Origin of the sequence: Enhydrobacter sp. (assembly GCF_030246845.1) — a bacterium.
Lineage (GTDB): Bacteria > Pseudomonadota > Alphaproteobacteria > Reyranellales > Reyranellaceae > Reyranella.
The window spans coordinates 1,728,857-1,839,589 of the sequence record NZ_CP126889.1; the positions used below are offsets into that span (position 1 = coordinate 1,728,857).

Consider the following 110,733-nt stretch of genomic DNA (forward strand, 5'->3'; position numbering starts at 1 on the left):
CACGCCGGTATAGGCGGCCGGCACGAGCCCGAACTCGAGCACCAGCCGGTCGTCGAGCGACGGGCTCAGAAGCTCGCGCAGGAGATGGACGGCGACGTTGAGGCCGATGATCCAGAGGATGGCAGGCGGCAGGTTGATCGCCCGCTCGTGCGCCCCCCGTTCCGGCCCGTGGCGTCTCATGTCGTCAAAAGGCATGAAGAGCTCCGTTGGCCGGAGAGCCTATCAGCTTTTCGGTCCGTCTTGTCCCATGGCACGCAGGCGAAGCCTGAGCGCGTTCAGCTTGATGAAACCTTCGGCGTCGCGCTGGTCGTACGCGCCCTGATCCTCCTCGAAGGTCACGTGCTTCATGGAGTAGAGCGACCTCGGCGACTTGCGGCCGACCACTGTGGCGTTGCCCTTGTAGAGCTTCAGCCGCACCGTGCCGGTCACGTTCTCCTGGCTCTTGTCGACCAGCGCCTGCAACATCTCGCGTTCGGGCGAGAACCAGAAGCCGTAGTAGACGAGCTCGGCATACTTCGGCATCAGCTCGTCCTTGAGATGCGCCGCCCCGCGGTCGAGCGTGATCGATTCGATGCCGCGGTGCGCTGCATGCAGGATCGTGCCGCCCGGCGTCTCGTAGATGCCGCGGCTCTTCATGCCGACGAAGCGGTTCTCCACGAGGTCGAGGCGGCCGATGCCGTTCGCCTTGCCGAGGTCATTCAGCTTCGCCAGCAGCGCGGCAGGCGACATCGCCTGGCCGTCGATGGCCACGGCATCGCCCCTCTCGAAATCGATCGTGATGTGGGTCGCCTTGTCGGGTGCCTGCTCCGGGGAAATGGTGCGCTGGTAGACCATCTCGTCGGCCTCCTGCCAGGGATCCTCCAGGATCTTGCCCTCGCTCGATGAATGCAGGAGGTTGGCGTCGACCGAGAACGGCGCCTCGCCGCGCTTGTCCTTGGCGATCGGGATCTGATGCTTCTCGGCGAATTCCAGAAGCTTGGTGCGCGAGGTGAGCTCCCATTCGCGCCACGGCGCGATTACCTTGATGTCGGGTTTCAACGCGTAATAGGAAAGCTCGAAGCGGACCTGGTCGTTGCCCTTGCCGGTGGCGCCGTGCGCCACGGCGTCGGCGCCGGTCTGGCGGGCAATCTCGATCTGGCGCTTGGCGATCAGCGGCCGGGCAATCGAGGTGCCGAGCAGGTAGTGGCCTTCATAGAGCGCATTGGCGCGGAACATCGGAAAGACGAAGTCGCGCACGAACTCCTCGCGCAGATCGTCGATGAAGATGTTCGCGGGCTTGATGCCCAGCATCTCCGCCTTCTTGCGCGCAGGCCCGAGCTCCTCGCCCTGCCCCAGATCGGCGGTGAACGTGACGACCTCGCAGCCATAGGCGGTCTGCAGCCACTTCAGGATCACGGAGGTATCGAGCCCGCCGGAATAGGCCAGCACGACCTTCTTGATGTCGCCCTTCTTGTAAGGGCCGGTATAAGTAATGCTCATGGCCTCGCCTCGCCGCCGCCGTATCCTTTGAAGGCGCGCGAATATAGCCGCCGACCTTGGTCCCGCAAGCCGCTATAATGGCGACAAGACCCTGAAAATGGCCTCTTCGCTCGATCGACTCTCCTATGCGGCCCGGCAGGCCGCCCGTGTCGCCTGGTACGCCGGCCACTATGCCGCGGGGCTCCGGCTCCTGAAGCCCATGCCCAAGCCGGATTTTGCCATCGGCCGCACGCCCAGCCGCGCGGAAATGACCGCCGACATGCGTGCCCTGTTCGAGCGCGAATGGCGGGACATCGAGGCCGGCCTGTTTCCCCAGCCGCGCGCACTCGCGCCCGATCCAGGGGAGCTGCTGCGCCGCAGCCTGCTCTACTTCCGCGACCTGCCGAAGGTCGATGCCCGCCGCCACGGCGAGCTCGACGATGAATTGCCGCTCGGCGAGCAAGGCGACGGCCTGCCCGGCTACTACCGGCAGAACTTTCATTTTCAAAGTGACGGCTGGCTGAGCGAGCAGTCCGCGGCGCTGTACGATACGCAGGTCGAGGTGCTGTTCACCGGCGCCGCCGATGTCATGCGTCGGCGCGCATTGAAGCCGATCGCCGACTGGATGGCCGGACGCAATCAGCGCGCGCTGTGCGGCCTCGATGTCGGCTGCGGCACCGGCCGGCTGCTGGCGTTCCTGCATGGCGCCTGGCCCGGCCTGCGGCTTGCCGGCCTCGACCTCAGCCCGCCCTATCTGGCCGAGGCCCGCCGCCTGATCGGCCGCACCGCGCGTGTGAAGCTGATGGAGGGCGCGGCCGAGCGGCTCCCGTTCGATGACGGCAGCCTCGATCTCGTCGTCTCGTCCTTCCTGCTGCACGAGCTGCCGCCCGATATTCGCGCGCGGGTTCTGTCGGAAATGGCGCGCGTGCTGAAGCCGGACGGTCTCGCGGTGATCGTCGATTCCATGCAGAAGGGCGATCATCCGGACTGGGACGGCCTGCTCGACCTCTTTCCGCACTATTTCCACGAGCCCTACTACGCCGACTATGTCGGCGGCAGCCTCGAGGCCTGGACCTCGACGGCAGGCTTCGTCACCATCGCCTCCGAGCGCGCCTTCCTGTCGAAGGTGATGGCGTTCGAGAAAGATCCCGCGCTGCGCTCGGGATGACACCATCTTTGGGATCAAGAATGCCGTGTCATCCCGAGCGCAGCGCGGGATCTTCCCCTTCCACGAATTTCGCTACAGCACCACCTTCTCCCGCCGGCTGCGGGCGCTCGTGCTCCTGAGCTGGCCGCAGGCCGCGAGGATGTCGCGGCCGCGCGGGGTGCGGACGGGGGCGCTGAGACCGCCGTCGTTCACGATCGCGGCGAAGCGGTGAATGCGATTGTTGGAGCTGCACTCATAGGGCGCGCCTGGCCAGGGGTTGAAGGGGATGAGGTTGACCTTGGCATGGATCGGCGCCAGGAGACGTACCAGCTCGCGCGCATCGGCGTCGCTGTCGTTGACGCCCCTGAGCATCGCGTACTCGAAAGTGATGCGACGGCTGTTCCTGGCGCCGGGATAGGCGGCGCAAGCGGCGAGCAGCTCGGCGATCGGCCACTTGCGATTGATCGGCACCAGCGTGTCGCGCACCTCGTCACTGACGGCATGCAGCGAGACGGCGAGATTGACGTCGAGCACCTCGCCCACCCTGGGGATCATCGGCACGACACCCGAGGTCGAGAGCGTGATGCGGCGGCGCGAGAGGGCGATGCCCTGCTCGTCCATGACGATCCTGAGCGCCGTCGCCACGTTGTCAAAATTGTAGAGCGGCTCGCCCATGCCCATCATGACGATGTTGGAGAGCATGCGCGTCGTCTCGATGGGCGTCGGCCATTCGCCGTAGCTGTCGCGCGCGACCATGAACTGGCCCACGATCTCGGAAGGCGTCAGGTTGCGCACCAGGGGCTGCGTGCCGGTATGGCAGAAACTGCAGGTGAGCGTGCAGCCGACCTGGCTCGAGACGCAGACCGAGCCGCGATCCTCCTCCGGAATGTTCACCGTCTCGGCCTCGTTGCCGTCGGCAAAGCGCAGCAGCCATTTGCGCGTGCCGTCGATCGAGCGCTGCTCGGCGACGATCCCGGGACGGGCGATCACGAACCGCTCGGCCAGCCGCTCCCGCGTCTTCTTGGCAATGTTGGTCATGTGCCCGAAGTCGGTGACGCCGTGCCAGTAGATCCATTGCCAGACCTGCCGGGCGCGGAACGGCTCGAGGCCGGCCTCGGCCAGCGTCGCCTTCAGCGCCTCGCGCGACAGCCCGACCAGATTCGGTCGAATGTCGTTGCGGCCGGTGAAGGGCTCGACAATTTGCAGCGGTTCGGTGGGCGGGAGGGCCATGGTCGGCGCTGAGATAGTGCATGAGACGCGAGCCCGCCACCCCTGGCGGCAGAGCTACTCGCCCTGTCGCGCCCGCAGCCGTGCCTTGCGCTTGTAGATCGGCTCGCCGAACATCGGGAGCGGCGCCGGCTCGGTCGGCGCCCCTTCGGCGACCGGCCTCGGGGCATGACGTCCGAGAGTCAGGAGCCGGTCGTACATGACGAGGGCGCCTGCGATGCCCAGGTTGACGGAGAAGCGGGTCGGGATCTTCACGATGTAGTCGCAGCAGGCTTGCACATCGGCCGACAGTCCCTCGCGTTCCGCGCCCAGAATATAGGCGGCCTGGCGCGGATGGCGAAAGCTCGGCAACTCGATGGCATCCTCGGCGAGCTCGACCCCGACCAGCCGGCACCCCAGCGGCAGCCGGAATGTGGCCAGGTCGGCGAAATGGTAGGTGGGCACCGAGCGGGGCGTGTCCGACGTATCGCTCAAGCCGCCCTCGCGCCGGTTGTACTGAGCCCGAACCGTGAACACGAAGGCGGCGCCGAAGGCATGGGCGGTGCGGAACAGGGTGCCCACATTCATCGCCTTGCTGACACCTTCGACACCGATACCGAAATAGCCTTTCATGGTCTCGAATTTTGTTGCAGAAATCGATGGGTGGGCGTGCGCCCACCCCAAGCATTTTCGGGGTAGCGCCGCGCCTACCGGGAAACAAGGCATAATGACCGTTCCTTCGCCGTTGGAAGACGTCCGCGCCCAGTACGAAGCGTTGCCTTATCCGGCCCGCGACCCGCGCGACGAGGCGGCCCGTCTGATCACCGGCTCGCCGAGCCACATCCTCGAGGTCAACCACTATCTCTTTGCCGGCCGGCTGAACTTCAACCGGCCCTTTCGCGCCCTCGTCGCCGGCGGCGGCACGGGCGATGCCTGCATCATGCTGGCGCAGCAGCTCGTCGATCGGCGCTGCCCGGGCGAGGTGGTCTATCTCGACCTGTCGACCGCCTCACGCGCCGTCTGTGAGGCCCGGGCGAAGGCGCGAGGGCTGCGCAATATCCAGTTCCTGACCGGCTCGCTGCTCGATCTGCCGACCATGCCGATCGGCTCTTTCGACTATATAGACTGCACCGGCGTGCTCCACCACCTGCCCGATCCGGCGGCCGGCATGCAGGCGCTGGCCAGCGTCCTGCAGCCGGAAGGCGGCGTGGGGATGATGGTGTACGGCCAGTATGGCCGCACCGGCGTCTATCCCATGCAGGAGATGCTGCGCACGCTCGCCCCGCCTTCGATGGCGATGGCCGACCGCATCGCCATGACCAAGCGGCTGATCCGCTTCCTGCCGACGACCAACCTCTTTCGCCGAAACCCGCATCTCAACGATCACGTGACAGGCGGGGACGCCGGCCTTTACGACCTGCTGCTGCACAGTTGCGATCGCGCCTACACCGTCCCTGAGATCGACAGGCTCGCCACCGACGCCGGGTTGCGGGTCGTCGCCTTCCTCGAGCCGGTGCGCTACGAGCCGGCGACTTACATGAGCGATCCGGTGATCGCCCGGCAGGCGAGCGCGCTGCCGCTGATGGAGCGCGCCGCGTTCGCCGAGCGGCTGGCGGGAAATCTCCGCACCCACATCTTCTATGCAACGCGTGCCGGCTACGACACGGTGGCGCGGCCCGAGGACACACAGGCGATCCCGGTGCTGCGCGAGATGGACCCGCACAAGCTGGCCGCCGGCCTGCAGCCGGGCACACCGCTGGTCGCCAATCTCGACGGCTTTCCCTGGCGCGCCCACCTGCCCCCGCTCGCCCCGCGCATCATCGCCGAAATCGACGGCCGGCGGTCGGTGGCCGAGATTTACACATCTCTCGGGGCACAGGGCAGCCTGCCGCAATGGGAGGAGTTCTACAGCCAGTTCGAGGATCTCTACGTCAAGCTGAACGGCGTGAATCACCTCTTGCTGCGTTTCAGATCCTGAGCCTGCGCTCCATCAGTCGCCGTTCCGGTTCGGTACGGGCGAGCGCCGTCGCCGTTTCGAAATGGTGGCGCGCTTCCTCACGGCGACCAAGCTCCGTGAGGAAGACGCCGCGCGCCGCCTCGCCGTAGGGATTGCCGTCGGTGACGGGAAGCGCCGCCAGCCCCGCGGCCGGTCCCTCGGCGCGGCCGACGGCCACGGCGCGCGCGAGAGCAACCACCGGTGACCCGTCGAGCTCACTCAACTCATCGTAAATCGCCGCGATGCGGCGCCAGTCGGTCGCGGCGGCGCTGGGCGCCGTCACGTGGATCGCCGCGATCTCGGCGCGCAGATGCCAGACCGTCAGCTCGTCGCCCCGCGCCGATCGCTCGAGATGGCCGAGGCCGAGCGCGATCAGACTCCGGTCCCACCGCTCACGCGGCTGGTCCTCCAGGAGCTGCGCCACGCCGTCCAGCCCGACACGCGTGGGCAGCCGCGCCGCCGTCAGCGCAAGCAGGGCCGCGAGCGCATCGCTCTCGGGGCTCGCCGTCGTCGGATGGCGGGCGAGCGCGCGCGCCAGTCGCACGGCCTCGACGCAGAACTCGGGCTGCACCAGTGCCTCGCCCGACGAGGCGGAGTAGCCCTCGTTGAACATGAGATAGAGCGCCGTGCGCACGGACTCGGCGCGGTCCGCGAGGTGATCAGGCGGCGGTGCCGCGATCGCGACATTCGACGCCTCGAGCTGGCGCCGGGCGCGCACGAGGCGCTGGGCGATCGCGCTCGGTTCGCTCAGGAGCCCATTCGCGATCTGCGCTACGGTGAGGCCGCAGACGGTCTTGAGCGCGAAGGTCACGCGCATCTCGGGCGACAGGGCCGGATGGCAGACCGCGAACAGGAGGGCGAGCTCGTCGTCGTTCAGCTCGCGGTCGAAGCGCCCTTGGCTCTCGACGCTCGGCGCGGCAAGAGGCAGCAGCTCGTCCGCCAGTACCGCCCCTCGCGCCTCGGCGCGCAGCAGGTCGAGCGCACGATTCTTCGCCACCACCGCCAGCCAGGCCTCGGGCCTGGCCGGCACCCCCTTGAACGGCCAGTTGGACAGCGCCTGCAGCAGCGCATGCTGGACGGCGTCTTCCGCGACGGCGATGCGGCCCGTCCCCAACCGTCGCGCCAGGGCAGCGACCAGCCGGCTCGCCGAGTCGCGGGCCAGCGAATCGACAAGCCGGTGAACTTCGATGCCCATGCACGCCTCAGCTCGCGGCAGCCGCCGCCTTGCGCACCGCCGCCATATCGTCGACCGGCCGGATCTCGATCCAGTTGGTCGGGGCGAGCGCGAGGTGCGGGCAGTCCTGCACGATTGCTTCGACTTCGGCGCCATCCCGCGCCTCGATGACGAAATAGCCGCCGATCACGTCCTTCGCCTCGGCATAGGGTCCGTCGCTCGCCACCGGCTTGCCGTCCTTGACCCGGATATGACGGACGCCGCCTGCCGCCAGCTTCTCGCCGCCGACCAGCCTGCCCTTCTGGCGCAACGCGTCGGACCAGGCCATGTACCGCTTGGTCATTTCCAGCATTTTCTCTCGCGGCAGGTCGATGTTGTAGTTGGGGACCATGTGCAACAGCAGCATATATTGTGGCATGTCGATCTCCTTCGGTTGACGACGGTCTCTCCCGTCACCTCATCGACGTCCGGCCCGGACCCGAATCGACATTTTTTTGTACTTTTCGGCGAGAGCCTATTGGTGTCATCCCGAGCGAGAGCGGGCAGAAAACACTACTACTTGCCCTTCAGCGCATCCGGGTTGATGACGTTGATCGGCTTGCCGTCGAGCCAAGCCTCGATGTCGGCGATCGTCCCGGCGTAGAAGTGGCGGTAGCTTTCCTCGACGACGTAGCCCAGGTGCGGCACCAGCGTGACATTGTCGAGCCTGGTCAGCGGATGGCCGGCCGGCAGCGGCTCCTTGTCGTACACATCGAGGCCGGCGTGGGCGATGGTGCCGGCCTTCAGCGCCGCGATCAGCGCCGCCTCGTCGACGATCGGCCCGCGCGAGGTGTTGATCAGCATCGCTGTCTTTTTCATCTTGGCGAGATCGGACGCCCCGATCAGCCCGCGGGTGCGGTCCGACAGCACCAGGTGGATGGTGACGAAGTCCGATGTCGCCAGCAGTTCGTCCTTGCTCACGAGCCTGGCCCCGCCCTGCCTCGCCTTCTCCTCCGTGAGGTTCTGGCTCCAGGCCACGACCTCCATGCCGAAGGCCCTGGCGTAACCCGCCACACGGCTGCCCAGCCGGCCGAGGCCGATCACGCCCAACCGCTTTCCCTCGAGCACCACCATGTTACGGATGCCGTCGTGCCAGCCGCCGGAACGCATCAGCCGCTCGGCGCGGGCGAGGTCACGCGCGCAGGACATCAGAAGCGCCCAGCAAAGCTCGGCCGTCGAGGCATTGGAGCCTCCGCCCGGCGTATTGGAGATCGGAATGCCGCGCTCGGCTGCCGCCTTGTCATCGAGGCTCGAGGCGCGCGCTCCCGTCAGCACCATGAACCTGAGGTTGGGCAGCTTCTCGATCAGCGCCCGCGGAAAGGCGGTGCGTTCGCGCAGCAACTGCAGGATATCGAAGGGCGCCAGCTTCTGCGCCGCATCGTCGATCGACCTGAACGGCTCGTTGAAGACGGTGATCTCGACGCCGCGCCGGCGCAGCCGGTCCCAATCTCCCAGTTTCAGCGCCACCTTCTGGTAGTCGTCGAGCAGGGCAAGCTTGATCGTTTGCGACATGGCATTTCCTGGGAGAGAATGGACGGAAGCCCCAACGGGCCGGATCGCACTATAGCCGCAGGAGGCGGCCGTGAGCATCACCGTCACGCCGACGCATCCCGACTTCGTCGCCGAGATTTCCGGCGTCGATCTCGCGCAACCGCTGCAACCAGCCGACCGCGACGGGATCGAGGAGGCCATCAACCGCTATGCTGTCGTGGTCTTCCGTGACCAGAAACTGAACGACGAACAGCAGATCGCCTTCGCCCGTCACTTCGGGCCGATCCATTCCTCGGCCCAGAGGGCGCGGCACAAGGGCATCAAGCATCGGCTGGCGTCGGCCGAGATCGCCGACATCTCGAACCTCGACGGCGACGGCAAGGTGATGGACCGCACTGCGCGACGCCGTCTCGACTGGCTGGCCAACCGGCTCTGGCATACCGACGCCTCGTTCCGGGCCGTGCCGGGGGCGCTGTCCCTGCTCTATGCGCACATCGTCCCCGACGAGGGCGGCGACACCGAGTTCGCCGACCTGCGCGCCGCGTACGATGCGTTGGGCGAGGCGAAGAAAAGGGAAATCGACGGGCTGGTCGCCGAGCATTCGATCTGGCACTCGCGCGCGCAACTCGACGTCACGCAGTACTCGCCCGAGGAGCTGGCGAGCCTGCCGCCGGTGCCGCAGCGCGTGGTGCGCATCCATCCCGGCTCGCACCGCAAGACGCTCTATCTGGCGAGCCATGCCTCGCACATCATCGGCATGCCGGTGCCGGACGGCCGTCTGTTGCTGCTCGACCTGGTCGAGCACGCGACGCAATCCCGGTTCGTGCACGTCCACCGCTGGCGTCAGGGCGACCTCGTCATCTGGGACAACCGCTGCACGATGCATCGCGCCCGCCCGTTCGACACAGCCAAGGTGCGCGACCTGCGCCGGGTCACCACGCGCGACGTCGCCTCGACTCTCGAGCAGGCGGCGTAACATCGGAAGCGAAAGATGTCGGATCCCCTTCAACCAGCCGATTTGTCCGTATCCGGCCCGATCGACTTCTATGTCGACGAGCTCGGCTCGATCGAAACGCCGACCGAGGCGATCGCCCTCTGCACGGTGCGCTATGCCGAGGCGGGTCCGCTGCTGCGACCATTGATCGAACGGGCGGCGGAGGGCGCGTTGGCGAGCGAGCGCGAGGCCCGGCAACTGGTTCGCGCGCTCTACATCGCCGGCGGTCGGCGCGATCCGCTGGTGTTCGAGCCGCTGTTGCGCCTGGTGCGTCGCCCCGAGGACGAGGTCGAGGAACTGCTGGGTGATGTCGTCACCGAGGCCCTGCCGCGCATCGTCGCGGGCGTCTTCGACGGCAATACCGGCGCTCTTTTCGAGGCCATCGCCGACCGGGAAGCCGGCGAGTACGTGCGCGACGCCCTCATGGGCGCCGCCGCTTTCCTGACCTTCGACAAGCGCATCGAGCTTCAGCAGATGGCCGGCTTCCTCGGGCGCTTCTGGACCGACCGTCTGGCGCTCGACGGCGATTTCGTCTGGTCGGGCTGGGTCGGCGCGATCGCGCTGCTGGGACTGCGTATCCTGGAGCCGGCCGTCATGGCCGCGTTCGATCAGGAGGTCATTCTCGAGGAGGTCTACGATCGCAAGAGCTTTGCCGACGATCTCGCCACGGCGGAGCGTGATCCGGGCGATGCGAGCCGCTTCAAGAAAATGTCGCTTGGCTACATCGACGATGTTCTTGCCGCCGCCGGAGACCTTTCTTTCGGAAGTGGCCAAGACCCGTTCAGCATCGACGACGATCCGCTCGACGACGAGTCCCTTCCGCTCGAGCGGACTCCGGCAGACTTCCTGCCGACCGACCAGGGACCCGCGATCAATCCCTGGCGCCATGTCGGGCGCAACGATCCGTGCCCGTGCGGCAGCGGCAAGAAGGCCAAGCGCTGCTGCCTCAAAGCTTAGCGATCATACGGCGATATTGTCGATCAGGCGTGTGCGGCCAATCCGTGCGGCGGCCGCCACGCGCGCGGGACCGCCGGCATGGTCCAGCGGTGCGAGACTTTCCGCGTCGACGACCGTGAGATACTCGACCTTGTCGAAGCCTGCTTCGACCAGGGCCCGTGAGGCCTGCGCCGCGGCCGGCGCACAGGCCGCCTTGCCATCGCGCACGGCATCGGCAACGACGTTCAATTGACGATAGAGCGCCAGCGCGGTCTTGCGCTCGGCCGGCGAAAGATAGCGGTTGCGCGACGACATCGCGAGACCGTCCGGCTCGCGGATCGTCGGCATGCCCACGATCTCGACCGGCATGTCGAGGTCGCGCGCCATGCGCTTCAGCACCTGGAGCTGCTGGTAATCCTTCTCGCCGAAATAGCCGCGGTCGGGCATCGCCATCATGAGGAGCTTGCAGACAACGGTCGCTACACCCTCGAAGTGCCCGGGCCGGAACGGGCCGCACAAATGGTCGGTCAGGCTCGCCACCGTCACTGTCGTGAGCTGCGGGCCGGGATACATCTCCTCGACGACGGGCGCGTAGGCGATCCGGCACCCCTCCGCCTCGAGCTTGGCGAAGTCGCCGGCCTCGTCGCGCGGATAGGCGCCGAAGTCCTCGTTGGGGCCGAACTGCATCGGATTGACGAAGATCGAGGCCACCGGCACGTCGCCGCGCTCGAGGGCGCCCCGTACGAGACTGAGATGCCCCTCGTGCAGGGCGCCCATGGTCGGAATCAGGCCGACCGTCCGGCCGACGGTACGGTGTTCGGCGACAGCGCGACGCAGATCGGCAACGCTGCGCACGACGGTAAGCGCTTTCATGCAATCCGCCTCGACGCGATTTCCTGTGCGATGGGAAGATTGGAGCGGGCGAAGGGATTCGAACCCTCGACCCCAACCTTGGCAAGGTTGTGCTCTACCCCTGAGCTACGCCCGCGCTCCGATACCGGCAGGGTGGGTGCCGGAAGGCGAGGGTGATAGGGGGTTTTGCTTTTTTTGGCAAGTCCGCCGAGCCTCACTCCCGGGCCAGCAGGCGATGCAGATACCGGCCGTATTCGCTCTGCTTGATGGGCTCGATCAGGCGCGCGAAGGCGCCGTCGTCGATGAAGCCCTTGCGCCAGGCGACCTCCTCGGGACAGCCGATCTGCAGACCCTGCCGCTCCTCGACCGTCTCGACGAACTGCGCGGCGCGCAACAGGCTCGTGGGCGTGCCGGTATCGAGCCAGGCATAGCCGCGGCCCAGCTTCTCGACGGTGAGCCGGCCTTCCTTCAGGTAGCGCGCATTGACATCGGTGATCTCGAGCTCGCCGCGCGCCGAGCGCGGCAGCGAGGCGGCGATGTCGCAGACATCGGCATCGTAGAAGTAAAGGCCGGTGACCGCCCAGTGGGAGCGTGGCGCCGCGGGCTTCTCGACGAGGGCGATCGCTCGGCCCGCGGCGTCGAATTCGACGACACCGTAGGCGGAGGGATCGCTCACCCAGTAGGCGTAGATCACCGCGCCGCTTCCCGTCGCGCCGCGCTCGGCCATCGCCGGCAGAGAGTCGCCGTAGAAGAGATTGTCGCCCAAGATCAGCCCGACCCGATCCTTGCCGATGAAGTCGCGGCCGACCAGGAAGACCTCGGCGATGCCGCCCGGATGCGGCTGCACGGCATAGTCGATGCGCAGGCCCCATTGGCTGCCGTCGCCGAACAGGCGGCGATAGGCCTCCTCGTCCTGCGGATTGACGACCAGCAGGATCTCGCGGCATCCCGCCAGCATCAACGTGGTGAGCGGATAGTAGACCATCGGCTTGTTGTAGACGGGAAGGAGCTGCTTGTTGGCGGCCCGCGTCATCGGGTAAAGCCGCGTGCCACTGCCGCCAGACAGAACGATGCCTTTCATGCCTTTATGTAGACCGTGCCGATGCTGAGCCCGCAACAACTATTCGCCCGTCTGGATGCGCTGGGGCTCGCCCATCGCTCGGTCGAGCACGCGCCCGTGTTCACGGTCGAGGAGGCGAGAGCCCATCGCGGCGAGCTGCCCGGCCATCACATCAAGAACCTCTTCCTGCGCAACAAGAAGGAGGAGATGTGGCTGGTGGTGGCGCTCGAGGATCGCGCCATCGACCTCAAGCGGCTGGGCGAGATGCTGGGCGCGGGCCGGCTCTCGTTCGGCAGCCCAGATCGGCTGCGCCGCACGCTGGGCGTCGAGCCGGGCTCGGTGACGCCCTTCGCCGTGATCAACGACGACGAGCATCGTGTGAAGCTCGTCCTCGACCGCGCCTTGGGCGAGGGCGGTCCGGTCAATGCCCATCCGCTCACCAACACCATGACCACGGCCATCACTTTCGCCGACCTCGCGCGCTTCTTCGAGGCCACCGGCCACAGCCCGCAATGGCTCGACTTTCCGCTCTGATCGATTTGTGGGACAGAAGTGGCGCTTCTGTTACATTGTAACAAATGCGTCCCGCCTTCCTCGCCCTCCTTTTCCTGTTCGCGGCCGGCCCTGCCTGGGCCGAGACACGGCTCAGGGCGGTGGCCACCTTCTCGATCCTCGCCGACTTCGTGGCCGAGGTCGGCGGCGACCGGGTCGAGGTGAGCAGCATCGTCAGACCGGATACGGACGTGCACACCTACCAGCCGCGGCCGCGCGACGCGCGGCTGCTGGCGGCGGCGCAGGTGCTGGTGAGCAACGGTCTGGGCTTCGAGGGCTGGCTCGATCGCCTGGCCGAAGCGGCCTCGTTCAAAGGTCGGCGCATCGTGGCGTCGGCGGGGGCGCCCACGGCGAAGGATCCACATTGCTGGCAGGATGTCTCCTGCGCCCGCCGTTACGTCGCCAACATCGCCGATGGCCTCGCCGCCGCCGATCCTGAAGACGCTGCGTACTATCGCGGCCGCGCCGCCGACTACGACAAGACACTCGCGCGACTCGATGCCTGGATCCGCGCCGAGATCGCGGACGTGCCGGCCGACCGGCGCAAGGCGATCACGGGCCACGACTCCTTCGAATACTTCGCCCGCGCCTACGGCGTTCGCTTCGCCGCGCCGCGCGGCTACAACAGCGCCAGCGAGCCCACGGCGCGCGACATGGCGGCGCTGATCCGCGAGGTGCGCGCCCAGAAGATCAAGGCGCTGTTCGTCGAGAATCTCACCAATCCTGCCCTGATCGACGAGATCGCCCGCGATGCCGGCGCCACCGTAGGGCCCCCTCTCTACAGCGATGCTCTTTCGAGGCCGGGCGGTCCTGCGGCCACCTACGAAGCGATGATGCGCTACAACGTGACGGCGCTGGTCGCGGGAATGAAGAAGAACTGAGTCCCGCGACCGCGCGCATCTTGCGCGCCCATGAGCGGGCTGGAAGCCCGCGGTCCGGAAGAATCAGACTGCCACGAACGGCAGGCCGGCCTTGCGCCGCGTCGCCTGCAGCGTGTTGTACATCAGGCAGGCGACGGTCATCGGGCCGACGCCGCCCGGAACGGGCGTGAGATGCGCCGCCACTGGCAGCGCCTCGGCGAAGACGACGTCGCCCACCAGCCTGGTCTTGCCCTCGGCCGTCGGGATGCGGTTGATGCCGACGTCGATCACCGCGGCGCCGGGCTTGATCCAGTCGCCGCGCACGAAGCCCGGCCTGCCGATCGCCACCACCAGGATATCGCCCAGCCGGCAGAGCGCCGGCAGGTCGCGCGTACGCGAATGGGCGATGCTCACAGTGCAATCGGCGCGCAGCAGCAGTTGCGCCACCGGCCGGCCGACGAGATTGGAGCGGCCCACGACGACGGCGTGGCGGCCGGCGAGCGATCCCAGCGCATCGGCCAGAAGCATCGAGCAGCCGAGCGGCGTGCAGGGCACCGGGAAGTCGAGCGGCGCGCCGGGCGCGATCGAGCCCAGCCGTCCGACATTGACCGGATGGAAGCCATCGACATCCTTGTCCGGATCGATGGCCAGCAGCACGCGCGGCGTATTGATCTGCTTGGGCAGCGGAAGCTGCACCAGGATACCGTTGACGGCCGGGTCGGCGTTGAGCTCGGCCACCAGCGTCAGCAGCTCCTGCTCGGTGGTCTCGGCCGGCAGGCGGTGATCGAAGCTCGCCATGCCGAGCTCGGCCGCCGACTTGCCCTTGCTGCGGACATAGACCTGGCTGGCCGGATCCGCCCCCACGAGAACAGTGGCGAGACCGGGCGTCAGTCCCGTCGCGGCCTTGAGCTCGGCGACGCCCTGGCCGACGCGCGCGCGCAGGCCGGCCGCGAACGCCTTGCCGTCGATCAGCTTTGCTTCAGCCATGTCGCCTCACCCATTCCCCGATCCGACCGGCGACCACAATCGGATCGCCAGCCACGCTCACGGTCTTGTCGCGCGCCGCCGCGCCCTTGACGACCGCGAAGGCGGACTTCGGCAGACGCCAACTTTCGGCCAGCAGCGCGATCACGGCGGCGTTCGCCCTGCCATCCTCCGGCGGCGCCGTCACCGTGGCCTTGAGCGCTGCACCGGAAATCTCGAGCATGGTCCGCCGCGCTCGTGGCTGGACGCGCAACGCCACCGTCACGCCCGATGGGCCGCGGCGCAGGAACGGCGGATCGCTCAGCGCACCAATGTGGGCCAGACGTATTCCCACAGCAGGCTGCGAATGAAGAACAGGCCGAGCAGCAGGATCACCGGCGAGATGTCGATGCCTCCGAGGTTGGGCAGCATGCGTCGGATCGGCCGCAGCACGGGTTCTGTGATGCGGTAGAGAAAGTCGACCACCCAGCGGATGAACTGGTTGCGCACGTTCACCACGCCAAACGCCACAAGCCAGCTCATGATCGCGCTCGCGATCACGATCCAGGTATAGATGTCGATGATTTTGTCGATCAGCAACGCCAGCGACAGCATCGGCTCCCCGCCTCCAACTCCCGGCACGGCGCCGGCCGCGCGCACCCTACTCGGCGACGATTGTCGATCACAAGCCTATTTCCCTCGGGATCCTAGGCTCGGGAAAGCGCCAGTTCGACGCTGCCCAACCGAATGGCGTGCACGGCCGTGATGTCGCGCGGCCCGTGCTCGGGGAGGAGCCGGGCGCCGTCGATGAACGTCCCGCCAGCGCTGCCGAGGTCGGCGAGGCCGAGCCGCGCGCCGGCCACCATCAGCCGGGCATGCGGTCGACCGAGCGACGGGTCGGGGACGGAGAGATCGGTCGGCTGCGTCGCCGGCGCGCCGGTCAGCATCCAGGTCGACGAGGAGGCATCGAAGGCGAGCGACACCGCCCTGCCGTCGGCGAGCTTGCCGGTGAGCGTCCAGCCTCGGGCGTCGGCCAGCGCCTTGGGCGGCGGCGGCAAAGCCGATGGCGCCGACGGTGCGGCCGGTGCGCCGGTCGTCGGTCCCGACCCGGCCGGCGTCGCCGTCGCCCGCGGCACGGTCGCCGCATCGCGCGGCCAGCGCATGAAGGCGAAGATCCAGAGCAGCACCAGCGGCACGATCGTGCCGACGGCTGTCAGGGTGAGAAGTATCGCTCCGAGACCCGTCCATCCCGGCAGACCCGCCTTCTCGACGATGCGCCAGGCCATCCAGGCCGCCAGCACGAACGCCACCAGGGCGAAGGCGCTGCTGAGGCCGGCAAGCCCCAGGAGGGCGGCAAGCTCGGTGCCCATGTCAGCCCGAGCCCCACCTCGCCTCGCCGTTCGGCCAGTCGCCGAAGGCCAGGATCGCCATGACGATGAACGAGCCGATCATCGGAATCAGGTGCAGGAGCGACCAGGCGCCCGCGAATCCGGCGCGCACGCAGATACGCCAGGTCGGGATGATCAGGAACAGGGCCATCAGCACGTGGCCGATCAACAGCATCAGCAGGACGACCGAGCTGATGCCCAGGAACCATGGGATTACATAGTGAAAGTAGTAGAAGATGTCAGGCAAGCGCCACGACCTCGATCTCGACCAGCACATCGCGCGGCAGACGCGCGACCTCGACGGTCGAGCGTGCCGGAGGATTGGGGCCAAAATATTCCGGCCGGCCGTAGACCTCGTTCATGGCGGCGAAGTCGTTCATGTTCTTGATGAAGACCGTGGTCTTGACGGCGCGGTCGAGGTCGCTGCCGGCGGCCTTGAGCACGGCGCGCAAATTCTCGAGCACGCGCTCGGTCTGCTCCGCGACGCCGCCCGGCACGATGTTGCCGGTCGCCGGATCGAGCGGGATCTGGCCTGCGCAATAGATCATGTCGCCGGCCACGATGGCCTGGGCGTAGGGGCCGAGCGCCTTGGGCGCCGCAGTGGTCTGGACCGGCTTCTTGTCGTTTGCCACAGATCGATACTCCAGTTGGACTCGCCGGAACGCTAGCATAGGGTCGTTTGCTTGACAGGTGGCCCGGCAGGCATTATCCGCGCGGTCTTCGGGAACGGGGGGCTGTAGCTCAGCTGGGAGAGCGCCTCGTTCGCAATGAGGAGGTCAGGGGTTCGATCCCCCTCAGCTCCACCAACCGCTTCCCGAGTCCGCTCCCTTCCGCAACGCAAAGGTCAACCCTGCCGTCGCGATGGCGAAGACAGCCGCGGCAGGGCACACTCGCCGGCGATGCGCCTCACCAAGCCTACCCCCGCGCAGCTCGGATTGACCGCCAAGGAAGGCCGGATCCTGCGGGCGCTCAGAACGCCGGCACACATCCAGAAATTCGTGATCGGGCTGCGGGCCAATTTCGAGCCGGGTGGCGACACACTGCGGTCGGTGCGCGGCGTGCTGCGGCATCGCGAGGCCCATTGCATCGAGGCGGCCTTCACCGCGGCCTGCGCCCTCTGGCTGCAGGGCGAGCCGCCGCTGGTCATGGACCTGACGGCCCAGGGCGATTCCGATCACGTCGTCGCCCTCTTCAAGCGCGATGGCTGCTGGGGCGCCATCTCCAAGAGCAACCACGTCTGGCTGCGCTGGCGCGACCCCGTCTATCGCAGCCTGCGCGAGCTCGCGATGTCCTATCTCCACGAATACACCAACGAGGCGCGCAAGACGCTGCGCACCTATTCGGTGGCGGTCGATCTGCGCCGCTTCGCGCCGGCCATGTGGGTGACCAACGAGGAGGATTGCTGGGAAGTCGGTGCGGCCGTGGACGATGTGCGGCACTATCGTCTGATCACGCGGGCGCAGGCGCGGCGTCTCGCGCCGCGCGACGCCATCGAGCTGCGCGCGGATGATCTCGTGCAGTACGAGAGCCGCGACCGCACGACCGCACGGAGGTATTGACCGGCATGGCCTGTCTCGTCCTTGCGCTTTTCCTCGCCCTGGTCGCCCTGGTCGCTCCGGTCGCCCATGCACAGATACCGCCGGAATGGCAGGCCGCTGCCCAGGTGGTGATCGGCAATTTCGAGCGCGGCATGCCGCAGGCGCAGAAGCCGTGGAGCGACGAGCTGCGAGAGGGATGGCGGCTCGCGCGCGCCTGGCGCCGGCACAACAACGGCAATGTCGAGATCATCCTTGCCGAATATCTCACCTTCACCCTGCTCTGCCGTGACGTCGGCTGCTCGGGCGACATTGTCGGCGGCAAGCCCTACACCGAGCTCGCCGGCGAGATGAAGGCGCTGCGCGCCCGGCAAGGCGATTCCTACGCGCTGGTGAAGGCTGTCCACGCCTGGCTCGCCGGTCTCGCCGACCCGACCGGCGCGGCGGCGAAGAACGCCGCGATGTGGAGCAAGGATCCCGACGCAGTGGCCGCCGATGTGGAGAAAGCCGACCTCTATGCGCTCTACTGGATCCTGGCGCGCGGGCGGCCGACATCCGCGGAGCAGGCGGCGACCTTCTCCCGCTTCGCGCTGCTCGTTCAGCAGAGGGGCCGGATCGGCGACCGGTGCCTCGACATCTCGCGCATCGCGACGGTCGTCGGCGCACCGCCCGAGATCGGAAGCTGCAAGTAGCTATTGCGTTGCCGTCGCCGAAACAAAGAACCCTCGCCGCGCTCGGGATGACACCGTCTTTGTTGATCCAAAGGACCGTGTCATCCCGAGCGTCAGCGAGGGATCCTTTTCTTTATGCGCCCATCACTCCGCGGCGATCGCCTCTTTGACGAACTTCTTGGCGTCGAAGTCCTCGGCGACCTTCATGTCGTTGCCGATCAGCTTGTCGACATCGATCTTGGCGTATTCCATCACGCCCATGTCGCCCAGCGCCTTCTGCACTTTCGGCCCGAACAGGCCGATCTCCTTGAGGATCGGCACGATGCGGGTGAACAGCCGCGAGCGGAACTGCTGCATCGCGCCCGACTCGTAGGCGTACTTCATCAGCTCGTCGACCGGCAGGCCGGAGCGCTGCCAGACCTCGGCCTGGTTGAAGCGATCGCGCATGAAGTAGAGCGCCTCGACGGTGAACTCCTCCCGCTCGGCCCGTTCGGCGTCGGAGAGATGCGGATAGTACTCGCGCAGCGCCATGCGGCCGAAGGTGACGTGGCGGGCCTCGTCCTGCATCACATAGGCGTTCACCGCGGCGGCGAGGTTGTTGCTGGCCTGGTCGCGGATGCGCTGGAAGGCGGCCAGCGCCAAGCCCTCGATCAGCACCTGCATGCCGAGATAGGTCATGTCCCAGCGCCGGTCTGTCAGCGTCTGCTCGAGCAGGTTCTTCAGCGAGTCGGTGATCGGGTAGGCCGACTTGAACTTCTCGTGGATCAGCCGCTTGTAGCTTTCGACATGGCGCGCCTCGTCCATGACCTGCGTGGCGGCATAGAACTTGGCATTGATGTCGGGCACCGTGTTCACGATCTTGGCGGTCGCGATCAGCGCCCCCTGCTCGCCATGCATGAACTGGCAGATCGTGTGGCACTGCAGGTTGAAGCGCAGCCAGTTGCGCTCCTTCTCGGTCATCTTCTCCCATATTGGGGAGCCGTAGATGGGGATGGATTCGTCGGCCAGGCCCATCGGGTTTTCCTCGAACAGCTCCTGGGACCAGTCGATGCGCTTGCTGGTGTCCCACTGCTGCTGCTTGCCCTTTTCGTAAAGGTTCAGCAGATCGGCCGAGCCGTCGTCATATTCCCAGTTGAAATGGATTTCGGTCGCACCGTCGAACTTCCAATCGGTAATCTCGACCGGGAGCTGATAAATCTTCTTGGTCGTCATAGGCCCTTGCCTCCTGAGCTTGAACCTTGTCCCATCCCACCGCCGGGCGTTCTAAAATGACGCTCTGTTCACTTTTCTTGGACGCTAGCACACTCCGTGTCGAGTGTCGCCAGGTAAAATCGCATCCTGACTGAGAGCAGTTTTATCAATGGCTTACCATCAATTGCGCATCGCCAAGATCGTCCAGGAGACTGCCGATGCGCGGTCGTTCGTCCTCGAAGTGCCGTCCGATCTGGCGGACAGGTTCAAGTACCGGGCCGGGCAGTTCCTGACCTTTCGCGTGCCGCACGACGAAGGCGCCTTCAATCGCTGCTATTCGCTGTCCAGCGCGCCCGAGACCGAGGGCCATCTCAAGGTCACCGTGAAACGCGTCGCCGGCGGCAAAGGCTCCAACTGGTTCAACGATGCGCTGCAGGAAGGCGGCACGCTCGAGGTCCTGCCGCCCGCGGGCCGTTTCGTGCTCGCCGACAGCGGCAAGCCGCTGCTGCTGTTCGGCGGCGGCAGCGGCATCACGCCCATGATGTCGCTGATCAAGAGCGCGTTGAAATCGGGCACGCGCCGCGTCCGCCTGTTCTACGCCAATCGCGACCGGCCTTCGATCATCTTCGCCGCCGAGCTGGTGGCGCTGCTGGGAGCCAACGCCGGGCGGCTGGAGGTCATCCACCACGTGGATGCCGAGCAAGGGCTCACCACAGCCGGGGAAATTGTCGATGCGCTCAAGGGTTTCGAGGACGCCGACGCCTATCTGTGCGGTCCCGGCCCGTTCATGACCCTGGTGGAGAGCACGCTGCTCGGTGCCGGCATGCCGCGCGAGCGCGTGCGCATCGAGCGGTTCGAGGCCTCGGGCAATGACGCGGTGCCGGTCGAGCCGCAGGAGGAAGGCGACGTGATCCCAAGCGAGATCACGCTCCATTTCGAGAACAAGGTCCACAAGATCCCCTACAAGAAGGGGCAGACCGTGCTCGAGGCCGCGCGCGCCGCCGGGCTCAATCCTCTTTCATCCTGCGAGGAGGGGTTCTGCGCCTCGTGCGCGGCCAAGCGCATCAAGGGCAAGATCGTGCTGGCGAAGAACGACATCTACACGGCCGACGATCTCGCCAACAACTGGATCCTCACCTGCCAGGCTCATTGCTTCGGGCAGGAGGTCGAGATCACCTACGACGTGGTGTGACACGGAGCCGGCGGCGTGGCGGTCCGCGTCCCAGGCCGTCCTGCTCGCCCTCGTTGCCGGCATCGCCGATACGCTCGTCGACTGGCTGGCGGGGAGCCAGGGAAAGCCCGTTCCGTCGCCGGTCCAGCGACCGTGGCTGCTGGCCTCGACCTGGATCGCCTATCTGGTCGGCGCGCTGGCGGGGGCATGGCTGGCGGCACTTCTGGTCTGGCCGCTCCTCGTGCCGGCAACCCTGATCGGGCTGCTGTTGCTCGTCCGGCCAAAGTGACGGACAATTTGTCCATGGCCTCGACCTTCCGGACTTATGCCGAGTTCTGGCCGTTCTATCTGCGCGAACATGCACGACCGGCAACACGTGCCGTCCACTATTTCGGCACGCTGGCGGCAATAGCGATCCTGGTGGCCGCCATCGCGACGAGACATTGGTGGTGGCTGATCGCCGTTCCCTTCTTCGGCTACGGTCCAGCCTGGGTCGGGCATTTCTTCATTGAGAAGAACAAGCCCGCGACCTTCCAGGCGCCGGTCTGGTCGCTCCTGAGCGACTTCAGGATGTGCGGTCTGTTCCTGACCGGCCGGCTCGGCCATGAATTGATGAAGCATCAAATTCGCCGTTGAACCCGCGGCGCCGACCGGGACAGCTCGCCAGGGGAGGCAGCCGGCTCGAACCGCCCCTTGCGTCGATGTGGGGCGGGGGCCACATTGCTGACCGAACACCAAAATACCGCTGCAAGCCGCAAGGAAACCCATGGAAACGATGCTGAAGGGCGCCGCGCCGCAGGCCGCCCCCGCCGATCTCGTCAAGGACAGCGATCAGACGAAGTTCGCCAAGGATGTGCTCGAAGCGTCCCGTACCGTGCCGGTGATTGTCGACTTCTGGGCGCCCTGGTGCGGTCCCTGCAAGCAGCTCCAGCCCACGATTGAAAAGGTGGTCAAGGAAGCCAAGGGCGCAGTGAAGCTGGTCAAGATAAACATCGACCAGAACCAGATGCTCGCCCAGCAGCTCCGTATCCAGTCGATCCCCGCGGTCTATGCCTTCTTCGCCGGCCGTCCTGTCGATGGCTTCATGGGCGCGGTGCCGGAAAGCCAGGTGAGGCAGTTCGTCGACCGGCTCGTCCAAGCGGCGGGCGGCGTGCCGGGCGAGGGCGGCGGCAACGAAATCGCCGAGCTGCTGGAGCATGCCAAGGCCGCGACGGCGCAGAGCGACTTCGAGCTCGCCGCGCGCATCTACAGCGAGGTGCTGGGCGTCGATCCGACCAATGTGGCGGCACTGGCCGGCATGGCGCGTTACCAGGTCCAGATCGGCGATCTCGAACAGGCCAAGGCGTTGCTGGAGCAAGTCCCCGCCAAGGACCGCGCCGGCGCGGAGGTTGCCGCCGTACAGGCGGCCATCGACCTCGCCGAGAAGGCGAAGGAAGCGGGCCCCATCGGCGACCTCAAGGCCAAAGCCTCGGCCGATCCGAAGGATTTCCAGGCCCGGCTCGATCTCGCCCTCGCCTATTGGGCCGGCGGACAGAAGCAGGAGGCAATCGACGAGCTGCTGGCGATGATCAAGCTCGACCGCAACTGGAACGAGGGCGCGGCGCGCCAGCAACTGCTGAAATTCTTCGAGGCCCTGGGCTTCACCGACCCGCTCGCGGTCGACGGCCGCAAGCGGCTGTCGTCGATCCTGTTCGCGTGAGCCGCGCGCGGCCGGTACCGGCATGACCGACCGCCCTTCCGACCGGATGCCGGGCCGCAGTCCGTTCGAGCCGAGCTTCGAGCAGCTTCCGGAGACGCTGCCCATCTTTCCGCTTTCGGGCGTCTTGCTGCTGCCCGGGGGCAAGCTGCCGCTCAACGTCTTCGAGCCGCGTTACCTGGCGATGGTCTTCGACTCTCTGGCCGGCCATCGCATGATCGGCATGGTCCAGCCCCTGCAGCCCGGCGGCTTCGCCGGCGACGGCCTGCCGACCGGCGACGGCAGCAGCCCCAAGGTCCATCGCGTCGGCTGCGCCGGACGCATCACGAGCTTCAGCGAGACCGAGGACGGCCGGCTTCTGCTGGCGCTGTCGGGTGTCTGCCGCTTCGAGATCGGCCGCGAGCTCGATCCTGCGCAGGGCGGCTACCGGCGCGTGTCTTCGCTGTTCGCACCCTACCGCGCCGACCTCGATCATGCCGACGAGCTCGTCAGTCTCGATCGCGAACGGCTGATGGCGGCGCTGGCCGCCTTCTTCCGCAATCGCAATCTCTCGACCGACTGGGATGCGGTGAAGCAGGCCGCCGACCGCAATCTGGTGACCTCGCTCTCGATGGTGCTGCCGTTCGGCCCTGTCGAGAAGCAGGCGCTTCTGGAGGCATCCGATACGACGGCGCGGGCCAAGCTTCTGGTCGCCTTCCTGGAGATGGGCGCCTTCGGCCAGCCCCCGGAAACCACGCCGCAGCGGGCCAACTGACGACGTGCTATAAACAGACACCATGACGGCTGAGAACCCGACCGGACCCCGCCGCAGCGGGGTCGACCCCAAGCTGCTGGAGATTCTGGTCTGCCCGGCGACGCAAGGCCCGCTGGAATACGACGCCGAGGCGGGCGAGCTGATCAGCCGCAAAGCAGGGCTTGCCTACCCGATCCGTGACGGGATTCCGATCATGCTGGTGAGCGAGGCGCGGCCTTTGAAGGATGGCGTATGAGCGTGACGGACCGCTTCCCGAAGTCGGCACCCGACGAAGGATCGTACGAGGCGAACACCACGCCTTGGCCCAACGAGCTGCGCGTCTTCAAGGCCGAGGGCAGAATCGAGGTCGATTTCTCCGACGGCAAGTCCTTTGTGCTGCCGGCCGAATACCTGCGGGTCGAGAGCCCGTCGGCCGAGGTGATGGGCCATGGCGGACCGGCCACCAAGAAGGTCGTGTCGGGCCGCCGGCACGTAAAGATCGTCACCGTCGAGCCTGTCGGCAACTATGCCATCCGCATCGTGTTCGACGACAAGCACGACACCGGCATCTATAGCTGGTCCTATCTGCACGAGCTTGGCGAGACCCAGACCGAGCGCTGGGCCGAATACCAGGCGGCGCTCCTCTACTACGGGCTGAGCCGGGATCCCTGAGCCCCCATGAAGGTCCTCATTGCGGGTGCCGGCATCGGAGGGCTGACAGCGGCGATGTGCCTGCATCGCGCCGGCTTCGATGTTCACGTGTTCGAGGCGGTGAGCGAGCTGAAGCCGCTCGGCGTCGGCATCAACATCCAGGCCGGCGCGGTGCGGATCCTGGCCGATCTCGGACTGGAACCGGCGCTGGCGGCATCCGGCATCGAGACCCGCGAGTTGCGCTACGCCAATCGTCACGGCCAGACGATCTGGGCCGATCCGCGCGGACGCCGTGCCGGCCTTCCGTGGCCGCAATTCTCGATCCATCGCGGCGAACTGCAGTTGATCCTGTTCGAGGCGGCCCGGAAGACGCTGGGGGACGACCGGATCCGGTTCGGCCGCCGCATCGGCGCCTTCGAGCAGAAGGACGACAAGGTCATCGCCCACTTCGTCGATCGCAACGGCAAGGCGGCCGAACGGACCGAGGGCGATATCCTGATCGGCGCCGACGGCATCCATTCGACCGTTCGCGCGCGCTTCTACCCCGACGAGGGACCGCCCAAGTGGCAGGGGATCCTGATGTGGCGCGGCGTCACCGTGGCCAAGCCCTTTCTCGGCGGCGCCACGATGGTCCAGGCGGGCCACCACACGCAGAAATTCGTCTGCTATCCGATCAGCCGCCGGCATGCCGAGCGCGGCGAATCGCTGATCAACTGGATCTGCGATCTGCATATGGGCGACAAGGCCCTGCTGCCGCGCGAGGACTGGAATCGGCCGGGTCGGCTCGAGGACTTCCTGCCGCGCTTCGAGGGCTGGAAGTTCGGCTGGCTCGACGTGCCGGCGGTCATCCGGGCCGCGCATGCGGTATACGAGTTCCCGATGGTCGATCGCGATCCGCTGCCGCGCTGGAGCCATGGCCGCGTGACGCTCCTCGGCGATGCGGCGCATCCGATGTATCCGATCGGCTCCAACGGCGCCTCGCAGGCGATCATCGACGGCGAGGCGATCGCGCAGGAGCTGGGCGTCGGCGACGATCCGGAGGAGGCGCTGAAGCGCTACGAGGCGCGCCGCCTGCCGCCGATGGCACGCATCGTCGAGAGCAACCGGCGCAAGGGCATCGACATCATGCTCGATATCGTCGAGCAGCGCGCCCCGCAGGGCTTCACCCGGCTGGAGACGGTGCTGCCGGCCGACGAGCTCGAGAAGATCGTCGCCGACTACAAGAAGCTCGCCGCCCAGGACCGCGAGACCCTGTTGAAGCTTGCGGCCGCGCGAGCTTAAGCGAAGCGACAAGAAACCGGCCCCTGTCCGGGACCAGCGTGGCAGCGGTTTGGACCGACCATCACATCGTCGGCCGCCACCGGAAGGAACGATGACAGCGAACGATGACGGTATTGTGGCAGTGATTCTCATCGGAGCGCGCCACTCCCACTGGAGCGGCGCGCTCCGATGAGCCTCGGCCGCTCCATCACGACCGTCGGCGGCTTCACGCTCTTGAGCCGGATCCTGGGCTTCGTTCGCGATATCGTGCTGTCGGCGGTCCTGGGATCGGGCCCCGTGGCCGATGCCTTCATCGTCGCTTTCAAGCTGCCCAATCTCTTCCGCCGCCTGTTTGCCGAAGGTGCCTTCTCGGCCGCCTTCGTCCCGCTCTTCGCGCGCGAACTGCAGGGCCACGGGCGCGACGCCGCGCTCGCCTTCGCCCGCCAGGCCCATGCCTGCCTGCTGCTGATCCTGATCCCGTTCGCGGCGCTCCTGGTTCTCGCCATGCCGGTTGTGATCTCGCTGCTCGCGCCGGGCCTGTCCGACGATCGCGCGACCTTCGATCTCGCCGTCCAGTTCAGCCGCATCACCTTCCCCTACCTGATCTTCATCTCGCTGGCCTCGCTTTATGGCGGCGTGCTGAACAGCATCGACCGCTTCGCCGAGGTCGCCGTGACACCGGTGCTGCTCAACATCGCCCTGATCGGCGCCGTCCTTGGCCTGACGCCGTTCCTGCCCAACAGCGGCTATGCCGCCTCGATCGGCGTCGCGCTCGCGGGCCTGCTGCAGTGGCTGTGGCTGCTGCTTTCCTGTCGCCGCGACGGCGTCGGCATGAAGCTCGTGCGACCGCGCTACACCGAGCGCGTCGCCCATCTGGTGAAGCTCGCGACTCCCGTGGCGATCGGTGGCGGCGCGCAACAGATCAGCGTCATGCTCGACGTGATCTGGGCTTCGCTGCTGCCGACAGGCTCGATCTCGGCGCTCTACTATGCCGACCGCATCGCCCAGCTCCCCCTCGGCGTGGTCGGCATCGCCATCGGCACCGCGCTGCTGCCGCTGCTCGCCCGACAACTGCGGGCCGGCCAGGCCGAGGCGGCCATGGCGAACCAGAACCGCGCCATCGAGTTCGGCCTGCTGTTCAGCCTGCCCTCGGCGCTGGCGCTCTGGCTGCTGGCCGAGCCGATGATCCGCGTCCTGTTCGAGCATGGCCGCTTCGGGCCAGCCGATACGATGCGCGCCTCCGGCGCGCTCGCCGCCTTCGCCCTCGGTCTGCCGCCGTTCGTGCTGGTGAAGGCGCTCACGCCCGGCTTCTTCGCGCGCGAGGATACGCGCACGCCGCTCCATATCGCGATCGCCTGCATCGTCGCCAACGTCGCCATGAATGCGGCCTTCATCTACGGCACGTCGCTTGCCCAGGTCGGCATCGCCCTCGCCTCGTCGCTCTCCGGCTGGCTCAATGCCGCCCTGCTGGCCGCCGTCCTGTTGCGCCGCCACCAGTGGGTGCCGGACAAGCGGCTGGTCTCGCGCTTCATCCGCGCCCTGATCGCCACCGCAGGCATGGGCGTGGTCCTTTGCGGCGTGCTGATCGCCCTGGAGCGACCGCTGTCGCACCCCGACCTCGAGGGCGTGGCTGCGCTCGTCGGCCTTTGCGTCGCCGGCGCGCTCGCCTACGCAGGCCTCGCCATCGCGCTCGGTGTGCTGAGGCTCGCCGACCTGCGTTTCCTGCGCCGCCCGCCGAGCGGCGCTACGCCGCCGCCAGCCGGCCCAGCCTGACGACGGTCACGCCGGGACGCAGCGGCCGATTGGACGATGGCATCACCAGCACGCAGTCGTCGTATGGCGTCGTGACGGGCTCGTCGTCGTCGTGGCCCAGAACCGTGCCGGCCTTGGCGATCACCTCCTGGCCCTTGAAAGGACGCACCGGCACGTAATTGCCGCGCTTGGTGGCAATGGCGTGCGTCACCTCGACGACACGCTGGCCAGGCGGCGAGGGCTGCTTCCAGCCGGCCGGCAGATCGCCGGCGTCCACCACGCCCGTCTCGGCGAGGAACCGCGCCGTCACGTCCTTGGCGACGACGACCGAAGAGGCGCGCCAGTGCTGGCCCGTCTCGATCAGCAGGGCGTTTCTGGGGCTCTTCGGATCGCCGAACGCGCCGTAGTCGCGCATGCGCATGCCGGCGGCATGACCGGCGTCACGAATGATGTCGACCGGGGCACCGATGCGCCGGGCGAGGGCCACGCCCTTGTCAAGCGGACCCGCCAGCATCAGCGGCACGCCGTTATCGTGCATGGAATGCAGGTCAAGCAGGAAATCGGCCCGCTCGACGAACGGCTTCACCACCTGCGCCCGCCTTGTCTCCACCGTGGTGGCTGGCTGGTCGAGCCGACCCCAGGTGCGGTTGAAGTCCTCGTCGATCATCCGCGACTTGAAGGGCGCGCGTGCATCGAAGCTGAGATAAGCTTCGATATTGTTGAAGGCGAAGATCAGCGTGCCCTTGCGCGGCCGCAGGCCGTTCCCGAGCAGGGCATCGACCACGACCGCACCCGACACCTCGTTGCCGTGCGTCAATGCCGCGACCATCACGGTCGGCCCCGGCTTGCCGCTCTCGAACACATGAACATAGGGAGCGGCACCCCTCTCCCACCGGCGCAGGTCGGGGAAAGCGAATTCGATGGGCGGGTTTTGCGACATGCCGTTACCAAGCACATGAAGGCCGCCCGGCGCAACCGTCGCAGCCCGGCCGCCTTGGCAGTGCGCCTCCGCCCTCGCCGGCACCATATTGGCAGCCATCGCTCTCCCCATGTCATCGATCCTGTGTCAGAATCGTCGCTACGATGACCGATCTAGCCGTCGTCGACTCCGTCGATATCCAGATCCTGGTCGACAACGTCACCGACTCGCTGTCGTCGGCGCCGGCTTTCGTCGAAAGCGAGTTTGCCGGCCTTGGCCGACGGCGCGGTGCCGCCTGGGTGCTCGGCGGGGCCTGCCTCTGCTGCGCCGCGCATGGCCTCTCCTGTCTTCTGACGGTGCGCAGCGGCGACGCGGCCCGTATGATCTTGTTCGATTCGGGCCCCGAGGACCGCACCTTCGAGCAGAACGTGTCGCGGCTCGGGGTCGACCTTGGCCCGGTCGAGGCCATGGTGCTGAGCCACGGCCACTGGGATCATGCCGGCGCCATGTTGCGCGCGCTGCAACTCGTGCGCGACCGCAACGGCGGACGCGACATCGCCTGTCATATGCATCCCGACATGTTCAGGAGCCGCGCCGCCAAGCTGACGGATGGCTCCTTCCGACCGATGGAAGATGTGCCGTCCATCGCTGCCCTCGAAGCGATGGGCGGCCATGTGGTCCTGTCCCGTGTGGCACAGACGATTGTCGGCGACACGGTGTTCGTGAGTGGCGAGATCCCGCGCGTCAGCGGCTTCGAGCCAGGTCTGCCCGGCCAGCACCGGCGCACCGAGGACGGCAAAGGGTGGGAGCCGGATGAACTCCTGCTGGACGAGCGTTTCGTCGCCGTGAATGTCCGCGGCAAGGGACTGGTCGTGCTCACCGCCTGCAGCCACGCCGGCGTGATCAATGTCCTGACGCACGCGCGGGCGAGCTTCCCCGGAGTGAACCTGCATGCCGTGCTGGGCGGCCTGCATTTGAGCGGCATCAACGAGCGCATCATTCCGCAAACGGTGAAGGCGCTCCGCGGTTTCGACCTCGACGTCATCGCGGCCGGCCACTGCACCGGCTGGCGCGCCATGACGGCTCTCTGCAACGAGTTCGGCGACGGCAAGCTCACACCGCTTGCAGTGGGCAAGACGCTGCGCTTCTGAACGCGGACACTCTGCCTCGATATCGTCCATTTGTTGGTGGCTGATTCGGGATGCGCTATTTCCTGGCAAGCTGGCTGGTTGGCCTGGCAGCGTTGGCGGTGGCCGGAGCGGTCCTGCTGTCGCCCCGCTCGCTCGCACATAGCCGCTCGCCGGCAGTGCCTACGCTCGACCACATCGTCGTCGCCATCCTGGAGAATCACAGCTTCCCGCAGATCATGGACGACGGGTCGGCGCCGTTCATCCGGGAGCTGGCCGGCCGCGGTGCCTTGTTCACCCGAAGCTTCGCCCTCCTGCATCCCAGTCAACCGAACTACTTCGCGCTGTTCAGCGGCTCGACCCACAATGTCAGCGACGACGGTGATCACACGCTGAACGGTCCAACCCTCGCCGATCTCCTGCGGCAGCGCGGCAAGGCCTTCATCGGCTACATCGAGGACGGATCGCCGCGAAAGCACAATCCATGGGAATCGTTCCCCGACGGTCGGTCGATGGAGCGCCGCCTGAGCGATTTCCCGGCCGATTTCGAGAGGCTGCCGGCGGTGAGCTTCGTCATTCCCAACCAGCAGCACGACATGCACGACGGCTCGGTCGAGCGGGGCGACCGGTGGCTGCGCGAGCACCTCGGTGCCTATGCCGACTGGTGCCGCGATCACAACAGCCTGCTGGTCGTGACGTTCGACGAAGACGACGACGGGGCCAGGAACCGGATTCCCACGATCTTCGTCGGCAGCGGCATCGTGCCCGGCCGCTACGACCGGCGGATCGACCACTACAGCGTGCTGCGAACGATCCTGGCGGTCTATGACCTGCCGCCGCTCGCCCAGACTGCCTTTGCCTCGCCGATCACCGACATCTGGCACCGGAAGTAGCGAGTTGGAGCGGCTGCCGCCTTGATTCCGGCGGCGAAGTGAGCGATACCCGCGCACCCTCGCCTTCCACCGGCGGGCGCGCGGAGGTCCACAGCCCGCGCTTCTCGAGACAGTGAGCGGAGTCCACATCCATGCCTGACGCCAATACCGCCGCGGCCGCGCCCAATCTGCATCTCGCGCCCTATCAGGCGCGAGGCCTCAAGGGCCGCATCCTCTCGGGCGTGCAACCCACCGGCAATCTCCATCTCGGCAACTATCTCGGCGCGATCCGCAACTTCGCACGCCTGCAGGGCGACTACGAGTGCCTCTACTGCGTGGTCGACATGCACGCCATCACGCTATGGCAGGATCCCAAGGAGCTCGCATCGCAGACACGCGAGATCGCCGCGGCCTTCCTCGCCGCCGGCGTCGACGGCGCCAGGAACGCGATCTTCAACCAGTCGGCCGTTCCCGAGCATGCGCAGCTCGCCTGGATCTTCAACTGCGTGGCGCGCGTGGGCTGGATGAACCGCATGACGCAGTTCAAGGAGAAGGCCGGCAAGGACCGCGAGAACGCCTCACTCGGTCTCTACGCCTATCCGGCGCTGATGGCGGCCGACATCCTGATCTACAAGGCCACGCACGTGCCGGTCGGCGAGGACCAGAAGCAGCATCTCGAGCTCACACGCGACATCGCCATCAAGTTCAACAACGACTATCACGCGCCGGGCTTCTTCCCGGTGACCGAGCCCCTGATCTTCGGCGCCGCGACGCGCGTCATGAGCCTGCGCGACGGTACCAAGAAGATGAGCAAGTCCGATCCGTCGGACTTCTCGCGCATCAATCTGACCGACGATGCCGACGCGATCGCCCAGAAGATCCGCCGCGCCAAGACCGATCCGCATCCCATGCCGGAGACGGCGGCGGACGCCGAGAAGCGCCCCGACGCCGACAACCTCCTCGGCATCTACGCGGCCCTCGCCGACCGCGCGAAGGACGAGGTGATCGGCGAGTTCGCGGGCAAGCAGTTCTCCGAATTCAAGGCGGCGCTCACCGAGCTCGCAGTCGCCAGGCTCGGCCCCGTCGGCGCGGAGATGCAGCGGCTGATGAAGGACCCGGGCCATGTCGATTCGGTGCTGCGGGCGGGCGTCGAAAAGGCCCGCGCCATCGCCGGCCCGATCCTGGCCGACGTATACAGGACGGTGGGTTTCCTGAAGCCTTAGGGCCGCTCCCGGCCTCAACCTTCCATCCGGGTCAGCGCCCATTTGACGGCGGCGCCTTCGGCCGGAACGTGGCCCACGAGGACGATCTGCTCGGTGCGGCGCTGGCGGCCCTCCTCGCCGAGATAGATGCTTTCGGCAAGGCCGATGCCGGCGCCCGAGGCGCGCAGGCGCCAGCCGCGGCCGCTTGGCAGCCGCATCAGCACCGCCTGACCGCTTTGCGCCAGCGTCGCCTTCACCGCCGGATGAAGGTGGAAGCGCACGATGAAACGCTTGTCGGGCATCGTCACCGGCCGGCCTTCGGGCCCGGTGAACATGTCCTCGCCGCGCAGGTCGCCTCCGTCCGGCGACAGCCACAGGCGACGGCGATGGATGATGCCGAACAGCGAGCGATAGCCGTCGTGGCACATGTCGAGCCATTGCGCGCCCTGGTCCTCGGCGCGATCGACCAGCACGTTGCCGGCGCGATATTCGAGCGCGCCATGATCGGTGATCTCGCTCGAGTTGGTGTCGTCGACCACGGCGGTCGAATGCGCGGCCGTGAAGCGCATGAAGTGGCGCCATTCGCGCGGCGCGCCGGGATAGACGCCACAATTCACGATCAGCCGCTCGTGGGCGGCGCTCATCTCGAACGAAAGCGTCCCGGCATGAGCCTCGCCGTCCATGCCGCGACCGGGCGGACTTCCGGCATCGGCGATCACCAGCGAGGTGCCCGCCGCCAGGCGCTGGAAGCCGCTCGCGAGCGCCATGGCCGGCGCGCTTTCACCCGAGCCCGAGCGCGCCAGCGCAAGGTCGATCAATGCCCGATCGCCTTCCCAGGTGCCGTTGAACAGGGCAAGTCCGCCGTCGCCGTGGCGGAAGAAGCGCAGCATGGGCGCCAGTCGCTCGATGGCGGCAGCGAGCTCGGCCGGCTCCTTGTGCTCGGCGGAAGCGAGCGCCGCCCGCACATCGAGCAGGTGACGCAGCACCGCGACCTGCAGATGAGGCGCGCGCTCGGCCACCACACCGTCGTGCAGCACATAGCGCTTCACGAAACGGCCGAGCCGCGATACCGCCTGCTCCAGGCTTTTCTCGTAGGCCGTGCCTTCGCGCAGGAAGGCAAGGTCGGCGAAAATCGTTGCCTTCAGCACTGCCACTGTCTCGTGGCCCGCAACATTGGTGCGTCCGATGCGCTTCAGGTGCGCCCGCTGGCGGGCCAGCGACTGGACGAAGCGGCCGGCGAAGCCGGGGTCGGCGGCGGTGGCGAGCCAATCGTAGTGGCGGATCCATTCGACGATGCGGTTCGCCAGGAGATCGCGCCGCCAGGTCGCGATCGACCAGCGACCTTCCCGTTCCATCCAGTCATCGACGAGGCGCACGGCAAGCGCGGCGCCGGCAGGATCGCCGCAATCGCGCAGGTCGCGCAGCCACGCAAAGCCGTTCAGAACCTGCCGCCACAGTTCGCTGGCCCCCGGCCGCTGCCAGGGTGGATCCTGATCGCTGGGCGCGATCGAGCCGGCCTCGCCGCACACGGCCAGCGATCCCGCCAGAAGGCGCTGGCCGGAAACCGCGTCGCCCGGCCACGAATCGGGGGCGACCGCGAAGAACGAGCCCGGCGCACGATGGCCCAGCGTCAGAATATGCAAGGGGGCTGCGACCAGGGTCTGGCCCCAGCGGGCGAGCTTGTCGGTAAGGCCAGGCGCCTGGGCGGCGGTGGAACGGACGGGGCGCGAGCCCGCCATCAAAGGCTCGCCGGGTCGGCGGGTGTCTGAGGCGACCAGTGTCATCGTCGTCGATCTTTTGGGCCCGGCGGATCCGCCGGGCGTTGAGGGGTTGAGTAGTCTAGCCGACCCGGACGGCCGTGGCGATGGGCTCGCCTGGCCTCAAATTGGTCCCGTGTCGTCTCCCGACAGTCCTTTTGCGGGACTTGAACAGGGTCCAGGGAACACCAGATTCATTCCAAGGAAGGCCAACGTGGCTTCCGGGCCGCTCGCTCTGCGGAGGAGGGTTTTAGAAATGAGTCGCGTCTCGATGTTCAATTCGCCCCTGCTGCTGGGCTTCGATCAGTTCGAACGGACGCTCGATCGACTGGCCAAGAGCGCGGAGGGCTATCCTCCCTACAATATCGAGAAGATCGGCGAGAATGGCCTTCGCATCACGCTCGCGGTGGCGGGCTTCGCCACCCGGGATCTTTCGATCGAGTTGGTCGAGAACCAGCTTACGGTGCGCGGCCGGCAGAGCGACGATTCGGATCGCGTCTTCCTTCACCGCGGCATCGCCGCGCGCCAGTTCCAGCGTGCCTTCATGCTGGCCGACGGCATCGAGGTGACCGGGGCGCGGCTGGACAACGGGCTTCTGGAAATCGACCTCGTGCGGCCGCTCGCCGAGCCGCGCGTCCGCACCATTCGCATCGACTCCGGCAAGGAGAGCTCCGCGAACCAGACCATCGACTTCACCACGCGCCGTGTGGGGCCGCGGTGAAGCCAAGGAGGTAACCATGGAAAACAACCAGACCAGCAAGCCCGGCGCCTTCACGCCCCTCGCCGACGACGCTTTCCTGAGCCTTGGTGCACAGCAGATCGCCTATATCAAGTCTGTGGACCTCCCGGACGGGGCGCATGCCGTGGCGATCTTTTCCGCCGACGGCAAGCCGATGGCGGCCGCGCCGTCGATCGAGGTCGCCGAAGCGCTTCTGCGTCAGCACGACCTCGAGCCGGCACTCGTGCACTGATCGCGCGCGCGAAGCGCGTCAGGCCGCGCTTTGTGTCTGGATTGCCTCGACAAGCATGGCGAAGAGCGCGTCGGCATTGTCGGTGGCACGTAGCTTCTCGACCAGGGCGCGATCGCGCAAAAGGCGCGATACGCGGGCGAGCGCCTTCAGATGGTCGGCGCCGGCGCCTTCCGGAGCCACCAGCAGGAAGACGACATCCACCGGGCGCTCGTCGATCGAGTCGAAATCGATCGGCTGGGCGAGGCGGGCGAAAACGCCGACGGGTACGGACAGCGCCGCCATCCGGCCGTGGGGGATGGCGATACCGCCGCCGATTCCTGTCGAGCCCAGCCGCTCGCGCTCGAGCAGGCGGTCGAACAGTCGGCGTTCGTCCAGCTTGTAGAGAGCAGCGGCCCGGCTCACCAGCTCCGCGAGCAGCGCCTTCTTGCCGGATGCCTTCACGCAAGCCAGGACAGCATCCGGGCCGGGCAGTAGATCGGCGATTTCCACAATCTCACCAAGAGGTTAGCGGCTCGGGCCCGGGGGTCTGCCCGGCGCGAAGTGCGCCCCTATAAGCACCTCTACCGGGCCGGTCAAGCCCGCGCACAAGGCCCTGCCGTCTCAGTCGGCAGGGCCTGTCGCGATCTCCCTGGCGCGCGCATCCGGTGTCGGGCTCGCCGACGACAGACGCCCGATCCCGAGTCGTCCGAGGCGCCGCCGCTCGGCGGACGAGGGGATGCGCATTGCGTCGCGATACTTGGCGACGGTACGGCGGGCGATCTCGACTCCCTCGCGCTTCAGCAGATCGACGATGCGGTCGTCGGAGAGGGGCTGCGTGGCGTTCTCGCCCTCCACCAGCCGGCGGATGCGCGAGCGCACCGCTTCGGACGAGACCATGACACCCGGCGCGTGCGCCGCCAGCGCGGAGGTGAAGAAGTACTTCAGCTCGAAGATGCCGCGCGGCGTGGCGATGTACTTGTTCGAGGTGACACGACTCACCGTGCTCTCGTGCAGCTCGGTGGCGACGGCGATGTCGCGCAGCACCAGCGGCCTGAGCGCGCTGACGCCGTGGCGGAAGAAGCCATCCTGCTGGCGCACGATCTCGCGCGCGACCTTGAGGATGGTCGTGGCGCGCTGCTCCAGGGTCTTCACCAGCCAGCTGGCGGACTGGAATCGTTCGGCGATGAAGTCGCGATCGGCCTTGCCGCGTGCGCCCTTCATCAGCGTCGCATGATACATGCGATCGACCAGCACTCTGGGCAGCGCCTCGGTGTTGAGCTCGATGTGCCAGCCTTCCTCGCCGGTCTCGGGATCCCGGGCCGGCACGAGAGAAAGATCCGGCATGACGGGCTGCATCGGCTCGAAGTCGAACGCGGCGCCAGGCCGCGGATCGAGCGCGCGTACCTCCGCCAGCATGTCGCGTAGATCCTCCTCGTCCACGCCGCAGCGTCGCCGGAGCTGACCGAATTCGCCGGCCGCCACCAGATCGAGATTGTCGAGGAAGGCCTGCATCGCCGGGTCGAGCCGATTGCGCTCGGCGAGCTGCGCCGCCAGACATTCGGCCAATGTCCGCGCGAACAGGCCGGCCGGCTCGATCTGGCGCAAGCGCGACCACACACGCTCCACGGTCCCGACGGCGACGTCGAGCGCCTGCGCCACCACCACGGCGTCGGCCTGGCAATACCCCGCCTCGTCGAGACTCTCGGCGAGCCTCAAGGCGACACGCCGTTCCCCGGCGTCGCGGAAGATCGGCTCGATCTGTCCGAGCACGTGCGTCGCCAGCGAACACGGCCGGCCGGCCACAAGCGCGAGGGCATCGGGGGCGTCGTCGCGCAGCGCGCCCCCGCCCGAGGCTCCGTCGCCGCCGCGATCGACGAACTCGCCTGCCCAGCGGTCGTCGGCCTCCGCGAGGGCCGGTGCCGCCGCCGCGAGCGTCTCGGCCGTATCGACCGGCGGGCCGGCGACACCAGCTTCCTTCTCGTCCGTCGGTCCGTCCTCGGGCGGCCCTTCCTGAAGCAACGGGTTCTTTTCGAGTTCCTGCTGGATGTAGGCGGCAAGCTCGAGATGCGAAAACTGCAGCAGCTTGATCGCCTGCTGGAGCTGCGGCGTCATTGCCAGGGTCTGGCGCGAGGCCAGGAGGAGACTTGGACCGATACGCATCTACCCTCGCCCGGGAAGGCCATGGCCTTCCCCTGGAGGGATCCTAGCAAGAAGCGTGCCAGCCTAGTGGGCGAAGATATCGAGGTCGGGCCAGCCGGCGAGATCCAGACGGGCCCGGGCCGGCAGGAACCGGAAGGCCGCATCGGCCAGCTCTGTCCGCCCTTCCCGCGCCAGCAGCGAGTCGAGCTTGGCCTTCAGCGCGTGCAGGTGCAGGACGTCGGAAGCGGCATAAGCGAGCTGCTCCTCGGTGAGCGTCTCGGCGCCCCAGTCGGAGGTCTGCTGCTGCTTGGAGAGATCGACGCCCAGCAGCTCCCGGCACAGATCCTTGAGGCCGAATTTGTCGGTGAAGGTGCGCGTGAGCTTGGCGGCGATCTTGGTGCAGTAGACCGGCTCGCAGCGCATGCCGAGCGCATGCTCGAGCACGGCGATGTCGAAGCGACCGAAGTGGAAAAGCTTCAGGATCGCCGGATCGGCCAGAAGGGCCGCAAGATTGGGAGCCTTGTAAGGGCCGCGCGACATCTGGACCAGATGGGCATTGCCGTCGCCGGCCGAGAGCTGCACGAGACACAGCCGGTCCCGATGCGGGTTGAGCCCCATCGTCTCGGTATCGACCGCCACCACCGGGCCGAGCTCGAGGTCGGCGGGAAGATCGCCGTGATAAAGCTTGATGGCCATTTATCGGATGCCTCGCGCTCGCATGGTGCCCAGGAGAAGACTCGAACTTCCACGCCTTTCGGCGCTAGTACCTGAAACTAGTGCGTCTACCAATTCCGCCACCTGGGCACGGCATGCAGGCGAGTGCGGGCCCGTGAGTTAGGGCCACCCATCGCCGATGTCAACCGGACGCCCCGCCGCCGTCCTCTTTGCGTGTCAGCGGCGTTCGGCTATAGGCAGCGGGCCATGAACATAGAGCAGGTCACGGTCTTCGGCGGCGGCTTCATCGGCCGCGCCATCGTGCAGGCGCTGGCGCGCCAGGGCCACCAGATTCGTGTCGCCGTGCGGCGCCCCGAGCTTGCCGAGCAGATCACCACGGCCGGCAGTGTCGGGCAGGTGATGCTGATGCGCGCCAATATCCGGATGCCGCGGTCGGTCGCCGCCGCCGTGGCCGGCAGCCAGGCGGTCGTCAATGCAACCGGCATCCCGTTCCAGCGCGGCCGTCAGCGTTACCAGGCGGTTCATGTCGAAGGGGCCGAAAACATCGCCTCGGCCTGCCAGGCGGCAGGGGTCGAGCGTCTGGTGCATGTGTCGGGCATCGGCGCGGAGCGCGACTCGAAGAATGCCTTCATCCGATCCAAAGGCCAGGGAGAGCAGGCCGTCATCGCTGCATTCGCGACCGCGACGTTCCTGCGGCCGAGCGTGGTCTTTGGTCCCGACGACCAGATCTTCAATCGCATGGCCGGTATTGCCGCCAGGGCGCCTTTCCTGCCGGTCATCGGCGACGGATCCGTGCGCGTCCAACCGGTCTTCGTCGGCGATGTCGGGGCCGCCGCCGCGGCCGTCCTGGCCAATCCCGAAACCGCGAAGAGCGTGTTCGAACTGGGCGGCCCGCGTGTCTACACCTACCGCGAGCTGGCGGAGCTGGTGCTGCGCACGATCGACCGCCGCCGCCCGATCATCGGCGTTCCGGTCGGCGTGATGAAGATCGCCGGCTTTTTCGCCCAGCAGATCGCCCTGCTCGGCCTCCGGCCGCCATTGACCGCCGACCAGGTCGAGCTGATGCGCCACGACAACCTGGTGCGACCCGGAGCGTTGACGCTCGGGACCTTGGGTATCCGTCCAACCGCCGCCGAAGCCATCCTGCCGACCTATCTCGACCGCTTCCGGATCGGCGGCCGCTACAACCAGCACGCCCCGGCCTGATCAAACAGATCGCTGTTTCCAGAGCCATTTGGCGCAAGCCCAATAAATAATACCATTCCGGTCCTAATATCGGTTTTTTGGATCGGAATGCAGCCTTGGGAAACTTCACTGTCAAAATAGTCATTCTAATTATGTCAATGTTATTGACTTTTTAGCTCTGAACATGTTGAATGCCGACATGGAGCGCATCTTTCGCTTGGATTGTGCGCTATCTGCGTAATTTTAATTCCAAACTCCGAGAGGCCGCATGGCCGAGAGGATGCTGAAGTTCGTCGGGACGCCGCAGGCCCTGCCCGAGAAGCGCCCGGCAGCCGAGCGGCGGCGCGACTTTCAGGAGATCTATGCGCGCTATGCCCGCGAGAAGGCGGCCGAGCAGGCGGCGCGCTGCTCGCAATGCGGCGTGCCCTTCTGCCAGGTCCATTGCCCCCTGCACAACAACATCCCCGACTGGCTGAAGCTCACCGCCGAAGGCCGCCTCGACGAGGCCTACGAGCTTTCGTCGGCGACCAACAACTTTCCGGAAATATGCGGGCGGATCTGCCCTCAGGACCGCCTGTGCGAAGGCAATTGCGTCATCGAGAAGGGCTTCGAATCGGTCACGATCGGCTCGGTCGAGAAGTTCATCACCGACACGGCCTGGGAAAACGGCTGGATCAAGCCGATCCGGCCGCGCCACGAGCGACCGCAGAGCGTGGGGATCGTCGGTGCGGGTCCGGCCGGTCTCGCCGCCGCCGAGCAATTGCGCCGCAAGGGTTATCAGGTCGCGATCTACGACCGTTACGACCGCGTCGGCGGCCTGCTGATCTACGGCATCCCCAACTTCAAGCTCGAGAAGGAAGTGGTTCAGCGGCGCGAGCAGCTGTTGCGCAGCTCCGATGTCCGGTTCCATCTCGACTGCGAGGTCGGTCGCGATGTCACCTTGGAGGAGCTGCGCCAACGCCATGATGCGGTGCTGTTGGCGACCGGCGTCTACAAGGCACGCGACATCCAGGCGCCGGGCGTGGGCCTGCCGGGCATCGTGGCCGCGCTCGACTATCTGACCGCCGCCAACCGCATCGGCCTCGGCGACACCGTCGCCGCCTTCGAGTCGGGCGTGCTCGATGCGCGCGGCAAGAACGTCGTGGTGCTGGGCGGCGGCGATACGGCGATGGACTGCGTGCGCACCGCCGTGCGCCAGGGCGCGCGCTCGGTGAAGTGCCTCTATCGCCGCGACCGCGCCAACATGCCGGGCTCGCAACGCGAGGTGAAGCACGCCGAGGAAGAAGGCGTCGAGTTCGTGTGGCTCACGGCGCCGCAGGCCTTCCTTGGCAGCGAGAGCGTGACGCATGTCCGCTCGGTTCGCATCCATCTCGGCATGCCGGACGCCTCGGGCCGCCGGACGCCGCAGGAAATCCCCAACAGCCACATGAATATCGAGGCCGACCTCGTGCTGAAGGCACTGGGCTTCGATCCGGAGGATCTGCCGGCGATGCTGCGCGCCTCCGATCTCGCCTTGACCGGCTGGCGCACACTCAAGATCGACTGGCGCAGCATGATGACCAGCCTCGACGGTGTGTTCGCCGCGGGCGACATCGTGCGCGGCGCCTCGCTCGTCGTCTGGGCGGTGCGCGACGGCCGCGACGTGGCCGAGCGCATCCATGGCTGGCTCTCGGCCGGGGCGACGGCACCGCTCGCCGTCGCCGCGGAGTAGCCCTATGCTGACGCTCTACGACTTCATGGGCTCGGGCAACGGCTACAAGGTCCGCCTGCTGCTGGCGCAGCTCGGTCTGCGCTACAAGCTTGTCGAGTGCGATATCCTGAAGGGTGAGACGCGGACGCCGGCGTTCCTGCAAAAGAACCCCAACGGCCGCATCCCGACCTTGCGGCTCGAGGACGGCAGCCATCTCGCCGAATCGGGCGCCATCCTGTGGTATCTCGCCGAGGGCACCGCCTTCGCGCCTGCGGATCGCAAGGCACGCGCCGAGACCCTGCAATGGATGTTCTTCGAGCAGTACAGCCACGAGCCCTACATCGCGGTCGTGCGCTACTGGCGCCACTTCCTCGACGAGCTGACGCCGCTGCAGGAGCTCGACCTGCCGGAACGTTGGCGCAAAGGCTACGACGCGCTCGAGGTGATGGAGCGGCACCTCGAGACGCAGCCGTTCTTCGTCGGCAAGCGCTATGGCCTCGCCGACATCGCGCTCTATGCCTACACGCATGTCGCGCACGAGGGTGAGTTCGACCTCGCGCGCTATCCCAGGATCAACGCCTGGCTCGCCCGCGTGGCCGAGCAGCCCGGCTACGTCACCATGGACCACAAGCCCGGCTGAAGGGGAGACGACCATGCCGATGATCAATGTGCAGATGTTCGAGGGGCGCACGATCGAGCAGCGCCGCAAGCTCGCCAGGGAGCTGACCGATGCCACCTGCCGCGCGCTCGGCTGCACGCCCGACGCGGTGCAGATCATCCTGACCGACATCAGGAAAGAGAACTGGGCCGAAGCCGGGAAGCTTTTCTCGGATTGAGATCAATTCACAGTGTCATCCCTCGCTGCGCTGGGGGTGACACCACCACTCTCGGGAACACGCCATGTCCGCACAGCCCTTCGATGCCCGGCAGTTCGTCCGCGACTACCAGGACGGCGTCGCGCGCCTGACCGAGGTCTATGGCTACAATCCCGCCGAGGAGAAGGATTCCTGCGGCGTCGGCCTCGTCGTGGCGCTGGACGGCAAACGCCGCCGCGACGTTGTCGTCGCCGGCATCGATGCGCTGAAGGCGGTGTGGCATCGCGGCGCGGTGGACGCCGACGGCAAGACCGGCGATGGCGCCGGCATCCACGTCGAAATCCCGCAAGACTTTTTTCGCGACTATGTCCGCGACGCCGGCGGCCACGAGCCTCAGGTCGGGCGCATCGCCGTCGGCACGGTATTTCTCCCGCGCACCGACCTCGGCGCCCAGGAGCGCTGTCGCACCATCGTCGAGACCGAGATCCTGCGCTTCGGCCATATGATCCTGGGCTGGCGCCAGGTGCCGGTCGATATCTCGGTGATCGGCGAGAAGGCGAACGAGACGCGGCCCGAGATCGAGCAGATCCTGATCGGCCGCGGCGATCCGAGGCTCGACAATCGCGAGTTCGAGAAGCAGCTTTACATCCTGCGCCGGCGCATGGAGAAGGCGGCGATCGCGGAGAACATCGCCGAATTCTACGTCTGCTCGCTGTCCTGTCGCTCGCTGATCTACAAGGGCATGTTCCTCGCCGAGCATCTGTCGCAGTTCTACCCCGACCTGCTCGACGAGCGCTTCGTGTCGCGCTTCGCCATCTTCCACCAGCGCTACTCGACCAACACCTTCCCGCAATGGAAGCTCGCCCAGCCGTTCCGCGTTCTGGCGCACAACGGCGAGATCAACACCGTGCTCGGCAACGTCAACTGGATGAAGAGCCACGAGGCGCGGCTAGCGCACGACGGCTTCGGCCGCTTCATCGAGGACCTGAAGCCCATCATCCAGCCCGGCGCATCCGACTCGGCCGCCCTCGACAATGTCTTCGAGCTGCTGGTGCGCGGCCATCGCAACCTGCCGATGGTGAAGTCGATGATGATCCCGGAGGCGCTGGGGTCGAATCCCAACGTCCCCGCCCATCACCGCGCGCTCTATCACTACGTCAATGGCGTCATGGAGCCCTGGGACGGGCCGGCCGCCATCGCCGCCGTCGCCGGCAAGTGGGCGCTGGTCGGGCTCGACCGCAACGGGCTCAGGCCCATGCGCTACGTGCTGACCTCGGACGAGCTGCTGATCGCGGGGTCCGAAGCCGGCATGGTGCCGCAGGACGAGGCCAGGATCGTCGAGAAGGGCCGGCTCGGGCCGGGCGAAATGCTCGCCGTCGATATGGACCAGCCCCAGCTCTACAAGGACCGCGCGCTGAAGGACATGCTGGCAGCGACCAACGACTACGCGAGCTGGGTCAGGCGGACCGTCGAGCTCGATTCGCTGATCAGGCAGGAGGCGCCGAACGAGCAGCGCTTCGGCGCCGAGGAGCTGCGCCGTCGCCAGTTCGCGGTCGGCTGGTCGATCGAGGATCTCGAGATGATCCTCCATCCCATGGTCGAGGACGGCAAGGAGCCGGTGGGCTCGATGGGCGACGATGCACCGATGGCGGTGCTCTCCGACACCTATCGCGGCATGCACCACTATTTCCGCCAGAACTTCAGCCAAGTGACCAATCCGCCGATCGACTCCCTGCGCGAGCGCCAGGTGATGACGATCCGCACGCGGCTCGGCAATCTCGGCAATATCCTCGACGAATCGCCCGAGCAGAGCGAGATGCTGTCGCTGCAGTCGCCGATCGTGCTCAACGCCGAGTTCGAGGCGATGCGCAAGTACATGGGCGACACCGCCGCGCGCATCGACTGCTCCTACGATCCCAAGGGCGGGCTCGATGCGATGCGCCAGGCCTTCGACCGCATCTGCAAGGAGGCCGAGGACGCCGTGCGCAGCGGCTGCCTGCACATCGTGCTGACCGACGCCAATGTCGGCCCCGATCGGGCGGCCCTGCCGATGATCCTGGCAGCGGGCTGCGTGCATTCCTACCTGGTCCGCCAGTCGCTGCGCACCTTCACGTCGCTCAACGTGCGCTCCGGCGAATGCCTGGACGTGCACTATGCCGCCGTCATCATCGGCGTCGGCGCCACGACGGTGAACCCCTATCTCGCCGAGGAGACCATCGCCGCCCGCCATGCACGCGGTCTGTTCGGCGAGCTGTCGCTCGGCCAGTGCCTCGCCAACTACAAGAAGGCGCTGGACGACGGATTGCTGAAGGTGATGTCCAAGATGGGCATCTCCGTGCTCTCGTCCTACCGCGGCGGCTGCAACTTCGAGGCCGTGGGTCTGTCCCGCTCGCTGGTGCAGGAGTTCTTCCCCGGCATGCCCTCGCGCATCTCCGGCATCGGGCTGCGCGGCGTCCAGGAAAAGATCTCGCAACAGCATGCGCGCGCCTTCGACGAGGAGGTGATCGCGCTGCCGATCGGCGGCTTCTACAAGTACCGCCGCGGCGGCGATCACCACAATTTCGAGGGCAACCTCATTCACATGCTGCAGGATGCGGTGACCACCGAGTCCTACGCCAAGTACCGCAAGTACAGCGCGGCGGTGCGCCGGCTGCCGCCGATCAACCTGCGCGACCTGCTGGATTTCAAGCCCGACCGCAAGCCGGTGCCGATCGACGAGGTCGAATCGATCACCGAGCTGCGCAAGCGGCTGGTGGCGCCGGGCATCTCGCTGGGCGCGCTGAGCCCGGAGGCCCACGAGACGCTCTCCATCGCCATGAACCGCATCGGCGCCAAGTCCGATTCGGGCGAGGGCGGCGAGGATCCGGCCCGCTACAAGCCGCGCGCCAACGGCGACAATGCCTCGTCGGCCATCAAGCAGGTCGCCTCGGGCCGGTTCGGCGTGACGGCGGAATATCTCAACAACTGCCGCGAGCTCGAGATCAAGATCGCGCAGGGCGCCAAGCCCGGCGAGGGCGGCCAGCTTCCCGGGATCAAGGTCAGCGAGATGATCGCGCGCCTGCGCCACTCGACGCCGGGCGTCAGCCTGATCAGCCCGCCACCGCACCACGACATCTACTCGATCGAGGATCTGGCGCAGCTCATCTACGACCTGAAGCAGATCAATCCCGAGGCGCGCGTGACGGTCAAGCTCGTGGCGCGTTCGGGCATCGGCACCGTCGCCGCCGGCGTCGCCAAGGCGAAGGCCGACGTGATCCTGGTCTCCGGTCACAGCGGCGGCACCGGCGCCTCGCCGCAGGCCAGCATCAAGTACGCGGGTATTCCCTGGGAGATGGGTCTTTCAGAGACCCATCAGGTGCTGACGCTCAACCGGCTGCGCGAGAAGGTGCTGCTGCGCACCGACGGCGGCATCAAGACCGGCCGCGACGTGGTGATCGCGGCCCTGCTCGGCGCCGAGGAATACGGCATCGGCACCGCCTCGCTGATCGCCATGGGCTGCATCATGGTGCGGCAGTGCCATTCCAACACCTGCCCGGTCGGCGTCTGCACCCAGGATCCCAGGCTGCGCGCCAAGTTCGAGGGCTCGCCGGAGAGGGTCGTCAACCTCTTCAGCTTCATCGCCGAGGAGGTGCGCGAGATCCTGGCCCAGCTCGGCTACCGGTCGCTGAGCGAGATCGTCGGCCGTTCCGACCTCCTGCGGCAGGTGAGCCGCGGCGCGCGCTATCTCGACGACCTCGACCTCAGCCCGCTGCTCACGCGCGCCGACGGCGGCCGCGGTGCGGTGCATTGCACGCTCGAGGGCCGCAACGAGGTGCCCGACACGCTCGATGCGCAGATGATCCGCGATGCCCGCCCGCTCTTCACGCATGGCGAGAAAATGCAGCTCCAGTACAGCGTCCGGAACACGCATCGCGCCGTGGGCACCCGGCTCGCCGCCATGATCACGCGCAAGTACGGCATGGCCGGCCTGCCGCCCGACACGGTGACCGTGCGGCTGCGCGGCACGGCCGGCCAGTCGCTCGGCGCTTTCGCCGTCCAGGGCATGAAGCTCGAAGTGTTCGGCGACGCCAACGACTATGTCGGCAAGGGCCTGAGCGGCGGCACGATCGTCGTCAAGCCCACCGTGTCCAGCCCGCTCGTGCCCGAGGCCAACGCCATCATCGGCAACACGGTGCTCTATGGCGCCACGGCGGGCAAGCTGTACGCTTCCGGCCGTGCCGGCGAGCGCTTCGCCGTACGCAATTCGGGCGCCGCCACCGTGGTCGAGGGCGTGGGCTCGAACGGCTGCGAGTACATGACCGGCGGCACCGCTGTCATTCTGGGCGCGGTCGGCGTCAACTTCGCCGCCGGCATGACGGGCGGCATGGCCTTCGTCTACGATCCCGAAGACGTGTTCACCCTCAAGGTCAATCCCGAGACGGTCGTGTGGCAGCGCATCGATCATCCGCACTGGGACGTGATGCTGAAGACGATGGTGAGCGAGCATGTCGCGGAGACCAAGTCACCCCTCGGCGCGCGACTGCTGAACGACTGGGACCGCGAGGTCGAGCACTTCTGGCAGATCGTGCCCAAGGAAATGCTCTCGCGCCTGCCCGTGCCTCTCACCGTCGCCAGCGAAAAGATCGCGTAGGAATTGCGGACGAAGTGTCGTCCATGAGCACCGCGCCGGTCACGCGCGCCGCGCCATCCGTGCCGCGCGCGGCACGGCTGCAGCTCGCGGCAACCATCGTCCTCTTTGGCCTCACCTGGCCGGTGATGAAGATCGGCCTGATGGCGCGTACGCCGATCTGGCTGGCGGCCGGCCGCGCCACGACGTCGGCGTTCACGGCCTTTCTGCTGCTGGCGCTGCTCGGCCGGCTGGACCGGCCGCCGCGGCAGGACTGGCCGATCATCCTGTCGGTGGGCACGCTGCAGCTCTCGAGCTTCTTCGCGCTTGCCAATCTCGGCGTGCAGAGCGTGCCGCCCGGCCGCTCGGGGGTGCTCGCCTACACCACCATGCTCTGGCTGGTCCCGCTCTCGCTGCTGGTCGGAGAGAAGGTCGGCTGGCGCGCGATCGCGGGTGTCGCGCTGGGGGTCGCCGGGATTGTCGTGCTGGGCGATCCCGGCCGCTTCGACTGGCACGACCGCGGCGTCGTGATGGGCCACGCCTACCTCCTGCTGGCGGGCTTCACCTGGGCGCTGGCGATCCTGCACACGCGGCGCCACCGCTGGCGCACGACGCCCCTCGACGCCCTGCCCTGGCAGATGAGCGTAGCGACCATGCTTCTGTGGCTGCTGGCGCTCGTCGTCGAGCCGGGCGGCTATTTCGACTTCGACAAATGGCAGCTCTGGGCCGCCCTGCTCTATATCGGCGCCTTCGCCGGTCCGACCGGAACATGGGCCGCCGTCTCCGTCAGCCGCGCGCTGCCGCCCGTCACGACCTCGCTCGGCATGCTGGGCGTGCCGCTGATCGGGATCATCTCCTCCGTGATCCTGGTCGGCGAGCCCGTGACGCTGCCGCTGATGCTGGGCACGAGCATGGTGATCGCGGGCATCGCCATTGTCATATTGGGCAAAGGCTAGCCGGGCTTTTCAAGATCGGCCTTACGGATCGCAAGTCGCGCCGTCACATTGACAGTGCGCGTTTGGGTCCCGCATATGCGGACCGAAGAGGCTTGGCACGGAACGAGGCGATGGCGAACAAGGTCTACAAGGATGCGAAGTCGGCGCTCGACGGGTTGCTGCGCGACGGGCTGATGCTGATGTGCGGCGGCTTCGGTCTGGTCGGCATCCCCGACAAGCTGATCCAGGCGGTGCGCGAGTCGGGCGCCAAGGGTCTCACCTGTGTCAGCAACAATGCCGGCATCGACGGCGCCGGCCTCGGGCTGCTGCTGGAGACCGGCCAGGTGAAGAAGATGATCTCGTCCTATGTCGGCGAGAACAAGACCTTCGCCAAGCTCTATCTCGAAGGCAAGCTCGAGCTCGAATTCAACCCGCAGGGAACCTTGGCCGAGCGCGTGCGTGCCGGCGGCGCCGGCATCCCGGCTTTCTACACCAGGACCGGCGTCGGAACGCTGGTGGCCGAGGGCAAGGAGACCAAGGTCTTCGACGGCGAGGAGTACGTGATGGAGCGCGGCCTCGTGGGCGACATCGCGCTGGTCAAGGCATGGAAGGGCGATACGGCGGGCAACCTCGTCTATCGCAAGGCCGCGCGGAACTTCAATCCGATGATGGCGACCGCCGCCAGGGTCTGCGTCGCCGAGGTCGAGGAGCTGGTGCCGGTGGGCGAGATCGATCCCGACCACGTGCATACCCCGGCCGTGTTCGTGCAGCGCATCTTCTGCGGCGCGCCGTACGAGAAGAAGATCGAACAGCGCACCGTTCGCAAAGCCTAGGAGGATCGAGATGTCTTGGACCCGCGATCAGATGGCAGCGCGCGCCGCCAAGGAGCTGAAGGACGGCTTCTACGTGAACCTCGGCATCGGCATTCCGACCCTGGTCTCGAACTACATTCCCGAGGGCGTCGATATCACGCTGCAGAGCGAGAACGGCATGCTGGGCGTCGGCCCCTTCCCGCTCGACAACGAGGTCGACCCCGAGATCGTCAATGCCGGCAAGCAGACCGTGACCGAGGTCAAGGGTACCGCTTACTTCAGCTCGGCCGACAGCTTCGCGATGATCCGCGGCGGCCATATCGACCTTTCCATCCTGGGTGCGATGGAGGTGGCCGAGAACGGCGACCTCGCCAACTGGATGATCCCCGGCAAGGTGGTGAAGGGCATGGGCGGCGCCATGGACCTCGTCGCCGGCGTCAAGCGCGTGATCGTCATCATGGAGCATGTCTCCAAGGACGGGCAGTCGAAGCTCCTGAAGGAATGCTCTTTGCCGCTCACCGGACGACGTGTGGTCGACATGGTGGTGACCGAGCTCGGCGTGTTCGGGATCGACAAGAAGGGCAGTGGCGGCGCGACGCTGCTCGAGCTCGCCGATGGCGTCACCGTCGACGAAGTCAAGGCCAAGACGAAGGCCAGGCTCGCAATCGCCACCGGCGTGAAGGCCGCTTAGAGCCGATATCTCGCAAGTGATGGCAGTGTCATCCTGAGGCCAAGCCGAAGGATCTTTCCGGGATGCTTGCCCCAAAGACCCCTCGCTCACGCTCGGGATGACACGGTTTCATGTCCGGAGCGCTACCACTTCGCCAGGAACTGGCGCAGCGGCTCGGCGCCGGGATTGGTGTAGCGCCGGTCGATGACGATCGATCGGCCGGTCGCGCCCGGTCCGTAGTAGAGGGCGTTCCAGTCGTCGTCGGCGTCGATATACGAGCCTTCCAGCGAAGCGCCGGCGAACAGGCCGGCGGAATTGGAGTAGGCCACGATGTCGGCGCCCGTCGCGGCGGTGGTCGCTCCCTCGATGCCGGCGCCGACCGCCACCATCGTCACACCGGCCTGCGCCCCGAACTTGAACTTCTTGTCGAGGATGGCGTTCAGGCCCTTCTCGGTCAGGATGATGAAGACGATCTCCGAGACCTTGCCGCCGATCTGCAGCCCGATGCTGCCCGAGCCCATGTTGTAGAAGGCGGGATAGGACCAGTCGTTCGGCTTGCTGCGCGCCAGCAGCACACCGCGACCGCCGGCCGCGCCCAGGATGAAGCCGCCCTGCACCAGCTCGGGGATGATCAGCGCGCCCTTGGCATTGCCCATGTTCCTGAGCGCATCGGGAAAATCCTTGCCGCTCAGGACCTTTTGCGCCGCACGCAGGCATTGGTCGACAAGCGACTGGCGCTTGGCATCGGCCCGGGCGGCTGTGGCGAACAGGACGGGACCGGCGAAGGTGGCCGCGGTCCCCGCCAGGACGGATCGGCGATCGAGCTTCATCTTCTGCTCCTTGGTTGGTGGCCGACGCCGGGGAAGCGCCTGGGCGGCCACGAAACGAATCATAGCACGGTTCGGGGCGGAATTGCGGCCCTCAGCCGCGCGGCGCCGGGCGATCCTTGAGCGTCAGCGGCAGGCCCGCCGTCATCAGGATCACGCGGTCGGCGCGCTCGGCCATCCGCATGTTGAGCCGTCCCTGGGCATCGCGGAAGGCGCGGCCGAGCGGCGTCTCGGGCACGATGCCGAGCCCCACCTCGTTGCTCACGAAGACGACCGGCGGCGCAAGCCCGTCGAGGCTGTGGACGAGTTGGTCGACAACATGGTCGAGATCGCCGCCGGCCTGCATGAGGTTCGAGAGCCAGAGGGTGAGGCAATCGACCAGCATCGGCTCGCCCCGTGCCGCCGATCCCTGGATCGCCTCGTCGAGCTTCAGGGGTTCCTCGACCGTGGTCCATGTCCCGCCGCGACGGGCGCGGTGCGCCATGATGCGGGTCGCCATTTCCATGTCGCCGGCCTGCGCCGTCGCGATATAGACCGCGGGTCGCGGGGGGGCGCCGGACAGGGTGCCGGCCGCCAGCTTCTCGGCGTGGGTGCTCTTGCCCGAGCGCGCCCCTCCCAGCACGAGGGTGACCGGCGGCAACGATAGCGACGGCGCGTGCTCCATCAGGCGGGCTTGCCGCTCACCAGCCAGCACGCGCCGGCCAGCCGCACGCCCTCCGCCGTCGCGTGTGGCCGCAGCGCCTCGGCGATGGCCTGCTTGGCCCGCTCGACCTGCACCGGCTCGGCTTGGGCGAACAGTCGCGACATCGGACCGAACCTGCTGATGCTGTCGAGCACCTCGGGAATGTCCCGCCCCTGCGGCAGCAGGCGGTCGAGCCGGCCGAAGGAGAGCTCGGCGAAGCCTGCCGCCCGGAGAATGCGTTCGACGCGCGCCCGGTCGCCGAAGGCGAAGGGACCCGGATCCTCCGGCCCCGGCCGCTGGATGGGCGGCAGATGCGGTGCAGCGGCCTGCATCAGCGTGCCGACCCAGGGATTCTCCTGGAGCGGGCGCCAGCACAGGAATACCAGCCGGCCGGCAGGCTTGAGCGCGCGATGGAGATTGCGAAAGGCCTCCACCGGATCGGCGAAGAACATCACCCCGAAGCGCGAGAAGACGAGATCGAAAGCGCCGGTGTCGAAGGCATGGCTGGCGGCATCGCCGACCTCGAACGTCGCGTTGGCGACATTGCGCGCGCGCGCTGCCGAGACGAGGACTTCGGAGATATCGACCCCCAATACATGACCCGTTCGACCGACCGCCTGCGCCAGCATGGCGGTTGTCTCGCCCGTGCCGCAGCCGACATCGAGAACCTTCTCGCCCGGCTTGGCGGCGGCCGCCGCGAGCACGGCGGCGCTGAAACCGGCGATGCTGTGCTGGATGCGATCGTAGGAAGCAAGCCAGCCCTGGCCGCCCGGCCCGTTCCAGTAGGCCGCCTGCTCGGCGGCGATCTCGTCGCGGCTCTTCATGCCCGGCTCGCCGCGGCATGCGCCTTCACGACCTGGCGCGGCATGTAGTTGGTGAAGGCCACGCGCCAGGCGTGAGCCGGATCGGCCTGCTCGAAATGCTCGATCAGGGTGATGGAGACGTTCTCGATCTCGAAGCGCACGGCGGCCTCCGGATGCATGTTGAAGGCATGGGCGAGCGCCGCCCGGATCGTGCCGCCATGAGCGGTCGCCACGATGTCGCGGCCTCGATACTTCTCGGTGAGACGCTCGATGCTGCGCACCGTGCGCTCGCGCAGGTCGATGAAGCTTTCCCCGCCCGGCGGCCTGAGCTCGGGCGGCCCGAGCCAGAAGAGATGGTTGCGGCCGTGCTTCTCGGCGATCTCGGTGTAGGTCAGGCCCTGCCAGGCGCCGAAATGCTGCTCGGCGAGATCCGGATCGATCAGCACTTCCCCGAACTCCGCGCCATGCGCCCCGAGGCACTCGGCCGTCTTGCGCGCCCGCAGGAGATTGGACGAATACCAGACCGCGCCCTTGGGCAGCAGCGCCGCCTGGTGCCGGAAGAGCGCATCGTTGCTCACATCGCAGTCCTTGTCGGTCTGGCCGTAGCAGCGGCCCTCGGGATTGGGGACCGGGGCGTGACGCACCCACCACCAACGCGTGATCGATCCCGTGATCCTGGCCCCGGTCGCCATGGCTGCTCCTCGTAACGTTCTTCGAGTCGGCAGCCTTCTTAATCGTCGATCAGCAGCGCCGCCACCACCAGAAACGCCAGCTCAGCCTTCTGCTGGACGGCGCCCAGCGTGTCGCCGGTATAGCCGCCGATCCGCGCGGCGATCCAGCGCGAGGCGAACCATGCCGCGGCGATCGTCGCCACGGGGGCGAGAAGCGCCGCCCAGAAGCTATGGCCCAGCAGCAGGACGAAGGCCAAAGCTACGCCGATACCGATCGTGAGCCACACGTCGTTGTCGGTGGGCTTGCCGACCTGCGCGCCCAGGCCGTCCTGGTGCACGGGTGCATAGGCGAGCAGCGGATAGGCCAGCACGGCGCGCGACAGGGCATGTGCTGCGATCAGCACGACGAGACCCGTGCCGCCTTCGAACCGCGCGAGGCAGGCGACCTTGATCAGCACGGAAAGGGCGAGCGCCAGCACCCCGAACGTCCCGTTGCGGCTGTCGCGCATGATCTCGAGCCGGCGCGGCGGCTCCAGCGCATGCGGCCCCAGCCCGTCGGCGGTGTCGGCGAGGCCGTCCTCGTGCAATGCCCGGGTGATCAGCACGGCGGTCCCGACCGCAAGCACCGCCGCGAGCCAGCCGGGCCCGGAGATGCCGCGCACGATCCCGAACACCAGGCCCGCCGCCAGGCCGACCGCCGCGCCGACGAACGGCAGCACGGGCAGGACGTCGGCCAGCGGCCAGCGCGGCACGCCGATATCGAACCTGACGCCGGTGAAGAACGACGCCTGTTCCTTGAAGGCCTGGAGCCAGTCGTCGAAGGAAGAGGGCCGACCGGACGAGGTCGAGCCCGGGAATTCGTTGGGGCTGGTCATGGCGGCGCAAATATAGGATGGTCCGCGCCCCTGATGAACGCCCCTCCCGCCACTTTCGAAGAAATGCGCCGTGTCCTGCGCGATCTGCCGGGACCGGACCTCGAGGCGCAAACGGCGATCGTCCGCCGCCAGGCCGAGCTCACCAAGCCGCCGGGGTCGCTCGGCCGGCTGGAGGAGATCGCCGAATGGCTGGGCTGCTGGCAGGGCCGCGCGCACCCGCGCGTCGAGCGGGCGCGCATTGCCGTCTTTGCCGGCACCCACGGCGTCGCCCGCCGCGGTGTCTCGGCCTACCCGCCGCAAGTCACGCAGCAAATGGTGCAGAACTTCCTGAAGGGCGGCGCGGCAATCAATCAGCTCGCCGCGGCCATCGATGCCGACCTGCGCATCTACGAGCTCGACCTCGCGCATCCCACCGAGGATTTCACCCGGGGATCGGCAATGAGCGAGGACCGCGCCGCGCGCGCGATGGCCTACGGCATGATGGCCGTCGAGCCCGGCATCGACGTGCTCTGCCTCGGTGAGATGGGCATCGCCAACACCACCAGTGCCGCCGCGCTCTGCGCCGCGCTGTTCGGCGGCGCGGGCGCCGATTGGGCGGGACCGGGGACCGGCGTCAGCGGATCGGCCCTTTCGCACAAGATCACGGTGATCGACGAAGCGCTCGCCCGCCACAAGAAGGCGATCGCTGAGCACGATCCGCTGGCGCTTCTGGCAGCCCTCGGCGGCGAGGAGTTCGCTGCCATCGCCGGCGCGGTGCTGGCCGCGCGCATGGGCCGCATTCCGGTACTGCTCGACGGCTTTGCCTGCACCGCCGCGGCGGCAGTCCTGCACGCTCTCGACCGCCGGGCACTGGACCATTGCCGCGTTGCCCATCGCTCGGCCGAGCCGGGCCACAAGCGGCTCCTCGAGGCGATCGGCCAGCGCCCCCTGCTCGACCTCGACATGCGGCTGGGCGAGGCGTCGGCAGCCGCCCTGGCGGTACCGATGCTGAAAGCGGCCGTGGCCTGCCACAACGGCATGGCCACCTTCGCCGAGGCGGGAGTCAGCGGAAAGGCCTGAGCATCGGCAGGACGTCCGGGGCTCCGGCCACTGCCGTGTCATCCCGAGCGGAGCGAGGGATCTTTGGCTGGCGGCGATCAAGGACCCCTCGCTTACGCTCGGGACGACACAGCCTGGAGTTGCACGCTTCGATGAGCCTATGATCTGGCTTTCGCCGCGGGCAGGAAATCGTCCAGCGGGACGCCGAAGCTGTTGAGCGCCCAGGAGACGAGATTGTACTGGCCGATCGTGAAGACGGCGTCCATGAGCTGCTCGGTCGAATAGCTCCCGGCGAGCGTGGCCCAGGTCGCATCGGAGACGACCGAGCGCTCGAAGAGATCGTCGACGGCCTGCATCAGGGCCGCCTCCTTCTCGCTCCACCCGGCGGCCTTCGGCCCCTCCTTGATGCGCGCGATGTCGGCGTCATTCAGTCCGCCGCGTTTGGCGATCAGCTCATGCTGGGCAAACTCGTACTCCGCCTGGTTCAACCAGCCGATGCGCAGGATCAGAAGCTCCCGGTCGCGAAACGGCAGCGTCTGCTTGCCGAGGATATGGCCGGCGAAGGGCGTCCATCGCTTCACGAGCTTGGGATGGTGGGCGAGCACCTTGAAGATGTTGAAAATACGCCCGTTCATGGCGTTCTTCTCGATCGCTTCGCGATCCTCGGGCGCCAGGGTCGAAAGATCGCGCATCGAAAGACGCTGCTTACGCTGGATCATCATGTTACCTCCTCGGATGCAAGGTAGCATGGCGGTGTCGCATGTCCCTCACCCGCGCAACCTTTCTTCAACTCGGCGCCGCCGTTCTGGCATGCGGCCGTGCCGCAGCCCAGGCAGGAGCCCGCATGCAGCGACGCAAGATCCCCTCCACCGGAGAGGAGCTGCCGGTGATCGGCTGCGGCACGTGGCAGACCTTCGATGTCGGTTCGAGCGCCGCCGAGCGGGCCCCGCTCGCCGAGGTGTTGCGCGTGCTGTTCGAGGCCGGCGGCTCGGCGATCGACAGTTCGCCCATGTATGGTCGCGCCGAGGGGGTCGTGGGCGACCTGCTCGCGGCCTCGGGCGATCGCGACAAGGCATTCCTCGCGACCAAGGTCTGGACCAGCGGACGGCAGGCCGGCATCGAGCAGATGCAGCGGTCGATGAGGCTGCTGCGCACCTCCCGCATCGACCTGATGCAGATCCACAACCTGGTCGATTGGCAGACCCATCTGCCAACGCTGCAGGCCTGGAAGACGGAGGGCAGCGTCCGGCTGATCGGCGTCACCCACTACACCGAAAGCGCACACGATACGGTGCTCGCCGTCCTGCAGCGCGCCCGCTTCGACTTCCTGCAGATCGACTATGCGATCGACGATCGCCACGCCGAGCAGCGGCTGTTGCCCTTCGCCCGTGACAACGGCATCGCCGTGATGATCAACCAGCCGTTCGGCGGCGGCGGCCTCTTGCGCAAGCTCGCGCGGCGCAGGCTTCCCGACTGGGCGGGGGAGATCGGCTGCACGAGCTGGGCGCAGGTGCTGCTGAAGTTCGCGCTCGCGCATCCGGCAGTGACCTGCGTCATTCCCGGCACCAGCAAGCCCGGGCATATGCGCGACAACGCGCAAGCCGGGCTGGGACCGCTTCCCGATGCGGCGCTGGTCAAGCGGATGGTGAAGGAGATCGCGACCTGAGAAGAACCCCGGCGGCAGCGCCGCCGGGGCCGGCCGCAGCTTACTGGAAAAGCTTCATCGCGTTCTCGAGCGTCTTGAACACACCCCAGACGAGGGGGATGCCGACGAAGCCCCAGGCCAGCACCAGATACAACGTGGTGGTGCCGGTTTCATTCGAGTTGCTCATGACACCCTCCTCCTAGGCCCGGGCGCCGGCGACGGAAGCCCGCGTGGGCTCCTGTTCCGGCTTCATGTGATAACGATCGTGCACCGCCCTCACGAGAGCGTTGCAGACGAAGCCGATCACCAGCAGTCCGGCCATGATGTACATGGTCGTGTTGTAGGCCTGCGCCTTGGGCACGTTGTTGTCGATCTGGTACTGGCGGATGTAGTTCACCAAGACCGGGCCGAAGATGCCGGCGGCGGACCAGGCGGTGAGCAACCAGCCATGGATGGCGCCGACATAGCGCGTGCCGAACATGTCCTTGAGATACGCCGGCACGGTCGAGAAGCCACCGCCATACATGCTGATGATGACAACGAAGCAGAGCACGAACAGCGTGACGCTGCCGATCGCGCCGGTATGCGGAACGAGGATGTAGAGCACCGTTCCGATCACGAAGAAGCAGAAGTAGGTGTTCTTGCGGCCGATGAAGTCGGAGGTCGAGGCCCAGAAGAAGCGGCCCAGCATGTTAAACAGGCTGATGAGACCGACGAAGCCTGCCGCCGCGACCGGCGTCACGCGGCCGGGGAACATCTCCTGGCTCATGGCCGAGGCCTGGCCCAGCACGCCGATGCCGGCCGTCACGTTGAGGCAGAGCACCCACCAGATCAGCCAGAACTGCGGCGTCTTCAGCGCATCGTAGACATAGACGTCGTTCTTGGTGATGAGCTTCTGCCATGGTGAAGACGAGGTAGATGCAGCCGAGGGCAATGAAGGTCTCCGCCACGCCGACATGGGTCGGGGTCGAGAACTTCTGCATCAGCCACACCGACAGCGGCGAGGCGATGAAGGCGCCGCCGCCGAAGCCCATGATGGCCATGCCGGTGGCCATGCCGGGCCGGTCAGGGAACCATTTGATCAGGGTCGACACGGGCGAGATGTAGCCGATGCCGAGGCCGATGCCGCCCAGCACGCCGTAGCCGAGATAGATCAGCCAGAGCTGATGGGCGTAGACGCCCACCGCCGACAGCAGGAAGCCGATGCTCCAGCAGAGACCGGCCGTGAACATCGCCCTTCGCGGGCCGCCCTCCTCGACCCAGCGGCCGAACACCGCCGCGGAGAGGCCGAGGAAGACGATGGCGAGCGAGAAGATCCAGCCGAGCTCGGTGAGCTTCCAGTCGCCCGGCGCCGACTGGCTGATGCCGATCAGCTTGGTCATCGGCAGGTTGAAGACGCTGAAGGCATAGGCCTGGCCGATGCAGAGATGCATGCACAGCGCCGCCGGCGGCACCAGCCAACGGCTGAAGCCGGGCCCGGCGATGGTACGTTCGCGAGCGAGGAAGCTCATGGGCATTCTCCTCTGGAGCTGGATGAAGAACGCGTTTCCGTGCGCGACGGCCGCATGGCCATCGCCTTTACGATGACAGTCATTGTCGTTTCTCCCCGGTTGCCTCTCGTTGCTTACTTCTGCGCTTCCGCCTCCTTCAGCCGGCGGACGGCCTGGCGGACGGGATCGTCGAGACCCGCCCCGCCTTGCTCCAGATGCGCGACGATCGCGGCGCGCATGCGTGGATCCCAGAATTTCCGCAGATGGTCGGCAATGGCGCCGACCGGGTCGGCGCCGCGCTGCGGCATGAAGAACTTGCCGATCTGATTGGCCATCATGACGAGCTTGTCGTCGGTCACGGACTACTCCGCCGCGACCTTCGCGATCCGGCGGCTACGTTCGGCCTGCCGCTCGTAGTCGCGCTGCCAGTCGGTCGGCCCGTTGGAGGGCGAGACCTGCACCGCGGTCACCTTGTATTCCGGGCAGTTGGTGGCCCAGTCCGAATATTCGGTCGTGACGACATTGGTCTGGGTCGCCGGATGATGGAAGGTCGTATAGACCACACCCGGCGCCACACGGTCGGTGACGTGGGCACGAAGCGTCGTGCCGGCAACGCGGCTTTCGAGCTTCACCCAGTCGCCGTCGCGCACGCCGCGCTCTTCGGCGTCGTGCGGATGGATCTCCAGCACGTCCTGATCGTGCCACACCACGTTATCGGTGCGGCGGGTCTGGGCGCCGACATTGTACTGGGTCAGGATGCGGCCGGTGGTGAGCAGCAAGGGGAAGCGCGGACCGGTTCGCTCGTCCGTCGCGATGTATTCGGTGACCATGAAGTTGCCCTTGCCGCGGACGAATCCGCCGACATGCATGACCGGCGTGCCTTCCGGCGCCTTCTCGTTGCATGGCCATTGGACGGAGCCCAGCCGGTCGATCAGATCGAACGAGACGCCCGAGAAGGTCGGTGTCAGCTTCGCGATCTCGTCCATGATCTCGGACGGATGGGTGTAGCGCATCTCGAAGCCCATCGCCTTCGATATGGCGAGCGTGATCTCCCAGTCCGCCATGCCGTTCTTCGGCTCCATGACCTTGCGCACGCGATTGATGCGACGCTCGGCGTTCGTGAACGTGCCGTCCTTCTCGAGAAAGGTCGATCCGGGCAGGAAGACGTGCGCATAGTTCGCCGTTTCGTTCAGGAACAGATCCTGCACCACGACGCATTCCATCGCCGCCAGCGCCGCCGCCACATGCTTGGTGTTCGGGTCCGACTGCAGAATGTCCTCGCCCTGCACGTAGAGGCCCTTGAAGGTGCCCTCGACCGCCGCGTCGAACATGTTGGGGATGCGCAGCCCCGGCTCCGCATCGAGCTTGCGGCCCCACATCGCCTCGAAGGTCCTGCGCATGGCGTCGTTGGCGATATGGCGATAGCCGGTGAGCTCGTGGGGAAAGGAGCCCATGTCGCACGAGCCCTGGACGTTGTTCTGGCCGCGCAGCGGGTTCACGCCCACGCCGGGCCGCCCGATATTGCCGGTCGCCATGGCGAGATTGGCGAGCCCCATGACGGCCGTCGTGCCCTGCGTGTGCTCGGTGACGCCAAGGCCGTAGTAGATCGCGGCATTGCCGCCGGTCGCATAGAGACGCGCCGCGCCGCGAATCGTTTCCGCGGGCACGCCCGAGAGGGCGCTGACGGCTTCGGGGCTGTTCTTCGGATCGGCCACAAAGGCAGCCCAATAGTCGAATGCGCCGGTATCGCAGAAGCTGCGCACGAACTTCTCGTCGACCAGGCCCTCGGTCACGACGACATGCGCAAGCGCATTCAGGACGGCGGCGTTCGTGCCCGGCTGCAACGCCAGATGGTAGTCGGCCTTCACATGCGGCATTCGGACGAGATCGATCCGGCGCGGATCGATCACGATCAGCCGCGCGCCCTGACGCAACCGCCTCTTCATGCGCGAGGCGAAGACGGGATGGGCGTCGGTCGGATTGGCGCCGATCACCATGACGACATCGCATTGATCGATCGAGTCGAAGTCCTGTGTGCCGGCCGAGGTGCCGAAGGTGGCGTTGAGGCCGTAGCCGGTCGGCGAATGGCAGACACGCGCGCAGGTATCGACGTTGTTGTTGCCGAACCCGCCGCGCACCAGCTTCTGCACCAGATAGGTCTCCTCGTTGGTGCAGCGCGACGAGGTGATGCCGCCAATGGCGAGCCGGCCGTACTTCTCCTGCAGGCGCTTGAACTCCGAGGCGACGCGGTCGATCGCGGTCTCCCAGCTCACCTCGCGCCACGGCTCGGCGATGCTCTCGCGCATCATCGGCTTCAGGATGCGCTCGCGATGGTTGGCATAGCCCCAGGCGAAGCGGCCCTTGACGCAGGAATGGCCGCGATTGGCCTTGCCATCCTTGTACGGCACCATGCGCACGACATCCTCGCCGCGCATTTCCGCCTTGAAGCTGCAGCCGACGCCGCAATAGGCGCAGGTCGTGACCACCGAATGCTCGGGCCGGCCCGATGCGATCACCGATTTCTCGATCAGCGCGTCGGTCGGGCAGGCCTGCACGCAGGCCCCGCAAGACACGCACTCCGAGCTCAGGAAATCGTCGACCGGCGTGCCGGCCGAGACCCTGGACTCGAAGCCCCGGCCCTCGATGGTGAGCGCGAACGTACCCTGCACCTCCTCGCAGGCGCGCACGCAGCGCGAGCAGACGATGCACTTCGCCGGATCGAACACGAAATAGGGATTGGACTCGTCCTTCGCCTCGCTCAGGTGATTGGCGCCGTCGCGACCGTACCTCACCTCGCCGACACCCACCGCCTCGGCCATCTCCTTCAGGTCGTCGCCGGCGGCCCCGGTCGGATGATCCGAGAGATAGAGCTCCATGACGCCACGTCGGATCCGGGTCAGGCGCTCACTCCTGGTCGAGACGACCATGTCCGGCGCGACCGGCGTCGTGCAAGAGGCGGGCGTGCCGGCACGGCCGGCGATTTCGACCAGGCACAGGCGGCACGAGCCGAACGCCTCCAGCGAATCGGTGGCGCAGAGCTTGGGCACGTCGATGCCGGCCTCGATGGCCGCGCGCATCACCGAGGTGCCGGCGGGCACGGTGACGCCCTTGCCATCGATCGTGAGCGCGACTTGCTCCGCCGCCCGGCTGACGGGGGTTCCGTAGTCTGTTTCGACGATGAGTGACATGGCCATGTCCTCTAGTCCGCCGCTGCGGCCGCAAGCCGCGGGCGGTCGAAATCCTCGGGAAAGTGCTTGATGGCGCTCATCACGGGATAGGGCGTGAAGCCGCCCAGGGCACAGAGCGAGCCGAACTTCAGGGTCTGGCAGAGATCCTCGATCAGCGCGAGGTTGGCGTCGCGCCGCTCGCCGCGAATGATCCGGTCCATGGTCTCCATGCCGCGTACGGAGCCCAGCCGGCAGGGCGTGCACTTGCCGCAGGATTCGAGGGCGCAGAACTCGAGGGCGAAGCGCGCCTGGTGCGCCATGTCGACGGTGTCGTCGAACACCACCAGGCCGCCATGGCCGATCAGCCCGTCGAGCTCGGCGTAGGCCTCGTAGTCGTAGGGCGTGTCGAACAGGCGGCGCGGGAAATAGGCGCCGAGCGGCCCGCCGGCCTGCACCGCACGGATCGGACGGCCGCTTCGCGTGCCGCCGCCGATCTCCTCCACGAGCTCGCCCAGGCTCAGGCCGAACGGCGCCTCGAACAGGCCCGCGTACCTGACATTGCCGGCGAGCTGGATCGGCATGGTGCCGCGCGAACGGCCGAAGCCCAGTGCCGCATACGCATCTGCGCCGTCGGCCAGGATCGCCGGGGCCGTGGCGAGCGAGATCGCGTTGTTGACCACCGTCGGCTTGCCGAACAGACCCTTGTGCGCCGGCAGCGGCGGCTTGGCGCGTACCTGGCCGCGCCTGCCTTCGAGGCTGTCGAGCAGCGAGGTTTCCTCGCCACAGACATAGGCGCCAGCGCCAACGCGCACCTCGATGTCGAACTTCGCGTCCGGTCCCAGCAACCCATCGGCTTCAGCGAGGGCGATGGCACGCTCCATCGTACGCACCGCATCGGGATATTCGGAGCGGATATAGACGTAGCCCCTGGTCGCGCCGACGGCGAAGCCCGCGATCGCCATGCCTTCGATCAGCAGGAAGGGATCGCCCTCCATGATCATGCGGTCGGCGTAGGTGCCGGAATCGCCCTCGTCGGCGTTGCAGACGATGTATTTCCGGTCGGCCACCGTGTCGGCGACGGTCTTCCACTTGACGCCGGTCGGGAAGCCGGCGCCGCCGCGGCCGCGCAGACCGGATCCGGTCACTTCCTCGATTGTCTTCGCCGCGCCGAGACTCTTCGCGCGCTCAAGGCCGCGCCAGCCGCCGTGCGAGCGATAGTCGGCGAGGGACAGCGGGTCGACGATGCCGCAACGGGCGAAGGTGATGCGCGTCTGCCGCTTCAGGAAAGGAAGCCCCTCCGGCCGTCCGAGATGCAGGCGGTGGCCGGCGCTGAAATCGGCCGCCATCAATTCCGGCACGTCGCGCGGCGTGACCGGCCCGAAGGCGATGCGGCCGGCCGGCGTCTCCACCTCGATCATGGGTTCCAGCCAGAACAGCCCGCGCGACCCTGTGCGCACGATCTCGACCGCCTGTCCGAGGCGCCTCGCCTCCGCCTCGAGCGCCGCCGCCACGCGGTCGGCGCCGACCGCGCGGGCGCCCGCATCGCGCGGCACGAAAAGGCGCCGCGTCATCGCCCGACCTCGCGCGCGATCTCCTCGATCACGGTCGGATCGAGGCGGGCCCTCGGCTCGTCGTCGAGCATCGCGGAAGGCGCGCAGGCGCAGAGGCCCAGGCAATAGACGGCTTCCACCGTCACCGATCCGTCGGGTGCGGTCTCACCCCAGCCGACCCCGAAGCGCTCGAGCACCTGTTGGGCGACCGCCTCGCCATTCATCGACTGACAAGCCTCGGCGCGGCAGAGCTTCAGCACATGCCGGCCCGCCGGCCGGTCGCGGAAATCGTGATAGAATGAGACGACGCCGTGCACCTCGGCACGGGTGAGATTGAGCTCGCCGGCAATGAGACGGATGGCCTCGATCGGCACGCAGCCGAACGTCGCCTGGATGTCGTGCAGGATCGGCAACAACGGCCCTTCCCGATCGTCATGGCGACGGACGATCTCCAAGGCTTGCGCTTCGTTCCATGCCGCGTTCATCGGCCTCTCCGTCCTCAAGGGCGGTGGTTCGTAGACAATGAACGTTCCAGGCAGTCGTGCTCAATAAAGCTCTTTGATGCTGCAATAGAACAATTCAATTGATCAGACCGACTATCCCCTTATTCGACTATAGTCGAACACAAGACCTTGGGGATAAAGCCTATCGTTGCCTAAATCTATTGTGCCAGCGCTTTTGCCAGTCGGCGCGCCTCGGTGACCAGAGCCGAGACCAGGGTCGTCATCGGCTCCCGGGGCGGCACGACCAGTCCGATCTGGTGAACGGCCTCGGGTTCGACAATGGGGATGGAGCGCAGCCGCTCGGTGAGCCCCAAGGTCTCGGCCAGCTTCTCGGGCATGACGCTCGCCCAGCGGCCGGTGCGCACATGGGAGAACAGGACGATCATCGAGTTCGATTCGAGCGTCGGCTCGGCCGCGCCGCCGGCGGCGTGCAGCAGCCCGTCGATGATGCGTCGGTTCTGCATGTCCGGTGTCAGCAGGCAAAGCGGGATCCGGGCGACCTCGGCCCAGGTGACGCGATCGTGGTTGCCGAGCGGGCTTTCGGCCGACGTGAGCAGGCGGTACTGCTCGTTGTAGAGCGCAACCGCGCGCATGCGGCCGAGCGGCTCGTTGTCGATATAGGTGAGGCCCGCGTCGACCTCGAGATTGTCGAGCATCGACAGCACCTCGATCGAGGTGCGCGACAGGATGGTGAACTTCACGTTGGGATGGCGCGCGCGATAGGGCGTGGTGAGCGCCGGGACCATGGCGAGCGCGGTCGGGATGGCCGCGATCCTGAGATGGCCGGCCAGACCCTTCTTCAGGGTCTGCACCTCCTGGCGCATGGCGCGGGCGTCGGCGACGATGCCGCGCGCCCAGTCGAGGACGCGCTCGCCCTCGGCGGTGAAACCCAGGAAGCGGGACGTGCGCTGCACCAGCATGACGCCGAGCGTATCCTCGAGCTGCTTGATGCCGGCCGAGAAGGTCGGCTGCGTGACGCCGCATTGCTCGGCCGCCCGGCCGAAATTGCGCTCCCGGGCGAGCGCCAGCAGGTATTCGAGCTTGTCGATCATCCCGCCGCTGCCCTAGAGGCCCAGCGTGAGTTGCGGCGGTGCGGACCCGACACGCATTCCCATGTTCGACAGCGACACACCCAGAAGACGCACCTTCTTCTCGAGCGGAAAGATCGTGCGCACGAGCTCGACGCTCGCCTGTTCGAGCTCGGCCCGGCTCGCCACCGGCGCGGGCAGCGTCCGGCTGCGGGTGACGATCTGGAAGTCGGCGTACTTGATCTTCACCGTCACGGTGCGGCCGGCCACGCCGGTGCGCTCGCAGTATCCCCAGACATCCCCCAGCACCGACAGCACGCCCTCCTCGATATCGATCGGCCGGCCGAGATCCTGCGCAAAGGTGGTCTCCGAGCCGACCGACTTGCGCGGCCGGTCGGGCACCACGCGGCGGCCGTCCTGCCCGCGGGCGATGGCGTGGTAATACGTCCCCGACTTGCCGAAATAGCGCTGCAGGAACTCCAGCGACTGCGCCTTGAGATCGGCGCCGGTGTGGATGCCGAGCCTCTTCATCTTGGCCTCGGTGGCCGGGCCGACGCCATGGAACTTGCCGACCGGCAGGCCTTCCACGAAGGCCGGTCCCTTCTCCGGCCGGATCACGAACTGGCCGTTGGGCTTGCGATGGTCGGAGGCGAGCTTGGCCAGGAACTTGTTGTAGGAGATGCCGGCCGAGGCGGTGAGACCGGTCTCGGCGAGGATGCGCGCGCGGATCTCGCGCGCGATCTCCGACGCGAGCGGCATGTTCTTGAGGTTGGTCGTGACGTCGAGATAGGCCTCGTCGAGCGACAGCGGCTCCACCAGCGGCGTGTATTCGAGGAAGATCGCCCGGATCTGTTGGGAGACCTGCTTGTAGACCTCGAAGCGCGGCTTCACGAACAGCAGCTCGGGACAGAGCCGGCGGGCGGTCGCCGAGGGCATGGCCGAGCGCACGCCGAAGCGGCGCGCCTCGTAGCTCGCCGCCATCACCACGCCGCGCTCGCGGCTGCCGCCCACGGCGAGCGGCCTGTCGCGCAAGCCGGGATCGTCGCGCTGCTCCACGGAGGCATAGAAGGCATCCATATCGAGATGGATGATCTTGCGGATGTCCGCCTCGGCCATGACGGCGAAGCCTACGACCTTCCCTCCGGCCGCTCCAAGCCTTTCGGCACTTGCACGAACGCCGTTGCCGTCTCAAAACCGCGCTGACCTGTCCGCATGAAGGCCCGCCATGCCCGCGCCGATCAACGACGAGATCCGCATCCTCACCCCGTCGGGGATGCTGGGCTACGGCTTCCCGCTCGATCATTTCAAGCGCGGCCTCGCGCTGGGGCCGCACGCGATCACCATCGATTCGGGCTCGACCGACTCGGGGCCGCAGAAGCTCGGCTTGGGCGAGATGACCTGCAGCCGCGAGGCCTATATCAAGGACCTCGAGGTGCTGCTGGGGGCGCAACAAGAAGCGGGGGTGCCGCTCCTGATCTCCTCGGCCGGCGGCGATGGCAGCAACCTGCATGTCGATGCTTTCCGCGACATGATCGCGGAGATCGCGCGCAGGAACGGCTGGCGGTTCAGGCTGGCGAAGATCTACGCCGACATCGACAAGGATCATATCCGCCGCGAGCTGAGGGCCGGCCGGGTCGAGCCGCTCGGACCGGTGCCGCCGCTCGATCCACGCGAGATCGAGGCGGCCACGGTGATCGTGGCGCAGATGGGCGCCGAGCCGTTCCTGGAGGCGCTCGGCGGCGGCGATGTCGACGTGATCGTGAGCGGGCGGAGCTACGATCCCTCGCCGACGGCCGCGATGGCGATCCGCGCCGGGTTCGATCCGGCGCTCGCCTGGCACATGGGCAAGATCATGGAATGCGGCGCGCTCTGCGCCGAGCCGGTGGGACGCAGCGTCATCGGCTACCTGCGGCGCGACCACTTCGAGATCGAGCCGCTCAATCCGGCCGAGCGCTGCACGACCGCCTCGGTCGCCGCCCATACGCTCTACGAGAAGTCGCATCCGTTCCTGCTCCCCGGCCCGGGCGGCACGCTCGACCTGTCGAACTGCCGGTACGAGCAGGTGACCGACCGGCGCGTGCGCGTCTCGGGCAGCCGCTTCGATCCGGGCCCGCGCTACACGGTGAAGCTCGAAGGCGCCAAGACAGCCGGATGGCGCAGCATCTTCATCGCCGGCGCGCGCGACCCGATCTTCATTGCCCAGATCGATGCCATCCTCGACAAGGCGATTGCGGCCGCTCGTGCCTCTTTCAGCGAGGTGCCGGAGGAGACCTATCGCATCATCCCGCACATCTACGGCAAGAACGGCGTCATGGGCGACCTGGAACCGGTGAAGGCGCCGGCGCACGAGCTTTGCATCATCGTCGAGGTCGCGGCGGCGACGCAGGCGCTTGCGACTGCGATCTGCGGCAAGCTGCGCACCAGCCTGATGCACGCACCCTATCCCGGCCGCATCGCCACCGCGGGCAACCTCGCCTCCCCCTTCACGCCGCTCGAGATCCCGCTCGGCCAGGCCTGCGCGTTCAACGTCTACCACCTGATGACCGTCGACAGCCCGACGGCGCTGTTCCCGATCCGCTACGAGGAGATCGCATGACCGCCGTTCCGACCCCGTTGCGCGACATCGCCAAGGTCGTGCGCAGCAAGAATGCTGGCCCGTTCGAGATCACGCTCGATATCATCTTCAAATCGAAGGAAGACTACGAGGCTGTCAGGAAGAGCGGCGTGATCACGAAGGAGCTGATTTCCAGGCTCTACAACGTGCCGACGCAGGCGATCATCACCTTCGGCTTCTTCGATCTCGTCAACGCCGTGAAGATCACCCTGCCCCGTCCGCGCGCCCAGGGCGGCATCGGCGAGACCGACATGCACGCCGCGCAGCAGCACGTGCCGCTGCAGGAGATTCGCATTCCCTGGCAGACGATGTAACGCTCATTGGAGCGCACGCTGCGAAAGATCCCACGCTACGCTCGGGATGACACGACGCTGGTTGAGCTGCTGCTCTTGTTTCTTGTCAATGGCGCGCTCCAATCACCCCTAAAACGGCCACCAGCCCTTCTTGACCGATGACGGCTTGGGCATGCTGGCGGGCATCGTCGGCATCAGGGCGGGCAGATCGCTGTCGCGCCAGCCGCCGCCCAGCGCCGTCACGAGCGTGGCGCTGGTGCTGAAGCGGCTCAGCCGGATGTTGATCAGCGTCTGCTCGGCGCCGAGCGCTGTCGTCTGGGCGGTGATTACCGTGGTGTAGGCCACCGTGCCGGCGCGGTACTGGTTGAGCGACAGCCGCTCGGCCTCGCGCGCGGCGGCGACGGCGCGCCGCTGGATCGCCTCCTGCTCGGCAAAATAGCGCTGCTGCGCCAGGGCGTCCTCGACCTGCTGGAAGGCGGTGAGCACGGTCTGGCGATAGGTGGCGACCGTCCGATCGTAGTTCGCGCGCGCCCCTTCGACCTGCGCGGCCCGGGATCCGCCATCGATCAGCGTGCCGGCAAGCTGCGGCCCCAGAGACCAGACCGAAGATCCGATCTGCAACAGGCTGCCGATCACGCTGCTGAAGAAGTTGATGTTCGCGTTGAAGGTGAAGTCGGGATAGTAGGCCGCCTGCGCCACGCCGATCTGCGCGTTGGCGGCCTGCATCTGGCGCTCCGTCGAGGCGATATCGGGCCGCCGCTCCAGCAGCGCCGAGGGCGTCCCGGCGTCGAGCGTCGGCACCGTCTCGGGCGTCGGCGCGGTCTCGATCGACACCTCGGCCGGCATCTTGCCGACGAGGGCCGCGATGGCGTGCTCGAAGAGGGCGCGGTTCGCCCCCTCGGCGGCGTAGAGCGCGCGCGTCTGCTCCAGCAGCGTCTGGGCCTGCGCGAAATCGAGCCGCGAGGCCGTGCCGGCGTTCATCTGGTTGCGCACGATCTCCAGCGACCGTTCATAGGCTGCGATCGATTGCCGGTAGAGCGCGCGCCGCTCGTCCGAGATGCGCAGCGAGAAATAGGCGGTCGCCAGGCTGGCCTGGATCGAGAGCCGGGCCGAGGCAAGGTCGGCGGCGCTGGCCTGGGCCGCCGCCGCGTCGCTCTCGATGGTGCGCCGGATACGGCCCCACACGTCGATCTCCCAGGTCACCGTGCCGCCCAGGGAGTACTGGCCCGACGAGCCGCTGCCGGAACCCGAGATGAAAGCGCCGCCGCTCAGCCGCCTGCTGCCGGAACTGTTCTGCGATATGGACGCCGAGTAGCCCACCGTCGGATAGAGCGAGGACTGGCTCTGGCGGATCAGCGCCACGGCCTGACGGTAGGCCGCCTCGTTCTCCTTGAGCGTCTGGTTCGAGACGTCGACCTCGGCCATCAGCCGGTCGAGCGTGGGATCACCGTAGATCGTCCACCAAGACCCGCGATCGATCGTGTCGCGCGGCAGAGCCGGACGGAAGGTGACGCCATCCACCTCCTTGTAGACGGGGGTCGGATCGGTCGCCGGCGGCGGCCGTCGGTAATCGGGACCCACCATGCAACCTGAAAGCGACAGAAGAACGACAAAAGCGGCGGTACGGTTCATGCACGGGCCTCGAGCCCGCCCATGGTGCGCGCCAGCCGGCTGTACGGATCGCGGTCACGGCGACGGAAGCGGTCGAGATAGAGATAGATCACCGGGGTCGTGTAGAGCGTCAGGACTTGGCTGACCAGCAGGCCGCCGATGATGGAGAGGCCGAGCGGCCGGCGCAGCTCGGCGCCGTCGCCGAAATTGAGCGCCAGCGGCAGGGCGCCCAGCATCGCCGCCATCGTGGTCATCAGGATGGGGCGCAGGCGCAGCAGGCAGGCCTGGAAGATCGCGTCGCGGGCCTCGAGATTCTGGTGGCGCTCCCGGTCGAGCGCGACGTCGATCATCATGATGGCATTCTTCTTGACGATCCCGATCAGCAGCAGGACGCCGATCATGGCGATGATGCTGAGCTCGACCTTGAAGAGCTGGAGCGCCAGCAGGGCGCCAAGGCCGGCCGGCGGCAGGGTCGAGAGGATGGTCAGCGGATGGATGTAGCTCTCGTAGAGGATGCCCAGCACGATGTAGATCGCGGCGAGCGCCGCCAGGATCACGATGACCTGGGTGTCGAGCGACTGCTGGAAGGCGCGGGCGGTGCCCTGGAACGAGCCGTGGATCGTGGCCGGCACGCCGATCTCGCGCATGGTCGCGTTCACGTAGGCGACGGCGTCGCTCAGCGTCTTGTCCGGCGCTAGGTTGAACGAGATGGTGGTGGCCACGAACAGGCCCTGATGGTTGACGCCAAGAGGCGTCGTGCCGAAATCGTGATTGGTGACGGCCGACAGCGGGATCATGGTCTCGGGCGACGTGCTGACCGCCGCCCCGGTCGAGGCCGTGCCGCGGCCGCTGACCGCGATCTGGTTGGTGAGCTGGTTGCGCACCGCCTGGCTGGGATCGAGGGCGGTGGCAGCAGTCGTCAACTGGGTCACCGATCCGGTGTTGCCGGACGTCGTCGTCAAGGTCGGCAGGACCGAGACGATGGCCTGGGTCGCCTGTGCGCCGCTGATCGCGCCGCCGGAGGTGCTCACATAGATCTGGTCGAGCGTCCGGGGGTTCTGCCAGTACTGCGGCGCCACCTCCATCACGACATGGTACTGGTTGAGCGGATTGTAGATGGTGGAGACCTGGCGCTGGCCGAACGCATCGTAGAGCGTGGCCGAGATCGACCGGGTGCTGACGCCGAGCCGGCTCGCCGCGTCGCGATCGATCGTGACGTCGACCTGCAGGCCATGCTGCTGCTGATCGGAATCGATGTCGGTGATGACGGAGCTGTCGCGCTGCAGCGCCGTCACGAGCCTGGGGCCCCAGGCGTAAAGCTCGGCGAGCGAATCGGACTGCAGCGTGAACTGGTACTGCGAGTTGCTCTGGCGGCCGCCGACCCGGATGTCCTGCACCGCCCGCATGAACAGGCTGGCGCCGGGAACCTGGGCGAGACGCACCCTGAGGCGCGCGATCACCTGGTCGGCCGAGGCGTCGCGCTCGGACAGCGGCTTGAGCTGGGCGAACAGGAATCCGGAGTTGGTCTGGAAGCCGCCCGTGAAGCCGACCACGTTCTGGACGGCCGGATCGGCGCGCACGATGGCCATGAACTGACGGAACTTGCGACGCATCGACTGGAACGAGATGCTCTGGTCGGCGCGCATGCCGCCGATGATGCGGCCCGTGTCCTGCTGCGGGAAGAAGCCCTTCGGCACCTCGATATAGAGAAAGATGTTGAGGAGCACGGTGCCGATGAAGACGAGGATCGTCGCCCGGGGATGGCGCAGGACCACGGCGAGCGTGCGGCCGTAGAAGGCCTGGACGGCGGCGAAGATGCGCTCGCCGGTGCGGGCGAACCAGCCTGGCCGCGCCTCGGTCTCGGCGCGCGGTGGCCGCAGCACATAGGCGCACATCATGGGCGTGGTGGTGAGCGACACCACCATCGAGATCATGATGGCGATGGTGAGCGTCACGGCGAACTCGCGGAACAGGCGGCCGACGATGCCGCCCATCAGCAGGATCGGGATGAACACCGCGACCAGCGACAGGCTCATCGAGATCACGGTGAAGCCCACCTCGCGCGCGCCCAGCAGCGCCGCCTGCCGGCGCGGCATGCCGTTCTCGACATGGCGGGATATGTTCTCGAGCACGATGATCGCGTCGTCGACGACGAATCCCGCCGAGATGGTGAGCGCCATCAGCGACAGATTGTTGAGGCTGAAGCCCATCAGGTACATGACGCCGAACGTGCCGACCAGCGACACCGGCACGGCGACCGACGGCACGAGCCCGGCCCGCACCGAGCGCAGGAAGGCGAAGGTCACCAGCACCACGAGGATGACGCTGAGCGTCAGCGCGCGCTCGACCTCCTTGAGCGACGCGCGGATGGTGATGGTGCGGTCGCTGGCCAGCAGCACGTCGATCTCGGGCGGCAGCGCGGCCTGCAGCTCGGGCAGCACCGCCTTCACCTCGTCGACGGTCTGGATGATGTTGGCGTTGGGCTGAAGGTAGACGATCACCAGCACCGACCGGCGGCCGTTCGCCTGCCCCTCGTTGCGCACGTCCTCGACCGAGTCCACGACCTCGGCCACGTCCTTCAGCCGCACCGGTGCACTGTTGCGCCAGGCGATGACGAGGTTGCGGTAGTCGTCGGCCACCCGCGACTGGTCGTTGGTGTAGATCTGGTAGCGCCGGTCGCCGACCTCGATCGCGCCCTTCGGCGCGTTGGCGTTGGCCGCGGCGAGGCCGGCACGCACGCTCTCGAGGCCGATCCGGTACTTCGCCAGCGCATCGGGATTGAGCTCGACCCGCACCGCGGGCAGCGAGCTGCCGCCCAGCGTCACCTGCCCCACCCCGGTGACCTGGCTCAGCCGCTGCTGCAGGACGTTCGACGCCGCATCATAGAGCTCGCCCTGCGACATCGTCTCCGAGGTCAGCGCCAGGATCACCGCCGGCGCGTCCGCCGGGTTGATCTTGCGGTAGATCGGATTGGAGCGAAGGCTGGTCGGCATGTCCGCGCGCGCGGCGTTGATGGCAGCCTGCACATCGCGCGCCGCCCCGTCGATCTCGCGCGACAGATCGAACTGCAGCACGATGCGGGCGTTGCCGACGGTGCTGGTCGAGGTGATCTCGGTCACGCCGGCGATCGCTCCCAGCCGCCTCTCGAGCGGCGTCGTCACGCTGGTCGCGACCGTGTCCGGCGACGCACCGGGCAGCGAGGCCTGCACCAGGATGGTCGGGAAGTCGACCTTGGGCAGCGGCGATACCGGCAGGGCGATGAAGCCCATGAGGCCGGCCAGCAGGATGCCGGCCGTGAGCAGCGTGGTCGCGACCGGCCGGGCGATGAAGACGGCCGAGAAGCTCACGGCTGGAAGCCCTCCGGCAGCTCGGTGGGCGTCGGTCCCTGCCCGTCCGCCAGCGGATGGGCCGGCGTGTCGAGCGGCAGGCCGCGCAGGCGCCGGGCAATGCGGTCGAAGGCAAGGTAGATCACCGGCGTCGTGAAGAGCGTCAGCAACTGGCTCACGATCAGGCCGCCGACGATGGTGAGGCCGAGCGGATGACGCAGCTCCGAGCCGGTGCCGGTGCCGAGCATCAGCGGCAGCGCGCCGACCAGGGCGGCAATGGTGGTCATCAGGATGGGCCGGAAGCGCAGCAGGCAGGCCTGATGGATCGCCTCGAGCGGCGCCTTGCCCTCGTTGCGCTCGGCATCCAGGGCGAAGTCGATCATCATGATCGCGTTCTTCTTGACGATGCCGATCAGCAGCACGATGCCGATGATGGCCACGACGCTGAGATCGTCGCCGGCGATCATCAGGGCCAGCAGCGCGCCGATGCCGGCCGACGGCAGCGTCGACAGAATCGTGACCGGATGGATGTAGCTCTCGTAGAGCACGCCCAGCACGATGTAGACCGTGACGATGGCGGCCAGGATCAGCATGAGCTGGCTCCTGAGCGCCTTCTGGAAGGCGAGCGCCGCGCCCTGGAAGTGCGTCGAGATGGAGCGCGGCATGCCGATCTCCCTCTGCGCCGCCGTGACGGCGTCGACCGCGGCGCCGAGCGACGCGCCGGGCGCGAGGTTGAAGGAGATCGTGGTCGCGGGGAACTGGCTCAGCCGGTCGAGCCTGAGCGGCGCCGTCTGCTCCTCGAAGGTCGCGATTGCCGACAGCGGCACCTGCTTGCCCGAGGTCGAGCCGGGAAGATAGAGCTTGTTCAGCGCATCGAGCGAGCGCGCCATCGACGGCTCGAGCTCGTAGATCACGCGGTACTGGTTGGACTGCGTGTAGACGGTCGAGACGATGCGCTGGCCGAACGCGTCATAGAGCAGGTTGTCGACCGTGGCGGCGGTGATGCCGAAGCGCGCCGCCGCGTCGCGGTCGATCTTGATGAACATGGCGAGCCCCTGGTTCTGCAGCTCGCTGGTCACGTCGACGAGCTCGGGAATCTGCGCCATGCGCTGCACCAGCCGCGGGACCCAGGTGTCGAAGTCCTTGGGGTTGGGGCTTTCCAGCACGAACTGGTACTGGGTGCGGCTCACCGTCGAATCGATCGTGAGGTCCTGCGACGGCTGCATGTAGATCTGGATGCCCTGGACCGACGCGGTCTCGCGCACGATGCGGCGGATGATCTGGCTCGCGGTCAGGGAGCGCGCGTCGCGCGGCTTGAGGTTGATCAGCATGCGCCCCGAGTTGAGCGTGGGGTTGCTGCCGTCGACGCCGACGAAGGAGCTGAGGCTCTCGACGTCGGGGTCCTTCAGGATGGCCTCGGCCAGCGCCTGCTGACGCTCGCGCATGGCGTCGAAGGAGACGGTTTGCGGTGCCTCGGTGACGGCCTGGATCAGGCCATTGTCCTGGACGGGGAAGAAGCCCTTGGGAATGGCGACATAGAGCGCCGCCGTCAGCACGACGGTCGCCACGGCCACGAGGAGGGTGAGCGTTTGATGGCGGAAGACGACGACGAGGCCGCGGTCGTAGAGATCGATCAGCCGGCCGAACCAGCGGGCTCCCAGCGCCTGCGCCTCCGGATGGGCGGAGACCGCCGCCGGCTGCTGTCCCGCCGCGGACCGGCGCTGGCCGACATCGCGCCGGCGCAGGAGTTGGGCGCACATCATCGGCACCAGGGTCAGCGATACCACGGCCGAGATCAGGATGGTGACGGCCAGCGTGATCGCGAACTCGCTGAACAGCCGCCCCACCACGTCGCCCATGAACAGCAGCGGGATCAGCACGGCGATCAGCGAGACGGTGAGCGACACGACCGTGAAGGCGATCTGGCTCGAGCCCTTCAATGCCGCCTCGAACGGCTCGTCGCCCTCCTCGATGTAGCGGGCGATGTTCTCGATCATGACGATCGCGTCGTCGACCACGAAGCCGGTCGCGATGGTGAGCGCCATGATCGACAGGTTGTTGAGCGAGAACCCGGCGAGATACATCACCGCCAGTGTGCCGACGAGCGACAGCGGCACCGACAGGCTGGGGATGATGGTGGCGCGCCAGTCGCCCAGGAACAGGAAGATGACCGCGACGACCAGCAGCACCGCGAAGGAGAGCTCGATCTGCACGTCGCGCACCGAGGCGCGGATGGTGACGGTGCGGTCGGTCAGCACCGACACGTCGATCGACGGCGGCAGCGTGTCGCGAAGCTGCGGCAGCAGCGCCTTGATGCTGTCGACCACGGCGATGACGTTGGCGCCGGGCTGGCGCTGCACGTTCACGATCACCGCCTGGTCGGTGTTCATCCAGGCGATCAACCGGTTGTTCTCCTGGCCGTCGTCGACCGTCGCCACGTCGGAGAGCCTGACCGGCGCGCCGTTGCGGTAGGCCACGATCACGTCGTTGAAGCGCTCGGGATCGGTGATCTGGTCGTTGGCGTTGATCGAGTAGCTGCGCGTCGGCCCGTCGAAATTGCCCTTGGGCGTGTTGACGTTGGCGTTGGTGATGGTGGTGCGCAGGTCGTCGACATTGAGGCCGTAGGCGGCGAGCGCCGTCGGATTGGCGCGGATGCGGTAGCCCGGCTTCTGCCCGCCCTCGAGCGTGACCAGGCCGACACCGGCGACCTGCGAGATCTTCTGGCCGAGCCGCACATCGATCAGGTCGTAGACCTTGGTGAGCGGCTCGGTCTTCGACGTCACCGCGAGCGTCAGGATGGGCGCGTCCGCCGGATTGACCTTGGCGTAGATGGGCGGCGCCGGAAGGTCCGCCGGCAGCAGGTTGCCGGCGGCATTGATGGCCGCCTGCACCTGCTGCTCGGCGATGTCGATGCCGAGCGACAGGCTGAACTGCAGCGTGATCGAGGACGCGCCGGCCGAGCTGGTCGAGGTCATCTGGTTCAGGCCCGGCATCTGCCCGAACTGGCGCTCCAGCGGCGCGGTGACGGAGGACGTCATCACCTCGGGGCCGGCGCCGGGATAGAGCGTCAGCACGCGGATGGTCGGATAGTCGACCTGCGGCAGCGCGGCGAGCGGCAGGAACCGGTAGGCGATCAGGCCGGCCAGCATGATCGCCACCATCAGGAGGGACGTGCCGACCGGCCGCTCGACGAAGATGCGCGACGGATTCATGTCGCGACGGCGTTACTGGTTCGATTGCGCCGGACGTCCGGCGCCGCCCCTGGCCGGGCGGGCCTGGGCGTCCTCACGGCTATCGCCCGGCGCGGCGGCGACCGGTCGCGCCGGAACGCGGATCTTGGAGCCCGCGCGCAGACGGTCGGTGCCGTCGACCACCACCCGGTCGTTGAGCGCCAGCCCTTTCGCTATGGCGATCTTCTCGCCGTCGCTGACGCCCGTCTCGACGACCGCGATCTCGACCGTGTCGTCGGCCTTGACGCGATAGACAAACGTGCCCGGTTGTCCCCTCTGGATCGCCGCCACCGGCACCACCAGCGCGTCCCGCACCGTGTCCACCAGAAGCCGGATATTGACGAACTGGTTGGGAAAGAGCGCTTCGTCCTTGTTGTCGAACATCGCCCGGAGCTTCACCGTGCCGGTGGTCGTATCGATCTGATTGTCGGTGGTGGCGAGCTTTCCCACGCCCAGCTCGACCTTCTGCGCGCGATCGAGCGCCGTCACCTGCAGCGTGGCGCCTTCGCGCAGGCGCTTGCGCACCGCAGGCAGCGCATCCTCGGGAATGGGGAACAGCACCGACATGGGTTGCATCTGGGTGATGACGCAGATGCCGGTGGCGTCGCCCATCGAGACATAGTTGCCAGGATCGACCAGGCGCAGCCCGATCCTGCCGTCGGTCGGCGCCACGATCCGCGTGTAGACGAGGTTGAGCTTGGCCGAGTCCACGGCCGCCCGGTCCGTCACCAGCGTGGCTTCGTACTGCCGCACCAGGGCGGCCTGGGTGTCGTAGGTCTGCCGGGCGACCGAATCCTGCGCCACCAGCTTGCGGTAGCGCTCGAGGTCGAGCTGCGCGTTCTTGAGGAGCGCCTGGTCCTTCTCCAGCGTGCCGATGGCCTGCTGGAGGGCGACCTCGTAGGGCCGGGGATCGACGACCGCCAGCAGGTCGCCCTTCTTGACCGCCTGGCCCTCGGTGAAGGCGACCTGGACGAGCTGGCCCGTGATCTGCGTCTTCACGGTGACGGTCGCAAGCGGCGTGACCGTCCCCAGCGCGCTGTCGACGATCGGAATGTCGCCCTTCACGACCGTCGCCAGGCCCACGGTGACGGCCTGGCTCGCGGCGGTGCGGTTGCCCCGGTTCGGGGGCGCGGAGCCCGAATGGCTGAAATACCACGCGGCGCCGACGACGACCGCGAGCCCCACGCCGATCCCTAGCAGGGTGCGCCGTCGATTCATCGCCCGATGAGCCCCAAAAGCAGGTCCTTTCCGCTATACGCAGGGACTGCTCGGAGTCTCCCCCAGCCGCGAGGGGGGCGCAAGGCGACCGGCCGGTCCGGCTGGCTTGTCCGGGACCGGCCGGAACCTGATCAGTCGGCGGCCTTGTCGGGCACGTAGAGCGCGTTGCCGCCGGCTTTGAACTTCTCGCTCATCTCCTTCATGCCCTTCTGGGCATAGTCGCGGATGTCCTGGGTAATGCGCATGGAGCAGAACTTCGGCCCGCACATCGAGCAGAAGTGCGCGGTCTTGTGCGCTTCCTTGGGCATCGTCTCGTCGTGGAACTTCTCGGCCGTCGCCGGATCGAGCGAGAGGTTGAACTGGTCGCGCCAGCGGAACTCGAACCGCGCCTTGCTGAGCGCGTCGTCGCGCAGCCGCGCCGCCGGATGGCCCTTGGCGAGGTCGGCGGCGTGGGCGGCGATCTTGTAGGTGATGACCCCCACCTTCACGTCGTCGCGGTCGGGCAGGCCGAGATGCTCCTTGGGCGTGACGTAGCAGAGCATTGCCGTGCCGTACCAGCCGATCATGGCGGCGCCGATGCCCGAGGTGATGTGGTCGTAGCCGGGCGCGATGTCGGTGACGAGCGGCCCCAGGGTGTAGAACGGCGCCTCGCCGCACTCCTTGAGCTGCTTCTCCATGTTGACCTTGATCTTGTGCATGGGGACGTGGCCCGGCCCTTCGATCATGACCTGGCAGCCCTTGTCCCAGGCGACCTTGGTGAGCTCGCCCAGGGTCTCGAGCTCGGCGAACTGCGCGGCGTCGTTGGCGTCGGCGTTCGAGCCCGGACGCAGCCCGTCGCCCAGCGAGAACGACACGTCGTACTTGCGCATGATGTCGCAAATGTCGCCGAAGTGCTCGTAGAGGAAGCTCTCGCGATGCTCCGTCAGGCACCACTGCGCCATCATCGAGCCGCCGCGGCTCACGATGCCGGTGACACGGCTGGCCGTCAGCGGCACATGGGCGAGACGCACGCCGGCATGGATGGTGAAATAGTCCACGCCCTGCTCGCACTGCTCGATCAGCGTGTCGCGGAAAACTTCCCACGAAAGCCTGGTCGGATCGCCGCCCACCTTCTCGAGCGCCTGGTAGATCGGCACCGTGCCGATCGGCACCGGCGCGTTGCGCACGATCCATTCGCGCGTGTCGTGAATGTTGCGGCCAGTGGAGAGATCCATCACCGTGTCGGCGCCCCAGCGGATCGCCCACACCATCTTCTCGACCTCCTCCTCCATCGAGGAGGTGACGGCCGAGTTGCCGATGTTGGCGTTGATCTTCACGAGGAAATTGCGGCCGATGATCATCGGCTCGAGCTCGGCGTGGTTGATGTTGGCCGGAATGATGGCGCGGCCGGCCGCCACCTCCGCACGCACGAATTCGGGTGTGATGAACTCGGGTAGCGCCGCGCCGAAGCTCTCGCCGTCGGCCAGCCGTTCGCCGGCGAGCTCGTGCGCGCGTTTGCGGCCGAGATTCTCGCGTGCGGCGACGTAGATCATCTCCCTGGTGATGACGCCCCGGCGCGCCCATTCGAGCTGAGTGATCGGCTTGCCGTCGAGGCCGCGCAGCGGGCGCGGGGTGTCGGGGAAGGGCTGCAGCGCCGAGGCCTTTACGTTGCCGTTGTCGATCGGCTGGATCGGACGTCCCTCATATTCCTCGACGCCGCCGCGCGCCTGCACCCAGCCGCGGCGCGTGCGGGCGAGCCCCTTCGTCACGTCGATCGCGATGGCGGGGTCGGTGTAGGGGCCGGTCGTGTCATAGACCCGGACCCTGGGCTCGCTCGGCTCGCTGAGCGTGATCTCGCGCAGGGGCACGCTGAGATCGGGCGCCTCCTCCGGCGTGACGTAAATCTTCTGCGAGGCCGGCAGCGGCCCGGTCGTCACCTTCGGTGTGGCGATGATGGTGTCCATGACGAGGGATCTCCCATGACAAAAGGACAGAAGGAGATCCGGTGTGTCGTGCAAAGGAAGGCATCCTGTCCCTTCGCCGGCATGACCCGGATCAGGTTCAAAGGGTCACCGCGCTAACCACGGCTGATGGACCGCGGCGATCGGTATCTCAGCCCCTTGTCGGGGCCCCCCTTGGACGGGCTGCATCCTAGCCCGAACCGCCGCGGGAAAAAACCCGGTCCCGGCCGCCACCCGAATCACCTCTTGTCATCCGCTCCGTCAACCATAATATCAGAACTCGAATATCAGCGAGGAGCATTGCGATGTCCGCCCGCCGCATTAGCTACCAGGAGTTCACGAAGACCGCCCCCGCCGCGCAGGCGGCTCTGCTGGCCATGGGAAAAGCCGTCGAGCAGACCGACCTCGACAAGCAGCTCGTGGAGCTGGTGAAGCTGCGCGTATCGCAGATCAACAATTGCGCCTTCTGCCTGCAAATTCACCTGACCGCCGCGCGGCGGATCGGGGTGCCGCAGGAAAAGCTCGACCTGGTGGCCACCTGGGAGGAGGCGGGCATCTTCACGGCCCGAGAATGCGCGGCGCTCGCCTGGGCCGAGCGACTGGCCAGGCTTGCCGGCCATTCGGTCTCCGACGCCGCCTACGCGGCGGCGCGCGAGCATTTCGGCGAGGACGAGCTCATGTGGCTGAGCGTCGCCATCGCCAACATCAACGCCTGGAATCGGCTCGGCGCGGCCTTTCGCTTCATCCCGCCGATCGCAAAACAGGCCGCAGCCTGAAAGGTCAGACGGGCCGCAACGTCAGGGTGAAGACGGCTCCCCCTTCCGGCCGGTTCGCCACCGTCACGCTCCCGCCGTGTGCTTCGGCCACGCGTGCCACGATGGCAAGGCCCAGGCCGCGACTCTCGGCCCTGGCGCGATCGCGACGCCAGAAGCGGCGGAAGATCGATTCGCGGTCGGCCTCGGCGATTCCCGGTCCGTCGTCGAGCACGCGCACGGTTCCGTCCTTGCCGATCTCCACCTCGATCGACACGCCTGACGGGGTATGCCGGATGGCATTCTCGATCAGGTTACGGACGGCGCGAAACAGCGCCTCGGCCTGGCCGTGCACCCAGACCGGGCCGGACTCGCCGGTCAACGCTATTGTCTTCGACATTTCGACAGCCAGCGGCGCCATGAAGCTCACTGCGTCGGCGCAGACGGCATGGAGATCGGCTTCAGCCTCCTTTCCGACGACAAATGTCTCCAGCTCGGCAATGTCGAGGACCTGGTTGACGGTGTGCGTCATGTCGACGAGGTCGGTGCGCAAGGCGTTTCGCACCGGACCTGGATCGAGCGAGTCGACGCGCGCACGCACGATGGCGAGCGGCGTGCGCAGCTCGTGCGCCATGTCGGCGGTGAAGTCCCGTTGCGTGCGCAGGCCCCTTTCGAGACGATCGAGGGCATGGTTCACCGCTCGGACCAACGGCGCGATCTCGCTCGGCATGGTCTGTTCGGGCAAGCGCAGCTCGGTCCGCTGCGGCCCGATCGCCGCCGCTGTCGTCGAGGCTTCGCGGACCGGCTTCAACGCCCGGCGGAAGATCAGGATGTCGATCAGCAGCAAGGCCAGGAGGATGGGAAAGGTGATCCAGGCGACGCGCGGATAGAACGACCTGACGACATCGTCGACAATGACGTCGCGATGCGCCAGGTCCTGCCCGACCTGGATCGACACCAGCCTCTCGCCGATCGGCCGCACGACCGTCACACCGAACAAGGTCGAGGCGCCGCCGCCGCGGGTGGACCACTGGCCGACCGACGTCTCGTCGGGCGCGAACAGCGCCCTACCGTCGGCACGCGATGAGAACAGCACGCGCCGCTGCGCGTCGAGGATGGCGAAGGCGTAAAGGCCATAGCTTGGCGAATAGAGCGGCCGCGCCTCGGCCGGAATATCGAGGACGAGCTTGCCGTCGGGATTCAGGCGCAGGAAGGTCGAGATCGTCTGCGCCTCGGCGCGCAAGGAATCCCGCAACAGGTCGTTGGCTGCCTGGTTCAGCAGCCAGTGAAGCGCCAGCGGCATCAGGATCGATGTTGCCGCAAGCGCCAGCACATGCAGCACGACGATGCGTGCGATGATCGAGCGGAAGCGGATCATCGCCCCTTCCTAGGATTTGTCCTCGGCCATCAGATAGCCCACGCCGCGGACCGTATGGATCTTCACCGTGGCCCCGGCGTCGACCAGCAGCTTGCGCAGGCGATGGACGTAGACCTCGACCGCGTTCGATGCGACCTCGCCAGAAAGGCCGAACAGGTGGTCCTCGAACAGCCGCTTGGGCGCCACGTTGCCGCCGCGGCGCAGAAGGATCTCGAGCACCGCAGTCTCGCGGGCCGGAAAAGTGCGCACCGTGCCGTCGACGAGGACCTGCCGCCCTTCCGTGTCGAGCGCGATATTGCCGAAGGTGAGCAGGCGTCCCAGCAGATTGCCCGGGCGACGCAGCAGGGCCTGCAGGCGGGCCACCAGCTCCTCCATCGCGAACGGCTTGGCGAGATAGTCGTCGGCGCCTTCACGCAAGCCGGTGACCCGATCGGTGATGGCATCGCGGGCAGTCAGCACCAGCACGGGCGTCGCGTCGCCGCCGCGTCTCATCTCGCGCAGCAAGGCGAGGCCGTCCTCGTCCGGCAAACCGAGGTCCAGCACGACGGCGGCGAAATTCATCGCGCCGAGCGCACGCCGCGCATCCGCGACAGTGCCGACCGAATCCGCCGCCAGGCCGCCCTGCGACAGCCCCTTGGTCAGGAGCGGCACCAGCTCCGGGTTGTCCTCGACGAGAAGCACTCTCATGGATCGGCGCAGCCGCTTTGCCGCGGCTCCGCCGGCACTCTAGCACGCAATCACGGACGAGACCTGCCCGGCTCGATCGGACGGATGCTTGACCGGCGCGCGAGGCGCCGGGAAAAGGGGGCGATGCCCTCTTCGGACGACTTCATCGATCTCGGCGATCGGACGCTGCGTCTGCGCCGGCTCTCGCCGCGACGAACGGACGGGCTCGACCGCACGACGCTCGTCTTCCTGCACGAGGGGCTGGGCTGCATCGAGATGTGGCGCGACTTTCCGCAGAAGCTTTGTGACGCCACGATGTGCTCCGGCATTGTCTACGACCGCACCGCCTACGGCCGGTCGAGCCCCTGGCCGGCCGATCCGGGCGTCCGCTACATGGAGATCGAGGCGGACATCGTGCTGCCCAGGCTGCTGGCCGCGACCGGGATCGAGGACTGCGTGCTGATCGGCCACAGCGACGGCGGCACGATCGCGCTCAACTACGCCGCCGCCGATCCCGAGCCGTTGCGCGCCGTGGCCACGCTCGCCGCCCACGCCGTCAACGAGCCGATCTGCGTCGAACGGATCGTGGAGGCGCAGGCGGCCTTCGCCTCGGGCGATCTGCGGCAGCGATTGGCGAAATATCACGGCGACAACGTCGACCGCGCCTTCCATCTCTGGGCCGACGCGTGGGCCTCGCCCGGCTTCGAGCCGATGGATGCCAATGGTCGGCTGCCCGGCGTGCAGGTGCCGCTGCAGGCGATCCAGGGCGAGGACGACGAGTACGGCACCGAGCTGCAGCTCGGCATCATCGCGGGCAAGGTCGGCGGCTACTGCGAGACGCGGCTGGTGCCGGCCTGCGGTCACAGCCCGCACCTGCAGCAGCCGGCCTATGTGCTGGCCGAAATGAGCCGCTTCATCGCACCGCTGGCGCTGGTCGGCTGACTAGAGGCGCTTGAGTTCGCTGGTCGCCGCCCAGTTGAGCTCCGAGACGGTCGGGCAGCGCGCCTGGGTGAGCTGGAACTGCTCGCGCGCCCGCTGGCGTTCGCCGCGGCGCAGCGCCTCCATGCCGACGAAGAATGCCGCGGGGCATCGGCCGTTGGTGCGCTTGGCCGACTCGTCCGACTCCGCCACGACCTCGAGCTGAATCGGGCTCAGCCGGCCGAAGAGAAAATTCACGATCGGCCCCGGCCATTCGGAGAGATCTTCCCGTCCGAGCTCGGCGCGCAGCACGGCGCGCGAATCCTGGCGGGTATGGACCTGCGCGGCATAGCGCCAGAGCAGCGCCGGCAGGCGCCGGGCGAGCGTGCGGCGTCCGACCAGCGCGCCGCTGAAGTCGTCGGCCGCCTGGTCGAAGTTGCCGAGATTGAAATTGGCATGGCCGCGATAATAGAAGGCGGCGCGCCGTTCGGCCTCGTTCGAGGAGGCCGCAAGAGCCGCATCGAGCAGGCCGAGGGCGCGCCTGAACTCGGCGATCTGCATGTTGACCTGGGCCTGCGCGATCGTCAGCCAGGGATCGCCGGGCTTGCGCTGCAGCCCGTATTCGAGCGTTCTGAGCGCGGCGGCGCGATCGCCACCGCCGGCCAGCTCGGGCTGCGTGCTGGACAGCACGACCTGCCAGACGGCCGGCAGGAGCTTGACCATCTCGGCCACGTCCTTCTGGCTGTCGGCCTCGCGGCCGGCCTTGCTCAACTGGAAGGCGCGGATGCTGAGATAGACGGTCCGGTCGACCGGCGAAAGCTGGCTGGCGGACAGGATGCGGTTCAGCGTCTCGAGCGGCGGGTTGCGCGCATCGGACGCATGGCCGAAATCGCGCACCGGCGGATCCCAGTCGCGACTGCTGTTGTACTGGGCGGCGCCATCGCCCGCGGCTGCCACGAGGACGATCAGAGCGCCCCAAATGCAGCGTATTTTCCAGGCCATGGGTCAATCTCGCACACTGTCGGTCGGCCCGCATCCGCCGATTGCCTGCGCCCTTCCCTGCCCCTATTTTGCGACCGAATTTTGCCCGAACCGATCGCAGGAGAACCGTCATGGCCGCCCGTCTCGACAGCTTCAAGGCCCGGAAATCGCTGAAGATCGGCGCCAGGAACTACACCTACTACAGCCTGAAGGCGGTCGAGAAGGAGGTCGGCGATCTCTCCCGCCTGCCCTTCTCCCTGCGCATCCTGATGGAGAACCTCGTCCGCAACGAGGACGGGGCCACCGTCCGGAAGGACGACATCGCGGCTTTCGCCGACTGGCTGCAGGCCGGCGGCAAGTCGAAGAAGGAGATCAATTTCCGGCCGGCGCGCGTCTTGATGCAGGACTTCACCGGCGTACCGGCGGTGGTCGACCTCGCGGCCATGCGCGATGCCATGGGCAAGCTGGGCGGCGACGCCACGAAGATCAACCCTCTGGTCCCGGTCGATCTGGTCATCGACCACTCGGTGATCGTCGACGAGTTCGGCAACAGCTCCGCCTTCAAGGCCAACGTGAAGCTCGAATACGAGCGCAACCTCGAGCGCTACCAGTTCCTGCGCTGGGGCCAGATGGCGTTCGACAATTTCCGCGTGGTGCCGCCGGGCACCGGCATCTGCCATCAGGTCAACCTCGAGTTCCTGGCCCAGGTCGTGTTCCAGCAGAAGGATGGCCGGGAGACGGTGCTCTATCCCGACACGCTGGTCGGCACCGACAGCCATACCACCATGATCAACGGCCTCGCCGTGCTGGGCTGGGGCGTGGGCGGCATCGAGGCCGAGGCCGGCATGCTGGGCCAGCCGCTGCCGATGGTCATTCCCGAGGTCGTGGGCTTCAAGCTCACCGGCAAGCTCAGGGAAGGTGCGACCGCGACCGACCTCGTGCTCACCGTCACCCAGATGCTGCGCAAGAAGGGCGTGGTCAACAAGTTCGTCGAGTTCTACGGCGATGGCCTCGAGGAGATGCCGCTCGCCAACCGCGCGACGATCGCCAACATGGCGCCGGAATACGGCGCGACCTGCGGCTTCTTCCCGATCGACGAGATCACGATCGAGTATCTGAAAACCACGAACCGCGGCGCCGCGGCCAAGGTGGTCGAGGCCTACGCCAGGAAGCAGGGTCTGTGGCGTTCGCGCAAATCCCCCGAACCGGTCTTCACCGATACGCTCACCCTCGACCTCGGCGACGTCGAGCCGAGCCTGGCCGGCCCCAAGCGGCCGCAGGACCGCGTGCCGCTTTCCCAGGCGAGCCAGCAGTTCGTCGCCAACATGGAGAAGGAATTCGATCGGCGCGACGACGGCAAGCGGATCGCATGCGAGGGCGCCGGCTACGATCTCGGCCATGGCGACGTGGTTCTGGCCGCCATCACCTCCTGCACCAACACCTCGAATCCCTATGTCATGCTGGGTGCGGGGCTGGTGGCGCGCAACGCCGTGAAGCACGGTCTCAAGGTCAAGCCATGGGTGAAGACGTCGCTGGCGCCGGGCTCGCAGGTGGTGACCGAGTATTTCGAGGCGTCCGGCCTGCAGAAGGACCTGAACAAGATCGGCTTCAATCTGGTGGGCTATGGCTGCACCTCATGCATCGGCAACTCGGGCCCGTTGCCCGATCCGGTGACCAAGGCGGTGACCGACGGCGATCTCGTGGTGTGCTCGGTGCTGTCCGGCAACCGCAACTTCGAGGGCCGCGTCAATCCGCTGACGCGCGCCAACTACCTCGCCTCGCCGATGCTGGTCGTGGTCTATGCGCTGGCCGGCTCGATGAAGGTCGACATCACCCGCGATCCGATCGGCATCGGCAAGGGCGGCAAGCCGGTCTACCTCAAGGATCTCTGGCCTTCGAACCTCGAGGTCGAGAAGGCCGTCAACAAGTACGTCACCGCCAAGGCATTCAAGAAGCGCTATGCCGACGTCTTCAAGGGCGACAAGTTCTGGCGCGGCATCAAGACCAAGCCGAGTCTCACCTATAGCTGGGACGACAAGTCGACCTACGTGCGCAACCCGCCCTACTTCGAGGGCATGGACAAGACGCCGGCCGCGGTCGGCAACATCGCCGGCGCCCGGCCGCTCGGCCAGTTCGGCGATTCGATCACCACTGACCACATCTCGCCCGCGGGCTCGATCAAGAAGGACAGCCCCGCCGGCAAGTACCTGGAAGAGCATGGCGTCGCGCCCAAGGACTTCAACCAGTACGGTACCCGGCGCGGCAACCACGAGGTGATGATGCGCGGCACCTTCGCCAATATCCGCCTGAAGAACGAGATGGTGCCGGGCGTCGAAGGCGGCTTCACGCATCATTACCAGACCGACCAGCCGGAGCCGATCTACGACGTGGCGATGCGCTACAAGAAGGAGCACACGCCGCAGATCCTGATCGCCGGCAAGGAATACGGCACCGGCTCGTCGCGCGACTGGGCGGCCAAGGGCGTCAACCTGCTCGGCGTGAAGGCGGTGGTGTGCGAGACCTTCGAGCGCATCCATCGCTCCAACCTCGTGGGCATGGGCGTTCTGCCGCTGCAGTTCAAGGACGGCATGACGCGCAAGACGCTGAACCTCACCGGGCACGAGAGCTTCGACGTCGGCGGCATCGAAGGCGGCCTGCGGCCCGGCATGGACGTCCCACTGACCATCCATCGCCGCGACGGCACATCGGAGACGGTGACGCTCACCTGCCGCATCGATACCGCCGAGGAGATCGAGTATTTCAAGAACGGCGGCGTGCTGCACTACGTGCTGCGCAACCTCGCGCAGGCGGCCTGAGGCCCGTCCGTCGAGGGAAGGACAGGACATGGCGGCGGGGCTGGCGCGCCATTTCGTCGCCATGGCGCGCAACAATGCCTGGGCAAACCATCGCCTGCTCTCGGCCTGCGATGGCCTGACGCCGGAGGAATTCGCGGCCCCGCGCACGAGCTTCTTCCCGTCGCTGCGCGCCACGCTGAACCACATTCTTTGGGTCGATACCTACTATATCGACGCGCTCGAGCGCGACCCGACGGTGCTCGAGCGCTATGGCGACCCGCCGCCCGATTTTGCCGACGCCGCGTCGCTTTACGATGCTCAACGCGCGAGCGATCGCCGTCTGCTGGCCTTTTGCGAACGCCAGACCGAAGCCACGCTTGGCGACGGCCTGGTGCTACCGCGACCCGATCGCACGCCGCCGCCCTCCAGCGTCGCCTCCATCCTCGAGCATCTCTTCCAGCACCAGATCCATCACCGCGGCCAGGCGCATGCGATGCTGGCGGGAACCCGGGTGAAGCCGCCGCAGCTCGACGAGTTCTTCCTGGCCGGCGAGGCGCATCTGCGGCGCGACGAGCTGCGCGCGCTCGGCCTGCCCGAGTGCTGATGCGGCAGCGCCCGTCCTTCGCCGGCGCGGCGATCGAGGTGAGCGACCTCGGCCGGTCCATCGCCTTCCATCGTCTTTGGCTGCCCACTCTCGGCTTCCAGCGTGTCTGGGAAGGACCGTCGAGCGTCTTGTGGGCCAGAGGCTACGACCAGCTCGTGATGCGCCAGGCGAAGGAGGGGGTGTCCTACGGTCCGGGTGCCTTGTCGCTCGCCGTCTCGGCCGAAAGCCGCGCCGTGGTCGACCAGGTCTTCGCCGACCTGCGCGCGGCCGGTGCCGCCGTCGAGCAACCGCCGGCGGCGCGCGAGGATTTCGCGCCCGGCTGTTACGCCATGCGCTTCCGCGATCCCGACGGCGTGCCGATGGAGGTCGTGCACCGCTGGCAGGAACTGCCGGAACTGCCGGACGCCGAGCCGGTCGGCATTCCGGGCGTCGGCGTCACGCTGGGTGGCTATTTCTTCAAGCCGCAGACCGGCCAGCCGCCCTATCCGGCCCTCGTCCTGCTGCACGGCTTTGCCGGCCATGCCCACAATCTCGCGGGCCTGGCACGCCGCGCCACCGCCAACGGCTACGCCGCGCTCGCCCTCTCGCTGCGCGGCTGGCTGGGATCGGAAGGCGAGAACGACCAGGGCCTGCGCCAGCCGCTCGACGTTCTCGCGGCCATCGACTGGCTCGCCCGCCGGCCGCTGGTCGATCGCAGCCGCATCGGCCTGGTCGGCGCCTCGATGGGCGGGCAGGTGGCGCTGCTCGCCGCGGCGCACAAGCCACCGATCGCCGCCGTCGCCTCCTATTTCGCCCCCACCGACCTCGCGCGGTGGCGCGAGGCCAATCCCTTCATCCGCGACTATCTCGACGATCTCTGCGGACCGGAAGGCCTGCCGGTGCGCTCGCCGCTCCTGCGCGTGGCGCAGATCGACGCCCCGGTGCTGCTGATCCACGGCGACCGCGACGAGAACGTGCCGGTCGAGCAGACCCACGCCATGGCCCGATCGCTGCGCGAACACGGCAAGGAGGTCGAGACCTTCATCCTCGAGGGCGCGACGCACTACTTCGACGAGAAGGAATATGGCATTGCCTTGCGCAAGCTGTTCGAGTTCCTGCGTCGTCATCTCAATCGGAGCTAGCCGTTCATGCGCGTGTCGGAAGCCGTCAAATCCCGCCGGTCGATGCGGGTCTTCAAGCCGGATCCCGTCTCCAGGGCCGACATCGAGTGGATCATCACCACGGCCAACCGCGCCGCCTCGAACGGCAACCTGCAGCCCTGGAAGCTCTACGTGACGATGGGCGAGGCGCGCCGGCGGCTCTCGGCCGCGATCCTCAAGGCCATGGACGAGGGCGACATGGGCCCGGGCGCCGAGTACGACGTCTATCCCAGGCAGTTCAAGCCGGTCTACGATCAGCGCCGCAAGCTGGTGGGCAAGCAGCTCTACACCCTGCTCGGCGTACCGCGCGGCGACACCGCCGGCATGCAGAAGCAGTTTCGCAAGAACTACGAGTTCTTCGATGCGCCCGCCGGTCTGATCCTGTGCGTCGAGCGCGGCATGGGCAACGGCCAGTGGATCGATTGCGGCATCTTCCTCGACCAGCTCATGCTGCTGGCGCGCGAGAAGGGCCTGCACACCTGCCCGCAGGCGGCCTTCAGCCGCTTCCAGCACGTTGTGCGGCGCGAGCTCGAGGTGCCCGACGACCAGATCGTGATCTGCGGCCTGGCCCTGGGCCACGCCGATCCCGACGCCGTGCCCAACAACCTGATCACCGAGCGCGCCCCGATCGAGGACTTCACGACCTGGTTCACCGATTGAAAACGGAGCGGATCGACCTCGCGGTCGCCGCCTGCTTCTGCGCCGCGATCGGACTCTACGACGCGCTGTATCTCCTGCTGCGCCTCCTGGGTGGCCCGCTCATCGGTCCCAGGATCCATGTGCTGTTTCCCGATTTCCTGGTCTTCCATGCGGCGGTGCGCGCGTGGCTCGAAGGCCATGCGGCGCTGATCTACGACCTGGACGCGTTCACCGCCTTCCAGAACGCGATCTATGCCGAACGCCTCGCGACGACGCTTCATTTCCGGCCGTTCCTCTACCCGCCGATCTGGCTGCTTCTGCTGTTGCCCTTGGGAGCGCTTGTCGTTGGCAAGGCCTATGGCCTCTTCCTGTCGGCGACGGCAGCGCTGGCCACCATCCTCGAAGGCCGGCACGACTGGTGGGGCTGGCTCGCCGTCCTCACGTCGCCCGCCGCTCTATGGACGGTGCTGGCCGGGCAGAATAGCTTCCTCAGCCTGGGCCTGTTCTATGGCGGCTGGCGTCTGATCGAACGTGCACCGGGGACGGCCGGCATCTTGCTGGGTGTTCTCAGCTACAAGCCTCAGATCTTCGCGCTCGTGCCCCTGGCCCTGGTGGCGGCGCGGCAATGGCGGGCGCTCGGTTGGACGCTCGGCACGGCCGCAGGGCTGTCGCTCGCCAGCCTTGGCGTATTCGGTCCCGACGTCTGGTCGGCATTCTTCGACGCCGTGCGGGAAGCGGGATCGTGGCGCGTCGTGAACGAGACCTTCGAGCGTCTCTTTATGCAGATGACGACCCTGCTGGCCGCGGCTCGGATCGTCGGACTGCCGCCGGGAATCAGCAGCGCGATCCAGCTCGCCGGCTCGACGCTCGCCATCGTGGCCGTCTGGATCGCTTTCCGCCGCCATGCGGCATCCGATGCGCGCACGGCCGTGCTGGCAACGGCAATCCTCCTGGTTTCACCCTATACGCTGAACTACGAGCTGCTGCTGATGATGCCGGCAGCCGTCGCCCTGTTCCGGCTGGGCGCGGCCCGAGGTTTCTATCCCTTCGAACGCCTGGTCCATCTGGTCATCTGGCTGATACCGACCCTTGGATGGGCACTGAATTTGTTCGGCCTGCCGTTGACGCCTCTCGTCATTCTGTCGTTCGGAGCAATCGCCTGGGCGCGACTCCATTCCACGATCGAGGCCGCCGAATGAGTGCACCATCGAAGACTGACCTCCGGCTGGCGGCGTTCGTCTGCGGCTCCATCAGCCTGTACGACGTCGCGGTCGTCGTCACCACGATCACCGGTATCGCCTTGGTGAGCTATCGCGTCGATGTGCTGTTTCCGGATTTCCTCGTCTTCCATGCTGCGGCGCGCGCAGCGATCGAAGGCAAGCTTTCCGTCATCTACGACACGGCGGCACTGACCGACTTCCAAAACAAGCTTTATGCCGCGCGCCTGCCCTTCGAGCTCGGCTTCCGACCGTTTCTCTATCCGCCGCCGTGGCTTCTCGGCATCCTGCCCTTCGGACTGCTGCCGATAGGCATTGCCGTCGCGGCGTTTCTCGTGCTGACCGCCACGTTTTGCACGATTGCCCTGCGGTCGATGAAACTCACTTGGGCTGCGGTGCTTGTCATTGTCACCTCGCCAGCGGCCGTCTGGGTGGTGCTGGCCGGCCAGAATACTTTTCTCAGCATCGCGCTGCTTTACGGTGGCTTGGCATTGCTGGAGCGGAAGCCGATCGCCGCCGGCGTACTATTGGGACTGCTCGCCTACAAACCTCAGGTATGGCTATTGGTGCCAGTGGCCTTGCTGGCGGCACGCGCATGGCGGCCATTGGTGACCGTCGCCACCACCGTGATCCTTCTGCTTGTCACAAGCTTGCTGGCGTTCGGCAGCAACACCTGGTTCGATTTCATTGCGGCAGCGCGACATGCAAGCAGCGGCACGGCGGCCGCCGAAATGTACGCCCGGGTGCACGTGCATATGACAACGTTGCTGGCAGCCGCCAAGACGCTTGGCTTGAGCGATCAATCGGCGATGACGCTGCAGCTTCTGGGATCGGCGGTCGCAGTCGGCGTCGTCGCCTGGGTCTTTTATCGCCATCCAGCGAGTCACGCGCGGACGGCACTCCTTGTCACGGCCACCTTCCTGGTATCTCCATACACGTTGAACTATGACCTGCTGTTGCTGATGCCCGCGACTGCGTTGCTCTTTTTGGGCGCATCTTCGAAGGGCTGCCTGCCGGGCGAACGGGTTGTCTACTTGAGCGTCTGGCTGATCCCGACAGTCGGTTTGTTGTTGAACTATATGGGCCTCCCGCTCACGCCGCTCGTCATCCTGTTGTTCGGTGCGGTCGCCTGGGCGCGCCTTCGGGACGCGGCCAAAGTCGAATTGCCGCAGCCGGCGACGGCGCGGTAAAAACCGCGATAATCCAGCGACAAGGTCTTCGGGAGGATGCGATGAGCGAAGAGGTGTTTGCGATCAGCCCCGACTGGGCGAAGCGCGCCTATGTCGACCACGCCAAGTACAAGGAGATGTACGAGGCGTCGATCAAGGACCCGGCCAAGTTCTGGGGCGAGCACGGCAAGCGGCTCGACTGGATCAAGCCCTACAGCCCGGGGGCGGTGCGCGACGTGGACTACACCGGCAATGTCCGCATCCGCTGGTACCATGACGGCGTGCTGAACGTCGCCGCCAACTGTGTCGATCGGCATCTCGCCAAGCGAGCCGACCAGGTGGCGATCATCTGGGAGGGAGACGATCCGGCCAGGTCGAAGAAGATCACCTACCGCGAGCTCCACGCCGAGGTGAACCGCATGGCCAACGCGCTGAAGGAGCTCGGCGCGAAGAAGGGCGATCGCGTCACGATCTACCTGCCGATGATTCCCGAGGCCGCCTACGCGATGCTTGCCTGCGCACGAATCGGCGCCATCCACTCGGTCGTGTTCGGCGGCTTCTCGCCCGACAGCCTCGCCAATCGCATCCAGGACTGCGACAGCCCCATCGTCATCACCGCCGACGAGGGGCTGCGCGGCGGCCGGCCCATCCCGCTCAAGGCCAATTGCGACGAGGCGCTGAAGAAGTGCCCGATGGTCAAGAAGGTGCTGGTCGTCAAGCATACGTCGGGCAAGATCGGCTGGGATGCCGGCCGCGACGTGTGGTGGCACGAGCTCAGGGAGAAGGTCACGGCGGAGTGCCCGCCCGAGCCGATGAATGCCGAGGATCCGCTGTTCATCCTCTACACGTCGGGCTCAACCGGGAAGCCCAAGGGGGTGCTGCACACGACCGGGGGCTATCTCGTGTTCGTCGCCATGACGCATCAATATGTCTTCGACTATCACGACGGCGACATCTACTGGTGCACCGCCGACGTCGGCTGGGTGACAGGCCACAGCTACATTCTCTACGGTCCGCTCGCCAACGGGGCGACCACGCTGATGTTCGAGGGCGTGCCGAACTACCCGGACTCCAGCCGCTTCTGGCAGGTCGTCGACAAGCACGAGGTGAACATCTTCTACACGGCGCCCACCGCGATCCGCGCCCTGATGCGCGAGGGCGAGGCGCCGGTGAAGAAGGCGAGCCGCAAGAGTCTCAGGCTGCTGGGCTCGGTCGGCGAGCCGATCAACCCCGAGGCCTGGCTCTGGTATCACCGCGTGGTTGGCGACAGCCGTTGCCCGATCGTCGACACCTGGTGGCAGACCGAGACCGGCGGCATCCTCATCACGCCGCTGCCCGGCGCGATAAAGCTCAAGCCCGGCTCGGCCACGCGGCCGTTCTTCGGCGTGACGCCGGTCATGGTCGATGCCGAAGGCAACGAGCTGCAAGGACCCTGCACCGGCAATCTCTGCCTGATCAACTCCTGGCCGGGACAGATGCGCACCGTCTATGGCGACCACCAGCGCTTCATCGACACCTACTTCAAGGCCTATCCGGGCAAGTACTTCACCGGCGACGGCGCACGGCGCGACGAGGACGGCTACTACTGGATCACCGGTCGCGTCGACGACGTGATCAACGTCTCGGGCCATCGCATCGGCACCGCCGAGGTGGAAAGCGCGCTGGTCGCCAACACCAAGGTGGCCGAGGCGGCGGTGGTCGGCTATCCGCACGACATCAAGGGTCAGGGCATCTATGCCTACGTCACCCTGAAGGCGGGCCAGCAACCGTCCGAGGATCTGCGCAAGGAGCTCTCGGGCTGGGTGCGCAAGGAGATCGGCCCGATCGCCACGCCCGACGTCATCCAGTGGGCGCCCGGGCTGCCCAAGACCCGCTCGGGCAAGATCATGCGCCGCATCCTGCGCAAGATCGCCGAGAACGATTTCGGCAATCTCGGCGACGTCTCGACGCTCGCCGATCCGGCGGTGGTCGACGATCTGGTGAAGAACCGGGCCAAATAGGAGGCAGTACGAAGAATGACGGCCAAGCCGACGATCCAGCAGCTCGCCGCCGACCTGGCCGCCGGCCGCACCACCTCCGCCGCGCTCACCGAGCAGGCCCTCGCCCGCATCGAGGATCCCAAGGGCGAGGGCAAGCGCGCCTTCATCAAGGTCTACAGGACACAGGCGCTGGCGGCGGCCAGGGCCAGCGACGCGCTGCGCAAAGCGGGCCTCGTGCCCTCGCCGCTCGCCGGCATCCCCGTCTCGATCAAGAATCTGTGCGATGTCGCCGGCGAGACGACGCTGTCGGGTTCGATCGCCCTCGACGATGCGCCGCCCGCGACGCAGGATGCGCCGGTGGTGGCGCGCCTCAGGGCCGCCGGCGCCGTGATCGTCGGCAGCACCAACATGAGCGAGTTCGCCTTCTCGGGCGTCGGCTTCAACCCGCATTACGGCACGCCCGGCAATCCCGCCGACCGGGCGCGCGTGCCGGGCGGTTCCTCGTCCGGCGCCGCGGTATCGGTCGCGGACGGCATGGCGGTCGCCGCCCTCGGCACCGATACCGGCGGCTCGGTACGCATTCCGTCGGCAGTGTGCGGCCTGGTCGGCTTCAAGCCCACGGCGCGGCGCGTGCCGATCGACGGCGTCGTGCCGCTGTCGACCTCGCTCGATTCGATCGGCCCGCTCGCCAACTCGGTCGAATGCTGCGCCATCGTCGATGCGGTCTTCGCCGCCGAGGCCATTGCAGTGCCCGAAGCGGCACCGCTGTCGGGCCTGCGTTTCGGCATCCCCAGGCAGGTCGTCCTGGAGGAGCTCGACGGAACGGTCGCCCGCGCCTTCGAGCGCGCCTGCAAGGCGCTCGCTGGCAAGGGGGTGAAGGTCGAGCAGATCGACCTGCCGGCGCTCGACGAGCTGCCCGCCATCAACGCCAAAGGCGGCTTTGCCGCGGCCGAGGCCTATGCCTGGCATCGCAAGCTGATCGCCCGACGCGGCAAGGACTACGACCAGATCATCCACCCGCGCATCATGCGCGGCCAGGAGATGAGCGCGGCGGACTATATCGAGCTGCTCGGGGCGCGCGCCGACCTGCAGAAGCGCGTCGCCGCAATCACCTCGAACTACGATGCCGTGGTCATGCCGACCTGCGCCATCGTGGCGCCGACGCTCGAGGAGGTATCCACGCTCGAGGGCTTCACCAGAAAGAACCTGCTGCTCTTGCGCAACACCGCGTTGGGCAACTTCCTCGACCGATGCGCCATCAGCCTGCCCTGCCATGCCGCCGGCGAGTTGCCGGTCGGTTTCATGCTGATGGGCGAAACGATGGCCGACAAGCGCCTGCTCGCCATCGCCCGCGCCGTCGAACCGGTGGTGCGCGGCTGAGACGTGCCCGTGTCATCCCGAGCGCAGCGAGGGATCCTTGGTCAGCGTCGCAAAAGATCCTTCGCTGCGTTGGGGATGACACCGAACATCAGTGACGCAATCCAAAGAGTCGTCACTGGTACCGGGGGTCGTCGGGGCGGCGCATCTTCCAGACGTTCTCTGTCGTGGTGTATTCGCTGTAGCCAAGACGCGCCACCGGTCGGAAGGCCATCACGTCGACGCGGCCGTCCTTCAGGATGCCGTCATCGATATGAACGCCCACCACCTGGCCGAACACGACCGAACCGCGCTGCGCCTCGCGGCCCTTCTCGACCGGCAGCTCGATCGTCTTCCAGTACACGCATTCCAGCGCGACCGGCGATTCGGCGACTCGCGGCGGCTTCACGTACTTGCAGGGCGCGGGCGTGAGGCCCGCCAGCTTCATCTCGTCGACGTCCCGGGCCACCATGGCGGTGGTGACGTTCATCTTCTCGGCGAGATGGCCCGCCACCATGTTGACCACGAATTCCCCGGTCTCCTCGGCGTTCATGCGGCTGTGCTTCGTCGGATTGTCGCCGTAGGTGCCGGTGATGGCGAAATAGACCATGGGCGGGAATTCGCCGACACCGTTGTAGAAGCTGTAAGGAGCGAGATTGACTCGGCCCTCGCGGTCGACCGTCGAGATCCAGCCGATCGGCCGCGGCACGATCAAAGCCTTCAGCGGGTCGACGGCAAGACCGTGATCGCGCCTGGCAGCATCGTAGAACATCCCTCGATCTCCCCTTCGCCGTCGGCGAAAGTCGCCTCGGCTCTGTCGACATAGTCGCGGAGCCGCTCTTCTGTCCATCCCGTGCGACCAGCCGTCCGGCTTGTCGAGCCATCGTCGCTGGACCATGTTGGCGCGATGTCCATGTCACGCACCATGAAGGCCGTGCTCGGCGTGTGGATCCTCGTGCTGGTGGGCGCGGCGGGCTGGATCGGCTGGGATGCCTGGCGCGGCAACCAGCCCTCGATCGGCGGCCCGTTCACGCTCACGGACCAGGATGGGCGCACCTTCACCGACGCCGATCTCAAGGGCAAGCCGACGCTGGTCTACTTCGGCTATACGTTCTGTCCCGACGTCTGCCCGACCACCCTGCTGCTGATGGAGACGGCGGCCGAGAAGCTCGGCGCCGACGGGCCGAGCAAGGTCAACCTGGTGTTCATCACCATCGACCCCGAGCGCGATACGCCCAAGCTGATCAAGGGCTATGTCGGCAACTTCGGCGCGACCATCAAAGGCCTCACGGGCACGCCCGAGCAGATCGCGGCCGTGGCCAAGGCATACCGCGTCTACTACCAGAAGGTGCCGGGCAAGGATGGCGCGCCCTACCTGATGGACCACTCCTCGATCATCTATCTGCTCGACCGGCGCGGCCGGTTCGTCACCCATTTCACCGACCGGAGCAAGGCCGAGACCATCGCGTCCGCCGTTCAGCGCCTGCTCTGAGCCTCGAGCCGCCGTGACAACTTTGATCGGGGCGAATGGTCGCGAGCATCGATCAGCTTTGAAATGGCGAAACGCGAGATGTGAGGTGAGTCTGTCCTCTGACAGTCGGCTGCCGCAGTGCCGAGGCCATTGCAAGGAACAATGGAGAGCCGCATGAACCATCAAGGCGAGGACACGACCGCCATTGCCCAATCGGCAACACTTTGGCACCGAACATCAAAGGTCTGGCAGCCGATCTTCGACGGCTGATCGAAGAGCCAAGCCCGCCCGGCTTCCTTGCCCGCCTGCAGCGATGGCTGTAGTCTCCTACCGCGCCATCGCGCCGCGCACTGCAAAGACAGCATCGACCGTGCCGCCGTCGGCGAAGCGCAACGTAACCGTGATGGCATGGCCTGGCGCGACGTCGGCCGCGGGCGACAGGCACATGAGATGATTGCCGCCCGGTGCAAACTTCACCGTTCCATAGGCAGGCATAGGGACGCGGCTCACCATCTCCATCCGGTCCTGGCCGCCCTGGTGGACGCTTCGATGCAACATCAATTCGCCACAGGCCGGTGTCTCGGCGCCGACCAGCGTTCGCTCGCTGGCCGAGGTGTTCGACAAAGTGAAGTAGCCCGCCGCCGGACGCGACGGCAGCACGACACGCCACGATGCTCGACGATCGATCGCAGGCGGCGCGGCATGCCTTGCTTGATCGTCTCGCCGGGCCAGCCAAGCACGGCCACAGACGGCCCGATATGATGCATGATCACGTGCTGGGCGCGGTTCAGGAAGAACATGTGCTGCGCCATGTAGTCGAAGCGTGTCTGCAATGCCGCGTAGATCACGAGAAGACCCGAGACAAAGGCGATCTGCCGCCAACAAGACGGCCGCATCTCGGACGGCTCCTGCATCAGGCCGCGGAAAAACCAGAACACGGCAAGCGTCGTCGCGAGATATTCGAGCCAGGAGAAATCCCAAGGTGCCCAGACCGGCATCAGTGCCGGATGCTCTCTGGAGAGCCACCACAGAGCGACGCCCAGCCCCAGGATCGCTCCATGCGCGACAGAACCAGCTCGGCTCGAGCCGAGCTGGCCCAGTCTGGACCAGCCTCGTGACGGAATCTGCTCCATGACCCAAGCAAGAATGCCGCTGCGCCGTCGCTGTCAAAGTACAAAGCGACGCGTCGACGGTTCGCCAACAACGGTTGGCCTGCCCGACTCGATGAGCAAGCGGTTGGGCTACAATGGCGTCATTCCGTCAGAGGCGCCGAGCCGCAACCCATCAGTATGGCGACAGGGCAGCACTCGGCGCCACCCGTGCGCCACCGCTGCCGAGCCGATCGAGGGATGCGTTCGACTCCTCGGACCGCGCGGCTTCCTTGTCTTGCTCATTGTTTGCGCGAAGTTTGGCCTCCGTGTTGGACCGAAGGCCACGGTCAGCTCCTCCATTCTTGCCATGATTGACGAGGCGAGCCAGACCCCAGAAGAGAAGCGTCGGAGCGAGAACAAACCCCGCGAACGCGGCAAGCAACAGGAAGAAATCGTTTGATGTCATGCTCAGGACCCTGGGTAGTCGGGAGGCGTTTCGACGGCATCAACCTGACATTCGCGACGTTGCCATCGCAACAAGTAACCCGCAAGGCATCCAAGAGAATACGCATGGCGGTTCGCCGTTCGGCCCGACCACCGAAAGGCTGACTGGCGCGCCTGAGCAGATCGCGAGCGCTCCAGCGACTGCTTCAAATCTTAGAGCCGATCCGAGAAGTTGTGATTCAGGAACAATGTATTGGCCTGGTCAAGCGCCTGAGCATGAGTCGGATCATGGCAAGGCGAATGAAGGCGACGACGGTGCAGGCGTAGCGTTCGAAGTCACGAGCGAGCCTGCGGTTGCGAGAGATCCAGGCGAAGGTTCGCTCGACGATCCATCGCTTGGGCAGAACGCTGAAGTTGTGCGCCTCGGTGCGCTTGACGATTTCGATCTGCCAGGAGCCGATATCGGCAACGACTTGGGCGACGCGTGGCCCTTGATAACCGGCATCAGCGAAGAGTTTGAGGATCGAGGGAAAGCGGCGTCTTGCGTTGCGCAGCAGCCGGCGGACGCCGTCGCGATCCTGCACATTGGCGCGATGGACGACGACGTTCAGCAACAGGCCGAGCGTATCGACGACGATATGTCGCTTGCGACCGGTCACCTTCTTGCCCGCGTCGTAGCCTTGCGGATCGATCGAGGCCCCCCTTTTTGCGCCGCTTTGGCGCTCTGACTGTCGAGGATTGCTACTGTCGGCTCGGGCTTGCGTCCCGCCGCCTCGCGCACCTGGACATACAGGGCCTGATGCAGGCGCAGCAGAGTCCGATCCGAGCGCCAGAGCGCAAAATAGTCGTACACCGTGCTCTTGGGCGGCAGGTCTTTGGGCAAGGCGTCCCACTGGCAACCGGTCGACAGCAGATAGAACACGGCGTTCAGCACTTCCCGCATATTGACGTCGCGCGGCCGCCCGCCACGGCGGGCGGGGGGAATCAGCGGCGCCACCAGTGCCCATTCCGCATCCGTCAAATCGCTGGGGTAGCGCAGCGCCTTGCGCTCATGAGCCCGACGATGCTCTGTCGTCCACATCTGGCACCTGTCTCAAACCACAGAGTGCCGAACAATGAATCACAACAGATTCTTCCGACTCAAGTTCTTTCCGGATAGGCTCTTAGTTTCCGGAAAGGCCGATGCTGGTCGTGGTGGTGGTCGTCTGCGCCGCAGGCGCCGTCGTCACGACGGGCGCCGGCGTTGGCCTCTGGACCGTGGTCGAACTTAACGAACAGGCAGCGACCGAAAGGCAGGCAAGCACCATGAGTGCGACAAGCCGCATCTGAATCTCCTTTGCCCTCCTGGGCAGCGGCCACCTAACGGAAATCGCGCTTGCGGGTTGCGTGTCAGAACACCATCCGTCACCAAGGCCACGGCCAGGAAGATCACGAAAAACGCGCGTCCCCCTGCATCCACTGCCGTTGCATGGCACTGCATCAATGCTGCATTGCCACAAATTAAGTGCGGCAATGCAGCGTCGGTGGCCCTATATTTGGGACAGTGCTCGCGGCGAGTCCTGCCCCCTCGGCCTGCGGGCGCATCGAGCCGGTGTCCGGAGAAAGTGAACGATATCAATATGCTAGACACCAATATGATCTACTACGCGTACGAAATGAACCGCCACCTCGCCCAGCCCGTACGGCTATGGGCGGGCGCCGTCGGCCGGCTCTGCTCGAGCCCGTATAATCCTTGGTCGGATACATGGTTCGGCAAGTCGATGACGGCGGGCGCGGAAATCGTCACGCGCCTGACGCAGGACTACGGCAAGCCGTCCTTCGGCCTTTCGACCACGCGGATCGACGGCGAGACGGTGGCGGTCAACGAAGAGATCCTGCTGCGCAAGCCGTTCTGTCAGCTCCTGCGCTTCCGGCGCGACACGACACGGCGCGATCCGAAGGTACTGCTGGTGGCGCCGATGAGCGGCCACTTCGCGACGCTGCTGCGCGGCACGGTCGAGGCGCTCTTGCCCGAGCATGATGTCCACATCACCGACTGGGCGGACGCGCGCGAGGTTCCGCTCTACCAGGGCAACTTCGATCTCGACGACTATATCGACTACATCATCGATTTCTGCCGGTATCTCGGCCCCGACCTGCACGTGATCGCGGTGTGCCAACCGTCGGTGCCCGTCCTCGGCGCAGCGGCGCTGATGGCGCAGGACAAGGACCCGCAGCAGCCGCGCTCGCTCACGCTGATGGGCGGACCGATCGACACGCGGCTCAGCCCGACCGTGCCGAACGACCTCGCGATGCGCAATTCGATGATGTGGTTCCGGCAGAACGTGATCGCGACGGTGCCGCTCAACTATCCCGGCGCCATGCGGCGCGTCTATCCGGGCTTCGTCCAGCTCACGAGCTTCATCTCGATGAACCTCGACCGGCACATCAACGCCCATATGCGCCAGTTCGAGCATCTCATCAAAGGCGACGACGACAACGCCGAGGCGCATCGCACCTTCTACGACGAGTATCTTGCCGTGATGGATCTCACGGCCGAGTTCTATCTCCAGACCATCCAGGTCGTGTTCAAGGAGCATCGGTTGCCGCGTGGCGTCTGGGTGAGCCGCGGCCGCAAGATCGATCCTTCGGCGATCGAGACGGCGCTGATGACGGTCGAGGGCGAGCTCGACGACATATCGGGCCTCGGCCAGACCAAGGCCGCCCACGCGCTCACGCCCAACATTCCCGGCGCCCGGCACGTCCACTGGGAGCAGCCGCGCGTCGGGCACTACGGCATCTTCAACGGCCGCAAATGGCGCGAGCAGATCATGCCGCGGGTACGCGATTTCATCCGCGCCAGCAACGACCCCTCGTAAGTCTCCGGACATTTTCGGGGCACGCTGCAGCGCCCGCACCTCCCACGCAGGAACCGCCTTCGCGGCGGCAACGTTGCTACTGCGTCCTGCAATACGGAGGAACGATCATGTCTCGCTTCAGCCGACCTGGCTCGCTCGGCGGCCTGACCTTGGCGGTCAGTGTTGGTGTGCTGGCCAGCGCCGTGTACGCGCAAGATGTGGTGTATGTCCCGACGGCACCCCCGGCGCCGCGCGTCGAGGTGATGCCTCCCCTCCCACCCGGCCGCGTCGAGACCTGGCAGCCGGGCTATTGGCGCTGGAATGGCGCCGAATATGTCTGGGTCGCCGGCCACTACGTGGATGCGCCGCGGCGCGGCGCGGTGTGGATCCCGGGACGTTGGGAGCAACGCCCTCAGGGATGGGTCTACATAGCAGGCCACTGGGGTTGATCGGCAGACAGACGGCCGCAGCAGCGTGCTCCGGCGCTATCGATCGAAGGTCTGCACGACGTCGAGGAAGGCCGAACCGTAACGTTCGAGCTTGCTGTCGCCGACTCCGTGGATCTCGCGCATCGCGCTCAGACTGGCCGGGCGATGGGTCGCCAGCTCGATCAAGGTGCGGTCCGAGAAAACGACGTAGGCCGGCACCTTCTGCGCCTGCGCCAGCTTCGACCGCAGCGATTTCAGTGCGGCCAGGAGCGCGGCATCGGCATCCTCGGCGGCGGCCGCCGGAGCGGCGGCCCGCCGTTCGCGGCGCGCCGCTTGGGGTGCGCCGAGATCCTTGCGCAGCTCGATCCGGGCCGCGCCTTTGAGGACCTGCCATCCCTCGTCCGTGACGGACCACCGGCCATGCTCCATCAGATCCTGGATGATGAGCCCCAGGGCCGAGAGCTGGCGGAAGATCGAGCGCCATTCGGCGGCGCGTCGGTCGGCACCGACGCCGAAAGTCGGCAGCCGGTCGTGCTGGAACTTGAGCACATTGTCTGTGCGGTCGCCGCATAGAATGGCGATCAGGTGCTCCATGCCGAATCGTTCGCCGGTGCGCACGATGGCCGACATGATCTTTTGTGCCTCGACGGTGCCGTCGAAACGCTCGACGCCCTCCTGGCAAAGATCGCAGTTGCTGCAGGGTGCCGAGGGCTCGCCGAAATAGCCGAGCAGCGTCTGGCGCCGACAGCGCGGCGCCTCGGCCAGCGCCAGCAGCGCATTGAGCCGCTGCCGTTCGACCCGCTTGCGCTCGTCGGTGGAGTCGCTCTGCTCGATCTGCAGCCGGCGCAGGCGCATGTCGTCGAGCCCGTAGAGGGTGAGCGTGTCGGCGGCGAGCCCGTCACGCCCGGCCCGCCCGATCTCCTGATAATAGGCCTCGACGTTCGCCGGCAGGTCGGCATGGCAGACGAAGCGCACGTCGGGCTTGTCGATGCCCATGCCGAACGCGACGGTCGCCGTCATCACCACGCCGTCCCGCTGCTGAAAGGCGTCCTGATGGCGATCGCGCACCGCCTTGTCGAGACCTGCATGATAGGGCAGCGCATCGACGCCGCCCGTCCTGAGCGTCTCCGCCAGCTCCTCGACCTTGCGCCGCGACGCGCAATAGACGATGCCGCTTGCGCCCTGGCGGGCCCGCACGAACGCCAGGATCTGGCGCGAGGAGCGTTCCTTGGGCTTGAAGGCGAGCCTCAGGTTCGGTCGATCGAAGCTTCGCACGAAAACGCGGGGCGGCGCGGCGAAGAGCTTGTCGACAATGTCGCCGCGCGTCGGCGCATCGGCCGTCGCGGTGAGGGCGATGGTCTGCAGCCGTCCGCCGATCTGACGCGCGAGCCTGCCCAGCGCGAGATACTCGGGGCGGAAGTCGTGTCCCCATTGCGAGACACAGTGGGCCTCGTCGATCGCCATCATCGCGACATTCGTCTCGGCCAACATCTCGACGGTATCGGGCCGCGCCAGGCGCTCGGGTGCGAGGTAGAGAAGCCGCAACTCGCGGCGCCGCAGAAGATCGAGCACCTGCGCGTTCTGGGCAGGCTCGTTACCCGAGTTCAGGCTGCCGGCGGCGACGCCCGCCGCGGCGAGCGCCCGTACCTGATCGCGCATGAGCGCGATCAGAGGCGACACGACCACGGTGAGACCCGGCCGTGCGACGGCCGGCAGCTGGTAGCAAAGCGACTTGCCGGAGCCGGTTGGCATCACGGCAAGCACGTTCTCGCCGTCGAGGACGGCGCGCACGATTTCTTCCTGGCCTGGGCGGAACGAATCGAAACCGAAGACGGAATGCAGCAGGTCGCGTGCAGTCGAAAGCTGATCGGACATCGGGCTTGGGAGCGGCAGACTATCGCCGCGCTTCTGTCTCCGCACTGTGGATGAACGGCGAGCGTGTTTTCGTCGCATTCGGTTCACGAGCGCTTCACCGGTGCACATCCGAAAGTCGGTACCATGCGCCCGACTGATGGGCCCGCGTCACAGCGCGACGCTGCCTTTTCTCCTCCAAGCTGATGCCCTGCGAGCGCCGCTTTTCGGCGGCTCACTCCGCGCACCCACCGACGTCCCCTGTCTTCAACTGTCTCGTGGAGTGTGTGATGAAGTTACGAAACTCGATCGGTCTTGCCGCCGTCGCGACGGCGATGATCGCGGCGCCGCTGGTTGCCGAGGCGCAACCGGCCAATCCCTACTGGGAAGGCTTCTATGCCGGTCTCAACGCCGGCGGCTTGTGGAACCAGACCTCTGCCGCGATCAGCGAGAACAACACCATCGGCGGCTTCACTGGAACCGGCAGTGGCTTCGTCGGCGGCGGCCAGGCCGGCTACAACTACCTGATCGGCCCGCTGCTGCTGGGCGGCGAGATCGATTTCCAGGGATCGACGCAGACCACGAACGTCACCGGCGGCGCCGGCCCCTCGACCATCGCGGCGCAGGAAGCCGTGCCGTGGTTCGCCACCTTCCGGGCGCGCGTCGGCTATCCGATCGGCTCGGTCATGCCCTATATCACGGGCGGCGCCGTATGGGGCCACCAGACGCTGAATGGCTATGACACCGCGGGCGGCGGCTATTTCAACGCCTCCAACAACTTCTGGACCTACACGGTGGGCGGCGGCGTCGAGGGCCATATCGACGACAGGTGGAGCGCCAAGCTCGAGTACCTCTATCTCGGCACGCCCGATACGTCGCTGTCGACGCCGAACACCAGCGCCGTGACCGCCGGCAGCGGCGTCGGCAACCTGATCCGCGTCGGTCTGAACTACAAGTTCTACTGACCGGAAGCCGCCTCGCGGCAAAAACATGGCGGAACCCGCGTGCTTTCCGGCCGTTCTTTACCCGAAGAATGGTTTCGGAGAGCACGCGGTGCTTTTGGGACTCGCCCTTCTGTTGGCGACGGTCGGCGTCGCCGCCCTGCCGCGCTGGCGGTACAGCCGGCGCTGGAGCTACGCGCCCAGCGCGGCGGCAGGCCTCCTGCTCGTGGCGGTCGCGGTCGCCGCGGCCGCGGGCCGGCCTGTGAACGGGGCCGACATCCGGATCACCAAGGCGCCGCCGGCGCCCGCGACGCCGTTGCACAACCCGACCATCGAGAACGCCCGCCAGCGCCTCTTGTGGTCGAGCGAACCGAGCATGGCCGCCATCATGGCCTACACCAGCTTCGATTGAGCGCTCAGTTGCGTGCCGCCTGTCCGCCATCGAGCGTTACGACGACGCCACTGATATAGCTCGCCCGCTCCGAAGCCAGGAAGACGGCGAGATCGGCCACTTCGTCCGGCTCGGCGGGACGGCCGAAGGGCATGTGAGTGGTGAGTTCCTTCCAACGCTCGGGATCGCCGAACTTCTGCTCCGCCTGGCCGCGCAACAGCGTCAACATGCGATCGGTCCGCGTCGCCGGCGGATTGATGGCCACGACCCGCACGCCATGGTCGATGCTCCTGGAGCCGACGGCGCGGGTGAAGGCCATCAGGCCGGCATTGGCCATGGTGCCTGCAACGTAGTCGTAGTTGTAGGATTCGCCCGCGAGCCCGATGATGTTGACGACGACGCCGTTCCTGCGCGCATACATCTTCTCGAGTATGGCCCGCGTGGCGTTGATGTAGCCGAACACCTTGAGCTCCCAGGCCTCGCGCCATTTGGGCTCGGTCATGCCGAAAATGTCACCCCGCGGGATGGCGCCGGCATTGTTGACCAGGATGTCGGCATGTCCCGCCGCCTCGACCACGCCGCGCACCGTGTCGCCTTTCGAGAAATCGGCGGGATGGATCTCGACCGGCACGTTGTGCCGGCCGCGGATCGTGTCGCGCGCTTTCTCGAGCGATTCCTGCGAGCGCGAGGCGATGTGCACCGCGCAGCCTTCGGCGGCGAACGCCATCGCGCAGGCAAAGCCGATGCCGCGGCTACCGCCCGTGATCAGGACGGTCTTGCCCGAGAGTTTCAGATCCATGCGACGTTCTCCTTTACATTCGGGTCGTCCCGAGCGCTGCGTCCGGGCGGAACGCACTGCGTTCGGAATGGCACCTTCTTGTTCTGCCTACAGCCGGTAGACGCTGTCGATACGCGCCCGGCCGTCGTCGGTCTTCACCCGTCCGTCCTTCACCATCTGGATCAGGTGCGCCAGCATCGAGCGGCCGGCGGCCGCGTGCAGATGGACGGGCGTATCGGCATAGTTCTTCGCCACCATCTGCGGGATAGTCTGCGGTCCTTCCTCGAGGCGCGCCAGGATCTGCGCCTCGCGCGCCAGCCGATGCTCGATATAGGCTCCGACGAACGGATGCGGATTGCGGATCTCCGCCCCGTGGGTCGGGATGTAGAGCGTCTCCTTGCGCGGCAGGAGCTTGCGCAGGCTCGCGAAATAGTCGGCCATGTTGCCGTCCGGCGGCGAGATCACGGCGGTCGACCAGCCCATGACGTGGTCGCCCGACAGCAGGGCATTGTCCTCGCGGACCGCGAAGCAGAGATGGTTGGAGATGTGGCCGGGCGTGTGGATCGCCTCGACGTTCCAGCCGTCGCCCTGCACGACGTCGCCGTCGCCGAGCTTGATGTCTGGCGCGAAGGCAAGATCGCCCGCCTCCTCCACCTGCTCGCCGGCCGGCGACTTTGGATGCGGGCCATAGGAATAGACCTTGGCGCCCGTCGCCCTGGCGAGGGCCGGCGTCGCCGGCACATGGTCGATGTGCGTGTGGGTGACGAAGATGTGCGTCACCGTCTCCCCGCGCACGGCGCGCAGCACAGCGTCGATATGGTCCTGCAGGTCGGGACCGGGATCGACGATGCCCACCTTGCCGTGGCCGATGATGTAGGTGCCGGTGCCCTTGAAAGTGAACGGATTGGGATTGTTGGCGACCACGCGACGGACGAGCGGCGTCACTTCCATCGCCGTGCCGTAGTCGAACTTGAAGTCCTTGATGAAGGGAATGCCGGGCATGGAAGACAAATCCTTTGAAGGCTTGGGGATCCCTCGCCGCGCTCGGGACACCGCCTTCTGTGTCATCCCGAGCGTGGCGAAGGATCTTTCACTTTTCCGGCGACGGCGGAGTCAACTTGTAGAGGGCGTTGCGCACGTCGGAGCTCACATAGATCGTGCCCGACTTGGCGACCGCCACCCCGGTCGGCACCAGCGCCGGCGGCCCGCCGGGATAGGTCGGCAGGCCGATGTCGAGATTGGAGGCGATCACGGTCTTGGCGCCGGTGGCCGGATCGATGGCGACGATGCGCTTCTGCCCGACCTCCGCGACATAAAGTCTGTTGTCTGGCCCGACATCGATCCCTTCCGGCGCCGAGAGGCCGTCGGTCACGACCTTGCGCGCGCCGGAGGCGACATCGATCTGGGTCACCGCGCCGGCGGCGATCTCCGTGACATAGACCAGGTTGTTCGGCCCTTGCGCCACGGCCACCGGCGCGCGCAGGTCCTTGGCGAGGATGCTGCGCGTCTTGCCGTCGGGGCTCACCTTCACCAGGTTGCCGCTGCCCAGCTCCGCGACATAGAGCGTGCCGTCATTGCCCTCGACGGCATCTGCGGGCTGCGCGAAGTCGCCGAGCGTCGCTTCGAGCTTGCCGGTCTTGCGGTCGACCTTCTGCACGGTGCCGGAGAACCAGCTCGACAGCAGCACGTTGCGCCGCCCGATCGAGATGCCGATCGGGTAGGAATGGGTCTCGCCATGCACACGCAGCACGTCGCTCACGGCCCCGGTGCTGCCGTCGACGGTGCGATAGCTGAAGACGTCGGCGACATGCACCGTCTCCTTGCCGCTCTCGCTGACGACGGCAATATCGGCGGGAACGGCAAGCTTGCCCGCCACGATCGTCCTGGCTGCGCCGGTCTGCTTGTCGACGAGGTATATGGCGTTGTCCGTCATCGAGCTGACGAACAGGCGGCCGCGGGAGTCGAAGGCGAGATTGTCGAGGCCGGGCTTCAACGTCGCCACCAGCTTCTTCGCCTTGCTGGTGAGGCTCACGCTCCAGACATTCCCTGTGCCAGTGTCGACAACGAAGAGATTGTCGCGGTTCTGCGGGTCGATGTTCGCGGCGGCGGGCGTGGTGAAGCCCGAGGCGACGACCTCGATCGCGCCGGTCTCGATGTTGACCTTCACCGCCTCGCCCTTGAACCAGAGCGGCCCGTAGAGGAAGCCGTCGTCGCGGCGGATCTCGAACCCGTTCAGCCCGCCCAGCTTCTCGGCGACGAGGCGCAGGTCCTTGCGGGCAAACGGCTTGAAGTCGGGCTTGTCGACGTTCTTGAGATCGATCTCGTAGAGCGCGTCGCCCAGGAAGACCTCGGAGACGAACAGCCGGCCGTCCTTGGCGAAGCCGATGCCGTTCGGGCCCGACAGGCCGTTGGCGACCTCGATGACCTTGCCGTTGGGGCGCTTCACGTAGACCTTGCCCATCAGAAAGGCCGTCCAGGCCATCGTTCCGTCGTCGGCGAAGGCGATGTCGTCCGCCATGCCGGTCGGCGGCTCGACCACGCGGTCGACCTCGCCGGAATCGACCTGAACGTGGTAGAGCGTCTGGCCGACCACGGAACCTGCGAAAAGCTGATCGTCCTTGTTGAAGGCGATGCCATGCACACCGTGGAAAGGCGATCCCGGCACGAGGAACTGCTGATGGTATTCCCTGGGCGGACCAGTCGGGGCCGATGGCGCGGGCTGAGTCGACTGCTGCGCAAAGGCGACCCCGGCGAGCGAGAGCACAAGCGCCGCCGACGTCAAAAATCCGCGCAACCCCATTCGCATCCTCCGACCCCTTTCCGGCGGCGCGGACTTTAGACCGGCCCCGCCGAATCGGCTACCGGGCCGTCCGAAAAGCAGCGCGCCACCTCTTGCATTGACTCCAGGCCATCCCCCAACGAAAGCTCTTCTCGACAGCGACTGCCCATTTCGCAGGAGGAAAGTCATGGCGGGACCACTCTCGGGACTGACGATCGTCGAACTGGCCGGCATCGGGCCCGGCCCGATGTGCTCGATGATGCTGGGCGATATGGGCGCCGATGTGATCCGAATCGACCGCACCAAGACCGATGTCATGGACCGCCTCGCCGATCCGAAATACGCCGTGCACAATCGCAGCCGCCGCTCGGTCTCGATCGATCTCCAGAAGAAGGAAGGCATCGAGGTGGCGCTGCGCCTGATCGACAAGGCCGACGGCGTCACCGAGCCGTTCCGCCCCGGCGTCGCCGAGCGTCTGGGCGTCGGTCCGGACGTCTGCCTCAAGCGCAATCCCAGGCTGGTCTATGGTCGCATGACGGGCTGGGGCCAGGAGGGACCGCTCGCCAAGGCGGCGGGCCACGACATCAACTACATCGCGCTGACCGGCGCGCTGCATGCAATCGGCCCACAGGACAAGCCGACGCCGCCGCTCAATCTCGTGGGCGATTTCGGCGGTGGCGGCATGCTACTCGCCTTCGGCATGGTATGCGGCCTGCTCGAGGCGCAGCGCTCGGGCAAGGGCCAGGTGGTCGATGCGGCGATGGTCGACGGCGCCGCCCTGCTGCTGGGCGGCATCTATGGCATGGTGGGCGCGGGTCTTTGGAACGACGACGAGCGCGGGGCCAACATGCTCGACGGCGGCGCCCACTTCTACGGCACCTACGAGACCAAGGACGGCAAGTTCGTCTCGGTCGGCTCGATCGAGCCGCAGTTCTACGAGCTGCTGCTCGAAAAGACCGGCCTCAAGGGCGAGTCGCTGCCGGCACAGATGGATCGCAAGGCATGGGCGCAGCTCAAGGGGCGGCTGGCCCAGATTTTCAAGACCAAGACGCGCGACGAGTGGTGCGCGGTCATGGAGGGCACCGACATCTGCTTCGCGCCGGTGCTCACCATGAAGGAAGCCGCGCAGCATCCGCACGCCAGGGCGCGCAAGGCCTATGTCGATGTCTCGGGCTTCGCCCAGCCGGCGGCGGCGCCGCGCTTCTCGCGCACCAAGGAAGGGGTCAGGGGACCCGCCGCCAAGCGCGGCCAGCATACCGACGAGGTGCTGAGCGAGCGCGGCTTCTCGGCCAAGGAGATCGGCGAGTTGAAGGCGGCGGGGGTCGTCGGTCCGCAATGATCGTGCTCTGTCGGACCGCGCGCTTCCAGCGCGCTCACGCGGCGCGCCGGAAGCGCGCGGTCCAGGAGACATGATCCGCGCCTTCGAGCTCGCCGTTCAGCAGCTGGGCGACCCGCGGCTGCGCGGCGTCATCTGGCAATCGTTGCTCCTGTCGCTGCTCCTGCAGGCGGCCATCGTGGGCATCGCCTGGTGGGCGTTGCAGTCCTTCGCCTCCTTCCAGTGGGGCTGGGTCAACGAGGCGATCCGCTGGCTCGGCGGCGCCGCCGTGCTCGTGCTGGCGCTGTTGCTGTTTCCGGCGAGCTTCGGCGTCGTGATCTCGGTGTTCATCGAGCGCATCGCCGACATCGTCGAGAGCGCTCACTACCCGCAGCTCGGAAAGGCGCATGGCATTCCGGTCTGGACGGCGATCTGGACCGGCATCGTGTTCCTGATCGCGGTGATCGCCCTCAATCTCGTCCTGCTGGTGCCCTATCTGCTGGCCTTGCTGTTCTTCGGGTCGGGCGCCGTCCTGTTCTATGCGCTGAACGGCTGGCTGACAGGGCGGCTCTACTACGAGCAGGTGGCGCTCAGGCGCATGACGCCGGCCGAGGTGAAGGCCTGGCGGCAGGCCAACGCCGGCACGCTGTGGGCGACCGGCATCGTCATCGCCTTCCTGGGCACGATCCCGGTCGTGAACCTGATCGTGCCGGTCGTGGGGACCGCGGCCATGGTGCATGTGGCACAGACGCTCACGCCACCCCTGCCGCCGGGCCGGGCCTTCAATCCACCGGCGCCTCCGCGTTAGACTCCTCGCCATGAAATCCGCCTTCTGGCCCCTCGCCGCGGCCGCTCTCCTTCTTGGTGGCTGCGTTTCGGAGTCGAGCCAGCCTTATTCGCTTTCCGGCAACGAACAGGGCATCTTCCATTCGGCCAATGCCGGCCGCCCGATCCCGTTGAGCCGGATCAAGGGCATGGACGAGCAGCAGCTGCGCGCGATCTTCGGCGCGCCGGCGCTCGACCGCAGGGACGCCGGCACGCGCGTCCTGCGCTACCAGTCCGATGCCTGCAGCCTGTTCGTCTATCTGTCGAACGACCGGGCCGACTACGCTGATGCCTACGATCTCAAGCTGCGCCGGCTGATGAACGCCGACCAGTGCGCCGGCTCGGTGGCGGCACAACGCCGCGCGGCCTGACCGGCGGCGCTATCTGCCGCCGCGATCCTCGCGCCAGAGATCGAGCCGCTCCTGGACCGGGCGGTCGGAGAAGGAGAAAAGCACGGCCTCGCTGCTTGCCTTGTGCACGACGGGCGCCCAGCTCGGCACGACGAAATGGTCGCGCTTCTTCCAGCGGAAGGTCCTGTCGCCGATCGCGCTTTCGCCCTCGCCCTCGACCACCGAAAACACGGCGCCGTCGGTGCTGCGATAGGGCGCGGTCTCGAAGCCCTTCGGCAGGAGCTGCACGAAGGTGCCCATGGTGGCGATCGGCGCACCGCCGCTCGCCGGATTGACATAACGCAGCTTGTGGCCATGGCAGGCATCGGGCGGTCCGGCCTTGGCGAGCCCCGCCAACGCCTCGCGCGTGCGCGCATAGGGATAGTTGAAGATGGGCGAGGTCTGCTTCGCCGGCTTCCAGTCGACCGGCAGCAGGCCGCTCGCGAACCTCGCGTCTGACGTGCCGACCGGCGCCGTCACCGCTTGCTCGTCCTCCGCGCCGTTCTCGGCGAAGCCCGCGTTGAACATCGCCACCAGGGGGATGTCGAGCCCGTCGAGCCAGACCATCGGCTTCGACGAATCGTTGCCGTGATCGTGCCACGTCCAGGTCGGCGTGATGACGAAGTCGCCTTCCCGCATGATGGTGCGCTCGCCGTCGACGGCCGTGTAGGCGCCCTCGCCCTCGACGATGAAGCGCAACGCCGACTGGGTGTGGCGATGGCTGGGTGCGATCTCGCCCGGCAGGATGAGCTGCAGGCCCGCGTACAGCGTCGGGGTGATGCAGGCGCTGCCCGGCATCGCCGGGTTTTCCAGGATCAGCACCCGCCGCACCGCCTCCTTGGCCGTGATCAGCGTGCCCGATTCCATCAGGAACGGCCGAACCTTGTCGTAGTCCCAGGCCGCCGGCACGTATTTCGGCGCAGGCTGGGGCGGCACGAGCTGGTGCAGCGATTCCCAGAGCGGCGCCATCGAGAGGCCGCCGAGGCGTTCGTAGAAATCGCGGCGGGCATTGCTGCGCGTGGGGCTACCGTCCATGAGACACCTATTCGGCGGCGGCGCGGAGAGGCGAGCCGAGGCGCGCCGCGGCGCGCGCCCGGCAGGCGGCGGCAAAGGCCTCGAACAGCTTCATCGATACCGGATTTTCGAGCGCCCGGTGCTCGGGATGCCATTGCAGCGCAAGCGCAAAGGCCGGGGCGTCGGGCAAACTGAAGGCCTCGACCTGACCGTCGTCGGCGACCGCTTCGAGCTGCGCGCAGGGCGCCAGCCTGTCGACCCCCTGGGCATGCAGCGAGTTCACCGTCACGCGCCGCCTTCCCAGCAGACGGGCCAGCAGGCCGCCTTCGACGATCTCGACATCGTGGGCAGGCGCATAGTTCACGTCGGTATGGGGAGATTTCAGCGAACGGTGATCGCGCCGTCCCTCGACCTCATGCACAAGCTGGTGCAGCGAGCCGCCCATCGCGACGTTCACCTCCTGCAGGCCGCGGCAGATCGCGAACAGCGGCACGGCGTGGCTGACGGCATGACGGATGAGCGGCAGCGTCGTCGCATCGCGCGCCGCGTCGTGCGCCGTCCCCTCGCGGCTCGGCATGCCGCCATAGTGACGCGGCTCGACGTTGGACGGGCTGCCGGTCAGCAGTACGCCATCGAGCATGTCGAGGAGACGGTCGAGCGCCTCGGTCATTGGCCGGTCCTCGGCAAATTCGCCACCAAAGGCTGGAATCAGTACCGGCAGGCCGCCGACGGCCCGAATTGCCGCCTGGACGTACTTGTCGCCGACGGTGTGATGCCAGCCGCCTCGGCCATTCTCCTTGAGACAGGCGGTCACACCGACCAGGGGACGCAACAACGAGCCGTTCATAGCCTTGCCAAGCTGCGCTAGACGTGAAGTCTTATTTTCATCGACGGGCTTTGCCTTGGCAATTGCCTCAAATCGTCTCTGCCCGCGTCTTGTGCAGTGCAGCCTTGCGTGGTACCCGCCGGCCACCCCCCTTTTGCCTCCAGCAGCGAAAGAACCCGATGACGACGACTCCGCCGCCCGCTCCCGGTCCTACCGACTCCCAGCCTCAGCAGCAGGTCAACCCGCTCACCGTGCACGGCCAGTACATCAAGGACCTGAGCTTCGAGAATCCGCGCGCGCCGCAGAGCCTGATCGAGCAAAAGCAGCCGCAGCTCACGCTCAATGTCAACGTGTCGACGCGCCAGTTCGAGGCCAAAACCTTCGAGGTTGTGCTGAACCTCGAGGCGAGCGCGCATACACCGGAGAAAGAGCCGCTGTTCATGCTCGAGCTCGTCTATGCCGGCACCGTCACACTGGGCGAGGTGCCGCAGGAGGCATTCGGCCCGCTGCTGCTGATCGAGACCCCGCGGCTGCTTTTCCCTTTCGCCCGCGCCATCGTCGCCAATGCGACGCGCGAGGCGGGCTTCCCGCCGCTCAACATCGCTCCCGTCGACTTCGTGGCACTCTATCGCCAGCAGCTCGAGGCCGCCGGCGGGCAACTGCCGGGCATTCCCGGCGGGCCGGTGGGCCACGCTTGATTCGATGCTCGTGGGACCGCGGGCTTCCAGCCCGCTCATGAGCGCGCAGGATGCGCGCGGTCCCAGAATGAGGTCGGCTCAGGCGGTCTGAAGCCAGATCGCGTCCTTGAGCTTCTTCACGAACGCGGCATGCGCCGCGAGTTCGGCGGCGCTCGGCGCGTGCGGGCGCGCCGGCCGCACCGTCACGCTGGCTGCGACCACCAGGCTGGTGACCGTGGCGGCGACCTCGGGGGCAAGGCCGAGATCGCGCTGCCGGCCGCCGCTCAGCTCGAGATAGACCTCGGCCAGAAGCTCGGAGTCGAGCAGCGCGCCATGCTTTGTGCGGCTGGAATTGTCGATGCCGAATCGCTCGCAGAGCGCGTCGAGGCTGGCACGCTGGCCGGGAAACTTGCGGCGCGCCATCGAAACCGTGTCGACATAGGCATTCAGGAGCTTCGGCCTGCCGACCCTCTCCAGCTCGGCGTTGAGGAAGCCGATATCGAACTGGGCGTTGTGAATCACGAGCTGCGCGTCGCCGATGAATTCCAGGAATTCCTCGACGCGCTCGGCGAACAGGGGCTTGTCGGCCAGGAACTCGTCGGTCAGGCCATGCACGTCCTGCGCGCCCGTCGGCATGATCATTTCCGGATTGAAGTAGGCGTGGAATGTCTTGCCGGTGGCCACCGTATTGAAGAGCTCGATGCAGCCCAGCTCGACGATGCGATGACCGGCCAAAGGGTCGAGGCCGGTCGTCTCCGTATCCAGAACGATCTCGCGCATGCCCGATCCTTATTAGCGGCAAGCGCGGTCAGACGCGACGGGCGCGCGCCAATCTGGCTGTGAATTTCTCCCGCCACGGATCGGGCGGCCAGCATCGGCCCGGGCGCTTCCTGAGCGCCGCCACGGCCTTGACCAGCGCCGCCCGGGTTGGTGCCAGGCCAAGGCCGGTGGGGACGACGACCGTAGCAAGGCGGCGCTTGACGTGATCAGGTACCTGCTGGCGGAGGATGCCGGCAAATTTCTCCTGGGTCATGCCGGGCCGGTCGAGCACGCGCTGCCGCTGCAGGAAAGCAGGTGCCGACACCACCAACGTGGCATCCACACGACGCTCGCCGCATCCTTCGAACAACAGCGGGATGTCGAGCACGACCAGCGGAACGCCGCGCCGGGCCGCCCGCTTCAGGAACGCGCGCTGTCTTTGCGCCACCAGCGGATGCACGATCGCTTCGAGCTTGCGCAGCGCCGCCTTGTCGCCGAACACACGCGCCCCCAGCGCCTGACGGTCGAGCACGCCGCCTTTCACCACGCCGGGAAAAGCCGCCTCGATCGGAGGCAGCGCCGGTCCGCCCGGTGCCTGCAGCGCATGGACGGCCGCATCGGCGTCGTAGACCGGCACTCCCAGCTCGCGCAGCATCCTGGCTGCGGTCGATTTGCCCATGCCG

General features: G+C 66.9%; 106 protein-coding genes, 3 tRNA genes, 2 pseudogenes and 1 riboswitch (2 of these 112 only partly in view). Of the genes and pseudogenes, 54 read left to right on the forward strand and 57 right to left on the reverse strand.

The window, feature by feature from the left end:
- Both OJF58_RS08710 and OJF58_RS08715 read right to left on the reverse strand, forming a co-directional pair.
- Positions 1 to 195 carry the beginning of a rhomboid family intramembrane serine protease gene (locus tag OJF58_RS08710; RefSeq protein WP_300783558.1) on the reverse strand. The gene continues 495 nt to the left of window position 1, outside the view, so 195 of the gene's 690 nt are visible here — the first part of the coding sequence; it begins with the start codon at positions 193 to 195; the stop codon falls past the left edge of the window.
- 27 nt (positions 196 to 222) lie between these two features.
- The gene (locus OJF58_RS08715) at positions 223 to 1,479 is read right to left on the reverse strand and encodes an argininosuccinate synthase (RefSeq protein ID WP_300783560.1); all 1,257 of its coding nucleotides are present in this window, start codon (positions 1,477 to 1,479) and stop codon (positions 223 to 225) included.
- A gap of 97 nt (positions 1,480 to 1,576) precedes the next feature.
- Between OJF58_RS08715 and OJF58_RS08720 the strand changes: the two genes are divergently transcribed.
- A complete protein-coding gene (locus tag OJF58_RS08720) occupies positions 1,577 to 2,626 on the forward strand; it encodes a class I SAM-dependent methyltransferase (protein ID WP_300783561.1) in 1,050 nt (349 codons plus the stop codon).
- A gap of 72 nt (positions 2,627 to 2,698) precedes the next feature.
- On the opposite strand, the gene rlmN is transcribed toward OJF58_RS08720, so the two are convergent.
- Positions 2,699 to 3,835, reverse strand: a complete 1,137-nt coding sequence (gene rlmN, locus OJF58_RS08725) for a 23S rRNA (adenine(2503)-C(2))-methyltransferase RlmN (RefSeq protein WP_300783562.1) — start codon at positions 3,833 to 3,835, stop codon at positions 2,699 to 2,701.
- Positions 3,836 to 3,889: 54 nt separating this feature from the next.
- The gene (locus OJF58_RS08730) at positions 3,890 to 4,444 is read right to left on the reverse strand and encodes an RNA methyltransferase (RefSeq protein ID WP_300783563.1); all 555 of its coding nucleotides are present in this window, start codon (positions 4,442 to 4,444) and stop codon (positions 3,890 to 3,892) included.
- A gap of 94 nt (positions 4,445 to 4,538) precedes the next feature.
- On the opposite strand from OJF58_RS08730, the gene OJF58_RS08735 reads away from it, so the two are divergent.
- Entirely contained in the window at positions 4,539 to 5,789 is a 1,251-nt protein-coding gene (locus tag OJF58_RS08735) for a class I SAM-dependent methyltransferase (protein ID WP_300783564.1), read from the forward strand.
- On the opposite strand, the gene OJF58_RS08740 is transcribed toward OJF58_RS08735, so the two are convergent.
- The 3 genes from OJF58_RS08740 to OJF58_RS08750 all read right to left on the reverse strand — a co-directional run bounded on the left by OJF58_RS08740 (position 5,779) and on the right by OJF58_RS08750 (position 8,532).
- A complete protein-coding gene (locus tag OJF58_RS08740) occupies positions 5,779 to 7,002 on the reverse strand; it encodes a DUF6596 domain-containing protein (protein WP_300783566.1) in 1,224 nt (407 codons plus the stop codon). The genes OJF58_RS08735 and OJF58_RS08740 overlap by 11 nt on opposite strands.
- A gap of 7 nt (positions 7,003 to 7,009) precedes the next feature.
- Positions 7,010 to 7,399, reverse strand: coding sequence for a YciI family protein (locus OJF58_RS08745; RefSeq protein ID WP_300783567.1), 390 nt, complete (start codon positions 7,397 to 7,399; stop codon positions 7,010 to 7,012).
- Between the two features lie 137 nt (positions 7,400 to 7,536).
- Positions 7,537 to 8,532: a D-2-hydroxyacid dehydrogenase family protein gene (locus tag OJF58_RS08750; protein ID WP_300783569.1), complete on the reverse strand. Its 996-nt coding sequence runs from the start codon at positions 8,530 to 8,532 to the stop codon at positions 7,537 to 7,539.
- A 70-nt stretch (positions 8,533 to 8,602) separates the two neighbouring features.
- Between OJF58_RS08750 and OJF58_RS08755 the strand changes: the two genes are divergently transcribed.
- Together OJF58_RS08755 and OJF58_RS08760 are read left to right on the forward strand one after the other, a co-directional pair.
- Positions 8,603 to 9,487: a TauD/TfdA family dioxygenase gene (locus OJF58_RS08755; RefSeq protein ID WP_300783570.1), complete on the forward strand. Its 885-nt coding sequence runs from the start codon at positions 8,603 to 8,605 to the stop codon at positions 9,485 to 9,487.
- A gap of 15 nt (positions 9,488 to 9,502) precedes the next feature.
- Complete coding sequence (locus tag OJF58_RS08760) at positions 9,503 to 10,462, forward strand: DUF1186 domain-containing protein (protein WP_300783571.1); 960 nt, start codon at positions 9,503 to 9,505, stop codon at positions 10,460 to 10,462.
- Between the two features lie 3 nt (positions 10,463 to 10,465).
- Here OJF58_RS08760 and panC read toward each other — a convergent pair whose 3' ends face one another.
- From panC to rfbA, 3 genes are all read right to left on the reverse strand, one after another.
- Positions 10,466 to 11,314 (reverse strand): pantoate--beta-alanine ligase, encoded by an 849-nt coding sequence (gene panC, locus OJF58_RS08765; RefSeq protein ID WP_300783573.1) that lies wholly within the window; start codon positions 11,312 to 11,314, stop codon positions 10,466 to 10,468.
- Positions 11,315 to 11,354: 40 nt separating this feature from the next.
- Positions 11,355 to 11,429: transfer RNA gene (locus OJF58_RS08770), tRNA-Gly, on the reverse strand.
- Between the two features lie 78 nt (positions 11,430 to 11,507).
- Positions 11,508 to 12,374: a glucose-1-phosphate thymidylyltransferase RfbA gene (rfbA, locus tag OJF58_RS08775; RefSeq protein WP_300783574.1), complete on the reverse strand. Its 867-nt coding sequence runs from the start codon at positions 12,372 to 12,374 to the stop codon at positions 11,508 to 11,510.
- A 21-nt stretch (positions 12,375 to 12,395) separates the two neighbouring features.
- Between rfbA and OJF58_RS08780 the strand changes: the two genes are divergently transcribed.
- On the forward strand, positions 12,396 to 12,887 hold the full coding sequence (locus OJF58_RS08780) for a prolyl-tRNA synthetase associated domain-containing protein (protein ID WP_300783575.1): 492 nt from the start codon (positions 12,396 to 12,398) through the stop codon (positions 12,885 to 12,887).
- A gap of 44 nt (positions 12,888 to 12,931) precedes the next feature.
- Entirely contained in the window at positions 12,932 to 13,786 is an 855-nt protein-coding gene (locus OJF58_RS08785; RefSeq protein WP_300783576.1) for a zinc ABC transporter substrate-binding protein, read from the forward strand.
- Between the two features lie 63 nt (positions 13,787 to 13,849).
- Here OJF58_RS08785 and folD read toward each other — a convergent pair whose 3' ends face one another.
- The 6 genes from folD to OJF58_RS08815 all read right to left on the reverse strand — a co-directional run bounded on the left by folD (position 13,850) and on the right by OJF58_RS08815 (position 16,748).
- Complete coding sequence (folD, locus tag OJF58_RS08790) at positions 13,850 to 14,752, reverse strand: bifunctional methylenetetrahydrofolate dehydrogenase/methenyltetrahydrofolate cyclohydrolase FolD (protein WP_300783577.1); 903 nt, start codon at positions 14,750 to 14,752, stop codon at positions 13,850 to 13,852.
- Entirely contained in the window at positions 14,745 to 15,083 is a 339-nt protein-coding gene (locus tag OJF58_RS08795; protein WP_300783579.1) for a DUF167 domain-containing protein, read from the reverse strand. The genes folD and OJF58_RS08795 overlap by 8 nt, the downstream gene beginning before the upstream one ends.
- A complete protein-coding gene (locus OJF58_RS08800; RefSeq protein ID WP_300783580.1) occupies positions 15,050 to 15,343 on the reverse strand; it encodes a YggT family protein in 294 nt (97 codons plus the stop codon). The genes OJF58_RS08795 and OJF58_RS08800 overlap by 34 nt, the downstream gene beginning before the upstream one ends.
- Before the next feature lie 92 nt (positions 15,344 to 15,435).
- On the reverse strand, positions 15,436 to 16,098 hold the full coding sequence (locus OJF58_RS08805) for an FHA domain-containing protein (protein WP_300783581.1): 663 nt from the start codon (positions 16,096 to 16,098) through the stop codon (positions 15,436 to 15,438).
- 1 nt (position 16,099) lies between these two features.
- Positions 16,100 to 16,363, reverse strand: coding sequence for a hypothetical protein (locus OJF58_RS08810; RefSeq protein ID WP_300783582.1), 264 nt, complete (start codon positions 16,361 to 16,363; stop codon positions 16,100 to 16,102).
- On the reverse strand, positions 16,356 to 16,748 hold the full coding sequence (locus OJF58_RS08815; protein ID WP_300783583.1) for a RidA family protein: 393 nt from the start codon (positions 16,746 to 16,748) through the stop codon (positions 16,356 to 16,358). The genes OJF58_RS08810 and OJF58_RS08815 overlap by 8 nt, the downstream gene beginning before the upstream one ends.
- A 98-nt stretch (positions 16,749 to 16,846) precedes the next feature.
- Here OJF58_RS08815 and OJF58_RS08820 point away from each other — a divergent pair.
- The 3 genes from OJF58_RS08820 (at position 16,847) to OJF58_RS08830 (ending at position 18,343) form a co-directional block, all read left to right on the forward strand.
- Positions 16,847 to 16,922 (forward strand) — tRNA-Ala (locus tag OJF58_RS08820).
- 93 nt (positions 16,923 to 17,015) lie between these two features.
- Positions 17,016 to 17,675 (forward strand): hypothetical protein, encoded by a 660-nt coding sequence (locus tag OJF58_RS08825; protein WP_300783585.1) that lies wholly within the window; start codon positions 17,016 to 17,018, stop codon positions 17,673 to 17,675.
- Positions 17,676 to 17,680: 5 nt separating this feature from the next.
- Entirely contained in the window at positions 17,681 to 18,343 is a 663-nt protein-coding gene (locus OJF58_RS08830; RefSeq protein WP_300783586.1) for a hypothetical protein, read from the forward strand.
- A 123-nt stretch (positions 18,344 to 18,466) separates the two neighbouring features.
- On the opposite strand, the gene OJF58_RS08835 is transcribed toward OJF58_RS08830, so the two are convergent.
- Positions 18,467 to 19,534 carry a ferritin-like domain-containing protein gene (locus OJF58_RS08835; protein ID WP_300783588.1) on the reverse strand — a complete coding sequence of 356 codons (1,068 nt, stop codon included), beginning with the start codon at positions 19,532 to 19,534 and terminating at the stop codon, positions 18,467 to 18,469.
- A gap of 148 nt (positions 19,535 to 19,682) precedes the next feature.
- On the opposite strand from OJF58_RS08835, the gene OJF58_RS08840 reads away from it, so the two are divergent.
- The 8 genes from OJF58_RS08840 (at position 19,683) to murJ (ending at position 26,797) form a co-directional block, all read left to right on the forward strand.
- Entirely contained in the window at positions 19,683 to 20,705 is a 1,023-nt protein-coding gene (locus tag OJF58_RS08840) for a ferredoxin--NADP reductase (protein ID WP_300783589.1), read from the forward strand.
- A gap of 282 nt (positions 20,706 to 20,987) precedes the next feature.
- A complete protein-coding gene (locus tag OJF58_RS08845) occupies positions 20,988 to 21,320 on the forward strand; it encodes a DUF962 domain-containing protein (RefSeq protein WP_300783590.1) in 333 nt (110 codons plus the stop codon).
- Between the two features lie 130 nt (positions 21,321 to 21,450).
- Positions 21,451 to 22,383: a thioredoxin gene (trxA, locus tag OJF58_RS08850; RefSeq protein ID WP_300783591.1), complete on the forward strand. Its 933-nt coding sequence runs from the start codon at positions 21,451 to 21,453 to the stop codon at positions 22,381 to 22,383.
- A gap of 22 nt (positions 22,384 to 22,405) precedes the next feature.
- A complete protein-coding gene (locus OJF58_RS08855) occupies positions 22,406 to 23,134 on the forward strand; it encodes an LON peptidase substrate-binding domain-containing protein (RefSeq protein WP_300783592.1) in 729 nt (242 codons plus the stop codon).
- 22 nt (positions 23,135 to 23,156) lie between these two features.
- Positions 23,157 to 23,369 carry a Trm112 family protein gene (locus tag OJF58_RS08860; RefSeq protein WP_300783593.1) on the forward strand — a complete coding sequence of 71 codons (213 nt, stop codon included), beginning with the start codon at positions 23,157 to 23,159 and terminating at the stop codon, positions 23,367 to 23,369.
- Positions 23,366 to 23,785 (forward strand): DUF971 domain-containing protein, encoded by a 420-nt coding sequence (locus OJF58_RS08865; protein ID WP_300783594.1) that lies wholly within the window; start codon positions 23,366 to 23,368, stop codon positions 23,783 to 23,785. Before OJF58_RS08860 ends, OJF58_RS08865 begins: the two co-directional genes overlap by 4 nt.
- Before the next feature lie 6 nt (positions 23,786 to 23,791).
- A complete protein-coding gene (locus OJF58_RS08870) occupies positions 23,792 to 25,045 on the forward strand; it encodes a flavin-dependent oxidoreductase (RefSeq protein ID WP_300783596.1) in 1,254 nt (417 codons plus the stop codon).
- Positions 25,046 to 25,213: 168 nt separating this feature from the next.
- Positions 25,214 to 26,797 carry a murein biosynthesis integral membrane protein MurJ gene (murJ, locus tag OJF58_RS08875; RefSeq protein WP_300783597.1) on the forward strand — a complete coding sequence of 528 codons (1,584 nt, stop codon included), beginning with the start codon at positions 25,214 to 25,216 and terminating at the stop codon, positions 26,795 to 26,797.
- On the opposite strand, the gene OJF58_RS08880 is transcribed toward murJ, so the two are convergent.
- The gene (locus tag OJF58_RS08880) at positions 26,769 to 27,815 is read right to left on the reverse strand and encodes a succinylglutamate desuccinylase/aspartoacylase family protein (protein ID WP_300783598.1); all 1,047 of its coding nucleotides are present in this window, start codon (positions 27,813 to 27,815) and stop codon (positions 26,769 to 26,771) included. The two genes, murJ and OJF58_RS08880, sit on opposite strands and share 29 nt — an antisense overlap.
- Before the next feature lie 44 nt (positions 27,816 to 27,859).
- Here OJF58_RS08880 and OJF58_RS08885 point away from each other — a divergent pair, with 44 nt between their 5' ends.
- From OJF58_RS08885 to trpS, 3 genes are all read left to right on the forward strand, one after another.
- Positions 27,860 to 28,846, forward strand: coding sequence for an MBL fold metallo-hydrolase (locus OJF58_RS08885; RefSeq protein WP_300783599.1), 987 nt, complete (start codon positions 27,860 to 27,862; stop codon positions 28,844 to 28,846).
- Positions 28,847 to 28,896: 50 nt separating this feature from the next.
- Complete coding sequence (locus OJF58_RS08890; protein WP_300783619.1) at positions 28,897 to 29,715, forward strand: alkaline phosphatase family protein; 819 nt, start codon at positions 28,897 to 28,899, stop codon at positions 29,713 to 29,715.
- Between the two features lie 131 nt (positions 29,716 to 29,846).
- Positions 29,847 to 30,917 carry a tryptophan--tRNA ligase gene (gene trpS / locus OJF58_RS08895; protein WP_300783621.1) on the forward strand — a complete coding sequence of 357 codons (1,071 nt, stop codon included), beginning with the start codon at positions 29,847 to 29,849 and terminating at the stop codon, positions 30,915 to 30,917.
- 14 nt (positions 30,918 to 30,931) lie between these two features.
- Here trpS and OJF58_RS08900 read toward each other — a convergent pair whose 3' ends face one another.
- A complete protein-coding gene (locus tag OJF58_RS08900; protein ID WP_300783623.1) occupies positions 30,932 to 32,635 on the reverse strand; it encodes a heparinase II/III family protein in 1,704 nt (567 codons plus the stop codon).
- Positions 32,636 to 32,909: 274 nt separating this feature from the next.
- Here OJF58_RS08900 and OJF58_RS08905 point away from each other — a divergent pair, with 274 nt between their 5' ends.
- Both OJF58_RS08905 and OJF58_RS08910 read left to right on the forward strand, forming a co-directional pair.
- Positions 32,910 to 33,374 carry an Hsp20 family protein gene (locus OJF58_RS08905; protein ID WP_300783625.1) on the forward strand — a complete coding sequence of 155 codons (465 nt, stop codon included), beginning with the start codon at positions 32,910 to 32,912 and terminating at the stop codon, positions 33,372 to 33,374.
- Positions 33,375 to 33,390: 16 nt separating this feature from the next.
- Positions 33,391 to 33,624: a DUF1150 family protein gene (locus tag OJF58_RS08910; protein WP_300783627.1), complete on the forward strand. Its 234-nt coding sequence runs from the start codon at positions 33,391 to 33,393 to the stop codon at positions 33,622 to 33,624.
- A gap of 18 nt (positions 33,625 to 33,642) precedes the next feature.
- Here OJF58_RS08910 and OJF58_RS08915 read toward each other — a convergent pair whose 3' ends face one another.
- The 4 genes from OJF58_RS08915 to OJF58_RS08930 form a co-directional block, all read right to left on the reverse strand.
- Positions 33,643 to 34,113, reverse strand: a complete 471-nt coding sequence (locus OJF58_RS08915) for a PTS sugar transporter subunit IIA (protein ID WP_300783629.1) — start codon at positions 34,111 to 34,113, stop codon at positions 33,643 to 33,645.
- 111 nt (positions 34,114 to 34,224) lie between these two features.
- On the reverse strand, positions 34,225 to 35,763 hold the full coding sequence (gene rpoN, locus OJF58_RS08920; RefSeq protein WP_300783631.1) for an RNA polymerase factor sigma-54: 1,539 nt from the start codon (positions 35,761 to 35,763) through the stop codon (positions 34,225 to 34,227).
- Positions 35,764 to 35,826: 63 nt separating this feature from the next.
- Complete coding sequence (locus OJF58_RS08925) at positions 35,827 to 36,438, reverse strand: ribonuclease H-like domain-containing protein (RefSeq protein WP_300783633.1); 612 nt, start codon at positions 36,436 to 36,438, stop codon at positions 35,827 to 35,829.
- A 23-nt stretch (positions 36,439 to 36,461) separates the two neighbouring features.
- Positions 36,462 to 36,546: transfer RNA gene (locus tag OJF58_RS08930), tRNA-Leu, on the reverse strand.
- Between the two features lie 117 nt (positions 36,547 to 36,663).
- Here OJF58_RS08930 and OJF58_RS08935 point away from each other — a divergent pair.
- From OJF58_RS08935 to OJF58_RS08970, 8 genes are all read left to right on the forward strand, one after another.
- Complete coding sequence (locus tag OJF58_RS08935; protein ID WP_300783634.1) at positions 36,664 to 37,623, forward strand: complex I NDUFA9 subunit family protein; 960 nt, start codon at positions 36,664 to 36,666, stop codon at positions 37,621 to 37,623.
- Between the two features lie 247 nt (positions 37,624 to 37,870).
- On the forward strand, positions 37,871 to 39,313 hold the full coding sequence (locus OJF58_RS08940) for an NAD(P)-dependent oxidoreductase (protein ID WP_300783635.1): 1,443 nt from the start codon (positions 37,871 to 37,873) through the stop codon (positions 39,311 to 39,313).
- Between the two features lie 4 nt (positions 39,314 to 39,317).
- A complete protein-coding gene (locus OJF58_RS08945; protein WP_300783636.1) occupies positions 39,318 to 39,932 on the forward strand; it encodes a glutathione S-transferase family protein in 615 nt (204 codons plus the stop codon).
- A gap of 13 nt (positions 39,933 to 39,945) precedes the next feature.
- Positions 39,946 to 40,128: a 4-oxalocrotonate tautomerase gene (locus OJF58_RS08950; protein ID WP_300783637.1), complete on the forward strand. Its 183-nt coding sequence runs from the start codon at positions 39,946 to 39,948 to the stop codon at positions 40,126 to 40,128.
- Positions 40,129 to 40,192: 64 nt separating this feature from the next.
- Positions 40,193 to 44,737, forward strand: coding sequence for a glutamate synthase large subunit (gene gltB, locus OJF58_RS08955; protein WP_300783638.1), 4,545 nt, complete (start codon positions 40,193 to 40,195; stop codon positions 44,735 to 44,737).
- Between the two features lie 23 nt (positions 44,738 to 44,760).
- Entirely contained in the window at positions 44,761 to 45,669 is a 909-nt protein-coding gene (locus OJF58_RS08960; RefSeq protein WP_300783639.1) for a DMT family transporter, read from the forward strand.
- A gap of 110 nt (positions 45,670 to 45,779) precedes the next feature.
- A complete protein-coding gene (locus tag OJF58_RS08965) occupies positions 45,780 to 46,481 on the forward strand; it encodes a CoA transferase subunit A (protein ID WP_300783640.1) in 702 nt (233 codons plus the stop codon).
- Between the two features lie 10 nt (positions 46,482 to 46,491).
- Positions 46,492 to 47,151, forward strand: coding sequence for a CoA transferase subunit B (locus OJF58_RS08970; RefSeq protein WP_300783641.1), 660 nt, complete (start codon positions 46,492 to 46,494; stop codon positions 47,149 to 47,151).
- Between the two features lie 122 nt (positions 47,152 to 47,273).
- Here the strand turns inward: OJF58_RS08970 and OJF58_RS08975 are convergent, their stop codons facing one another.
- The 5 genes from OJF58_RS08975 to cobS form a co-directional block, all read right to left on the reverse strand.
- Positions 47,274 to 47,960: a lipid-binding SYLF domain-containing protein gene (locus OJF58_RS08975; RefSeq protein ID WP_300783642.1), complete on the reverse strand. Its 687-nt coding sequence runs from the start codon at positions 47,958 to 47,960 to the stop codon at positions 47,274 to 47,276.
- A 91-nt stretch (positions 47,961 to 48,051) separates the two neighbouring features.
- Positions 48,052 to 48,621, reverse strand: coding sequence for a bifunctional adenosylcobinamide kinase/adenosylcobinamide-phosphate guanylyltransferase (cobU, locus tag OJF58_RS08980; protein ID WP_300783644.1), 570 nt, complete (start codon positions 48,619 to 48,621; stop codon positions 48,052 to 48,054).
- Positions 48,621 to 49,463 (reverse strand): class I SAM-dependent methyltransferase, encoded by an 843-nt coding sequence (locus OJF58_RS08985; protein WP_300783646.1) that lies wholly within the window; start codon positions 49,461 to 49,463, stop codon positions 48,621 to 48,623. The genes cobU and OJF58_RS08985 overlap by 1 nt, the downstream gene beginning before the upstream one ends.
- Complete coding sequence (locus tag OJF58_RS08990) at positions 49,460 to 50,134, reverse strand: histidine phosphatase family protein (protein ID WP_300783647.1); 675 nt, start codon at positions 50,132 to 50,134, stop codon at positions 49,460 to 49,462. The genes OJF58_RS08985 and OJF58_RS08990 overlap by 4 nt, the downstream gene beginning before the upstream one ends.
- A gap of 38 nt (positions 50,135 to 50,172) precedes the next feature.
- Complete coding sequence (gene cobS, locus OJF58_RS08995; RefSeq protein WP_300783649.1) at positions 50,173 to 50,988, reverse strand: adenosylcobinamide-GDP ribazoletransferase; 816 nt, start codon at positions 50,986 to 50,988, stop codon at positions 50,173 to 50,175.
- A gap of 33 nt (positions 50,989 to 51,021) precedes the next feature.
- Here cobS and cobT point away from each other — a divergent pair, with 33 nt between their 5' ends.
- Positions 51,022 to 52,047, forward strand: coding sequence for a nicotinate-nucleotide--dimethylbenzimidazole phosphoribosyltransferase (cobT, locus tag OJF58_RS09000; protein ID WP_300783650.1), 1,026 nt, complete (start codon positions 51,022 to 51,024; stop codon positions 52,045 to 52,047).
- A 137-nt stretch (positions 52,048 to 52,184) separates the two neighbouring features.
- On the opposite strand, the gene OJF58_RS09005 is transcribed toward cobT, so the two are convergent.
- A complete protein-coding gene (locus tag OJF58_RS09005; protein ID WP_300783651.1) occupies positions 52,185 to 52,748 on the reverse strand; it encodes a carboxymuconolactone decarboxylase family protein in 564 nt (187 codons plus the stop codon).
- A gap of 122 nt (positions 52,749 to 52,870) precedes the next feature.
- Here OJF58_RS09005 and OJF58_RS09010 point away from each other — a divergent pair, with 122 nt between their 5' ends.
- The gene (locus tag OJF58_RS09010) at positions 52,871 to 53,692 is read left to right on the forward strand and encodes an aldo/keto reductase (protein ID WP_300783653.1); all 822 of its coding nucleotides are present in this window, start codon (positions 52,871 to 52,873) and stop codon (positions 53,690 to 53,692) included.
- Positions 53,693 to 53,732: 40 nt separating this feature from the next.
- Here the strand turns inward: OJF58_RS09010 and OJF58_RS09015 are convergent.
- The 7 genes and pseudogenes from OJF58_RS09015 to dinB all read right to left on the reverse strand — a co-directional run bounded on the left by OJF58_RS09015 (position 53,733) and on the right by dinB (position 62,525).
- Positions 53,733 to 55,188 (reverse strand): annotated as a pseudogene (locus OJF58_RS09015) (OFA family MFS transporter).
- Between the two features lie 107 nt (positions 55,189 to 55,295).
- The gene (locus tag OJF58_RS09020; RefSeq protein WP_300785223.1) at positions 55,296 to 55,499 is read right to left on the reverse strand and encodes a formate dehydrogenase subunit delta; all 204 of its coding nucleotides are present in this window, start codon (positions 55,497 to 55,499) and stop codon (positions 55,296 to 55,298) included.
- 24 nt (positions 55,500 to 55,523) lie between these two features.
- The gene (gene fdhF / locus OJF58_RS09025) at positions 55,524 to 58,349 is read right to left on the reverse strand and encodes a formate dehydrogenase subunit alpha (protein WP_300783655.1); all 2,826 of its coding nucleotides are present in this window, start codon (positions 58,347 to 58,349) and stop codon (positions 55,524 to 55,526) included.
- An 11-nt stretch (positions 58,350 to 58,360) separates the two neighbouring features.
- Complete coding sequence (locus OJF58_RS09030) at positions 58,361 to 59,899, reverse strand: NADH-quinone oxidoreductase subunit NuoF (protein ID WP_300783657.1); 1,539 nt, start codon at positions 59,897 to 59,899, stop codon at positions 58,361 to 58,363.
- Positions 59,896 to 60,363 (reverse strand): formate dehydrogenase subunit gamma, encoded by a 468-nt coding sequence (locus OJF58_RS09035; protein WP_300783659.1) that lies wholly within the window; start codon positions 60,361 to 60,363, stop codon positions 59,896 to 59,898. The genes OJF58_RS09030 and OJF58_RS09035 overlap by 4 nt, the downstream gene beginning before the upstream one ends.
- 176 nt (positions 60,364 to 60,539) lie before the next feature.
- Positions 60,540 to 61,433, reverse strand: a complete 894-nt coding sequence (locus OJF58_RS09040) for a LysR family transcriptional regulator (RefSeq protein WP_300783660.1) — start codon at positions 61,431 to 61,433, stop codon at positions 60,540 to 60,542.
- 12 nt (positions 61,434 to 61,445) lie between these two features.
- Positions 61,446 to 62,525: a DNA polymerase IV gene (gene dinB / locus OJF58_RS09045; RefSeq protein ID WP_300783662.1), complete on the reverse strand. Its 1,080-nt coding sequence runs from the start codon at positions 62,523 to 62,525 to the stop codon at positions 61,446 to 61,448.
- A 109-nt stretch (positions 62,526 to 62,634) separates the two neighbouring features.
- Between dinB and OJF58_RS09050 the strand changes: the two genes are divergently transcribed.
- Together OJF58_RS09050 and OJF58_RS09055 are read left to right on the forward strand one after the other, a co-directional pair.
- Positions 62,635 to 64,005, forward strand: coding sequence for an acyclic terpene utilization AtuA family protein (locus OJF58_RS09050; protein ID WP_300783663.1), 1,371 nt, complete (start codon positions 62,635 to 62,637; stop codon positions 64,003 to 64,005).
- Positions 64,002 to 64,337 (forward strand): DUF4387 domain-containing protein, encoded by a 336-nt coding sequence (locus OJF58_RS09055; protein ID WP_300783664.1) that lies wholly within the window; start codon positions 64,002 to 64,004, stop codon positions 64,335 to 64,337. The genes OJF58_RS09050 and OJF58_RS09055 overlap by 4 nt, the downstream gene beginning before the upstream one ends.
- Positions 64,338 to 64,445: 108 nt before the next feature.
- Here OJF58_RS09055 and OJF58_RS09060 read toward each other — a convergent pair whose 3' ends face one another.
- The 5 genes from OJF58_RS09060 to thiC form a co-directional block, all read right to left on the reverse strand.
- Positions 64,446 to 65,948 (reverse strand): efflux transporter outer membrane subunit, encoded by a 1,503-nt coding sequence (locus OJF58_RS09060; protein ID WP_300783665.1) that lies wholly within the window; start codon positions 65,946 to 65,948, stop codon positions 64,446 to 64,448.
- Positions 65,945 to 69,274, reverse strand: a complete 3,330-nt coding sequence (locus OJF58_RS09065) for an efflux RND transporter permease subunit (protein WP_300783667.1) — start codon at positions 69,272 to 69,274, stop codon at positions 65,945 to 65,947. The genes OJF58_RS09060 and OJF58_RS09065 overlap by 4 nt, the downstream gene beginning before the upstream one ends.
- Complete coding sequence (locus OJF58_RS09070; RefSeq protein ID WP_300783669.1) at positions 69,271 to 72,465, reverse strand: multidrug efflux RND transporter permease subunit; 3,195 nt, start codon at positions 72,463 to 72,465, stop codon at positions 69,271 to 69,273. The genes OJF58_RS09065 and OJF58_RS09070 overlap by 4 nt, the downstream gene beginning before the upstream one ends.
- Positions 72,466 to 72,477: 12 nt before the next feature.
- Positions 72,478 to 73,701, reverse strand: a complete 1,224-nt coding sequence (locus OJF58_RS09075) for an MdtA/MuxA family multidrug efflux RND transporter periplasmic adaptor subunit (protein WP_300783671.1) — start codon at positions 73,699 to 73,701, stop codon at positions 72,478 to 72,480.
- Between the two features lie 131 nt (positions 73,702 to 73,832).
- On the reverse strand, positions 73,833 to 75,644 hold the full coding sequence (gene thiC / locus OJF58_RS09080) for a phosphomethylpyrimidine synthase ThiC (RefSeq protein ID WP_300783672.1): 1,812 nt from the start codon (positions 75,642 to 75,644) through the stop codon (positions 73,833 to 73,835).
- A 50-nt stretch (positions 75,645 to 75,694) separates the two neighbouring features.
- Positions 75,695 to 75,826: riboswitch (TPP riboswitch) on the reverse strand.
- 120 nt (positions 75,827 to 75,946) lie between these two features.
- On the opposite strand from thiC, the gene OJF58_RS09085 reads away from it, so the two are divergent.
- Positions 75,947 to 76,417: a carboxymuconolactone decarboxylase family protein gene (locus tag OJF58_RS09085; RefSeq protein ID WP_300783673.1), complete on the forward strand. Its 471-nt coding sequence runs from the start codon at positions 75,947 to 75,949 to the stop codon at positions 76,415 to 76,417.
- Positions 76,418 to 76,421: 4 nt separating this feature from the next.
- Here OJF58_RS09085 and OJF58_RS09090 read toward each other — a convergent pair whose 3' ends face one another.
- Positions 76,422 to 77,771, reverse strand: coding sequence for an ATP-binding protein (locus tag OJF58_RS09090; protein ID WP_300783675.1), 1,350 nt, complete (start codon positions 77,769 to 77,771; stop codon positions 76,422 to 76,424).
- 9 nt (positions 77,772 to 77,780) lie between these two features.
- Positions 77,781 to 78,458, reverse strand: coding sequence for a response regulator transcription factor (locus OJF58_RS09095; RefSeq protein WP_300783677.1), 678 nt, complete (start codon positions 78,456 to 78,458; stop codon positions 77,781 to 77,783).
- Positions 78,459 to 78,581: 123 nt separating this feature from the next.
- Between OJF58_RS09095 and OJF58_RS09100 the strand changes: the two genes are divergently transcribed.
- The gene (locus OJF58_RS09100; protein WP_300783679.1) at positions 78,582 to 79,379 is read left to right on the forward strand and encodes an alpha/beta hydrolase; all 798 of its coding nucleotides are present in this window, start codon (positions 78,582 to 78,584) and stop codon (positions 79,377 to 79,379) included.
- Here the strand turns inward: OJF58_RS09100 and OJF58_RS09105 are convergent, their stop codons facing one another.
- The gene (locus OJF58_RS09105; RefSeq protein ID WP_300783681.1) at positions 79,380 to 80,357 is read right to left on the reverse strand and encodes a hypothetical protein; all 978 of its coding nucleotides are present in this window, start codon (positions 80,355 to 80,357) and stop codon (positions 79,380 to 79,382) included.
- Positions 80,358 to 80,467: 110 nt separating this feature from the next.
- On the opposite strand from OJF58_RS09105, the gene acnA reads away from it, so the two are divergent.
- From acnA to OJF58_RS09145, 8 genes are read left to right on the forward strand one after another with little or no spacing between them, the layout of a single operon-like run.
- Entirely contained in the window at positions 80,468 to 83,152 is a 2,685-nt protein-coding gene (gene acnA, locus OJF58_RS09110) for an aconitate hydratase AcnA (protein WP_300783683.1), read from the forward strand.
- A gap of 28 nt (positions 83,153 to 83,180) precedes the next feature.
- Positions 83,181 to 83,735: a DinB family protein gene (locus OJF58_RS09115; protein ID WP_300783685.1), complete on the forward strand. Its 555-nt coding sequence runs from the start codon at positions 83,181 to 83,183 to the stop codon at positions 83,733 to 83,735.
- Entirely contained in the window at positions 83,735 to 84,856 is a 1,122-nt protein-coding gene (locus OJF58_RS09120; RefSeq protein WP_300783687.1) for an alpha/beta fold hydrolase, read from the forward strand. Before OJF58_RS09115 ends, OJF58_RS09120 begins: the two co-directional genes overlap by 1 nt.
- A gap of 6 nt (positions 84,857 to 84,862) precedes the next feature.
- The gene (locus OJF58_RS09125; RefSeq protein ID WP_300783689.1) at positions 84,863 to 85,534 is read left to right on the forward strand and encodes a nitroreductase; all 672 of its coding nucleotides are present in this window, start codon (positions 84,863 to 84,865) and stop codon (positions 85,532 to 85,534) included.
- Positions 85,531 to 86,712, forward strand: a complete 1,182-nt coding sequence (locus OJF58_RS09130; protein WP_300783691.1) for a glycosyltransferase family 87 protein — start codon at positions 85,531 to 85,533, stop codon at positions 86,710 to 86,712. Before OJF58_RS09125 ends, OJF58_RS09130 begins: the two co-directional genes overlap by 4 nt.
- Positions 86,709 to 87,920: a glycosyltransferase family 87 protein gene (locus OJF58_RS09135; RefSeq protein ID WP_300783692.1), complete on the forward strand. Its 1,212-nt coding sequence runs from the start codon at positions 86,709 to 86,711 to the stop codon at positions 87,918 to 87,920. The genes OJF58_RS09130 and OJF58_RS09135 overlap by 4 nt, the downstream gene beginning before the upstream one ends.
- 41 nt (positions 87,921 to 87,961) lie before the next feature.
- A complete protein-coding gene (gene acs, locus OJF58_RS09140) occupies positions 87,962 to 89,899 on the forward strand; it encodes an acetate--CoA ligase (RefSeq protein WP_300783694.1) in 1,938 nt (645 codons plus the stop codon).
- 15 nt (positions 89,900 to 89,914) lie between these two features.
- Entirely contained in the window at positions 89,915 to 91,258 is a 1,344-nt protein-coding gene (locus tag OJF58_RS09145) for an amidase (protein WP_300783695.1), read from the forward strand.
- Between the two features lie 112 nt (positions 91,259 to 91,370).
- Here the strand turns inward: OJF58_RS09145 and OJF58_RS09150 are convergent, their stop codons facing one another.
- Positions 91,371 to 92,006, reverse strand: a complete 636-nt coding sequence (locus tag OJF58_RS09150) for a flavin reductase family protein (RefSeq protein ID WP_300783696.1) — start codon at positions 92,004 to 92,006, stop codon at positions 91,371 to 91,373.
- 141 nt (positions 92,007 to 92,147) lie between these two features.
- Between OJF58_RS09150 and OJF58_RS09155 the strand changes: the two genes are divergently transcribed.
- Entirely contained in the window at positions 92,148 to 92,726 is a 579-nt protein-coding gene (locus tag OJF58_RS09155) for an SCO family protein (protein ID WP_300783697.1), read from the forward strand.
- Positions 92,727 to 93,032: 306 nt separating this feature from the next.
- Here the strand turns inward: OJF58_RS09155 and OJF58_RS09160 are convergent, their stop codons facing one another.
- The 4 genes and pseudogenes from OJF58_RS09160 to OJF58_RS09175 all read right to left on the reverse strand — a co-directional run bounded on the left by OJF58_RS09160 (position 93,033) and on the right by OJF58_RS09175 (position 95,321).
- On the reverse strand, positions 93,033 to 93,365 hold the full coding sequence (locus OJF58_RS09160; RefSeq protein ID WP_300783698.1) for a copper chaperone PCu(A)C: 333 nt from the start codon (positions 93,363 to 93,365) through the stop codon (positions 93,033 to 93,035).
- Positions 93,263 to 93,703: a cytochrome c oxidase assembly protein gene (locus OJF58_RS09165; protein WP_300783700.1), complete on the reverse strand. Its 441-nt coding sequence runs from the start codon at positions 93,701 to 93,703 to the stop codon at positions 93,263 to 93,265. The genes OJF58_RS09160 and OJF58_RS09165 overlap by 103 nt, the downstream gene beginning before the upstream one ends.
- A 286-nt stretch (positions 93,704 to 93,989) precedes the next feature.
- Positions 93,990 to 94,262, reverse strand: a complete 273-nt coding sequence (locus tag OJF58_RS09170) for a hypothetical protein (RefSeq protein WP_300783701.1) — start codon at positions 94,260 to 94,262, stop codon at positions 93,990 to 93,992.
- Between the two features lie 217 nt (positions 94,263 to 94,479).
- Positions 94,480 to 95,321: pseudogene (locus tag OJF58_RS09175) on the reverse strand (IS5 family transposase).
- Positions 95,322 to 95,422: 101 nt separating this feature from the next.
- Here OJF58_RS09175 and OJF58_RS09185 point away from each other — a divergent pair.
- From OJF58_RS09185 to OJF58_RS09195, 3 genes are all read left to right on the forward strand, one after another.
- Entirely contained in the window at positions 95,423 to 95,569 is a 147-nt protein-coding gene (locus tag OJF58_RS09185) for a hypothetical protein (RefSeq protein ID WP_300783702.1), read from the forward strand.
- A 290-nt stretch (positions 95,570 to 95,859) separates the two neighbouring features.
- On the forward strand, positions 95,860 to 97,098 hold the full coding sequence (gene phaZ / locus OJF58_RS09190) for a polyhydroxyalkanoate depolymerase (protein WP_366526824.1): 1,239 nt from the start codon (positions 95,860 to 95,862) through the stop codon (positions 97,096 to 97,098).
- Between the two features lie 107 nt (positions 97,099 to 97,205).
- On the forward strand, positions 97,206 to 97,526 hold the full coding sequence (locus tag OJF58_RS09195) for a hypothetical protein (RefSeq protein ID WP_300783704.1): 321 nt from the start codon (positions 97,206 to 97,208) through the stop codon (positions 97,524 to 97,526).
- A gap of 36 nt (positions 97,527 to 97,562) precedes the next feature.
- On the opposite strand, the gene recQ is transcribed toward OJF58_RS09195, so the two are convergent.
- A complete protein-coding gene (gene recQ, locus OJF58_RS09200) occupies positions 97,563 to 99,380 on the reverse strand; it encodes a DNA helicase RecQ (RefSeq protein ID WP_300783705.1) in 1,818 nt (605 codons plus the stop codon).
- Between the two features lie 266 nt (positions 99,381 to 99,646).
- Here recQ and OJF58_RS09205 point away from each other — a divergent pair, with 266 nt between their 5' ends.
- Positions 99,647 to 100,321: an outer membrane beta-barrel protein gene (locus OJF58_RS09205; RefSeq protein ID WP_300783707.1), complete on the forward strand. Its 675-nt coding sequence runs from the start codon at positions 99,647 to 99,649 to the stop codon at positions 100,319 to 100,321.
- 88 nt (positions 100,322 to 100,409) lie between these two features.
- Positions 100,410 to 100,709 carry a DUF3309 family protein gene (locus tag OJF58_RS09210; protein ID WP_300783708.1) on the forward strand — a complete coding sequence of 100 codons (300 nt, stop codon included), beginning with the start codon at positions 100,410 to 100,412 and terminating at the stop codon, positions 100,707 to 100,709.
- A gap of 4 nt (positions 100,710 to 100,713) precedes the next feature.
- On the opposite strand, the gene OJF58_RS09215 is transcribed toward OJF58_RS09210, so the two are convergent.
- The 3 genes from OJF58_RS09215 to OJF58_RS09225 form a co-directional block, all read right to left on the reverse strand.
- Positions 100,714 to 101,487 carry an SDR family oxidoreductase gene (locus OJF58_RS09215; RefSeq protein WP_300783709.1) on the reverse strand — a complete coding sequence of 258 codons (774 nt, stop codon included), beginning with the start codon at positions 101,485 to 101,487 and terminating at the stop codon, positions 100,714 to 100,716.
- An 87-nt stretch (positions 101,488 to 101,574) separates the two neighbouring features.
- Positions 101,575 to 102,468, reverse strand: coding sequence for an MBL fold metallo-hydrolase (locus OJF58_RS09220; RefSeq protein ID WP_300783711.1), 894 nt, complete (start codon positions 102,466 to 102,468; stop codon positions 101,575 to 101,577).
- Between the two features lie 88 nt (positions 102,469 to 102,556).
- On the reverse strand, positions 102,557 to 104,266 hold the full coding sequence (locus OJF58_RS09225) for a hypothetical protein (RefSeq protein WP_300783712.1): 1,710 nt from the start codon (positions 104,264 to 104,266) through the stop codon (positions 102,557 to 102,559).
- Between the two features lie 166 nt (positions 104,267 to 104,432).
- On the opposite strand from OJF58_RS09225, the gene OJF58_RS09230 reads away from it, so the two are divergent.
- The 3 genes from OJF58_RS09230 (at position 104,433) to OJF58_RS09240 (ending at position 106,756) form a co-directional block, all read left to right on the forward strand.
- Positions 104,433 to 105,584 (forward strand): CaiB/BaiF CoA-transferase family protein, encoded by a 1,152-nt coding sequence (locus tag OJF58_RS09230; RefSeq protein WP_300783713.1) that lies wholly within the window; start codon positions 104,433 to 104,435, stop codon positions 105,582 to 105,584.
- Positions 105,585 to 105,654: 70 nt separating this feature from the next.
- Positions 105,655 to 106,368, forward strand: coding sequence for an EI24 domain-containing protein (locus tag OJF58_RS09235; protein WP_300783715.1), 714 nt, complete (start codon positions 105,655 to 105,657; stop codon positions 106,366 to 106,368).
- A gap of 10 nt (positions 106,369 to 106,378) precedes the next feature.
- Entirely contained in the window at positions 106,379 to 106,756 is a 378-nt protein-coding gene (locus OJF58_RS09240) for a hypothetical protein (RefSeq protein WP_300783717.1), read from the forward strand.
- Positions 106,757 to 106,765: 9 nt separating this feature from the next.
- Here OJF58_RS09240 and gtdA read toward each other — a convergent pair whose 3' ends face one another.
- Both gtdA and OJF58_RS09250 read right to left on the reverse strand, forming a co-directional pair.
- Positions 106,766 to 107,809, reverse strand: a complete 1,044-nt coding sequence (gtdA, locus tag OJF58_RS09245; RefSeq protein ID WP_300783718.1) for a gentisate 1,2-dioxygenase — start codon at positions 107,807 to 107,809, stop codon at positions 106,766 to 106,768.
- A 7-nt stretch (positions 107,810 to 107,816) separates the two neighbouring features.
- Positions 107,817 to 108,623 (reverse strand): gamma-glutamyl-gamma-aminobutyrate hydrolase family protein, encoded by an 807-nt coding sequence (locus OJF58_RS09250; protein ID WP_300783720.1) that lies wholly within the window; start codon positions 108,621 to 108,623, stop codon positions 107,817 to 107,819.
- Positions 108,624 to 108,793: 170 nt separating this feature from the next.
- Between OJF58_RS09250 and secB the strand changes: the two genes are divergently transcribed.
- Positions 108,794 to 109,312 (forward strand): protein-export chaperone SecB, encoded by a 519-nt coding sequence (gene secB, locus OJF58_RS09255; protein WP_300783721.1) that lies wholly within the window; start codon positions 108,794 to 108,796, stop codon positions 109,310 to 109,312.
- A gap of 78 nt (positions 109,313 to 109,390) precedes the next feature.
- Here secB and dnaQ read toward each other — a convergent pair whose 3' ends face one another.
- Positions 109,391 to 110,071 carry a DNA polymerase III subunit epsilon gene (dnaQ, locus tag OJF58_RS09260; protein WP_300783722.1) on the reverse strand — a complete coding sequence of 227 codons (681 nt, stop codon included), beginning with the start codon at positions 110,069 to 110,071 and terminating at the stop codon, positions 109,391 to 109,393.
- 28 nt (positions 110,072 to 110,099) lie between these two features.
- Positions 110,100 to 110,733: the 3' portion of a dephospho-CoA kinase gene (coaE, locus tag OJF58_RS09265; protein WP_300783723.1), read on the reverse strand. The gene runs 29 nt beyond the window's last position; only the last 634 of its 663 coding nucleotides appear in the window; its start codon lies beyond the right edge, outside the window; it ends in the stop codon at positions 110,100 to 110,102.

What these genes read in the sequence shown, in the direction of transcription:
- OJF58_RS09185 (WP_300783702.1), top strand. Translation starts at nt 95,423, where the DNA reads ATGCTGGTCGTGGTGGTGGTCGTCTGCGCCGCAGGCGCCGTCGTCACG.
- OJF58_RS09135 (WP_300783692.1), top strand. Translation starts at nt 86,709, where the DNA reads ATGAGTGCACCATCGAAGACTGACCTCCGGCTGGCGGCGTTCGTCTGC.
- OJF58_RS08805 (WP_300783581.1), bottom strand. Translation starts at nt 16,098, where the DNA reads ATGGGCACCGAGCTTGCCGCCCTCCTGGGGCTTGCCGGCCTCAGCAGC.
- OJF58_RS08910 (WP_300783627.1), top strand. Translation starts at nt 33,391, where the DNA reads ATGGAAAACAACCAGACCAGCAAGCCCGGCGCCTTCACGCCCCTCGCC.
- panC (WP_300783573.1), bottom strand. Translation starts at nt 11,314, where the DNA reads ATGAAAGCGCTTACCGTCGTGCGCAGCGTTGCCGATCTGCGTCGCGCT.
- OJF58_RS09195 (WP_300783704.1), top strand. Translation starts at nt 97,206, where the DNA reads ATGTCTCGCTTCAGCCGACCTGGCTCGCTCGGCGGCCTGACCTTGGCG.
- OJF58_RS08940 (WP_300783635.1), top strand. Translation starts at nt 37,871, where the DNA reads ATGGCCGAGAGGATGCTGAAGTTCGTCGGGACGCCGCAGGCCCTGCCC.
- OJF58_RS08925 (WP_300783633.1), bottom strand. Translation starts at nt 36,438, where the DNA reads ATGGCCATCAAGCTTTATCACGGCGATCTTCCCGCCGACCTCGAGCTC.
- phaZ (WP_366526824.1), top strand. Translation starts at nt 95,860, where the DNA reads ATGCTAGACACCAATATGATCTACTACGCGTACGAAATGAACCGCCAC.
- acs (WP_300783694.1), top strand. Translation starts at nt 87,962, where the DNA reads ATGAGCGAAGAGGTGTTTGCGATCAGCCCCGACTGGGCGAAGCGCGCC.
- thiC (WP_300783672.1), bottom strand. Translation starts at nt 75,644, where the DNA reads ATGGACACCATCATCGCCACACCGAAGGTGACGACCGGGCCGCTGCCG.
- OJF58_RS08745 (WP_300783567.1), bottom strand. Translation starts at nt 7,399, where the DNA reads ATGCCACAATATATGCTGCTGTTGCACATGGTCCCCAACTACAACATC.
- fdhF (WP_300783655.1), bottom strand. Translation starts at nt 58,349, where the DNA reads ATGTCACTCATCGTCGAAACAGACTACGGAACCCCCGTCAGCCGGGCG.
- OJF58_RS08960 (WP_300783639.1), top strand. Translation starts at nt 44,761, where the DNA reads ATGAGCACCGCGCCGGTCACGCGCGCCGCGCCATCCGTGCCGCGCGCG.
- OJF58_RS08715 (WP_300783560.1), bottom strand. Translation starts at nt 1,479, where the DNA reads ATGAGCATTACTTATACCGGCCCTTACAAGAAGGGCGACATCAAGAAG.
- OJF58_RS09105 (WP_300783681.1), bottom strand. Translation starts at nt 80,357, where the DNA reads ATGGCCTGGAAAATACGCTGCATTTGGGGCGCTCTGATCGTCCTCGTG.
- folD (WP_300783577.1), bottom strand. Translation starts at nt 14,752, where the DNA reads ATGGCTGAAGCAAAGCTGATCGACGGCAAGGCGTTCGCGGCCGGCCTG.
- OJF58_RS09060 (WP_300783665.1), bottom strand. Translation starts at nt 65,948, where the DNA reads ATGAACCGTACCGCCGCTTTTGTCGTTCTTCTGTCGCTTTCAGGTTGC.
- rlmN (WP_300783562.1), bottom strand. Translation starts at nt 3,835, where the DNA reads ATGGCCCTCCCGCCCACCGAACCGCTGCAAATTGTCGAGCCCTTCACC.
- OJF58_RS08950 (WP_300783637.1), top strand. Translation starts at nt 39,946, where the DNA reads ATGCCGATGATCAATGTGCAGATGTTCGAGGGGCGCACGATCGAGCAG.
- OJF58_RS09145 (WP_300783695.1), top strand. Translation starts at nt 89,915, where the DNA reads ATGACGGCCAAGCCGACGATCCAGCAGCTCGCCGCCGACCTGGCCGCC.
- OJF58_RS09010 (WP_300783653.1), top strand. Translation starts at nt 52,871, where the DNA reads ATGCAGCGACGCAAGATCCCCTCCACCGGAGAGGAGCTGCCGGTGATC.
- gtdA (WP_300783718.1), bottom strand. Translation starts at nt 107,809, where the DNA reads ATGGACGGTAGCCCCACGCGCAGCAATGCCCGCCGCGATTTCTACGAA.
- trpS (WP_300783621.1), top strand. Translation starts at nt 29,847, where the DNA reads ATGCCTGACGCCAATACCGCCGCGGCCGCGCCCAATCTGCATCTCGCG.
- OJF58_RS09235 (WP_300783715.1), top strand. Translation starts at nt 105,655, where the DNA reads ATGATCCGCGCCTTCGAGCTCGCCGTTCAGCAGCTGGGCGACCCGCGG.
- OJF58_RS08945 (WP_300783636.1), top strand. Translation starts at nt 39,318, where the DNA reads ATGCTGACGCTCTACGACTTCATGGGCTCGGGCAACGGCTACAAGGTC.
- OJF58_RS09070 (WP_300783669.1), bottom strand. Translation starts at nt 72,465, where the DNA reads ATGAATCCGTCGCGCATCTTCGTCGAGCGGCCGGTCGGCACGTCCCTC.
- OJF58_RS09165 (WP_300783700.1), bottom strand. Translation starts at nt 93,703, where the DNA reads ATGCCGGTCTGGGCACCTTGGGATTTCTCCTGGCTCGAATATCTCGCG.
- OJF58_RS09050 (WP_300783663.1), top strand. Translation starts at nt 62,635, where the DNA reads ATGCCCGCGCCGATCAACGACGAGATCCGCATCCTCACCCCGTCGGGG.
- OJF58_RS08740 (WP_300783566.1), bottom strand. Translation starts at nt 7,002, where the DNA reads ATGGGCATCGAAGTTCACCGGCTTGTCGATTCGCTGGCCCGCGACTCG.
- OJF58_RS08845 (WP_300783590.1), top strand. Translation starts at nt 20,988, where the DNA reads ATGGCCTCGACCTTCCGGACTTATGCCGAGTTCTGGCCGTTCTATCTG.
- OJF58_RS08975 (WP_300783642.1), bottom strand. Translation starts at nt 47,960, where the DNA reads ATGAAGCTCGATCGCCGATCCGTCCTGGCGGGGACCGCGGCCACCTTC.
- gltB (WP_300783638.1), top strand. Translation starts at nt 40,193, where the DNA reads ATGTCCGCACAGCCCTTCGATGCCCGGCAGTTCGTCCGCGACTACCAG.
- OJF58_RS08825 (WP_300783585.1), top strand. Translation starts at nt 17,016, where the DNA reads ATGCGCCTCACCAAGCCTACCCCCGCGCAGCTCGGATTGACCGCCAAG.
- OJF58_RS08800 (WP_300783580.1), bottom strand. Translation starts at nt 15,343, where the DNA reads ATGCTGTCGCTGGCGTTGCTGATCGACAAAATCATCGACATCTATACC.
- acnA (WP_300783683.1), top strand. Translation starts at nt 80,468, where the DNA reads ATGGCCGCCCGTCTCGACAGCTTCAAGGCCCGGAAATCGCTGAAGATC.
- rfbA (WP_300783574.1), bottom strand. Translation starts at nt 12,374, where the DNA reads ATGAAAGGCATCGTTCTGTCTGGCGGCAGTGGCACGCGGCTTTACCCG.
- OJF58_RS09035 (WP_300783659.1), bottom strand. Translation starts at nt 60,363, where the DNA reads ATGAACGCGGCATGGAACGAAGCGCAAGCCTTGGAGATCGTCCGTCGC.
- rpoN (WP_300783631.1), bottom strand. Translation starts at nt 35,763, where the DNA reads ATGCGTATCGGTCCAAGTCTCCTCCTGGCCTCGCGCCAGACCCTGGCA.
- secB (WP_300783721.1), top strand. Translation starts at nt 108,794, where the DNA reads ATGACGACGACTCCGCCGCCCGCTCCCGGTCCTACCGACTCCCAGCCT.
- OJF58_RS08760 (WP_300783571.1), top strand. Translation starts at nt 9,503, where the DNA reads ATGTCGGATCCCCTTCAACCAGCCGATTTGTCCGTATCCGGCCCGATC.
- OJF58_RS09040 (WP_300783660.1), bottom strand. Translation starts at nt 61,433, where the DNA reads ATGATCGACAAGCTCGAATACCTGCTGGCGCTCGCCCGGGAGCGCAAT.
- OJF58_RS08720 (WP_300783561.1), top strand. Translation starts at nt 1,577, where the DNA reads ATGGCCTCTTCGCTCGATCGACTCTCCTATGCGGCCCGGCAGGCCGCC.
- OJF58_RS09230 (WP_300783713.1), top strand. Translation starts at nt 104,433, where the DNA reads ATGGCGGGACCACTCTCGGGACTGACGATCGTCGAACTGGCCGGCATC.
- trxA (WP_300783591.1), top strand. Translation starts at nt 21,451, where the DNA reads ATGGAAACGATGCTGAAGGGCGCCGCGCCGCAGGCCGCCCCCGCCGAT.
- OJF58_RS08835 (WP_300783588.1), bottom strand. Translation starts at nt 19,534, where the DNA reads ATGACGACCAAGAAGATTTATCAGCTCCCGGTCGAGATTACCGATTGG.
- OJF58_RS09115 (WP_300783685.1), top strand. Translation starts at nt 83,181, where the DNA reads ATGGCGGCGGGGCTGGCGCGCCATTTCGTCGCCATGGCGCGCAACAAT.
- OJF58_RS09120 (WP_300783687.1), top strand. Translation starts at nt 83,735, where the DNA reads ATGCGGCAGCGCCCGTCCTTCGCCGGCGCGGCGATCGAGGTGAGCGAC.
- OJF58_RS09005 (WP_300783651.1), bottom strand. Translation starts at nt 52,748, where the DNA reads ATGATGATCCAGCGTAAGCAGCGTCTTTCGATGCGCGATCTTTCGACC.
- OJF58_RS08865 (WP_300783594.1), top strand. Translation starts at nt 23,366, where the DNA reads ATGAGCGTGACGGACCGCTTCCCGAAGTCGGCACCCGACGAAGGATCG.
- OJF58_RS09240 (WP_300783717.1), top strand. Translation starts at nt 106,379, where the DNA reads ATGAAATCCGCCTTCTGGCCCCTCGCCGCGGCCGCTCTCCTTCTTGGT.
- OJF58_RS09215 (WP_300783709.1), bottom strand. Translation starts at nt 101,487, where the DNA reads ATGGATCTGAAACTCTCGGGCAAGACCGTCCTGATCACGGGCGGTAGC.
- cobS (WP_300783649.1), bottom strand. Translation starts at nt 50,988, where the DNA reads ATGACCAGCCCCAACGAATTCCCGGGCTCGACCTCGTCCGGTCGGCCC.
- OJF58_RS09100 (WP_300783679.1), top strand. Translation starts at nt 78,582, where the DNA reads ATGCCCTCTTCGGACGACTTCATCGATCTCGGCGATCGGACGCTGCGT.
- OJF58_RS09020 (WP_300785223.1), bottom strand. Translation starts at nt 55,499, where the DNA reads ATGATGGCCAATCAGATCGGCAAGTTCTTCATGCCGCAGCGCGGCGCC.
- OJF58_RS09225 (WP_300783712.1), bottom strand. Translation starts at nt 104,266, where the DNA reads ATGGGGTTGCGCGGATTTTTGACGTCGGCGGCGCTTGTGCTCTCGCTC.
- OJF58_RS08780 (WP_300783575.1), top strand. Translation starts at nt 12,396, where the DNA reads ATGCTGAGCCCGCAACAACTATTCGCCCGTCTGGATGCGCTGGGGCTC.
- OJF58_RS08735 (WP_300783564.1), top strand. Translation starts at nt 4,539, where the DNA reads ATGACCGTTCCTTCGCCGTTGGAAGACGTCCGCGCCCAGTACGAAGCG.
- dnaQ (WP_300783722.1), bottom strand. Translation starts at nt 110,071, where the DNA reads ATGCGCGAGATCGTTCTGGATACGGAGACGACCGGCCTCGACCCTTTG.
- OJF58_RS09030 (WP_300783657.1), bottom strand. Translation starts at nt 59,899, where the DNA reads ATGACGCGGCGCCTTTTCGTGCCGCGCGATGCGGGCGCCCGCGCGGTC.
- cobT (WP_300783650.1), top strand. Translation starts at nt 51,022, where the DNA reads ATGAACGCCCCTCCCGCCACTTTCGAAGAAATGCGCCGTGTCCTGCGC.
- murJ (WP_300783597.1), top strand. Translation starts at nt 25,214, where the DNA reads ATGAGCCTCGGCCGCTCCATCACGACCGTCGGCGGCTTCACGCTCTTG.
- OJF58_RS08985 (WP_300783646.1), bottom strand. Translation starts at nt 49,463, where the DNA reads ATGAAGAGCCGCGACGAGATCGCCGCCGAGCAGGCGGCCTACTGGAAC.
- OJF58_RS08860 (WP_300783593.1), top strand. Translation starts at nt 23,157, where the DNA reads ATGACGGCTGAGAACCCGACCGGACCCCGCCGCAGCGGGGTCGACCCC.
- OJF58_RS09205 (WP_300783707.1), top strand. Translation starts at nt 99,647, where the DNA reads ATGAAGTTACGAAACTCGATCGGTCTTGCCGCCGTCGCGACGGCGATG.
- OJF58_RS08885 (WP_300783599.1), top strand. Translation starts at nt 27,860, where the DNA reads ATGACCGATCTAGCCGTCGTCGACTCCGTCGATATCCAGATCCTGGTC.
- OJF58_RS08965 (WP_300783640.1), top strand. Translation starts at nt 45,780, where the DNA reads ATGGCGAACAAGGTCTACAAGGATGCGAAGTCGGCGCTCGACGGGTTG.
- OJF58_RS08750 (WP_300783569.1), bottom strand. Translation starts at nt 8,532, where the DNA reads ATGTCGCAAACGATCAAGCTTGCCCTGCTCGACGACTACCAGAAGGTG.
- OJF58_RS08785 (WP_300783576.1), top strand. Translation starts at nt 12,932, where the DNA reads ATGCGTCCCGCCTTCCTCGCCCTCCTTTTCCTGTTCGCGGCCGGCCCT.
- OJF58_RS08855 (WP_300783592.1), top strand. Translation starts at nt 22,406, where the DNA reads ATGACCGACCGCCCTTCCGACCGGATGCCGGGCCGCAGTCCGTTCGAG.
- OJF58_RS08880 (WP_300783598.1), bottom strand. Translation starts at nt 27,815, where the DNA reads ATGGCTGCCAATATGGTGCCGGCGAGGGCGGAGGCGCACTGCCAAGGC.
- OJF58_RS08990 (WP_300783647.1), bottom strand. Translation starts at nt 50,134, where the DNA reads ATGGCGACCGGGGCCAGGATCACGGGATCGATCACGCGTTGGTGGTGG.
- OJF58_RS08730 (WP_300783563.1), bottom strand. Translation starts at nt 4,444, where the DNA reads ATGAAAGGCTATTTCGGTATCGGTGTCGAAGGTGTCAGCAAGGCGATG.
- OJF58_RS09220 (WP_300783711.1), bottom strand. Translation starts at nt 102,468, where the DNA reads ATGCCCGGCATTCCCTTCATCAAGGACTTCAAGTTCGACTACGGCACG.
- OJF58_RS08935 (WP_300783634.1), top strand. Translation starts at nt 36,664, where the DNA reads ATGAACATAGAGCAGGTCACGGTCTTCGGCGGCGGCTTCATCGGCCGC.
- recQ (WP_300783705.1), bottom strand. Translation starts at nt 99,380, where the DNA reads ATGTCCGATCAGCTTTCGACTGCACGCGACCTGCTGCATTCCGTCTTC.
- OJF58_RS09085 (WP_300783673.1), top strand. Translation starts at nt 75,947, where the DNA reads ATGTCCGCCCGCCGCATTAGCTACCAGGAGTTCACGAAGACCGCCCCC.
- OJF58_RS09095 (WP_300783677.1), bottom strand. Translation starts at nt 78,458, where the DNA reads ATGAGAGTGCTTCTCGTCGAGGACAACCCGGAGCTGGTGCCGCTCCTG.
- OJF58_RS08900 (WP_300783623.1), bottom strand. Translation starts at nt 32,635, where the DNA reads ATGGCGGGCTCGCGCCCCGTCCGTTCCACCGCCGCCCAGGCGCCTGGC.
- OJF58_RS09155 (WP_300783697.1), top strand. Translation starts at nt 92,148, where the DNA reads ATGTCACGCACCATGAAGGCCGTGCTCGGCGTGTGGATCCTCGTGCTG.
- OJF58_RS08870 (WP_300783596.1), top strand. Translation starts at nt 23,792, where the DNA reads ATGAAGGTCCTCATTGCGGGTGCCGGCATCGGAGGGCTGACAGCGGCG.
- OJF58_RS09170 (WP_300783701.1), bottom strand. Translation starts at nt 94,262, where the DNA reads ATGACATCAAACGATTTCTTCCTGTTGCTTGCCGCGTTCGCGGGGTTT.
- OJF58_RS08830 (WP_300783586.1), top strand. Translation starts at nt 17,681, where the DNA reads ATGGCCTGTCTCGTCCTTGCGCTTTTCCTCGCCCTGGTCGCCCTGGTC.
- dinB (WP_300783662.1), bottom strand. Translation starts at nt 62,525, where the DNA reads ATGGCCGAGGCGGACATCCGCAAGATCATCCATCTCGATATGGATGCC.
- OJF58_RS08905 (WP_300783625.1), top strand. Translation starts at nt 32,910, where the DNA reads ATGAGTCGCGTCTCGATGTTCAATTCGCCCCTGCTGCTGGGCTTCGAT.
- OJF58_RS08970 (WP_300783641.1), top strand. Translation starts at nt 46,492, where the DNA reads ATGTCTTGGACCCGCGATCAGATGGCAGCGCGCGCCGCCAAGGAGCTG.
- OJF58_RS08890 (WP_300783619.1), top strand. Translation starts at nt 28,897, where the DNA reads ATGCGCTATTTCCTGGCAAGCTGGCTGGTTGGCCTGGCAGCGTTGGCG.
- OJF58_RS09150 (WP_300783696.1), bottom strand. Translation starts at nt 92,006, where the DNA reads ATGTTCTACGATGCTGCCAGGCGCGATCACGGTCTTGCCGTCGACCCG.
- OJF58_RS09075 (WP_300783671.1), bottom strand. Translation starts at nt 73,701, where the DNA reads ATGAATCGACGGCGCACCCTGCTAGGGATCGGCGTGGGGCTCGCGGTC.
- cobU (WP_300783644.1), bottom strand. Translation starts at nt 48,621, where the DNA reads ATGGAGCACGCGCCGTCGCTATCGTTGCCGCCGGTCACCCTCGTGCTG.
- OJF58_RS09090 (WP_300783675.1), bottom strand. Translation starts at nt 77,771, where the DNA reads ATGATCCGCTTCCGCTCGATCATCGCACGCATCGTCGTGCTGCATGTG.
- OJF58_RS09055 (WP_300783664.1), top strand. Translation starts at nt 64,002, where the DNA reads ATGACCGCCGTTCCGACCCCGTTGCGCGACATCGCCAAGGTCGTGCGC.
- OJF58_RS08840 (WP_300783589.1), top strand. Translation starts at nt 19,683, where the DNA reads ATGGCTTACCATCAATTGCGCATCGCCAAGATCGTCCAGGAGACTGCC.
- OJF58_RS09125 (WP_300783689.1), top strand. Translation starts at nt 84,863, where the DNA reads ATGCGCGTGTCGGAAGCCGTCAAATCCCGCCGGTCGATGCGGGTCTTC.